The organism is Pseudomonas sp. NFPP28 (assembly GCF_900115535.1).
In the GTDB taxonomy this organism is placed as follows: Bacteria; Pseudomonadota; Gammaproteobacteria; order Pseudomonadales; family Pseudomonadaceae; genus Aquipseudomonas; species Aquipseudomonas extremorientalis.
Genome location: NZ_FOWT01000012.1, coordinates 57,672 through 171,915, shown reverse-complemented (window position 1 = coordinate 171,915; position 114,244 = coordinate 57,672). Strand labels below are relative to the sequence as shown.

The window sequence follows — 114,244 nt, the reverse complement described above, 5'->3', positions numbered from 1 at the left end:
AAGTCCCAGCCGAGTACCGTGATGCGGTCGTTATCGTGCAACGCCACGTCCCGCGCCGGGATCTTCTCGTTGGCCGGGCCGTAGACCTTGGCGTCGGTCTCACGCTTGAGCTGTTCGACACCGCCGACGTGATCGTGGTGATGGTGGGTGATCAGGATGTCGCTGAGGCTCCAGCCAGGGTTCTGTTCGAGCCAGGCCAGCACGGGCGCGGCATCGCCGGGGTCGACCACGGCGCAGCGTTGGGTGCGAGGGTCCTGTAACAACCAGATGTAGTTATCGGTGAAGGCGGGCAGGGCACTGATCTGTATCATTCTTCGATTCGCCAAGCTGAACACATTGGTGCATCTTAGAACGTCTAGGCGAGTTGGAGAATGCAATGACTGATAAAGCGTTCGCCCAGGCCGATCCTGAGTGGCTGGCCCTGATCGGCGCGGCCCGCGAGTGGCTGTCCGGTCCCATCGGGCAATTTCTGCTGGACGAAGAACGGCGCATGCTCGAAGACGAGCTGGGCCGGTTCTTTGGTGGCTATCTGGTGCACTACGGCCCCTCGGCCGAAACGCCGCCCTGCGCGCCGCAGGTGCAACGCAATGTTCGCCTGGGGGCACCGTTGCCAGGCGTGGAGATCGTGTGCGAGGAACAGGCCTGGCCGTTGAGCGAGCATGCTGCCGATGTAGTGGTGTTGCAGCACGGGCTGGATTTCTGCCTGTCGCCCCACGGCTTGTTGCGCGAGGCGGCGAGCAGCGTACGGCCCGGTGGCCATTTGCTGATCGTGGGGATCAACCCCTGGAGCAGTTGGGGCCTGCGCCATGTGTTCGCCCATGACGGCCTGCGCCAGGCGCGCTGCATCTCGCCGCAGCGGGTGGGCGACTGGCTGAACCTGCTGGGCTTCGCGCTGGAGAAACGCCGCTTCGGGTGCTATCGTCCGCCGCTTGCGTCGACCAAGTGGCAGGGCCGCCTGGCCGGCTGGGAACGCCGGGCCGGCGCCTGGCAATTGTCCGGTGGCGGCTTTTACCTGCTGGTGGCGCGCAAGATCGCGGTCGGGCTGCGCCCGTTGCAGCAGGTGCGCCGCGAGCCGATGGGCAAGCTGGTGCCATTGCCGATGGCCAAGGTCAACCGCAAGCAAAGCGATGCGTAATCCTCTTTTTGAATTGATACCGAGCAACCGATGACCGATAGCGTAGAACTCTTCACCGATGGCGCCTGCAAGGGCAACCCGGGCCCCGGCGGCTGGGGCGCGTTGCTGGTGTGCAAGGGCGTGGAGAAGGAGTTGTGGGGCGGTGAGGCCAACACCACCAACAACCGCATGGAGCTGATGGGCGCCATTCGTGGCCTGGAAGAACTCAAGCGCCGCTGCAATGTGCTGCTGGTGACCGACTCGCAATACGTGATGAAGGGCATCAACGAGTGGATGGTCAACTGGAAGAAGCGCGGGTGGAAAACCGCCGCCAAGGAACCGGTGAAAAATGCCGACCTGTGGCAATTGCTCGATGAGCAATGCAATCGCCATGACATCACCTGGAAATGGGTACGCGGCCACATCGGCCATCCCGGCAACGAGCGTGCTGACCAGTTGGCCAACCGTGGCGTGGATGAAGTGCGGGGCTACAAGCAGAGTTGAAGGCGACTCACGTGGTAACATCGCGCCCTTTGAAATACACCAAACCGTTGAGAGCTGAACCCTGATGGCCATCCGATCTGTTGTACTCGATACCGAAACCACCGGCATGCCGGTGACCGACGGTCACCGGATCATTGAAATCGGCTGTGTCGAATTGATGGGGCGTCGCCTGACCGGCCGTCACTTCCACGTCTACCTGCAACCGGACCGCGACAGTGACGAAGGCGCAATCGCCGTCCACGGCATCACTGACGAATTTCTCAAGGGCAAGCCGCGCTTCGCCGAAGTCGCCGATGAGTTCTTCGAATTCATCAACGGTGCCCAGTTGATCATCCATAACGCGGCGTTTGACGTCGGCTTCATCAATAACGAGTTTGCCCTGATGGGGCAGACCGATCGCGCGGACATTTCCCGGCACTGCTCGATCCTCGATACCCTGATGATGGCCCGTGAGCGCCACCCGGGTCAGCGCAACAGCCTCGACGCCCTGTGCAAACGTTATGGCGTCGACAACTCCGGCCGTGAGCTCCACGGCGCCTTGCTCGACTCCGAGATTCTCGCTGACGTCTACCTGACCATGACCGGCGGGCAGACCAGCCTGTCCCTGGCGGGCAACGCCTCCGATGGCAGCGGTTCGGCGGAAGGCTCGGGCAACCGTCCTTCGGAAATCCGCCGACTGCCGGCTGATCGCAAGCCGACCACTATCATCCGCGCCAGCGAACAGGACCTCGCGGAACACGCGGCTCGGCTCGAAGCGATCGCCAAATCGGCGGGCGCGCCGGCATTATGGACCCAACTGACCCAGCAATAACCCCTGGCTGAACTCGATTGGAACTGTGGGGGGGGCTTGCTCCCGATAGGGGCAGGCCAGTCGAAACCTGTGTTGACTGATGTACCGTTATCGCGGGCAGGCCCCCTCCCACAATTGATTTCAATTGCCTGTCAATCTTCATTCGCGTCATGGCCGCCAAGCTTCTACCCTTGAGTGCATAGCCCTCAGGACGACAAGCACACATGTATAAAGACCTGAAGTTTCCCGTCCTGATCGTGCACCGCGACATCAAGGCCGACACCGTTGCCGGTGACCGGGTCCGAGGCATCGCCCGGGAGTTGGAGCAAGAGGGCTTTTCTATATTTTCCGCGGTGGACTACGCCGAAGGCAGGCTGGTGGCGTCTACCCATCATGGCCTGGCGTGCATGTTGATCGCCGCCGAAGGCGCTGGCGAAAACACCCACCTTCTACAGAACATGGTCGAGCTGATCCGCCTGGCGCGGCTGCGGGCGCCCAACCTGCCGATCTTTGCCCTGGGGGAGCAAGTCACCCTGGAAAACGCGCCTGCCGACGCCATGAGCGAACTCAACCAGTTACGCGGCATCCTGTATCTGTTCGAAGACACCGTGCCGTTTCTCGCCCGGCAAGTCGCCCGTGCGGCACGTACGTATCTGGATGGTCTGTTGCCGCCATTCTTCAAGGCGCTGGTGCAGCACACGGCTGATTCGAACTATTCCTGGCACACACCGGGCCATGGCGGCGGTGTGGCCTATCGCAAAAGCCCGGTGGGGCAAGCGTTCCACCAGTTCTTCGGGGAAAACACACTGCGCTCGGATCTATCGGTCTCGGTGCCCGAGCTGGGTTCGCTGCTGGATCACACCGGGCCGCTGGCCGAAGCCGAAGCCCGTGCTGCGCGTAACTTTGGCGCCGACCATACGTTCTTCGTCATCAACGGCACCTCCACCGCCAACAAAATCGTCTGGCATTCCATGGTCGGGCGCGATGACCTGGTGCTGGTGGACCGCAACTGTCACAAGTCGGTGCTGCATTCGATCATCATGACCGGCGCCATCCCGCTGTACCTGTGCCCGGAGCGCAACGAACTGGGGATCATCGGTCCGATTCCCCTGAGCGAGTTCAGCCCCGAGTCGATCCGCGCCAAGATCGACGCCAGTCCCTTGACCCGTGGCCGCCCGCCGAAAGTGAAAATGGCGGTGGTCACCAATTCCACCTACGACGGCCTGTGCTACAACGCCGAGCTGATCAAGCAGCAATTGGGTAACAGCGTCGAGGTGCTGCATTTTGACGAGGCCTGGTACGCCTACGCGGCGTTTCATGAGTTCTTCGCCGGGCGCTACGGCATGGGCACCTCGCGCACGGCGGACAGCCCGCTGGTGTTTACCACTCACTCCACCCACAAACTGCTGGCAGCTTTCAGCCAGGCTTCGATGATCCATGTGCAGGACGGCGGTGCCCGCCAACTGGACCGTGACCGTTTCAACGAGGCGTTCATGATGCATATCTCCACATCGCCGCAATACAGCATCATTGCCTCCCTGGACGTGGCTTCGGCAATGATGGAAGGCCCGGCCGGGCGTTCGCTGTTGCAGGAGATGTTTGATGAGGCGCTGAGCTTCCGCCGCGCCCTGGCCAATCTGCGCCAGCATATCGCCGCCGAGGACTGGTGGTTTTCCATCTGGCAGCCACCGTCGGTGGCGGGGATCGACAAGGTCGCCACCGCGGATTGGTTATTGCATCCCCAGGATGACTGGCATGGCTTCGGTGATGTAGCCGAGGACTACGTGCTGCTCGACCCGATCAAAGTGACCCTGGTAATGCCCGGTCTCAATGCCGGCGGTGCCTTGAGCGATTGCGGGATCCCGGCGGCGGTGGTCAGCAAGTTCCTCTGGGAGCGTGGCCTGGTAGTGGAAAAGACCGGGCTGTATTCCTTCCTCGTGCTGTTCTCCATGGGCATTACCAAAGGTAAATGGAGTACCTTGCTCACCGAATTGCTGGAATTCAAGCGCAGTTACGACGCCAATATCAGCCTGGCCAGTTGTTTGCCGTCGGTGTTTGCCCAAGGGCCGACGCGCTACCAAAGCCTGGGCTTGCGCGACCTGTGTGACCAGTTGCACAGCTGTTATCGCAGCAACGCCACGGCCAGGCATTTGAAGCGCATGTACACCGTATTGCCGGAAATCGCGATGAAGCCCGCCGACGCCTACGACCAATTGGTGAGGGGCGAAGTGGAGGCGGTTTCCATCGACGCCTTGCCAGGACGCATCGCAGCCGTGATGCTGGTGCCTTATCCGCCCGGCATTCCGTTGATCATGCCGGGCGAGCGCTTTACCGAGTCGACGCGCTCGATCATCGACTACCTGGCGTTTGCCCGGACGTTCGATAGCAGTTTCCCCGGTTTTGTCGCCGATGTTCATGGGTTGCAACACGAGGATGATGGCAGCGGTCGTTGTTACACCGTCGATTGCATCAAGGGTTAAGGATGTTTATGCAGGCTGTAATGAACCCGAAGTATCCCGGACTCAGTGTGCGGGTCGCAGATGAAGGCTTTGATGCCTATGTGTGGGGCAATGACTTCAGCTTTGAGGTCAGCGCCTACGGTGAGCCGCAGATGGGCAAGCGGGTCGATCAATGGCCCGTGGAGCGTATCTTGCCGTACCGCAAGTGCTACGGCATTGACCCTGAGGAGTTCGCCAGTTTCCGTGACGCGCCCGACAGTGCGATCTTCATGGCCTACCTGGACGACCGGGCGGTGGGGCACATCGTGGTCAGCACCAACTGGAACGGCTTTGCCCATGTCGACGAGTTGGCGGTGGCCTTGCCTGCGCGCCGCCACGGAGTAGCCAAGGCGTTGCTGGATGTGGCGCAGTTCTGGAGTCGCAAGAAAAACCTCCCCGGCATGATGCTCGAAACCCAGAACAACAACCTCGGTGCCTGCCGCTTGTACGAGCGTTGCGGCTATGTGATGGGCGGCATCGACCATCTGCGCTATCGCGGTATCGACCCGCAGACCCGCGAAGTGGCGATATTCTGGTATCGGTTGTTCAAGAGCGAAGCCGGCAACGCTTAACCCGCCAACAAACCCTCGGCCTTCTGCGTCACGATCTCCAGCAGCGCATTCAGCGCCGGGGAGGTCGGGCCATCCTTGAGGGTCAGCGCATACAGGCTGATCATGATCGGTGGCGACACCGGGCACGCATCCAGCCCGGCCTCGCGGGCTCCGAACGCGGTGAACGGGTCGACCACCGCCAGGCCTTCGCCTGCTTCCACCATGCTGCGCATCATCTGGTAGGTCTGCACCCGCGTCTGCACCACCGGCAGCGGGCGCAAGGCTTGCAGCTTGGCGTCCAGCAGGCGGCTGAGCGGGTCCTGGCCCTCCAGGCCGATCATCGATTGTCCGGCGAGGTCCTGCAGCGCAATGTACTTCTGCTTGGGTTTGAGCCAACCATGGGGGGCCAGCAGTTGCAGCTTGCCCTGGGCGAGTACGGTGCAGTGGATCTGCGGGTGCTCCGGGTCATGCAGGCTCAAACCCACGTCGGCTTCGTGCAGCAGCAGGCTCCTGATGATCTCCCGGGTGGGTTGGCTCGACAGGTTGCAGGGCGTGTCCTGGAAGCGTCGGCGCAGCACCGCAATACTGTGCGGCAACAGCTGATTGGCCAGCGGCGGTGTGCAGAGCACGCGCAGGGCAGGGGCATGATGGTTTTTCAGGCGGCTGGCCAGGCGTTGCACCGGCTCCAGGGCCTCATACACATGGGCAATTTCCGCCTGCAGTTCCAGGGTTTCCCGGGTAGCTTGCAAACGCCCGCGCACACTGGCGAACAACATGAAGCCGAGCTGTTGCTCGGCGTCCTTGAGCGCCGCGTCCACATCGCCCACGGGAAGTTGCAACCACTCGGCGGCCGTGCCGAGGTGTCCGGTCTGCAAGATGGCCTGAATCACTTCGATATGACGTAAACGCATCGCCGGAGTCTATGTGCAGCGCGCCGGGTATTCAATAGAATGGCTTCGCTGATCATTAACGACCAAAGCCGGCTGCCGGCATTAACAACAAAAACAGGTCTGGTCTCACATGCCTCTACCCTCGATATTCCTCGGGGTAACGGTCAAGCAACTGCTGGTCCTGGTGACCGTAGGGTGCGTGGCTGCTTATCTCTTCAACAGTCAAAACGAAACCGCGCCGGAAAACCTGGCACTTGAAGCGTTTATCCGTTCCCAGGAACAGGTCATCGAACAGGTGGGGGCGGTGTTGGGTATTGAACTGCTCAGGCAGGTGGTGGCGCACCCAGGCTACAACACGGCGGGCTACCAGCGTTCCATGTTCGCGGTGGAGGGTGAGCGGGGGCGATTGGTGGTGACCGTGAAGAAGGTCGAGGGCGAGCAGGGCATTGAAGTCACCGAGATCCGTCGCCCGTGATCACCCCAGCCCAGTCAACGCCGTCAATGGCCAGGACTGAGCAGGTGGATAAGGCGGGATCTTATGACGCGAGGGTGGTTTGCGATTCGCGCACGAGAATGGTGCCCGACTGGATCAGCTTGAATTCGTCGCCTTCCAGTTTCTCTACACGGTCGCCAATGGCCAGCTTGTAGGTAATGGTAGGTGCCGAGCCAGCCAGGTCGCCTTGCGCCGGGTTGGATTCCTGGAACTCATGCACCGAATACACGCGTCCCTCTGCGTCTCTGGCATGAAACTGTCCGACTAGTACTGCTGCCATCTGTTTAGAACCTCTGGAGATAAACACTCGATTTGCGGTTCTGTAGACCGTCATGGAGCTGGGTAGTTTACTTACGGAATAAAAATACTATTCGCCGATGTTTTCAGATGCTTCCTACATGATGCTGCGCAATGCAGGTGCCCGCAGGATTATCAAAAACCTTCTGGTGAACCCATCGCGAAGACTTTATAACTACAAGCTCCTTTAGTCAGACGTCGGGAAGCCCCAATGAGCAAGGTCTACACCATCGCCGTCGTGGTCGGCAGCTTGAGAAAAGACTCGATCAACCGCAAGGTTGCCCTGGCATTGGCTGAACTGGCCCCTGCCAACCTGAAGTTGAACATTGTGGAAATTGGCGATTTGCCGCTCTACAACGAAGACATTGACGGAGCATCACCGCCGGCAGCCTACAGTACTTTCCGCAAACAGGTGAGCTCATCCGACGCGGTGTTATTCGTGACCCCGGAATACAACCGCTCCGTCCCGGCCCCGTTGAAGAATGCCATCGACGTGGGTTCCCGGCCGTACGGGCAGAGCGCCTGGAGTGGCAAGCCGGGGGCGATCATCAGCGTATCGCCGGGTGCGATTGGCGGGTTTGGCGCCAACCATCACCTGCGCCAGTCCCTGGTATTCCTCGATGTGCCGTGCATGCAGCAGCCGGAGGCCTACCTGGGCGGCGCGGGCAGTGTGTTCGATGAGGCGGGCAAGGTGTCCGAGAAGACCAGACCGTTCCTGCAGGCCTTCATCGATGCCTACGGTACATGGGTCGAAAAACAGCTCGCTTGATCGGGCAATCAGGTCCAGCAGTGGGAGCAAGCTCCCACGCTGGGTTCAGCGCAGCCAGTTGGTGCGTGCCAGTTCGATCACCTCATCGCCACGCCCACTCATCACCGCCTTGAGCATGTACAGGCTGAACCCCTTGGCCTGTTCCAGCTTGATCGTCGGCGGCATCACCAATTCCTGAGTGGCGGTGACCACATCCACCAGCACCGGGCCGTCATGGGCCAGGGCGCGGCGCAGGGCCGGTTCCAGGTCTTCGGATTGCTCCACGCGAATGCCTAGGATGCCCATGGCGTTGGACATGGCGGCGAAATCCGGGTTTTTCAGCTCGGTGCCGGCGTCCAGGTAGCCCGCCGCCTTCATTTCCATGGCGACAAAGCCCAGGGACGAGTTATCGAATACGATGACTTTGACTGGCAGCTTCAGTTGCGCCAGCGAGATAAAGTCGCCCATCAGCATGGCGAAACCGCCGTCACCCGACATCGAGATCACCTGGCGATTCGGGAATGCCGCCTGCGCACCAATGGCCTGGGGCATGGCATTGGCCATCGAACCATGGTTGAACGAACCGATCAGGCGGCGCTTGCCGTTCATCTTCAAATAGCGCGCTGCCCACACGGTGGGAGAGCCGACATCGGCGGTGAAGATCGCATCGTCATCCGCCAACTCACTGAGCAGGCGTGCCACGTACTGTGGGTGAATCGGCCGGTTGGCTTTCGACGGCTGGGCCAGGTCGTCCAGCCCTTGACGGGCTTTTTCATAATGCTTCAAGGACGTTTCGAGAAAGCTGCGATCAGTCTTGCGCGTTAACCTTGGCAGCAGCGCCGCGACGGTTTCGCTGACGTCGGCGGCAATACCCAGGTCCAGCGTGGCACGTCGACCGAGTGCCTGTGGGTTGCGGTCGACCTGGATGATCTTGGCGTCGGTGGGGTAGAACTGGCGGTAAGGGAAATCGGTGCCGAGCATGATCAGCGTGTCGCAGTCGAGCATGGCGTGGTAGCCGGAGCTGAAACCGATCAGGCCGGTCATGCCGACGTCGAACGGGTTATCCCACTCCACATGCTCCTTGCCACGTAGCGCGTGTACCACGGGGGCGCCCAGTGCGTCGGCGAGGGCGACCACTTGATCATGGGCTCCGGCACACCCACTGCCGCACAGCAGGGTGACCTTGCGGCTGTTTTCGAGGATATCGGTGAGGCGTTGCAGGTCCTGTTCCGCTGGCAGCGTACGCGGTGCATGCAGGGCGGGCCACGGCTTGAGTTTGTCCTCGACCTCCAGCAGCGATACATCGCCCGGTATGACCACCACGGCCACGCCGCGATTGAGGATCGCCGAACGCATGGCGCGATGCAGTACCTGGGGCATCTGCTCGGGGTTGGTGACCAGCTCGATAAAGTGGCTGCATTCCTTGAACAGTTCCTGGGGATGGGTTTCCTGGAAGTAGTTCAGGCCAATCTCTGAAGATGGAATTTGCGCGGCAATCGCCAGCACCGGCACATGGTTGCGATGGCAATCGAACAGTCCGTTGATCAAATGCAGGTTGCCCGGCCCGCAACTGCCAGCGCACACCGTCAGCTCGCCAGTAGCAGCCGCTTCGGCACCGGCGGCGAACGCCGCCACTTCTTCGTGGCGCACGTGCATCCACTCGATGCTGTCCATGGTGCGCAGCGCGTCGGTGAGGCCGTTGAGGCTGTCGCCGGTCAGGCCCCAGATGCGCTTGATGCCCGCCTGTTCAAGGGTGGTCGCCAATTGCTGGGCCAGGTTGATTTTCGCCATGAAGAACTCCAATCGTCAGTGAGGTTAAAAACTGCTGATCAATAGGGGACAGTTCGATCACGGCGAATGCTCCGCCTTTAATGTGAAGATTGCGTCATGGCCGCGCGGTATTGCCGGGTGCGCCGGGCCAGAAACCATTGGTCACGCACCAGCGCCATGCAAGGTGCGACGTGGGTCTTGGGCAGATGGCCGCGGCTGAGGCGGCGCATCTGGTAGCGCACCACGGCGAGAATGGCCAGGGATGCCAGGGGCTTGCGCTTCCAGTCGATGGGTTTGAGTTGCGGGTTGGGGTCGCGGCCTTCGCGCCAGTGCTGGATCAGTTGCGGTTCCAGCGTCAGGGCGGTGGCGATGCCGGCCATGGCGATACCGCTGTCGAGCACTTGTTGCACGATGGGCAGGCGACGGATGCCGCCGGTGACCATGACGGGCATCTGGGCAATGGCGGCGACTTCGCTGGCGAATTCGAGGAAATACGCCTCCCGGGCCAGGGTCCGGCCGTCCCGTGCTTCGCCTTGCATGGCCGGTGCTTCATAGCTGCCGCCGGACAATTCCAGCAGGTCGATGGACAGCGGATTGAGCATCTCGACCACGGCGCGTGCATCCGCTTCTTCGAACCCACCGCGCTGGAAATCAGCGGAGTTGAGTTTGACCGACACACAAAACGACGGGCTGACACTGGTGCGGACCGCACGGATCACGTCCAGGAGCAGGCGTGCACGGTTCTCCAGTGAACCGCCCCAGCGATCCGTACGTTGGTTGCTCAACGGCGACAGGAATTGGCTGAGCAAGTAGCCGTGTGCGCCGTGGATCTGTACGCCGGTAAAACCGGCTTTCTCGGCCAGGCGGGCGCTGGTGGCGAAGCGCTGGATCACGTCCTGGATGTCGGCCTCGGTCATGGCCTTGGGCGTGGCAAACATCTTCGAGAAACCGCCGAGGTCGAGCGCCACGGCGGACGGTGCAATGGCCTGCTGGCGCAGGTTGGCGGGTGTCTGGCGCCCAGGATGGCTGAGTTGCACCCAGAAGTGCACGTTCTTGCGCCGCGCCACGTCGGCCCATTCGCGAAAGCGCTGCAGTTGCTGCTCGTCCTCAAGGGCAACGCCGCCGGGGCCGGTCATGGCGCGGCGGTCGACCATCACGTTGCCGCTGATCAACAGGCCCGGCTCGCCATCGGCCCAGGCCGTGTAGAGCTGCTTCAGCTCGGGGGAGGGCGCTTGCCGGGCGTCCGCCATGTTCTCTTCCATCGCCGCCTTGGCGATACGGTTGGAAAGGACTTGGCCATTGGGCAGTTGCAGGGTTTCAAAGGGCGACATGAGTTGACTCCTGAGCAGGGGAAGCCTCAGGCTAAGCTTAAAGGTAACTTTAAGGTCAAGCAGGTAGTTCGATGAATATTGGAGAACTGGCAAAACAGAGTGGGCTGGCGGCGTCGCGTATCCGGTTCTATGAGGCGCAGGGCCTGATCAGCCAAGTGGGGCGGCAGGCCAATGGCTATCGACGCTATGCACCCGAAGCATTGCAGACCCTGCAATTGATCCAGAGCGCGCAACAGGCCGGGTTCACCTTGCAGGAACTCAAGGCGTTGATGCCCGCGCCAGGGGAGCACAAGCGTGAGGCGTTGCTTGAAGCGCTGGAGCGCAAGGTGGAGCAGATTGAGGCCATGCAGGCGCAGTTGGCCCACAGCAAGGCGCAACTACTGGGTGTGATCGAGGCAGTGCAGGCGCAGCCGGAAGGGGTGCCGTGTTCGATGGGGCAGAAGCAGGTGCTGGCGTCGATCAAGACCGGTCTACAGAGCAAGTAGATGCCAATGTGGGAGGGGGCTTGCCCCCGATAGCAGAGGGCCAGTCAACAGATTCATTGACTGATCCACCGCCATCGGAGGCAAGCCCCCTCCCACCTTTGATACTCAGCGCCGGCGGAACAACGGCAACGGCTCATCCGTTGCCGCCTGGTACGTCACCGAGAAGTCCTTGAGGCTCTCCAGTGCTTCGTACGGGTCTTTATCGGCGCGCAGGGCGAAGGCATCGAACCCGCAGCGGCGCAGGTAGAACAGCTGGTCGCGCAGCACGTCGCCAATCGCACGCAACTCCCCCTTGTAACCGTAGCGGTCACGCAGCAGGCGCGCATTGGAGTAGTTGCGACCGTCGGTGAAGGCCGGGAAGTTCAGGGCGATGACCTGGAAGTGTTCCACGTCGTCGCCGATCTCCTCGGCTTCTTCATCGGCGTCCAGCCACACACCCAGGCCGCCGTCGCGGGCCTTGAGGGCGTGGCCGTGTTCGCGCCACAGGGCCAACGGCACGATCAGGTCGTCGCAGTTGGAAATGCCGTCGAAGCTCGCGTCCTTGGGCAGCAGGTGCCAGGTTTCGTCGAGGACTTCGTTGTTCTTAATGATTCGCTGCATAGACGCGCTCCTTGAACAGGTCGATGCCGATGCGCTGGTAGGTGTCGATGAAGCGCTCATCTTCGGTGCGCTGTTCGATGTACACGTCGATCAGCTTGCCGATCACCTCGGGCATGGCTTCCTGGGCGAAGGATGGGCCAAGGATCTTACCCAGACTCGCATCGCGGCTGGCGCTGCCACCCAGGGACACTTGGTAGAATTCTTCGCCTTTCTTGTCCACGCCCAGGATGCCGATGTGGCCGACGTGGTGGTGACCACAGGCGTTCATGCAGCCGGAGATGTTCAGGTCCAGCTCGCCGATGTCGAACAGGTAGTCCAGGTCGTCGAAACGGCGCTGGATCGATTCGGCGATCGGGATCGACTTGGCGTTGGCCAGGGAGCAGAAATCGCCGCCCGGGCAGCAGATGATGTCGGTCAGCAGGCCAATGTTCGGCGTGGCGAAACCGCCTTCGCGCAGCTCGCCCCACAGAGTGAACAACTGGCTCTGCTCAACGTCCGCGAGAATGATGTTCTGCTCGTGGGAGGTGCGCAGTTGACCGAAGCTGTAGCGCTCGGCCAGGTCGGCGACGGCGTCCAGCTGTTTGTCGGTAATATCGCCCGGCGCTACGCCGGTAGGTTTCAACGACAAGGTCACCGCCACATAACCCGGCTTTTTGTGCGCCAGAGTATTGCGGGCACGCCAGCGGGCGAAGCCTGGATGTTCTTTATCCAGCGCGGCGAACTCGGCGTCCTGATTGCTCAAGACCTTGTACTCAGGGTCGACGAAGTGCTTGGCCACACGATGCACTTCAGCTTCGGTCAGGGTGGTCTGGCCGCCGCGCAGGTGTTCCATCTCGGCATCGACTTTCTGGGCGAAGACCTCTGGGGTCAGCGCCTTGACCAGGATCTTGATCCGGGCCTTGTACTTGTTGTCTCGACGGCCGTAGCGGTTGTAGACCCGCAGGATCGCGTCGAGGTAGCTCAACAGGTCCTGCCATGGCAGGAATTCATTGATAAATGCGCCGACCACCGGGGTACGGCCGAGGCCGCCGCCCACCAGTACGCGGAAGCCCAGCTCGCCGGCCGCGTTGTACACCGGCTCCAGGCCGATATCGTGCACTTCGATGGCCGCGCGGTCTGAGGTCGAGCCATTGATGGCGATCTTGAACTTGCGCGGCAGGTAGGCGAATTCGGGGTGGAAGGTGGTCCACTGACGCACGATTTCACACCACGGGCGTGGGTCGATCAGCTCGTCGGCGGCGACACCGGCGAATTGGTCGGTGGTCACGTTGCGCAGGCAGTTACCGCTGGTCTGAATGGCGTGCATCTGCACGGTGGCCAGCTCGGCCAGGATATCCGGCACGTCTTCCAGGGCCGGCCAGTTGAACTGTACGTTCTGGCGGGTACTGATGTGGGCGTAGCCTTTGTCGTAGTCGCGGGCAATCTTGGCCATCATGCGTACCTGGCGCGACGTCAGTTGGCCATAAGGCACGGCCACCCGCAGCATCGGCGCAAAGCGCTGAACATAAAGGCCATTTTGCAGGCGCAGAGGGCGGAACTCTTCTTCGCTCAGTTCACCTGCCAGATAGCGTCGGGTCTGATCACGGAACTGCTTGACGCGGTCCTCGATGATGCGCTGATCGTATTCGTCGTATACGTACATATAGGTCCTGTTCTCGGCAAATCTGCGCGCACGGCCGCGCACTCCCAACGGAGCCGGCGCACGATACCAGTTTGCGTTTATGCGCAAAAGTGATGTTTGAGTATATGCAAATAACCAAATTGACTAATGAGAACCGTTATCGCCATACCCACATTTGTCATGCGGGCAATCGTCGACTTTACTGTGAGCGTGTTTAAGCGTTATCTCCTATAAAACCGACAAGAGGCGATGCGATGAGCAATCCGACAAAAGCCCGTAAACCTGACAGTACCGTTGATGCCTGGGCCATTCTGTTTCTGATCATCCTGGTGGTGGGAACCGCCGTATTCTGGGTGAGTCACCAGTAAAGCGCCTCGATTGACTGTCGCCTTGCCACTATCCATGGCGGTCAATGTTCAAGGCTTGATAACCCTATCGAAGGTGCTGATTGCGTGTGTGTGGTTGCTGGGATCGGCGTATGGGGCCATGGCCCATGCCACGTCGGTGGTGTTTCTCAACCCGGGCATGTCGACGGAAACCTTCCGGGTCAGCTACGCGCAATTCATGCAGGCCGGTGCCAAGGACCTCGGCCTGCATCTGCGCGTGCGCTATGGATCGCCAGCATGGTCAGCGATGATGAACAGGCCGGCTACCTGATGCTCACAGGTCTGCTACGTCTGCACGGTCCCGTTGCCGCAGGCCAATCCATCGAACTGCTGGCGTTCTCCGGCACCAAGACCACTCCGGCTGCGCAGTTGCGTGAACAGGGCCTGCGCCGCGCTTGGCCGAGCACCTCGAGGTGCGCCTGCGTCATTTGGTCTATGGCGATGCAGGCCTTTCAACAGAGCGGGCGAGTGCCTGGCAAGGACGTACTGTTCAGCGCCGTCAACAGCTCGCCGGCTATCTTGCAGGCACGCTTGGATGGTCGCCTGAGTACGCTGGTCGCAGGCCATTTCACCCTGGGTGGTTGGGCGATGGTGTTGATCAACGATGATGCCAAGGGCGTGAATATCGACGCCCATGGCGGGCGTGACTGCCAGGAGGCGTTGTTCCAACTGATCGATGCGACCCAGGCGCAACGCCTGCTCGGTCCGTTGGCGCCGGTGGATTTCCGCGCACTGTCAGCCGTCGGCAAGCCGGCGTCCTACCGTTACCCCTTCAGCCTGCAACTGCTGCTGCGCTAGACGCCGGCCAGGTGCAGCACCAGCTTGACGATGCCGAACAGCGTCAAGGCAAACACCGCCGTGAACAGAATGCCCAGCACCACAAAGTGGCTGGGCTTGCCGTGGGTGAAGTCGCGGGCGCGGTTCTTGCCGCTCTGCACGCCAAACGCGGCCGCCACGACGCTGTGTAGCATCTGCCAGAAGGTAGGGGGTTTGTTGTTGACTGGATCGTCCATACATCCCTCGACACAAGGTGTGTGAGGGAGAGCATAGACAATCCAGCCGGGCTTAGTTGTCGTACCCCAGGTTCGGCGCCAGCCAACGCTCGGTCACGCTCAGGTCCTGGCCTTTACGCGCGGTGTAGCTGGTCACCTGGTCCTTGTCGACCTTGCCCACGGCAAAGTACTGCGCCTGCGGGTGGGCGAAGTACCAGCCGCTGACGGCAGCCGCCGGGAACATTGCGTAGTGTTCAGTGAGGAACACACCGCTGCGGCCGGCCTGCATCTCGCGGGCCTCGGGGTCGAGCAACTGGAACAACTGGGCTTTCTCGGTGTGATCCGGGCACGCCGGGTAGCCCGGGGCAGGGCGGATGCCGCTGTATTGCTCCTTGATGAGCGCCTCGTTGTCCAGTTGCTCGTCCTTGGCATACCCCCAGTGCTCTTTACGCACCTGCTGGTGCAGCCATTCGGCGCAGGCCTCGGCCAGGCGGTCGGCCAGGGCCTTGACCATGATCGAGTTGTAGTCGTCGCCCGCGTCCTGGTAGGCCTTGGCGACTTCTTCAGCACCGATGCCGGCGGTGGTGATGAAGCCGCCGATGTAGTCGGTCACGCCGCTGTCCTTGGGCGCCACGAAGTCGGCCAGGGAGAAGTTCGGCTTGCCGTCGGTCTTGATGGTCTGCTGGCGCAGGTGGTGCAACCGGGCAATCGGCTGGCCGTCATCGCCGTAGACTTCCAGGTCATCGTCCTGCACCTGGTTGGTCGGCCAGAAGCCGAACACCGCACGGGCGCTGATGAGTTTTTCGTCGATCAGCTTCTTGAGCATCTCCTGGGCGTCGGCGTACAGCGCAGTGGCCGCTTCACCGACCACTTCATCGTCGAGGATGCGCGGGAACTTGCCGGCCAGGTCCCAGGAGATAAAGAACGGTGTCCAGTCGATGTACTCGGCCAGCACCTTGAGGTCGATATTGTCCAGCACCTTGGCGCCGGTAAAGGTCGGCACCACCGGCGTGTAGCTGCTCCAGTCGAACTGCGGCTTCTTGGCGATGGCGGCCGGGTAGCTCAGGCGTTCGGTGCGGGCGCTGCGGTTCGACGTGCGTTCGCGCACTTCCACGTACTCTTCGCGGGTGCGCTCGACAAAGCCGGCCTTGAGTTCCTTGGACAGCAACTGCGTGGCCACGCCGACCGCACGCGAAGCGTCGGTCACGTACACCACCGCATCATTGCTGTACTTGGGCTCGATCTTCACCGCCGTGTGCGCCTTGGAGGTGGTCGCACCGCCGATCATCAGCGGCAGGTGGAAGTCCTGGCGCTGCATTTCGCGGGCCACGTGCACCATCTCGTCCAGGGACGGGGTGATCAGGCCGGACAGCCCGATGATGTCGCATTTCTGCTCCTTGGCCACCTGCAGGATCTTCTCCGCCGGCACCATCACGCCGAGGTCGACGATGTCATAGCCGTTGCAACCCAGCACCACGCCGACAATGTTCTTGCCGATGTCATGCACGTCGCCCTTCACGGTGGCCATCAGGATCTTGCCCTTGGCTTCCGGCTTGTCGCCTTTTTCCAGCTCGATGAACGGGATCAAGTGGGCCACGGCCTGTTTCATGACGCGGGCGGACTTCACCACCTGGGGCAGGAACATTTTGCCCGCGCCGAACAGGTCGCCAACGATGTTCATGCCGGACATCAGCGGGCCTTCGATCACTTCAATCGGACGCGCGAACGACAGCCGGGATTCTTCGGTGTCTTCAACGATATGCGTGGTGATGCCCTTGACCAAGGCGTGTTCCAGGCGCTTGTTCACGTCCCAGCCGCGCCATTCCTCGGTCTCGGCTTCCTTGACGCTGCCGTCGCCCTTGTACTTGTCGGCGATGGCGAGGAGGGCGTCGGTGCCGTCCGGGGTGCGGTTGAGCACCACGTCTTCCACGGCGTCGCGCAGCTCGACCGGGATCTGGTCGTAGATCTCCAGTTGGCCGGCGTTGACAATACCCATGGTCAGGCCGCTGCGGATCGCATACAGCAGGAACACCGAGTGGATCGCCTCGCGCACCGGGTTGTTGCCACGGAACGAGAACGATACGTTGGACACGCCGCCGGAGGTCAGCGCGTAGGGCAGTTCGTCACGGATATAAGCGCAGGCGTTGATGAAGTCGACGGCGTAGTTGTTGTGCTCTTCGATACCGGTGGCGACCGCGAAGATGTTCGGGTCGAAGATGATGTCTTCCGGCGGGAAGCCGACTTCATTCACCAGGATGTCGTAGGAGCGTTTGCAGATCTCTTTCTTGCGCGCTTCGGTGTCGGCCTGGCCGGCTTCGTCGAAGGCCATCACCACCACGGCCGCGCCGTAGCGCTTGCACAACCTGGCGTGGTGGATGAACTGCTCGACGCCTTCCTTCATGCTGATGGAGTTGACGATCCCCTTGCCCTGGATGCACTTCAGGCCCGCCTCGATCACGTCCCACTTGGAGGAGTCGATCATGATCGGCACGCGGGAGATGTCCGGCTCACCGGCAATCAGGTTGAGGAAGGTCACCATGGCCTTCTTCGAATCGAGCATGCCCTCGTCCATGTTGATGTCGATCACCTGGGCGCCGGCTTCCACCTGCTGCAGGGCGACTTCGAGGGCCTCGGTGTAGTTGTCTTCACGGATCAGCCGGGCAAACTTGGCGGAGCCGGTGATGTTGGTGCGCTCGCCGACGTTGACGAACAGCGAACTGCGATCAATCGTGAACGGCTCCAGGCCCGACAGGCGGCACGCCTTGGGGATGTCCGGGATCACGCGTGGCGCATAACCGGCCACGGCCTTGGCGATGGCCTCGATATGGCCTGGCGTGGTGCCGCAGCAGCCGCCGACAATATTGAGGAAGCCGCTCTGGGCGAACTCTTCGATGACCTTGGCGGTTTGCGAAGGCAGTTCGTCGTACTCGCCGAATTCGTTGGGCAGGCCGGCGTTGGGGTGCGCGGACACGTGGGTGTTGGCCTTGTTCGACAACTCTTCCAGGTACGGACGCAGTTCGCTGGCGCCCAGGGCGCAGTTCAGGCCCACCGAAATCGGCTTGGCGTGGGCGACCGAGTTCCAGAACGCTTCGGTGGTCTGGCCCGACAGGGTACGACCGGAGGCGTCGGTGATAGTGCCGGAGATCATGATCGGCAGTTCGGTATTGAGCTCCTCGAACACACCTTGCACGGCGAAGATCGCGGCCTTGGCGTTGAGGGTGTCGAAAATGGTTTCGATCAGGATCAGGTCGGCGCCGCCTTCGATCAGGCCTTTGGTGGCCTCGGTGTAGTTTTCCACCAGTTCATCGAAGGTCACGTTGCGGTAACCGGGATTGTTCACGTCTGGTGACAACGAGCAGGTCCGGCTGGTCGGGCCGAGCACGCCGGCGACGAAGCGTGGCTTGGCCGGGTTCTCCAGGGTCTTGGCGTCGGCGATCTTGCGCGCCAGGCGTGCGCCTTCTACGTTCAGCTCGTAGGCCAGCTCTTCCATACCGTAGTCGGCCATGGAGATGCGGGTGGCGTTGAAGGTGTTGGTTTCGAGGATGTCGGCACCGGCATCCAGGTAGGCTTTTTCAATGCCGCCGATCACGTCCGGGCGAGTGATCACCAGCAGGTCGTTGTTACCCTTGACGTCGCTCGGCCAGTCGGCGAAACGTTTGCCACGGTAGTCTTCTTCTTCGAGCTTGTAGCTCTGGATCATCGTGCCCATACCACCGTCGAGGATCAGGATACGTTCCTTGAGGGCTTGATGAAGGGCTTGCAGACGAACGCTACGATCGGACATGGGACTACTCTGGTCAGGCATCACGGAGGGCGTGGATCATAACAAACCTGTGCGGTTTTGCAGTATGCCCGGTTTTTAGATGAATATCGCTCATGTTGCAGGGCCGTATGGCCCGGTAGAATCACCGGCAATTTTCCAGCGCACGCATTGAATCGGGACCGGATACATGTCACTTCGCCTCATCACCAGCGCCGTCCTGGCACTGGTCGCCTGCATCGCACAGGCCGACGGAGCCGCCCCGGCGATTTCGTACACCCGCGACATTCAACCGATCTTCACCGAGAAATGCGTGGCCTGCCATGCCTGCTACGACTCCGCCTGCCAGCTCAACCTGGGCAGTGCCGAGGGCGCGGCGCGTGGCGCGAGCAAAGTGCCGGTCTACGATGGCGAACGCAGCCAGGCCACGCCGACCACCCGCTTGTTCTATGACGCCTTCGGCAAACAGGCCTGGCAGCAGAAGGGCTTCTATTCGGTGCTGGACGCCCAGGGCAGCCAGGCCGCGCTGATGGCGCGCATGCTGGAGCTGGGCCACAACGCGCCGTTGCAACCCAACGCCAAGCTGCCCGAAGACATCGTGCTGGGCCTGAACCGCGAGAACATGTGCGCCATGCCCGGCGAGTTCAATGCCTATGCCGGCGCCCACCCCAGGGAAGGCATGCCGCTGGCGGTCACTGGCCTGACGGACCAGCAGTACCAGACCCTGCAACGCTGGCTTGCCTCCGGCGCGCCGATTGATGAACAAGGCCTGGCGCCCAGCGCGAAAGAAGCCCTGCAAGTGCAGCAGTGGGAAAACCTGTTCAACCAGCCCGGCGCCCGCGAAAGCCTGGTGGCGCGCTGGTTGTTCGAGCATTTATTCCTCGCGCACATCTACTTCGAGAATGGCGAGCCGGGGCATTTCTTCCAGTGGGTGCGTTCGCGCACGCCGAGTGGCCAACCGATTGACCTGATCGCTACGCGCCGTCCCAATGATGACCCCGGCACCCGCGTGTATTACCGCCTGTGGCCGGTGCAGGGCGTGATCGTGCATAAAACCCACATTACGTACCCGTTCAGCGCCGAGAAGATGGCCCGCATCAAAGAGCTGTTCTACGCCGGCAATTGGCAGGTCAACGCCTTGCCGGGCTACGGTCCGGGCCGCCGTGCCAACCCTTTTGAAACCTTCGAAGCCATCCCGGCCAAGGCGCGCTACCAGTTCATGCTGGATAACGCCGAATACTTCGTGCGTACCTTTATCCGTGGGCCGGTGTGCCGTGGGCAGATCGCCACGGATGTGATCCGCGACAATTTCTGGACCCTGTTCCAGGACCCGGACCACGACCTGTACATCACCGATGCGCGCTATCGCGGCCAGGCCACGCCGCTGCTGGCCATGCCGGGACAAAACGATGACGTGGGCAGCGTGCTCAGCCTGTGGTTGGCCTACCGCGATAAGCGCAACGAATACGAGGCGCTGCGCCGCGACAGCTACGCCGACCTGCCGCCGCCGAGTTGGTCGAGCCTGTGGGCAGGCAATGACAATGCCTTGCTGAGCATCTTCCGCCACTTCGACAGTGCCGCGGTCAACAAAGGCCTGATCGGCGAGGTGCCGCAAACGATGTGGCTGTTCGACTATCCACTGCTGGAGCGCACCTATTACCAATTGGCGGTGAATTTCGACGTGTTCGGCAATGTGTCGCACCAGGCCCAGACCCGGCTGTATTTCGACCTGATCCGCAATGGTGCCGAGCAGAACTTTTTGCGCCTGATGCCGGCCGATTCGCGTGATGGTTTCCTCGACGATTGGTACCAGAACAGCGGCAAGCTCAAGCTGTGGCTGGATTACGAGGCGATCGATGACGACAAACCCACTGGTCTGCACCTGAACAAAAACGATCCGAAGCGCGACTTTGCCAACCAGTTGCTCACCCGTTACGGCGATTTGAACGCCAGCCCGGACCCGATCAACCGCTGCAGCGGCGCCTATTGCTCTCGCGATGGGATCGACCCGGCCTTGCAGGATGCGGAGCAGGCCCTGAGCCGCCTGACCTCACGCCCAGCTGCCGGGCTCAAGGTGATTGATCAATTGCCTGAAGCGACGATGCTGCGGGTTGAAACCGCCGGTGGCAAGCGTGTGGTCTATAGCATGCTGCGCAATCGTGCCCACAGTAATGTGGCGTTTTTGCTGGGGGAGGCTTATCGCTACCAGCCGGGCCTGGATACGGTGACGATTTATCCGGGTGTGCTGAGCAGCTACCCGAACTTCATGTTCAATATTCCAGCCCAGGACGTGCCTGAGTTCGTGGCTGAAATGGAGCAGGCCAAGGATCCCAAGGGTTTCGAGAAGATTGTGGATCGGTGGGGTGTGCGGCGCAGTCATCCGTTGTTCTGGCAGTATTTCCATGATCTGTCGCGGTACATTCGTGAGACTACGCCGGTGGAAGAGGGTGTATTGGACATGAACCGCTATGAGAACCTATAACTAATGACAGTGATCCAGTCATCTCTCTGAGCGGGTGCTGAAGCGGTCGGATATCTATCTTGCGGGAATGGAACAGGTATTCCGATCATGTTGATTTCAGTGCAAGCGCTACGTGCCTTGGCGGCGTGGATGGTGGTGGGTGTTCACTTCGTACAGTTGTTTTTCGACTTTGAGGCGCATAACTGGCTGGAGGACCTGTTGGTCGAAACAGGCGGGGTCAGGGTCGATATATTTTTTGTTATCAGCGGGTTTGTGATTTTTCTTTCGACTGCGGACAAAACCCTGACACCTTGGCGTTTCATGCTCATGCGTGTGGCAAGAATCGTTCCGGCGTATTGGTTTTATACCCTGCTCATGATGCTGCTGGTTGCGACTGTGCCTGCGATGTTTCCGTACGAGAATATCGAGCCGGGCTATGTGTTGATGTCGCTGCTGTTCATTGCCGCCCCGAGCCCGCCGGGTGTGGAGGTTTACCCTCTGCTGGGCGTCGGGTGGACCCTGAACTTCTTGATGCTGTTTTATCTGCTGTTTTCCTTCTCTTTGTTCGTTCGGCAATCCTATCGGCTGTGGGTTGTCGCGGCACTGCTTTATCTTGTGTGTTACATCGGCCCCGCCCTGGGTCTAGCCAGCGGTTTTTACAGGAATGACATTATTCTCGACTTTCTGATGGGTATTGCCATCGGCATGCTGTACCGATGTGGCCTGTGCCGGTCCGGCTCATGGTTGCCGTTATTGGGTATCCTGGTCTCGTCAGTGGCGATTTATCACGGGGCAAATCTACCGCGTTCGTTGGAGTGGGGGGTGCCAAGCGCTGTGTTGGTGATCAGTTGTGTGGCGTTGGAACCCTACTTTCAGGGCTCCCGCCTTTTGAAGATGCTGGGAGACTGCTCTTACTCGGTTTACTTGATCCACGTGCCGGTACTCGCTGCTGGGCTATTGATTGCCAAGAGTATGGGAATAGATCCCTACGCGATGCTGCTGGTGTGCATCGCAGCAATAGCGTTGGGCTCATATTGGAGCTACCAATGGCTTGAAAAGGGAACCTATCGCGCCCTCAGGCGCTGGCTTGACATAGAGGGGCCGGAATCTATTGCCCGACAAAAATACTAGGACTTTGTACCTGCGTAATATTTTGGCGTAAACTGCCGGCAAGCCTGTGAGGAGTTTCCATGACTGCCATAACCATTACCGACGCCGCCCACGATTACCTGGCCGACCTGCTGTCCAAGCAGAACACCCCGGGTATCGGCATCCGCGTCTTTATCACCCAGCCCGGCACCCAATACGCCGAGACATGCATTGCCTACTGCAAGCCTGGCGAAGAGAAGCCTGAAGACACCGCCCTGGGGCTGAAAAGCTTCACCGCGTACATCGATGCCTTCAGCGAAGCTTTCCTTGACGATGCCGTGGTCGATTACGCCACCGACCGCATGGGCGGCCAATTGACCATCAAGGCACCGAACGCCAAGGTGCCGAACGTCAACGCTGACAGCCCGGTCAACGAGCGTATCAACTACTACCTGCAGACCGAGATCAACCCGGGTCTGGCCAGTCACGGCGGTCAGGTCAGCCTGATCGACGTGGTTGAAGACGGTATTGCCGTGCTCAAGTTCGGCGGTGGCTGCCAGGGTTGTGGCCAGGCGGACGTGACCCTGCGCGAAGGCATCGAGCGCACCTTGCTCGAGCGTATTCCGGAGCTCAAGGGCGTACGTGACGTGACCGACCACACGCAGAAAGAAAACGCCTACTACTGAGTAAGGCGTTCGCTGCGGACATAAAAACGGCGCCCCGTGAGCGCCGTTTTTTTTGCTTTAAATTCAATAGATTACGCTATCTATCTAATGTTGAGTGTTCATTGCGAAAGCTGGGCTGTCAGATTTTTTTAATAAATTTACTCAATAAAATCAATATGTTGTAAATGTTTTGTGATGTTGAATATCAAGATCGATAAAGATGCGCATGCCCCGCCCGATACAACGATGACTCACTGAAACTGTCACTCGCCAACACCCGACCCACCACAATCAACGCCGTACGCCGAAACCCTTTGGTCGCCACTTTTGCAGCGATGTCACTGAGGGTTCCGACCGCCCAATCCTGATCGGGCCACGTCGCCCGGTGCACCACGGCAACCGGACAATCCGCGCCATAATGGGGCAGCAGTTCGGCGACGATCCTGTCCAGGTGGTTGACCCCCAGATGAATCGCCATGGTGGTGCCATGTCGCGCCAGGCTGTCGAAGTCCTCACCGGCCGGCATGCTGGTTTTATCCGCGTAGCGGGTCAGAATCACGCTCTGGGCAATGTCGGGCAGGGTCAGCTCGGTTTCCAGCAGGGCCGCGCAAGCGGCCACCGCCGTAACGCCAGGGATGATCTGGAACGGGATGCCCAGGTCGCGCAAATGGCGGATCTGCTCGCCGATCGCGCCATACAGGCTGGGGTCGCCGGAGTGCACGCGTGCCACATCCTGGCCCTTGGCATGGGCGGCCTTGATCAGGTCGATGATCTGTTCCAGGTGCAGTTCGGCGCTGTTGGTCACCGTTTCTGCCTGATGACCTTCCAGTACCGCCGCCGGCACCAGCGAGCCGGCATAGATGATCACCGGGCAACTGCGGATCAGCCGTTGGCCTTTGACGGTGATCAATTCCGGGTCGCCGGGGCCTGCGCCGATGAAGTAGACGGTCATGGGAAATCCTGATGAAAAACGGGCGAGCATGAAATCTGCTCATGATCGAAAGGGGCGATTATCGGGTTTTCAGTCGGCGCACGCCAATGCAAAGGTGGCCAGGGCGGTTTTCTGGCGGGTGATCAGCAGGTGCGCAGGGGCGTTGGCGAGCTGTTCGGCCAGGGCCAGGGCGGCGCTTTCGGCGATGCCGTAACAGCCGGTGTGGGCAAAAGCCACGTCCGATTTATGGCTCAGCCGGTCGGCATAAATCGCCAGTCGTTCAGCGTTGAAACACTGCAACGGCAGGTTCAGCAGCGCGGCCAAGGCCAGTAGCCCGGGTTCTTCCTGTTTGCGATCAAGACTGGCCAGCGCAGTGATACGGTGGCGCTCGATACCGCCCTCGACGAGGGCGGCGTCAAACAAGGCCAGCAGAGTGTGGACATCACAGCCCTCCCGGCAGCCCAGGCCGACGACCAGTTTCACGCCGAGTATCGATCGTCACGGTTGCGGCGGAACAGCCAGGCGCTGATCAGGCCCAGGGCCAGCCAGAACGCCACGTTGGTCAGCTGCGAAGCAATCTTGAATTGCGCTTCCAGTGCTTCCGGGGCCAGCATCGAATGCACTTGCGGTTGTGGCGCGCCGATCACGTGCGGCACCACCAGGATTGCCGCGCCCAGCGCCTTGAGCAGCCAGTTGCGACCGAACACGATCAGCGCGATACCAACTGCAGTAGACGCGGCAGTACCGATCCACCAGATCTGCCGTTGGGCCAGGTCAGCGGCGGCGGTGCCCGGCAGCTCGGGCGGCAGGCCCAGGGTAGGCGCCAGTACAAAGGTCGCATAACCCGCCAGGCCCCAGAGCAGGCCTTGGGCGGTACGGGTTGGTGCACGCAGGGTGTACAGGCCGGCCAGCATCAGGGCGAAGCCAACGGCGACCACCAGGTTTCCACCCGTGGTGGACAGCACGCGCTGCCAGCCGTCTTCAGGCTCCCAGGCTTCGGCGTCATGGGTATGTGCAGTTGCGCCGTCGGCGTGTTCGTGCAGTTCAGTCGCTGCCGGGGCCTTTTCAAAGGTCTCCGCCTGCAGAATCAGCGGGGCGACCCAGAAACTTTGCAGCAAAGTCAGCAACAGGGCAGCCAGAAGGCCGGTGAAACCTGCGGTTTGCGCAATACGCTTGATCATGTCGGCAAGCCTCAGTGGCACGGGAACGCGGCGCTGTGGCGGGTATCGTGGGCAGCGTTGTGTACCGCCTCGATATGCGAGAAGCCGGCGAAATACACCAGGCACGCGCCGAGGATCGACGCACCGATGGCGGCGGTCAGGCGTTGGCCCAAGGTAGAGGTGCTGCTGGTGGCGTGCGAAGTGCTACTGATGATCGACATGGCGCGTCCCTTTCAGGTGTCAGGGTGAAACGAGCGCATGAAAGCCCCGCGAGCCAGGCACGCAGGGCTTTGAACAGCGCCCGCCCACCGCGGGTTTGTTATCTGATTTTTTCGGGCCGGTCTCCGGGCTTGCGAGGGGCTCAATGCCTGAAAACGTCGCCTTCCCATGCCGACTGGCACAGTGGATATGACGTTTCGCTCGCTTACCGTTGCGGGGGCAGCACCGGACTGTCATGCGTGTGTGCATGAGTCACCGGTTTCCCGTTTCACCCTTTGCAGGGCACCCGAAACAAGATGTGTAGGAGAGCATGGGGGTGGGAGGGGAGTCAATTGGGGATGTGCGTTCTGGGGGCATGTCCGTTACCGCAGCAATGGATATGTACTCAAGCCAACCCAACCCCATCATTGACCATCCCCCAAGCACTGCGTAGCCTTGCACCCTCGAGGTTCTTCGGCCCAGGCCGAAGCTAAGAAGGGAACGCGGTCCAAGCCGCGGCTGCCCCCGCAACTGTAAAGGGTTCAGCTGACTGCCACGCCACTGCCGACAAGGCGGGAAGGCGCAGCCAGCGCCGGTCGCAAGACCCGCAAGCCCCAAGCCAGGAGACCTGCCTCGCAACCGATTTTCTACTTCAACCGGGCGGGGTGATCCGGTGACGAAATCCGCTGCTGCGCGCCGTCGCAGCGCCAATCGTCCCATATGCCCGCCCCCAAGGGCATCCGATGAAAACACTGGCCAAACTTCCCGTCACCATCGTCACCGGCTTCCTCGGCTCGGGTAAGACCACCTTGCTGCGCCACATGCTCGACAACGCCCAGGGCCGTCGCATCGCGGTGATCGTCAATGAATTCGGCGAGCTGGGCATCGACGGTGAAATCCTCAAGCAGTGCTCCATCGGTTGCACCGAAGAAGAAGCCAACGGCCGCGTCTACGAATTGGCCAATGGCTGCCTGTGCTGCACCGTGCAGGAAGAATTCTTCCCGGTGATGCGCGAATTGGTCGCCCGTCGCGGCGATCTCGACCATATCCTCATTGAAACTTCCGGCCTGGCATTGCCCAAGCCATTGGTGCAAGCCTTCCAGTGGCCGGAAATCCGCAGTGCCTGCACCGTGGATGCGGTGATCACCGTGGTCGACAGCCCGGCCGTCGCCGCCGGCACCTTCGCTGCCTTCCCGGACCAGGTGGACGCCCAGCGCAAACTCGACCCGAACCTGGACCACGAATCGCCGTTGCACGAGTTGTTCGCCGATCAACTGGCGAGCGCCGACCTGGTGATCCTCAACAAGGCCGACCTGATCAACGCCGAAGACCTGGCCCGCGTGCGCCTGGAAGTCGCCGAGGAGCTGCCGGCGGCGGTGAAGATCGTCGAAGCCAGCAGCGGCCGCTTGCCCCTGGACGTATTGATCGGCCTGGGCGCCGGTTCCGAAGAGCATATCGACGGCCGCCACAGCCACCACGATCATCACCACGAAGGTGAAGACGACCACGACCACGATGCGTTTGACTCGATTTCCATCGACTTGCCGCAAGCCGATGAAGCACTGCTGCTCGATGCCCTGACGCAACTGGTGGTGCAACACGGCATCCTGCGCGTCAAAGGTTTCGCCGCCATCCCGAACAAACCGATGCGCCTGCTGATCCAGGGTGTGGGCACGCGGTTCGACAAACACTTCGACCGTGCCTGGGGCGCTGAAGAAGCACGCACCACGCGCCTGGTGCTGATCGGCCAGGAACTGGACGCGGCGGGCCTCGAAGCGCAACTGCGCGCCGCCCTCAGCGTCTGACCCATGCACCTGCTCAGGACCCAGCCCGGTGGTTTCGTCTCGGACGACAATATTGCCGACCTTGGCCAAACCCCCGCTGACCTGGTGATCCTGTGCAGCGGCGATTCCAGCCTGGCGCTGCTGGCCGAAGCGGCCCGGCAGTTGCCCGACGACTACCCGAGCCTGCGCCTGGCCAACCCGATGCAGGTGCAGAACCATGCCTCGGTCGACTTGTACGTCGATGAGGTGCTGCGCCACGCCAAAGTCATCCTGATTTCGCTGCATGGCGGTATCGGTTACTGGCGCTACGGCATCGAGCGTCTGGTGGAGTTGGCCGAGCGCGGTGTGCAGCTGATCCTGGTGCCGGGGGATGATCGCCCGGACCCGGAACTCAGCGGGCTGAGCACCGTCGGTGCCGAAGCGCGTGATCGGCTGTGGCACTTCCTGCGTCAGGGCGGCCTGGGCAATGCCCTGGATTTCTATCGCTGCCTGGCCAGCGCCTACCTGGGCCGCGACTATGCCTGGGCCGAGCCCCAAACCCTGCCACGCACGGCGATCTATCACCCGCACCACGCCAGCGCCCGCCTGAACCATTGGCAGGCAGACTGGAACGCCGACTGGCCGGTGGCGGCGGTGTTGTTCTACCGCTCCCATTTGCAGGCGGCCAATACCGGTTTTATCGATGTGTTCTGCCAGCGCCTGCACGCAGCGGGGCTTAACCCGTTGCCGATGGCGGTGGCCAGCTTGAAAGAGCCCGGCTGCCTGGCGGTGGTCGAAGACCTGCTGGATGAGGTCGGCGCGGCGGTGATCCTCAATACCACCGGCTTCGCCCAATCCAGCCCCGAGGCGCCGCATTTGCGCCCGTTTCGCCGCAATATCCCGGTGATCCAGGCCATTTGTGCCCAAGACAACCAGCCCGGCTGGGAGGCCAGCGAACAGGGCCTCGGCCCCCGCGACCTGGCGATGCACATCGCGTTGCCGGAGCTGGATGGGCGCATCATCAGCCGGCCCATCAGCTTCAAGGACCTGGCCTGGCGCAGCGAACGCAGCCAGTCGGACGTGGTGTGCTACCGCGCTGCGCCGGAACGCATGGAATTTGTCGCCGAGCTGGCGCGGCGTTGGGTCGAGTTGGCGAGGGTGCCGAATGCGGAGAAACGCATTGCGCTGATCCTCGCCAACTACCCGACCCGCGACGGTCGCATCGGCAACGGCGTGGGCCTGGATACACCGGCGGCGGCGCTGAACATCCTGCGTGCCTTGCAAGCCGAAGGCTATGCGCTGCCGGACGTATTGCCGGAGTGTGGCACGGCGTTGATCCACGAGTTGCTCGGCGGCGTCACCAACGACCTGCACAGCCTCGACCTGCGCCCTTGCCATCAAAGCCTGGGCCTGGACGAGTACGAGGCGATGTTTCAGTGCCTGCCCGAAGCCAATCGCCAGGCGGTGCTGGAGCGCTGGGGCGCGCCGCAGAACGATCCGATGTGCCGCGACGGTCGCCTGATGATCGCCGGCCTGCGCCTGGGCCTGACGTTTATCGGCATCCAGCCGGCGCGGGGTTACCAGGTGGACGCCAGCGCCGTGTACCACGACCCGGACCTGGTGCCGCCCCACGCGTACCTGGCGTTCTACTTCTGGCTGCGCCACACCTACGGCGCCCACGGCGTGATCCATGTGGGCAAGCACGGCAACCTGGAGTGGCTGCCGGGCAAGGGCGTGGGCCTGTCGGAAAACTGCTGGCCCGATGCGTTGCTGGGGCCGCTGCCGAATATATATCCGTTTATTGTCAATGACCCGGGCGAGGGCGCCCAGGCCAAGCGGCGCACCCAGGCAGTCATCATCGACCACCTGATGCCGCCGCTGACCCGTGCCGAAACCTACGGCCCGCTGCGTAACCTGGAGCTGCTGGCGGACGAATATTACGAAGCGCAGTTGCTCGATCCGCGCCGCGCCCTGGAGCTGCAGAAGGACATTCTCAAGCTGGTGCGCGAAACCCGCATCGACCAGGAGCTTGAGCTGGAGAGCGACGCCGATGCTGCCGTGTGGTTGCCGCGCCTGGACACCTACCTGTGCGACTTGAAGGAATCGCAGATCCGCGACGGCCTGCATATTTTTGGCGAGTCACCCGAGGGTCGTCTGCGTATCGATACCTTGCTGGCGCTGCTGCGCATCCCGCGTGGCGATGGCCGTGGCCCGCAGTCGAGCTTGCTGCGCGTGCTGGCCAAGGCCTTCGAGCTGGGCTTCGACCCGCTGGACTGCGCCCTGGCTGAACCCTGGACTGGACGCCGGCCGCTGGTGCTACAGAAGATCGACGGGCAGTTGTGGCGTACCGCCGGCGATACCCGTGAACGCTTGGAGCTTTACGCGGCGCGATTGATCGAGCAAGCCCTGGAAGGGCCACTTGAGCAATTGGAAGAGCCCGGTTGGGAAGACGTGAAGGCCGTGATCGAAAGCCTGCGTATTGTCGTGGCGCCTCGGCTGGATGCTTGTGGCCCGGCAGAAATGCGCGGTTTGCTGGATGCCTTGAGCGGCCGTTTCGTACCCGCTGGCCCCAGTGGTGCGCCGAGTCGTGGGCGTTTGGATGTGTTGCCGACCGGGCGCAACTTCTTCACCGTCGATGTGCGCAACCTGCCTACCACCACCGCCTGGCGCATCGGTTTCCAATCCGCCAACCTGATTCTGGAGCGGCACCTGCAAGACCATGGCGACCACCTGCGCCAACTCGGCTTGTCGGTTTGGGGGACCGCGACCATGCGCACCGGCGGCGATGACATCGCCCAGGCCATGGCGCTGATGGGCGTGCGCCCTGTATGGGCGACGGGCAGTCAGCGCGTGGATGACTTTGAAATCCTGCCCGTCAGCCTGCTCGATCGTCCGCGCGTTGATGTGACGTTGCGCGTGTCCGGTTTCTTCCGGGATGCCTTTGCCAACCTGATCCGCCTGTTCGATGCGGCGGTGCAGGCGGTGGCTGCGCTGGACGAACCGGACGAGCTGAACCCGCTGGCCGCCAAGGTGCGCAGTGAGCGTGAAGCGTTGCTGGCTTCGGGCCTGGACGCAGAGGCCGCGGCAAAACAGGCCGGCTGGCGCATCTTTGGTGCCAAGCCCGGCGCCTACGGTGCGGGCGTGCAGGGCGCGATCGACGGGCGTCTCTGGCAAAGCCGTGAAGACTTGGCCGAGGTTTACCTGAACTGGGGCGGCTACGCCTATGGCGGTTCCGACGAAGGTACTGCCGCCCGCGGGCAATTCGCCCAGCGCCTGAGCCAGGTGCAGGCCGTTTTGCAGAACCAGGACAACCGCGAGCACGACCTGCTCGATTCCAACGATTACTACCAATTCCAGGGTGGCATGCTCGCTGCCGTGGAAACCCTGAGCGGCGACAAGGCCGCCAGCTACCACGGTGACCATAGCCAGCCTGACCTGCCGAAGATCCGCACGTTGAAGGAAGAGCTGAACCGGGTGATCCGTTCCCGCGCCGCCAACCCCAAGTGGATCGAAGGCGTGAAGCGCCATGGCTATAAAGGTGCGTTTGAAATGGCCGCGACGGTGGACAATCTGTTCGCCTTCGACGCCACCACCGCACTGATTGACGATCACCAATACGCACTGTTGGCCGACGCCTACTTGCTCGACCCCGACACCCGGGCCTTTGTGCAACAGCACAACCCCGATGCACTGCGCGACATGACCGAGCGCATGCTGGAAGCGCAGCAGCGGGGCATGTGGCAGGAACCGGGGGCATACCGCGAGGCGTTGGAAAACCTGTTGCTGGATATAGAAGAAGACAGCTGATGACTGATATTCCCCATTTCCCGCTGTCCGCCGTGGTCGGCGCCGATGATCTGAAACTGGCGCTGTGCCTGACCGCTATCGACCCGAAGATTGGCGGTGTGCTGATCGAAGGCCCGCGCGGCATGGCCAAGTCTACCCTGGCGCGTGGTCTGGCCGACCTGCTGGCCAGTGGTCAGTTCGTGACCTTGCCCTTGGGCGCCACTGAAGAGCGCCTGGTCGGCACGCTGGACCTGGACGCCGCATTGGGCGAAGGCCGGGCGCAATTCTCCCCCGGTGTATTGGCCAAGGCCGACGGCGGCGTGCTCTACGTCGATGAAGTCAATTTGCTGCCCGACCATCTGGTGGACCTGCTGCTGGATGTGGCCGCCAGCGGCACCAACCTGATCGAGCGCGATGGCATTTCCCATCGCCATTCGGCGCGCTTCGTGCTGATCGGCACCATGAACCCGGAGGAGGGCGAGTTGCGCCCGCAACTGCTCGATCGCTTCGGTTTCAACGTGGCCTTGAGCGGGCAGACCTTGCCGGCCGAGCGTGGGCAGATCATCCGGCGTCGCCTGGATTTCGACAGCGACCCTGTTGCCTTTTGCACGCAGTGGGACGTGCCACAAGCGGCATTGCGCGAGCGTTGCACCCAGGCACGGGCGCGGCTCGACAGCATTGCACTGGATGACCTGGCGCTGGCGCAGATCACCGAGCGATGCTTTGCGGCGGGGGTCGATGGCCTGCGTGCGGACCTTGTCTGGTTGCGCGGTGCCAGGGCTCATGCCGCTTGGCGGGGAGCCAGTGCCATTGCCGAGGAAGATATCCAAGCGGTTGCTGAATTCGCTCTTCGCCATCGCCGTCAGGAACAGTCTCCTCCACCGGCCAGCCCGCCGAGTGAAGGGCCGTCGCCGAAACCCTCCGGCTCCTCTCCCGGTCAAGGCCAATGGGGCGATATGCCCGCACCGGCCCTGCCCACGGGCGCACGCCGGGAAGTGCCCGCCTGGCCAAAAAAGCCCTAGGCATTCGCCCTCGACCTGACGCGGGGGCGGATGCGCGACCCAAGGCAGGGCGACTAGGCAACGGCAGGCAAGGCAAGGCACGCAGCGCGAAGCAGGGCGCGATCAACTGGCCGGGCACCTTGCTCGGCGGTCGGCCGCAAACGCGAGAGGACTTGCTGTTTCACCTGCGCAGTCGTGCGGCCCATGAGCTGTGGTTGGTGATTGTCGATGCGTCGGCATCCACCCGACGGCATCGAGCGCTCTCCGACGCCAAGGGCTTGTTGGCGCAGTTGTTTGACGACGCCTACCGCCAGCGGTCGCGCCTGGCACTGTTGACGGCCAGCGGGCAGGCGCCGAAGTGGCAGGTGCAGGGGTTGAAAGCGGCCAAGGGTCTGGCGGGTTGGCTGGCGCAGTTGGGCGCGGGCGGCGGTACGCCATTGCTGGCGGCGCTTGTCGAGGCCGGAAATTGGCTGGCATTGCGGCGCAAGCGCTATCCGGCGGAGCAGCAGCGGCTGTTAGTGATTACCGATGGGCGGCTTAAGGAGATTGGCGGGTTGCCGGTGTTGGATTGCACTGGGTTGCTGGTGGATATCGAGCGGGGGCCGATCAGGTTGGGCAGGGCTCAGGAGTTCGCTTTTGGGTTGCAGCTGGAGTATCGGCATATCGACCAGTTGTAGTGCCTGCACCGGCCCTATCGGGGGCAAGCCCCCTCCCACATTGGATTGGGTTCACACATTTGTATTTGTGAATAGAGTCAAGTGTGGGAGGGGGCTTGCCCCCGATGAGGCCCTAAAAGACAGGGCAAAACTGTCAGCCCGCCCCCGGCACATTTGGCCAAAGATCCGCCACCAGAAACAACCGCTCGGCTTCCTCCCAATCCTCACCCACCTGTACCAGCCGCACCAGCAGCTGCGCCGAAGCCATCGGGTCCAGGTCGGCCAGCCAGCCGTGCATCTGTTGTTCGCTCCACACTTCTTCCGTGGGGTAGTGCGCCGGCGCCAGCCAGGCATGCCGGGGCAGGGGCTGCCAACGGCCCGGTTGGCTGAGGCTGACAAACGCCTGCCAGTCACGCTGATGCAACCAGCGCCCACGCAAATGCTGCGGATGCGCGCCACTGGGAGCCATGGCCTGGCCGGGCCAGGGGTAGAGCAGGTAGCCCCCCAACCATAAATGCGCATCAAACTGTTGGACATCCAACGCGGCCAGCACTTCACGGCTTTCCGCCCGTGACGATATCGGCAACTGATGCTGGGCCAGATGCGCCAGCTTGCGGTCCAGTCGATCATGACAGCCCGGGCCGAGCCATTGCGCAGTGTCCTGGCCGTTGCCGTCCTGCGGGCCCAGATACAGCTTGATCGCCAGTTCCAGGTGATGCACGCCATCGCGGTCGCGCAGCAACATGTCCAGCTCGCCGAGGGTGTGCCCGGCACGGCGGATCGGCAGGTTGGCGGCCAGCAATTCCACGCCCGGCGCATGCTGCACCGCAAACTGCCACAGGCGTTCGTAATACAGGCCCAGGCGGCGCGTACGTGACAGGCTCAGCCACTGCTGCAAGGCGCTGCTGTCCTGGTCCAGTTGGCGTAGCCAGCGTTCCAGCAGATGCGGCGCCTGCACCCAGTCGCTGCCGGCCAGCGGGTGACGTTGTGGCCATGGCGTTTGCGCGAGCATCGGCGGGGCGAGCATCACCCACGCCAGGTCGCGCACCTCGGGGTGGCGCAGCTGGCGGGGCAGGTTGTGCAGATCGGGGAACACAGTCATGGTCCGAGCATAGCCTTTTAACGGCGCTGAAGGTGGCTGAGAACCGTTGTCATCAAGGCTTCACGGCGACAAAGGATTTTGCCTGAGACGGCCTTTCGCCCATAATCGTTCTTTTTTGCCACACTCCACATCCCGCAGGAGCCCCATGGAGCAATTTCGCAATATCGGCATTATCGGTCGCCTGGGCAGTACCCAGGTGTTGGACACCGTCCGCCGGCTGAAAAAATTCCTGCTGGAGCGTCACCTGCATGTGATCCTCGAAGACACCATCGCTGAAATCCTGCCGGGCCACGGCCTGCAGACCTCGTCGCGCAAGATGCTCGGTGAAGTCTGCGACATGGTCATCGTGGTCGGCGGCGACGGCAGCCTGCTCGGCGCGGCCCGTGCCCTGGCGCGGCATAACGTGCCGGTGCTGGGGATCAACCGGGGCAGCCTGGGGTTCCTCACCGATATCCGCCCGGATGAGCTGGAAGTCGAAGTGGCCAAGGTGCTCGACGGTCATTACCTGGTGGAGAACCGCTTCCTGCTGCAGGCAGAAGTGCGCCGCCACGGCGAAGCCATCGGCCAGGGCGATGCGCTCAATGACGTGGTGCTGCACCCCGGCAAGTCCACGCGGATGATCGAGTTCGAACTGTATATCGACGGCCAGTTCGTGTGCAGCCAGAAGGCCGACGGCCTGATCGTTGCCACGCCTACCGGCTCCACCGCCTACGCGCTGTCGGCGGGTGGCCCGATCATGCATCCCAAGCTGGATGCCATTGTGATCGTGCCGATGTATCCCCATATGTTGTCGAGCAGGCCGATTGTGGTCGACGGCAACAGTGAACTGAAAATCGTGGTGTCCAAAGATATGCAGATCTACCCGCAGGTCTCGTGTGACGGGCAGAACCATTTCACCTGCGCCCCCGGTGACACCATCACCGTGAGCAAGAAGGCACAGAAGTTGCGGTTGATCCACCCGCTGGACCACAACTACTACGAAGTGTGCCGCACCAAGCTGGGCTGGGGCAGCCGCTTGGGGGGTGGAGGCGACTGATGCTCGATCCCGCGCGTAGCTACGACCTGATTGGTGACGTGCACGGTTGCGCCCATACCCTTGAGCACTTGCTCGACCTGTTGGGCTACCACAAGCAGGGCGGCACCTGGCGCCATCCAACGCGTATGGCGGTGTTCCTCGGCGATATCATCGACCGTGGCCCGCGCATCCGCGAGGCGCTGCATATCGTCCACGACATGACCGAGGCCGGCCAGGCGCTGTGCATCATGGGCAACCACGAGTTCAACGCCCTGGGCTGGACCACACCGGCACCGCCGGGCAGTGGCAGGCAGTTCGTGCGTGAGCACAACCCACGGCATGCACGGTTGATCCACGAGACCCTGACCCAGTTCGAACATCACCCGGCCGACTGGCACGACTTCCTCGGCTGGTTCTATGACATGCCGCTGTTTGTCGACGCCGGGCGCTTTCGCGTGGTGCATGCGTGCTGGGATGATGGCTTTATCCAGCCGCTGCGTGGCACCTTCCCGGACGGCTGCATCGACCAGCACTTCCTGCAGGCCGCCGCCGTGCCGGGCAGTTTTGCCTGCAATGCGTTCGACCGCCTGTTGCGCGGCACCGACATGCGTTTGCCGGACGGCCTCACGTTGACCGGTGGCGATGGCCTGACGCGCTCGTTCTTCCGCACCAAGTTCTGGGAAGACGACCCCAAGACCTACGGCGATATCGTGTTCCAGCCCGATGCACTGCCCGAGCCGGTGGCGCGTACACCGTTGTCGTCCACCGAAAAGAATTCCCTGCTGCGCTACGGCGTCGATGAACCGCTGTTGTTCGTCGGGCATTACTGGCGCAGTGGCAAACCGGCGCCGATCCGCCCGAACCTGGCCTGCCTGGACTACAGCGCGGTGCTGTACGGCAAGCTGGTGGCGTACCGCCTGGATCAGGAAACGCGGCTGGACCCGAATAAATTCGTCTGGGTCGACGTTGAGCGGCCCGAGGTCATCCAATGAGTACCGTGGCCGTATTGCGCCTGCCACTGAGTGTGGACCTGGGCGGCTTTATCCAATTGCTGCAACGCATGCAGGTGCCCCATCGCGTCAGTGAAGAGGCCGGGGAGCAAGTGTTATGGGTACCCGAGACCATCAGCGACGACGTGCGCGTGCTGTACCAGCGCTTTCCCGCCGGTGACCCGGACCGGCAACTGGATATTCCCGAACAGGCAGCGAACAGGCGCCCTGGATTTGTCCAGCAACTGCGGCACAGCCCATTGACCGCTCTGGTGTTGCTGGCAAGCATCGTCGTCGGCGCGTTGACCTTGCTCGGTGAAAACCTGCAAGCCATGAGCTGGCTGACATTCCTGCAGTTTCGCATTATCGGCGAGTACATCCAGTTCACGCCGCTGGCCGATAGCCTGGCGGCAGGGCAGTGGTGGCGGCTGGTCACGCCGATGCTGATCCACTTCGGCATCCTGCACCTGGCCATGAACGGCATGTGGTACTGGGAGCTGGGCCGGCGCATCGAATCGCGTCAGGGCAGCATCAACCTGCTGGGGCTGACCCTGTTGTTCAGCCTGGTCTCCAACTACGCTCAATACGCTTATGGTGGCCCCGGTCTGTTCGGTGGGTTGTCCGGCGTGTTGTATGGCCTGCTCGGGCATTGCTGGATTTTTCAACTGCTGTCGCCCAACCCGGCCTATCGCCTGCCCCGTGGGGTACTGGTGATGATGCTGGTCTGGCTGCTGCTCTGCCTGTCGGGGCTGGTCTCGATGATCGGTTTCGGCGAAATCGCCAACGCGGCCCATGTCGGCGGCTTGGTCATCGGTTGCCTGACAGGTTTGCTGGGCGGGCTGTACAGCCGTCGCAAATCGTCTATTTGATAAGGAAGAGCCTCATGTCCTCTTTTGCTGAAATGATCGAAAACATCACCCCGGATATCTACGAGAGCCTCAAGCTCGCCGTGGAAATCGGCAAGTGGTCCGATGGCCGCAAGCTCACTGCCGAACAGCGCGAGCTGTCGTTGCAGGCGGTGATTGCCTGGGAAATCCAGAACCTGCCGGAAGACCAGCGCACCGGCTACATGGGCCCGCAGGAATGCCAGTCGAAGTCGACCACCGTGCCGAACATCCTGTTCAAGTCGGATGCGATCCATTGATTGAAATCGGTCGCGGTGCAGTCAGCAAGATGTCGGCGCAACTCGGTGAGCCGACCGTTCAATACGCGTTTCGACTGGGCGACGCCGAGGTGCCGGTCAACCCGTTGATCGGCACCCATGTGCGCCTGGAATACCTCGGTGCCATCCATTGCAGCCATTGCGGCCGCAAGACCAAGACCAGCTTCAGCCAGGGGTATTGCTACCCGTGCATGACCAAGCTGGCCCAGTGTGACCTGTGCATCATGAGCCCCGAGCGTTGCCATTACGACGCCGGCACCTGCCGCGATCCAGGCTGGGGCGAGAAATTCTGCATGACCGACCATGTGGTGTACCTGGCGAACTCGTCAGGGATCAAGGTCGGCATCACCCGTGCCACCCAGTTGCCGACGCGCTGGCTCGACCAGGGCGCGAGCCAGGCGCTGCCGATCATGCGCGTGGCTACCCGCCAGCAGTCAGGTTTTGTCGAAGACCTGTTCCGCAGCCAAGTGGCCGACAAGACCAACTGGCGTGCGCTGCTCAAGGGCGACGCCCAGTCCGTCGACCTCAAGCAGGTGCGTGACCAACTGTTCGCCGCCTGTGCTGACGGCCTGCTGGGTTTGCAGGAACGCTTTGGCCTGCAGGCCATCCAACCGGTCACCGACATCGAGCCGCTCGAAATCCGCTACCCGGTGGAGCAGTATCCGGCGAAGATCGTCAGCTTCAACCTGGACAAGAATCCGATTGCCGAAGGCACGCTGCTGGGGATCAAGGGCCAGTACCTGATCTTCGATACCGGCGTGATCAATATTCGTAAGTACACGGCCTACCAGCTCGCCGTGCATCAGTAGAAGGATGCCACCCATGCGCACCGAACAACCGAAGATGATTTACCTCAAGGACTATCAGGCGCCGGACTACCTGATCGACGAGACCCACCTGACCTTCGAGTTGTTCGAGGACCACAGCCTGGTCCACGCGCAACTGGTGATGCGCCGCAATCCCGAGCGTGGCGCCGGTTTGCCGCCGTTGGTGCTGGACGGCCAGCAGCTGGAGCTGTTGAGCGTGAACCTGGCCGATCAGGCACTGAGCGCTGGTGACTACGAGCTGACCGACAGCCACCTGACGGTGCATCCGCAAAGCGCGACGTTTACCCTGGATACCACGGTAAAAATCCATCCGGAAACCAACACTGCCCTGGAAGGCCTGTACAAGTCCGGCAGCATGTTCTGCACCCAGTGCGAGGCCGAGGGCTTTCGCAAGATCACCTATTACCTCGATCGCCCGGATGTGATGAGCACCTTCACCACCACGGTGATCGCCGAGCAACACCGCTACCCGATTCTGCTGTCCAACGGCAACCCGATCGCCAGCGGTCCGGGTGAGGACGGCCGCCATTGGGCAACCTGGGAAGATCCGTTCAAGAAACCGGCTTACCTGTTCGCCCTGGTGGCCGGCGACCTGTGGTGTGTCGAAGATACCTTCACCACCATGACCGACCGCACCGTGGCGCTGCGCATCTACGTCGAGCCGGAAAACATCGACAAGTGCCAGCACGCCATGACCAGCCTGAAAAAGTCCATGCGCTGGGACGAAGAAACCTATGGCCGTGAGTACGACCTCGACATCTTCATGATCGTCGCGGTGAACGATTTCAACATGGGCGCCATGGAAAACAAGGGCCTCAACATCTTCAACTCCAGCGCCGTGCTGGCCCGCGCCGAAACCGCCACCGACGCCGCGCACCAGCGGGTCGAGGCGATCGTTGCCCATGAATACTTCCATAACTGGTCGGGCAACCGCGTGACCTGCCGCGACTGGTTCCAGCTGTCGCTCAAGGAAGGCTTCACCGTTTACCGTGACTCGCAATTCTCCGCCGACATGAACTCGGCCACGGTCAAGCGCATCCAGGACGTGGCGTACCTGCGTACCCATCAGTTCGCCGAAGACGCCGGTCCGATGGCCCACGCGGTGCGCCCGGACAGCTTCATCGAGATCTCCAACTTCTACACCCTGACCGTGTACGAAAAGGGCTCGGAAGTGGTCGGCATGATCCACACCTTGCTCGGCGCCGAAGGCTTCCGCAAGGGCAGCGACCTGTACTTTGAACGCCATGACGGCCAGGCCGTGACCTGCGACGACTTCATCAAGGCTATGGAGGACGCCAACGGCGCCGACCTGACCCAGTTCAAGCGCTGGTACAGCCAGGCCGGTACGCCGCGCCTGGCGGTGAGCGAGTCCTACGATGCGACGGCGAAAACCTACAGCCTGACCTTCCGCCAGAGCTGCCCGCAAACCCCGGACAAGGTGGAAAAACTGCCGTTCGTGATTCCGGTGGAGCTGGGCTTGCTGGACGGGAAGGGCGCTGGCATTGCCTTGCGCCTGGCCGGTGAGAAGGCTGCGGGAGGCACGTCGCGGGTGATTTCGGTGACCGAGGCCGAGCAGACGTTTACCTTCGTTGATATCGCCGAACAGCCGTTGCCTTCGCTGCTGCGCGGGTTCTCGGCGCCGGTGAAGCTGAGCTTCCCGTACAGCCGCGACCAACTGATGTTCCTGATGCAGCATGACAGTGACGGTTTCAACCGTTGGGACGCCGGCCAGCAGTTGTCGGTGCAGGTGCTGCAGGAGTTGATTGAGCAGCATCAACAGGGCCAGGCCTTGAAGATGGATCAGCGCTTGATCACTGCGCTGCGCAGCGTGCTGAGTGATGAAAGCCTGGATCAGGCGATGGTCGCGGAAATGCTGTCGTTGCCGGGTGAAGCCTACCTGACCGAAATCAGCGACGTGGCGGATGTGGATGCCATCCACGCCGCCCGTGAGTTTGCGCGCAAGCAACTGGCGGACAACCTGCACGAGGCGCTGTGGTTGCGTTACCAGGCCAATCGCGAGCTGTCCAGACAAACGCCGTACGTGGCGGCCGCGGAGCACTTCGCCCGTCGTGCGTTGCAGAACATCGCGCTGTCGTACCTGATGCTCAGCGGTAAGCCAGAGGTGTTGGCGGCGACCATCGAGCAATTCGACACGGCCGACAACATGACCGAGCGCCTGACCGCGCTGGCGGTGCTGGTGAATTCGCCGTTCGAGGCAGAGAAAGCCCAGGCGCTGGCGGTGTTTGCCGAGAACTTCAAGGACAACCCGCTGGTCATGGACCAGTGGTTCAGCGTGCAGGCTGGCAGCACGTTGCCGGGCGGGCTGGCGCGGGTCAAGGCGTTGATGGAGCACCCGGCGTTCACCCTCAAGAACCCGAACAAGGTACGCGCCTTGATCGGTGCGTTTGCCGGGCAGAACCTGATCAACTTCCACGCGGCGGACGGTTCGGGCTATCGCTTCCTGGCGGACCTGGTGATCCAGTTGAATGGCTTGAACCCGCAGATCGCTTCGCGCCAGTTGGCGCCGCTGACCCGCTGGCGTAAATACGACAGCGCGCGCCAGGCGTTGATGAAAGCCGAGCTGGAGCGCATTCTGGCGTCCGGTGAGTTGTCGAGTGATGTGTTCGAGGTGGTCAGTAAGAGCCTTGCCTGAGTTGCATCGTTGAATAAAAAACGGCCTGTTCGACAGGCCGTTTTTTTTCGCCTCAGATAACCGGTGGTCGCGGGGTGTCCAGGCCGTTATCGACGGGGAAGCGCTCTGCGATGATCCCGTGCGGCACGCCCAGCGGGATGGCACTGGCGGTGTCAAGGCGGGTGACTTGCTCGGCCGACAGATGCACATTCAACGCGCCGAGGGTGCTGTCCAGCTGGGCGCGGGTGCGCGAGCCGAGGATCGGGACCAGCGCGGTGGTCGAGCGCCGGGCCTTGTCCCGCAGCCAGGCGATGGCGACGTGGGTCGGTGTGGCGTCGATTTCACCGGCAACCGCCAGCAGCGTATCGAGCACTGCGGTTTCACGCGCAGTGTGTTCGGCGTGCACCAGGATCCCGAGTTTGTTGCCGCGGTTGTCGTCCTGGGTGTTGCGGTACTTGCCGGTCAGGAAGCCACCGCCCAGGGGCGACCACAGCGTAGCGGCCAGCCCCAATGCTTCGGCCATTGGTAGCAGCTCGCGGTCGGCGCTGCGCTCGACCAGGCTGTATTCCACCTGGATGCCGATGATCGGCGCGAAACTGCGTACCTCGGCCAACAGGTCAGCGCGGGCAATGCGCCAGGCGGGGAAGTTGGACAGGCCGGCGTAGTGGATCTTGCCGGCGCGCACCAGATCATCGAGACCGCGCAGGATCTCTTCCATGGGCGTGACGTTGTCGCTCATGTGCGCCCAGAGCAGGTCGATGCGGTCGGTGTTCAGGCGCTTGAGGCTTTCTTCCACCGAGTGCACCAGGTTCTTGCGGTTGTTACCGAGCCGGATCGTGCCTTCATCGGACGGTTCGGTGCGCAGGGTGTACTTGGTGGCCACCACCAGGTTGTCGCGTTCCGAGGCGATAAATTCCCCCAGTAGCTTTTCGGCCTGACCGAACTGGTAGCCATTGGCGGTATCGAGGAAATTGCCCCCGGCTTCGAGGTACCCGTCAAAAATCGCCTTGGCTTCGTCGCGTTCGGCGCCATGGCCCCAGCCCGTACCGAAATTACCGGTGCCCAAGGCCAGTTCGGATACCTGCAGGCCGCTGCGGCGGCCAAAGACTTTATTGCGCATACAAGGACTCCTGAGGCAGTGATTTTCTTACATGTTTAGTAACATGTATTTAATATGATCTTGGTAATGTATTCGGTCAAGGGGGCTTTTTTACTGCTGACGTTTTCTGACAGGGGGCTCTGTTAAGCTGCGTCACTTTTCTATTCTCGGCAGGCGTTCCTGTGTCGCGAACCACTCGTCTACTGACTTTGCTCCAGGCCCTGCGGGGCAAGAAACGTCCCGTGACCGCTGCCGTGCTGGCGGCGCAGTTGGAGGTGTCCGAGCGCACGCTGTATCGCGATATCGCCGAATTGACTGCCTTGGGCGCGCCGATTTTTGGTGAGGCGGGGGTAGGGTATGTGTTGCGCAGTGGCTTGTTTCTGCCACCCTTGATGTTGAACGCCGAGGAAACCGAAGCCATCGTGCTCGGCCTGCGTTATGTCGACCAGCGTGGCGACGAGGTGCTCAGTCGCGCTGCGGCCAATGCTCTGGCGAAGATCGCCGATGTACTCGACCCCGCCGCCCAGGAAGCCTTGCGCAACCCGACACTGCTGCCTGGCCCGCCGGGGTTTGGTTACCCGGAAAACCGCGTGCCGCTCAATGTGTTCCGCGAGGCCATTCGCAACCAGGCCAAGCTGCAGATCGATTACGCCGACGCCAGCCAGACCCAGAGCCAACGGCTGATCTGGCCCCTGGCCCTGGGCTTTCTGAATGAAGTGCGGGTGATCGTGGCCTGGTGTGAGTTGCGCGGTGCCTATCGCACCTTTCGCACCGACCGCGTGGCGAGTGCCGAGGTGCCCGGTGAACGTTACCCGGGCCGGCGCAGCGATTGGCTGCGGGCCTGGCGCAAGCTGATGGAACAGAATGAATCCGGTCCCTTCACTCCTGACAAAAACTGACACGATCCTGGCTTAGCATGGCACTACAAATCACCAAGAAAGGAGCTGTGCCATGTCTATCCCTGAGTTGGCGCCGGCCATCGTGGCCTATATCGCAGCGGCCAATACCCGTGACACCTCGGCTATCGCCCAGTGTTTTGCCGAGGATGCCAATGTGTTCGATGAAGGCCAGCACCAGGTGGGCGCCGCCGCCATAGCACGCTGGATGGAAGACACCGGGCGTCGTTATCAGCCGCGGGTCGAAGTGCTCAAGGTGCAACACCGTACCGGCAAGGTGTTGGTCAGCAATATCGTGTCCGGCAATTTTCCGGGCAGCCCATTGGAGCTGCGCTACACCTTTCGCTTGAACGAGCAGGGCAAGATTTCGCGGCTGGATATTTCGCTGTAGTTCATACTGGCGGGCATGACTTTCGACACGCCCCTCGCTGCCTACCAACACGCCGTTGCCCAACAGGGTTTCGTCGCCGACGCTGCCCAGCGCCGCGCGGTGGACGCTCTGCAAGCCTGCCACCAAGCCCTGCACCACGGCCATGCGCCGATCACTGGCGTGTACCTGTGGGGCCCGGTGGGGCGGGGCAAGACCTGGCTGATGGACCAGTTCCATCAAAGCCTGCGAGTGCCCGCGCGGCGCCAGCATTTCCATCACTTCATGCAGTGGGTGCATCAGCGTCTGTTCCAACTGACCGGCACCCACGACCCCTTGCAGGCCCTGGCCCGGGAACTGAGCCAGGCAGTGCGTGTGCTGTGCTTCGACGAATTGTTCGTCAATGACATCGGTGACGCGATTATCCTCGGGCGGCTGTTCCAGGTGATGTTCGAAGAAGGCGTCGTGATGGTCTGCACCTCCAACCAACCACCTGACCAGCTGTATGCCGATGGCTTCAACCGCGAGCGCTTTTTGCCGGGCATTGCAGCGATCAAGCAGCACATGCATGTGGTTGCGGTGGATGGGGGAGAGGATCACCGGTTGCATCCGGGTGTAGGACTCCAGCGCTACTGGGTCAATCAACCCGAGGCGCTGGCGGGCGTGTTCCAGCGCTTGGCCCAGGGCGAGCCAACCCGCAGCGGGCCGATTGTCGTGGGGCATCGCGCCATCGTCGCCGTGCAGTCCAGCGACACCGTGCTCTGGTGCCGTTACGCCGACCTGTGCGAACAACCGCTGGCGGCCATGGATTTCATGCTGCTGTGCGATCGCTTCAAGGCCATCCTGATTGGCCAGGTCCCCAACCTCAGCGCGCAACAGCGTCCTGGCCGGATTGCCCGTGGCACCGAGGATGGCGTTCAGCGTGTAGTAGCCGGCGACCGTGAGTTGCCGGCGCTGTCGGTGCTCGATGACAGCGTGCGTCGGTTTATCGCTCTGGTGGATGAGTGCTACGACCGTAAAGTACCGCTGTTCATCGAGGCCCAGGTGCCGCTGGAGCGACTTTATACCGAGGGCTACCTGGCGTTTCCCTTTCGCAGGACACTCAGCCGGCTGCAAGAAATGCAGTTGCAGCGTTTTGGCTGACGCCCGTACGAAAAAATCCAGGAATCGTCTGATTGCGCTTTTTCAACCACGCAACGTTCGCGTATTCATGCGCATATTTGTAGTTAATCTCCTTCATCTGGCGCTCGCTCCACGCTTACAATCGTGCCCCTCACAGGGAGCCGAATCCCTTGTAATCGTGATCGAGGAAGGACATGGACACCCCAGACATCCTGGTGCTGCAAGCCAGCTACACCAACCCCGTGCATGCCGACGCCATCGGCCGCGTGCTCAACCATTATGCCGAAGACCCGATGGGCGGTGGTCACAGCCTGCCCGCCGACCTCCTGGAGCAACTGCCGGGCGAGCTGGCCAAACGGCCCCATGCGTTCAGCGTGCTGGCGTTTGTGGGGGGAGAACCGGCGGGTCTGGTCAATTGTTTTGAAGGGTTTTCCACATTTGTCTGCCGTCCTTTGGTCAATGTCCACGACGTGGTGGTGATGGATGCATTCCGTGGTTTGGGGCTGAGCCAGAAAATGCTGCAAAAGGTCGAGGAAATCGCCCGTCAGCGTGGCTGCTGCAAGATCACCCTGGAGGTACTGGAGGGTAATGCGGTGGCTCAAGCGGCGTATCGCAAGTTTGGTTTTGATGACTCGAAGTTTGATCCGGCCCACGGGCGCATGTTGTTCTGGAGCAAACCGCTTTAATAAATAACAGGCAAAAAAAGGCGCCATTGAATGGCGCCAAAGTTGACCTTGGCCAAAGGAGCGGGATGGCAAAGGGTATTACGGTTACATCAAGTGTTTGGTTGTTGCTCGGCAGCGGACTTGTCAGCGGTTTCTTTCTTCACGCTCTTTCCATCGGCCAGCGCGGTTTGTTCAGCGGTGCCGTGGGTTTGTTGCTGCACGAAGGTAAAGTCCTTGTAGAACGCCTTGGAACGCTCCGAGCCACCTTCGGCGAAGGCGGCGGCGGAGGTCAAGGTCATCAGGCTGGCAACTATCAGGGTAGAAAGTTTCATGGCAGTGTTTCCGGTAAGTGTGATCGGTATCCGCTCTGTCCTTGATCAGATTCATGGGGCGAGTGTGGAGAGAGTTTATTAAGTAGGAATTAACGCCAGAAAAACCAAAAGCTAACAATTTCGTTAACTTTTGGTTAAAAAATCCTACAGCTTCCAGTCCAAAGCCAAGGTGACCGAGCGTGGGTCACCCCAATACACGCCGTTATAAAAGCCAACGCGCTCGTAATACTTTTTATCAAATAGATTGTTGACGTTAAGCGATGCCGTAACATGTTCGTCGAACTGGTAGCGGGACATCAGGTTGACCACGCTGTAGGCCTGCTGGGTGATCTTGGCCCGTGTGGTGATTCGATTTCCCTCGCTGTCACGAGCCCCCGTTGGCCGGTTGCCGAATTCATGGATATCGCTCTGCCAGTTCACGGCACCGCCTACCGTCAGGTTGCGCCATGCACCGGGTAACCGGTAGGAACTGGAAACCTTCAGCAGGTTCAGCGGTTGGCCAGTGTTGTTGCGTTTGTCCGTGCCATTCACCGAGTGGGTATAGGTGTAGCCGGCCGTGAGATTCCAGTCCGGCATCACCTCGCCGGCCACCTCAAGCTCGAAGCCGCTTACTTTGTTACCCTTGCCGCCTGACTTGTAGTACTCCTCGCCCGTGATCGGGTTCGGCGGTACGGAGTCATCCCGTTCCGCGACGTTGTCCTGCTTGCTCCAGAAATAGGCGGCCGCTACGTTCAAGCGCTCCTGCAACAAGCTCCCCTTGAGCCCCACTTCATAGTTGCTGCCCACCACGGGCTCCAGGTATTTGTTGCTGACGTCCTTGAGGCTCTGCGGCTTGAAGATGTCGGTGTAGCTGGCGTAGGCGGTGTACTCCGGGGTGATGTCGTAGAGCAGCCCGGCGTAGGGCGTCCACATATCATTGTGGGTCTGGCGGGTCTTGTTGGCCCTGAGTAATTGGTCATTGGCCGTGTATTCAGGCGCCGCGCTTTCCAGCTCCCAGCTGCCATAACGGCTGCCGAGTACCGCATGCAGGCGCTCGGTCAGGCTCAGGCGCGTGGCCAGGTAGCCGGCTTTCTGTTGCTTGCTGCTGTGCTCACCCTTGAGGCCGGTCACGGTGTCGGGAAACTTGCCGATCCCGCCCATGTATTTCCAGTCTTCGATGCTGTAGTAGCCGTCCGGGATGTTGTCGCGCATCACTGGCGAGACGTCCCGCTGTGTGGCTTCGCCATAACCCACCATCAGTTCATGCTCGCGGCCCAGCAGCGCATAGCTGCCGGCCAGGTTGAGATCTACCGCCTCCATTCTCGAGGTGCCGCGCATATGGCTGGCCCAGGCCGTCATGCCACTGCGGTCGTCGTTGGGGAACCCCGCGCCGCCGTAGTAGACCTTGCCGTCCGTGTCGCTCTGGCGATGGGTGTAGGCCGCCTTCAAGTGCCAGTCGCCGCCCAGGCGGTGGTCGAGGCTGGCAAAGGTGGTCTTGTCGATCAGCGGCCAGGAACTCCAGTGCGCTGCCATATTGGTGGAACGTGACAGTCCGGCCTTGCCACCCTGGCTGTTCCAGTAGGGCACGGTGCCCCAGGAAGTGCCCTGTACCTTTTTGTCCTGGTAATCAAAACCGACCGCCAGCACGGTGTCGTCCGACAGGTCGCCTTCGAGGATGCCGTAGCCGACTGCCCGCTGCAGCGCGTAGTTGTCACGGAAGGATTGGCTGTCGCGATAGGCCAGCACTGTACGCCCGCGCAGCTTGCCGTCGTACGCCAACGGGCCGCCGACATCCACGAAGCTGTAGTAGTTGTCATGGCTGCCACCGCTCACCCCGGTTTTCGCCTGCCACTGGGCGGTGGGGCGCTTGCGTACCATATTGACCGTGGCCGAGGGGTCGCCGGCGCCGGTGGTCAAGCCGGTAGCACCGCGAACCACCTCGATGCGGTCGTAGATGATGGTGTCGGAATCGGACTTCATGTAGCCGAACGTGTTGAGCATCCCATCAATCTGGAAGTTGTTGATGCCGTAGCCACGAGAGGAATAGGACACGCGGTCGGAGTCGTTGTGCTGGACGTTGACCCCGGTGGTCTGGCGCAGCACTTCGGTCAAGGTATTGAGATTGAAATCATCCATCTGCTGGCGAGTGATCACCGAGATCGATTGCGGGGTTTCCTTGACCGACAGGTTCAGCCGCGTGGCGGTGCTCATCGAGCCGGTGGTGTAGGCCCCGGTGTGTTCGGTGGTGGCACCCAGGCCTTCGGCGGTGATGCTGGTGGACCGCAGCTCGAGGGCTTTGTTTTCGGGGTCGGTTTCAGCCAGTAGGTCGGGGCTTGCCACCACGCTGAAGAGGCCGATGGTGAGCGTCATGGAACGGGTGAAAGGCGCGAACATCGCGGAAGACTCCTTGTCGTCTTTGCGGCCTTTCCGGTCGGAATGGCCTTGGTTCAAAGACGAAAGGAGAGGGGAATCTTTAAGCTTAAACGAGAATGATTGTTATCTTTCTGTTACAAGGCCGGTTTTTCCTGGAGCACCACGTCGGTCGGGCTGGCCTTTTTCGGCTTGATCAGACTGAAGTCGATCAGGGGCTTCTGTTGGCGCTCGTAAGGGTTGCCAATCATCCGTGGGCGCGGCGTGAAGCTGTCACTCACCAGGCTTTTTGTACGGTCGAGTTCATTGAAGCTAAGACCGGCCATATCAGCCCAGGTGTGAATCAACTGCGAGCTGGAGTAGGGCCGTTGCAAGTCACCGGCGAAGCTCCAGTCGTGGGTTTCGCGCCATTTCGGTGAGGCATAGGCCATGAACGGAATGGTGTACATCGGCGCTGTCGGCTTGCCTTCGTTACGTCCCAGGGTGGTGTGGCCAATCGAGTCGAAGACATCCTCGCCATGGTCCGACAGGTACAGCAGGAAGCCGTTGGGATCGGTCTTGGCGTAGTCCTTGATCAGGCTCGACACCACGAAGTCGTTGTACAGCACCGCATTGTCATAGCTGTTGTAGGTCGGCAACTGATCGTCGCTGATGCCCGCCGGCACGCCCTGGCGGTCGGTGAATTTGTCGAAGGTCGGCGGGTAGCGATACTGGTAGCTCATGTGGGTGCCCAGCAAGTGCACCACAATGAACTTGCGCTCGGCCGGATCGGCCAGGGCCTTGGAAAACGGCGCCAGCACGTCGCCGTCGTATTGGCGGGCGTTCTGGTTACGGTTGTTGTTCAGGTACACCTGTTCGTCGGCCTGTTCGGAAAAGGTCGTGAGCATGGTGTTGCGCTTGGTCATGGTCTGCTGGTTGGTGATCCAGTAGGTCTTGTAGCCGGCCTGTTTCATCACGCTGACGATGGACGGCGTCTTGAGGTACAGGTCCGGGTTTTCTTCGTCGGCGAAGGTCAGCACCTGTTGCAGCGCCTCGATGGTGTAGGGCCGCGGGGTAATGACGTTGTCGAACACCGCCAGTTGGTCGCGCAGTTTGTCCAGCTCCGGCGTGGTGTTGCGCGGGTAGCCGTAAAGGCTCATGCGCTGGCGGTTGGTGGACTCGCCGATCACCAGCACCAGGGTCGACGGTTGGCCGGCCATGGTGTCCTTGAGGTTGGTCAGGGGCGGGATCTGGCTGGCGCTGTCGAGCATGCCTTGCATGTTGTCCAACTGCTCGGTGTAGCGGCGGTAGGCGACGATCATCTGCCACGGCACCGCTGGTTCAATACGGGTTTCAAAACGATCGATGGCTTGTTCCATGTTGTCGCTGGTGGCGATCTGCTTGACCAGCGGATAACCCACCACCGCCAGCACAATCGCTGCCGCCGCCAGTATCGACTGGCCGCGAGGCAGGTAGACCGGGCGCAGCCGCGTCCACAGGAATACCGCGAAGGCGGTATGGGCGATGAACGCCAGCACGATCCACCAGGCAAAATACTGGGTGGCGTATTCGCCGGCTTCCGAGATGTTCGACTCGAACATGATGAAGATGACGCTTTGGGAGAATTCCTGCTGGTAGATGAAGAAATAACCCAGGCTGGCCATGGAGCACGCCCACAGTACTGCGCCGATCAAGGCGGCGAGCAGTCGTGTACGGCTGGGGAACAACAGCATGGGCGCAAGCCACAGCGTACTCATGAAAAAGGCTTGGCGAAAACCACTGAAACCGGAAGTTCCGGTCAACTGGATCAGCAGTTGGGTAATGCCCGAGAAGTACCAGAAAAACAAGAACAGCCAGCCAAGGCCGGCCCAATCAAAGCCTTTCGCAGACGTGGTGCTGCGTTTGAACATCGCCATCCAGCGCTCCAACCCGATGATTTTCCAGTTGACGCGCAGGGCTGCACGCAACGGAGGCCACCCTTGCATGGGGTGGCCCTTGGGGGCTGGAGTATCGGGAGAGGCATGTGAAAACTTTGTGAGATTTTTGTAGCGGTTATCTTACAAAGCGATGACGGGGCTCAGATGACGGGGCTCAGCAGAGCGCGGGTTGCGCACCGGCGGGCTGGTCCAATTGGGCCTGGATGATATGGGCACGCAGGCGCAGGACTTCCTGCTGCAGCTGTTCGCGCTCGTCTTTCAACTGGCGCAACTCGTCGCGACGGATAGTGACGTAGAGGGTCTGTGGCGGACGTGTCATCTGTGCAGTGCTCATTGCTTACCTCGCAAATAGCCGGTGTGTCGCGGTGTGCCAGAACGCTTGAGTCGAGGTTCTCGGCAGCAGTCGGAGACAATTCTGAATTCTTTTTGCGGGCAATGGAACTTTTTTATTTTTGATGGTCGTGTGACTTTTTGTGCCGTGATGCTGAAATGATGGCAACTTTTTTCCATGAAACTAGCGGTATCCGCGCTGGACTAACCCTCATTAGCCGCATTGCGCTATAAACTATGTCACACATTTTTTAGTAGTTAGGAGCATCAGCACATGCAACTGGGGATTATCGGACTAGGCCGCATGGGCGGGAATATTGCACGGCGCCTGATGCTCAATGGGCATACCACCGTTGTTTACGACCGTAACGAAACATTTGTAAAAGGCCTGAGCGAAGAGGGCGCCACCGGCGTTTCCGACCTCAAGGCGCTGGTTGACGGGCTGCAAAAGCCGCGCACCGTGTGGGTCATGTTGCCGGCGGGCGCGCCCACCGAAGACACCATCAACGCATTGAGCACGCTGCTCGAAGACGGTGATGCAATCATCGACGGCGGCAACACCAACTACAAGGACGACGTGCGCCGGGCCAAGGCCCTGGCGGAAAAGGGCCTGCACTATGTCGACGTCGGCACCTCCGGCGGCGTGTGGGGTCTGGAGCGTGGCTATTGCATGATGATCGGTGGCGACGCCGAGACCGTGCAGCGCCTTGATCCTATCTTCAAGAGCCTGGCCCCGGGCCTGGGCAATATCCCGCGTACCAAGGATCGTTCCTCCAGCGCCGACCCGCGTGCCGAGCAGGGTTACATTCATGCAGGCCCCGCCGGTTCCGGGCACTTCGTCAAGATGATCCATAACGGTATCGAGTACGGGATGATGCAGGCGTTTGCCGAAGGCTTCGACATTCTCAAGACCAAGAACTCGGAAAACCTGCCCGAAGACCAGCGTTTCGACCTGAACGTCGCCGACATCGCCGAAGTCTGGCGCCGTGGCAGTGTGGTCTCGTCCTGGCTGCTGGACCTGACCGCCGATGCCCTGGCCACCGACCCGAAACTCGACGGCTACTCCGGCTCCGTGGCCGACAGTGGCGAAGGCCGCTGGACCATCGAAGCCGCCATGGAACAAGCCGTGCCGGTGCCAGTATTGTCCACTTCGCTGTTCGCCCGCTTCCGTTCGCGCCAGCAGAGCACTTACGGTGACAAAATGCTCTCTGCCATGCGCTTCGGCTTTGGTGGTCACGTGGAGACTTCCAAAAAATGACCGCCAACGGCAAGAAACCCAAGGCCGAACCCGCTCCGCCCACCACCCTGTTTCTGTTTGGTGCCCATGGTGACCTGGTAAAGCGCCTGCTGATGCCGGCGCTGTACAACCTCAGCCGTGATGGCCTGCTGGGCGATGGCTTGCGCATTGTCGGCGTGGATCACAACGCCATCAGCGATGCCGACTTCGCCAAGAAACTCGAAGACTTCATCCGCACCGAAGCGGCGAGCAAGGTCAAGGGCAATGCCGACAACGCATTGGACCCCGCCTTGTGGGCGCAGTTAGCCAAGGGCATCAGCTACGTCGAGGGCGACTTCCTCGACGACAGCACCTACGCCGACATTGGCCGCAAGATTGCCGACAGCGGTACCGGCAACGCGGTGTTCTACCTGGCCACCGCGCCGCGCTTCTTCAGTGAAGTGGTGCAACGCCTGGGCAGTGCCGGCCTGTTGACGGAAACCGACGACAGCTTCCGTCGCGTGGTCATCGAAAAGCCCTTCGGCTCCGACCTGGCCACCGCCGAGGCGCTGAACGCCAGCCTGCTCAAGGTGATGAGCGAGAAGCAGATCTATCGCATCGACCATTACCTGGGCAAGGAAACGGTGCAGAACATCCTGATCAGCCGTTTCTCCAACGTGCTGTTCGAAGCGTTCTGGAACAACCATTACATCGACCACGTGCAAATCACCGCCGCCGAAACCGTCGGCGTTGAAACCCGGGGCAACTTCTTCGAAAAGACCGGTACCCTGCGCGACATGGTGCCCAACCACCTGTTCCAGTTGCTGGCGATGGTGGCCATGGAGCCGCCCGCAGCCTTTGGTGCCGATGCGGTACGCGGTGAAAAGGCCAAGGTGATCGGTGCAGTGCGCCCCTGGTCCCTGGAGGATGCGCGGGCCAACTCGGTACGCGGGCAGTACACCGCCGGCGAAATCGGCGGCAAGCCACTGCCGGGCTACCGTGAAGAAGCCAACGTTGCGCCTGACAGCAGCACCGAGACCTTCGTCGCCCTCAAAGTGATGATCGACAACTGGCGCTGGGTCGGCGTGCCGTTCTACCTGCGCACAGGCAAGCGCATGAGCGTGCGCGACACTGAAATCGTGATCTGCTTCAAGCCGGCCCCGTATGCGCAGTTCCGAGACACCGAGGTGGACGAACTCAAGCCCACCTACCTGAAAATCCAGATCCAGCCGAACGAAGGCATGTGGTTCGACCTGTTGGCGAAGAAGCCCGGGCCAACCCTGGATATGGCCAATATCCAGTTGGGTTTCGCCTACAAGGACTTCTTCGAAATGCAACCGTCGACCGGGTACGAAACCCTGATCTATGACTGCATGACCGGCGACCAGACTTTGTTCCAGCGTGCCGATAACATCGAAAATGGCTGGCGCGCCGTGCAGCCGTTTCTTGATGCTTGGAAGGAAGACGACGGCATCCAGGCCTACAAGGCCGGTGAAGACGGCCCGGCCGCCGCCGACGCGCTCCTGGCCCGCGATGGCCGCACCTGGCACCGCCTCGGATGAGTGATGCAGCGATTCATCCCATCCGTTTTATCCTCAGTGACGTGGACGGCACCTTGCTCCACCCCGACCACAGCCTCAGCCAGCGCACCGTCGACACGGTGCATGCGCTGCGTGACGCCGGGGTGTTTTTCAGCCTGGCCAGTGGGCGTCCGCCCAAGGCCATGCTGCATCTGATCGAAACGTTCGGTATCGATGTGCCTGTGGCAGGCTTCAACGGTGGCACGCTGATCAACCCCGATGGCAGCATCCTGGTTGCCCACCATTTGCCGGCGGAAGCGGCGCTGGTCACCCTGGCGCTGTTTTCCGGCGAGCCGGACGTGGAAGTGTGGGTGTTTGCCGACGGTGACTGGCTGCGCCGCGACCCGCCCGGGCCGATGGTACAGCGCGAAGCCGATGGCCTGGGCTACGGGCCGGTGGTGGTGGAGAGTTTCGAGCCCTACCTGGATCGGATCGACAAGATCGTCGCCGCGAGCAACAACACCTCGTTGCTGGTCGAGCTGGAAGCGCAGTTGCAGCCCAAGGTACAGGGGCTGGCCCAGGTGTCGCGTTCACAACCGGTTTACCTGGATGTGACGGCGATGCTGGCCAACAAGGGCGAAGCCTTGAAGGCCCTGGCCGCACACCTGGGTATACCGCTGGAGCAGACTGCAGCGATCGGCGATGGCGGTAACGACCCGGCGATGTTCCAGGTGGCCGGGTTGTCGATTGCCATGGGGCAGGCGGAAGAAACCGTCAAGCGCCAGGCCAGTGTGGTCACCGGTAGTAACCTCGATGAGGGCGCCGCCGAGGCGATCGAGCGGTTTATCCTGGCAGGCTGGGAAGGCACCGACGTCGTGCGATAGACAGATACAGCAATGAGGCGGGGCACTGCGCCGACAATGGAAGCTGACTTAATGCGCCCGCTATGGCAGGGCGCTTCATCAGCAAGGAATGTCCCATGGCCGCCCTGTCTACTCCTCCCTGTCGCGAGCGTTGCGCGGCGCTTGCGCAGAACATCCTCCAACATTTTGCCGAGCCCCCTTCGTTGCGGGATGTTGCGTTGCGCGTGCTGCAACACCACCTGGGCACGCAGTATCCCTGGCTGCCCATCAATCACACCGAGCCGATATTGTTGCGACCGGTGTATCGCTACGACAACGGCAGTTACACCATTGAACGCCATGACGCACAAAACCTGCCGGATGCGCTGATCGAGCGTTGCGCGACGGGTCGGTTCGTCGATTTTGCCCAGGACCATTCCATCGTGCGCGACGTCGAGGGTTTGCCGCTGCCGTTGAACGTCGATATCGGTTATGTCGAGCGAATGCTCAATCAGCAGGGCCCGGTGTTGCTCGAGCGCTATCAGGAAGCGCTGGTGGATTACTGGATGAGCCGGGGAGAGGGCCAGGTCGTTCGCTACATAGGCCTGGCCGACATTCTCAGGAATGCGTTGATGGACGCGGCGACCCATGCAGCCTTGGCCGGGACTGAGTTGGATCTGGTGATGAGCCTGATCAGCCGCTCACAGCAGACTTCGCACCTGGAGCCGGCCAACGGGCAGGCCTACATCGTTGACCAATGGGGCGAAACCGGGGCAATCAACCTTGAGATGCTGCGCGGGCTGGTGCTGGTCAAGCAGCAGGGCGAACGTACGACGGTGTTGCTCTTCACCCTGTCCAAGGGCATTCAACGCTTTGATTCCCTGGCGCAATTGGGCGAATGGCTGGTCAACCTGTTGAGCGCAATAGCGTCCGGCCATTCGATGCAATGGCGTTTGTACCAGCCTGCTGGCAATATCTTCTACAGTTTCAGCCTGACCTTCCTGGCCAAACAACTGGCAGATATCAACGCCGTCCTGTCTTTGGTCCGAACATTTCCCGAACCACAATATGTACTGGAACGTGCAATGGAGGTCATCACCGCTGACTTTGACAGCACTGCCCTCGAATCCCCGCTCTTGGAGCGTCTGCGTAACGCACTGCCGGGATGGTTGATACAGGCACCCAATGACCTGCAATTGCAAATGAGCCGCCATGTCCTGGACCTGGCCAGACAGGTCCGGCAGCCGGACTGGCGAGCCTTTGACGAAGGCGTGCCGTCGTTGCTTGATTACGCGCGCCAGGGGCTGTCGGCGCAATTGGCCAAGGACCACCCCGGCGAACCGGTGCTCGACCCCGACCGCATCAAGGTGATGATCGAACTTGATGAGCGTGACCTGCAAACGCAGCCCGCGCTGTTGTGGCAGTTGCCGCCGTTATACAACCATGGCAGCTGGACCCTGAGCGAGTTTGCATGGTTGCCGTTGACGGCCGTCGATCCTGCACGACTTACGCTCACGGCGGCCCCTGGCGACCCTGATGTATCGCTCACACGCGCTCAAGCGCTGGCCGTGGTCGCGCGGGCTGATGTTCGCGGCGGCTACCATCGGTTGATCCGGGAAAAGTTCAAGGACAACGAGAGTGAGCGGCGCTGGCGCCAGGCCCAGTTCATCCGGCAAGTGCGCCTGCAAATACCCATGCTGGCGCTGGAATACCACCTCAAGTACCCCCAGGCGTTTTCCCGGAAAGCCTACACCAGCGTGGTCGCCGTATTTCAGCCGCGCGCCGCCGCCAAGACCGAGGCGATCGTGCTACGCCCTTTGGCATTCAACGCCCAGGTAGGCGAACAACCCGATACTGTTCGCAACACGTTCATCATCGGCCCGCGCAACCTCAACGCAGGCCCGCAAATACTGTATCGGCCAATGTGTGCAGTGAAATTCATCGAGTTTGCCACGGCCGACGCACTGATGGCGGCCATCGCCAGTCCCGGGCAATTGCAGTACCAAGTGTTGGCCTGGTTGCCGGAGACGGCAAGGTCGCGTTATTTGGTACCGGGCGTGACGGCTCCCAGCCCCGCGGCGTTCGAGGCGGTCGACTTCAATCAGTCGCTGTGGTCGGGCGACGGCATTGTCCTGGCTGACAGGGAGGTCGACGGCGACTATATGGAGGCGCTGTTCAGCAGCAGCGTCGACACGATGTTAAGCCTGACAGAACCGGTAGAGCCGACCGCGCTGGAGGTGTTCTGGGACTGGATCAAGCGCTTTCTCGGCGTAGGCCTGTTTCTGCTCCTGACCTTCTATGGGGGGGCGGTTGGCCGGGCATTGGGGTGGCTGTACCTGGCGTGGTCGGTGGTGCAGGACGTTCGCGTGATTGGCCAGGAGCACGCCGAAGACAAGGCTTCCAGCGTGGCCGACCTGTTGTTGAATATCGGTTTGCTCCTGCTCAGCCGTGGTCGTATTTCCACCAAGGCGGGAGTGCGATCGAAAACTGATGATTTGCTGGACCTGGCCCAGGGCGCGGATCTGGAGCAAAGCATTGAAATGAGCTGGAGCGAGGCAGCGGAACATCCGTCCGAAGGTGGCCAGACCAGTCGCATCCAGACGCCGACGGTTCAATTGCCGACGGTGCAGGGGCCTGAAGAGCTGGTGCGGGGGGCGGGGGACCTGGAGCGGTTATGGAGCGGTCTGTTCCAGCGGCTGTCGGTTATTCGCCTGGCCGAACTGGCGCTGTACAAGGTCAGGCCGCTGCCGTATGCCGAGCGCATCAGCAGCGGTCAGCAACGTGGCTTGTTCCGTGCCGGCGGAGCCGTATACGCAAGTATCGATGGGGACATGTACAAGGTCGAGCAGCACCAGGGGGCCACGCGCGTGGTCAGCGACGACCTGGTGAACCGTTTCGGCCCCCAAGTGGTGGCCGGTGAACACGGGCAATGGTTGTTTTCCCCTGGGCCGGTCGTGCCCCACGACTTCCAGGAAGCCCTCGCGCTGGAGAAACAGCGCCTGGCGCAATTGAAAAGTGCCGAGCAACGACGCAAGGCCCTCGATGATGAATACAACCAATTGGTGCTGAAGTTTGCGGGCCTGGTCTATCCCGCCGACGATACGCTGCAGGTGCTGACCCAGCGCAGTGACGAGCCCGGCACGCTGGCACTGATCGAGGAGGAGTTGGCCAATGCGAGCACCGCGCTTTGGTGTTCCAGCGCGCTGATGGAGGCGCTCACCCGGCGTCGGGAAATGATGTTGATCAGGGAGTTCAGTGCGTTGTACAACCGGTTCGCCGCCGGAGCAGTCAAGGCGCGGCGCAATCAGACATTGTTGCTTGCCAGCAAACGCCAGGTCATGCTCCATGACGATCTTTTCAACGCTGCGTGGTTCGATGCACAGAGTCTGAGCAAACGGGTCCTGGATACTCGAACCTGGGGTGGGATCGCCGCAAGGCTGCCCGATTACGCAGCGCTGGAACTGGAGGCTATCGAGGCTTGCCTGGACGCCGAACGGCGTTTTGAAGACATGAAGCGCTCGGGCAGGATTGGCGACACGGCTGTTGCCGCGCTGGATAACGCGGCCTGGGCCGGTGGTCGCATGTCCTTGAAATGGCAAGAATTACACCTGCGCACCCTGGCGTTGCAGTGTTTCAACGGGCGAGTGAGCACCTTCAGGGATGCGACGATGGACCTGATCGAAGAGCTCACCGCGTTATGCAGCCTGAAGCTGTTGACTTATCGGGAGCTATATACCACCGGCCGTTTTAACCTGGACCATCAACTGCGAGTCGCCAATGACGCACTGGATGGGGTGGTGCTGGCCTACCTGCGCGTGGCTTACCATCTGGCCCCTTTGCCTCCCTATATTGTCCCTCAAGCACTGGGCAACTTTCGAAGCCATGTCAGGCGGCTGCAGCTCAGGCTGGAAGAAGAACTGATCGAGCGCTATCGGCACTACCAGGATGCCAGCCTGGAAGCCATTTCCACAAAAGTTACCAGCATGCCCAAGCGACTGATTGATGACGGCATATTGGGAGCGGTGATCGGCAATCCACGCAGTGTGCTCGAGCAAAGTGTCACCCATGAATATGTGGATGTGCTGGAGCCTTTCGACCATCGCCCTGTCTTTACATTCGAGCGTCCGGGGGTTGAACAGGAGTCCTTGTGGAGAGCAGTGCCGAGGCTTGTAACGCCGCCCGACAACGATGATGCGCTCCAGTCGCTCGCTGACATCGGCAATGAGGCACTGCGCCTGTGGCGCAATGCACAGCGAGAGTACGACCTGCTTTGTGGCCTGGAGACCATCCAGAGGTTGTCGCCCCGCTTGGCGCGCGGCGAATGGTGGAAGTATGCCCAGCGTATGAGGACGCAACGGGAGTTACTCATCAAGGCACTCAACGCGCGACCGGACTCGCCCAGGCATCGGGACCTGCAAGACTTCTTCCGACATACCCCCAGTGCGCTGTATAACGAGATCTTGCGCTACATGGAGGAGGGCTCGGCAATGCGTGACCGTATGATCATGAAGTACTCGCCGACATCGGAAGGGCTGTTGCAACTGTACAAGGCCTGGAAGGTCGACGTAGTGGAAAGGCCATCTTCAGTCGAACTGATCCGCGAGTTCGAAGTGCGCGAAAAGTCCAGCGGCCGCCCGCTGTGGCTGGCCCGTTTCCACTATAGGACACGGGCGGCACGGGATATCGGCTACCACTTCATTCGCGGGTATCTCAAACGCTTTGTAGAGCGCAACATCAGCTATAAGAAGTTGACAGACTATGCGGCGAATAATCGACTGCAACTGATCAATGTCCTGCGCTCGAACATTGATCACGAAGTTGCCGAAACCGTGTTCTTCACCGAAGACGTCAGCTCAACGGTGCGTTGAATTACTTCGGCATGGCCCAGGTTTGCAATTGATAGCCGCTCTTGTCCAACTCGGCACGAGCCTGCAACAGCAAGTTTTCCAACTGAGTTGGATCGGAATAGACGTCGGCATCCAGTTGCTGGCTGCCGATGCGGGTATTGGTGCGGTCGATGACGCTCAGGCTGAGGGCGCCATTGCCGTCATGCCAGGCCACGCACTGAAAGGGTTGGAAAGCACGGTCTGCGATCAAAAGAGCTTCGTTGATGCGGAGCGGGGCGTTCATGTGGGTCGTCTCTCTAAATGCCCATTCAAGTGATTGCCGGCGGTTGGGCTGACCGTGCGGCGGGTTACTTGTACTGATGCACGATGGCGGGGTACGGGTCACATGTTAGAACAACTATTTTCGGATTTTAGTGATTGACGTCATGTAAGCGGCTGTTTTGAAAGCTGAATGAAAGTTTCCCAGGTTCGCAATTTTATTCGTTGAAAACACCGGCCAGTGGCTTTTTGCCCACACTTATAGCGAAATGGTACAAGCCGCGCGTCAAGATCTTGCTAGTGTTAGCCGCAGGCGTCACAAACCGTTGTTTCTAAATAACTTTAACAATTTTGACGCCAAGGAACAGTCATGGGTATGCCTCCCGTTCAACGTCGGTTGCTAGTGGTTGATCCCTGTGATGATTGCCACGACCTGTTGCCTGGATTGCGCGCAGCCGGCTGGGCGGTCGACAGTTGCCCGCTGGAAGGGGTCGGCGAGCGGTCCTGTGATGTCGGCCTGCTGCGCCTGCAACCCTCTCACCTGGAACGCCCTGAAGCGGTCAAGGAGTTGATTGGCCGCAGCGGCACCGAGTGGATTGCCGTGCTCAGCCCGGACGTACTGCGCCTGCAGAACGTCGGTGATTTTGTCTGCGAGTGGTTTTTCGACTTCCATACCTTGCCCTTCGACGTCGCCCGGGTGCAGGTCACCCTGGGCCGTGCCTTTGGCATGGCGCGCTTGCGCGGCAAGGGCCACACCCTGGTGGATGAGCCTGAGCATGAGCTGCTGGGCGACAGCCGGGCGATCCGTGAACTGCGTAAATTGCTGTCCAAGCTGGCGCCCACCGAGTCGCCGGTGTTGATCCGTGGCGACAGCGGCACGGGTAAGGAACTGGTGGCCAGGACGTTGCACCGCCAGTCCCAGCGCCATGCCAGGCCCTTTGTCGCGATCAACTGCGGGGCAATTCCGGAACACTTGATCCAGTCCGAATTGTTCGGCCATGAAAAGGGCGCGTTTACCGGCGCCCATCAGCGCAAGGTCGGGCGTATTGAAGCGGCCCACGGCGGCACGCTGTTCCTGGATGAGATCGGTGATTTGCCGATGGAACTGCAAGCCAACCTGCTGCGCTTTCTGCAGGAAAAACAGATCGAGCGCGTCGGTGGCAGCCAGCCCATTCTCGTGGATGTACGGGTGTTGGCCGCGACCCACGTCGACCTGGAGGCCGCAGTTGAAAGGGGCGCTTTTCGCGAAGACTTGTATTACCGGCTCAACGTCCTGCAAGTGGTGACGGCGCCGTTGCGCGAACGCCATGGCGACGTGGCGATGCTGGCCAACCATTTTTCGCGCTTTTACAGCCAGGAGACGGGCCGACGCCCGCGCAGTTTCAGCGAGAGTGCTCTGGTGGCCATGGCCAAGCACGCCTGGCCGGGCAATGTGCGCGAGCTGGCCAACCGCGTGCGCCGTGGCCTGGTGCTGGCTGAAGGGCGCCAGATCGAAGCCGTTGATCTGGGATTGCAGAGTGAACAGGCAATTTCACCGCCGATGGCTACACTGGAAGACTACAAGCACCGCGCCGAACGCCAGGCGCTGTGCGATGTGCTCGACCGGCACAGCGACAACCTGAGTGTCGCCGCCCGTGTGCTGGGGGTTTCCCGGCCAACGTTCTACCGGTTGCTGCACAAACACCAGATCCGCTAGGGCGGGTAAACCGAAAAGCCCCGCAACGACCCTTATCGTTGCGGGGCTTTTCCTTATGTACTGTGGCGAGCGGGCTTGCCCCGCGTTGGGCTGCGAAGCAGCCCCCCACCCCCGGCTCTCCCTAAAAGTAATACGGAAACTTCAAGCTGAACGTAAAGTCCGGCGCATCATCCGTCATCCCGATCGCCAGGTTCGGCACGATCGTCAGGTTATCCGACGCGGCAATGGTCATGCCCACGTTGAAGTAACCGGCGTTGGCATCGCTGGACACCACCGACTGCCAGTCCCCTCCGTCAGGCTTGAGCTTGCTCTTGCGCTGCACCAGATCGGAGACCGAGAACGACATACTCATCTTCTCGTTCAAGGCAAATGCGACGCCTACACCAAGTTGGAAACTGTCACCCAGGCTGACCTTGCCGCCGACTTTCTGGTTGACGTCGCTGCTGATGTCGTCAAACGACTCCTCGAAGTTATGGGTATAGGAGAACGAGCCAAACAGCACCGCAGGGTCGAAGGTCTTGACCAGCGAGATACCCGGGGTAATCGACCAGACACCATTACCGGTGGGCAGGTTTTCCGGTACATACAGGTTGTCGTTGGCGGTTGACCTGACCAGCTTGATGCCGAACGGTTCTTTGCCCGTTGGCGCCTTGACGCGCAGCGACACCACCGCATCCGGCAGGGTGGGGGTTTCGTCGAGGAACTTGTAGGCCACACCGAAGTTGACGTCGCCAATGGTCGGGTCACGGCTCACCGATTCTTCCGAGGTGGCGTTGGCATTGTTGCCGGCGCCGCCCGACTGGTAGGTCGACTCGCGGTACACCACCGGTACGTTCACATCGAACTGCCAGCGGTTGTCGACGTTGTAGCGCCCCGTCAGGTCCAGGGTCCAGTTATCCGACTTGATCCGGTCCAGATTGATATTGCCCAGGAAGATCGAATCCAGCGCCAGGAAGCCGTTTAGCGTCAGTTGACGTGCATCGTAGCGCGCATAAGTGATGCCGGTTTCAAAGCTGAATTTGCCATTGCCGAAGAAGCCGCTGGCCTCGTTATAGAGGTTGCTCACGCTTTGCGCAGGCGCCGAATCGTCCTTGAGCGACTGCCCATAGGAGCTGCCGCCACCGCCCGCACCGCCGGAGGCCGCCGCCGCTCCCGTGCCTGCCACGGTGGCACCGCTGGCCTTTTGAAAGTCCGCCGGGGATTTGGCCAGGCGCTTGGGCGCAGGTGTCGCCGGCGTGTCCTCGACCTGGCGCACCCGTTGCTCCAACACCGCCAGTGCCTTCTGTTGCACTTCGTACCGCTGCTTGAGCTCCAGAAGTTCCTGCTTGAGGGTTTCGATATCGGCGTCTGGCGCGGCATACAACACGGATGCGGGCAAGAGCGTACTTAAACAGACCACCGCACGTAGCGATAACGATCGATGCATGAAATAAGCCGTCCTTTTCTAATGCGTAAGTGTCGAGGGTCAGCGTAGTTCAATAACCGAGAGTGCGTAGGCCTTTGAGTTGATCCAGATTGCAGTTCAACGCCGGGTTGTTCAATGCGTTATTCATGACCACGTTGAGTTGGGTCATGTTGTTGACGAAGTTGCTGTTTCCAGTCAATACCGTGCCTTGCAGCACCTGGCCGCCACCAATCTGCTGGAGGCTGTTGCCTTGGTTATGATTGGCCTGGATCGCCATCTGCAAGCCGCCATTGTTGGCCGAGACGCTCACGCGACCTGCCGCGCTGTCGCCGGTCACGGTACCGCCGGCCACCAGCACCTGCCCCGATTGCGCGGCATTGGAAGGTGCAAAGCCGTTTTCAGTGACGTTGATCCCGACATTGTTGTAGGCGGTGTTTTTGTCGCCGGCAGCGCGCACGCTCTGGGTCACGCCTGTGCCGGTGCCCAGGCCGGCGCCTCCGGTGACGTTACCGGTGCCGGCGCTCGGGTTGGTGCCGTTCCCGGTCGAGCCGGTGGTCTGCACGTAGAACTGCGGTGTAATGGTCGATGAATCGATTTGCATGCTGGCCTTGCCGGTGAGGGTGTCGCCCACGGCATTGGTCCAGGTGCTGCTCATGACAATACCGAAGCTGATGATCCGCCCCGGCATTACATAACGACCGCGCAACTCGGCCATTTCCGAATCCTTGAGTTCGATCGGCTTGAATGCCGATGAAGCATAAGCGGGCATTGAGGCTGCCAGACACAAGACCGTCAGCCAACGGGGAGTGTTCATCTGCTGCTCCTGGAGCGTCCTGCCCCTTATTGCGCTTCTTAGAAGAAGTCGCTCTGGATGAAACCGAAATCCATCAGCTCGGCATCGCCTACGGGCCTGAACTCATTCAGTTGGTTCTTGGCGGTCAGCGGTGTGGGCGGGTCCAGCAAGGCATTGGCCTTGTCGTAGCCTTCACCCAGCACGGCGAACACGATGCCGTTCCAACCCTTGACGAAGTCGTCGCGCGAATAGCGCTTGTGGCCCAGCACCGGGTCGCCGATATAGACCCAGTCCTTGTCGGCGCGCTGCAACACCACAAAGTGCTTGTAGCCACGAATCTCCAGCAGCACCACTACGGGGATTTTCACGGTCACCAGGGTGTCCGGCGAAATCTTGTAGCCCCGGGCCCGCATGCCGATGCTTTCGAGGTAGCGCTTCATGTCCAGCATGGAAAAACCCTGGGTGCGAACCAGGTCCTGGTCGGCATTGACCAGCATGCCTTTGATCACGTGGTCTTCATCGACGTCGAGCCAATAGCCCTGGCGCAGGATGGTGGCGAGTGCCGCGGCACCGCAGCTGAAATCGGTTTTCTGTTCCACCAGGTTGGCGAATTTGCGTTCACGGATGCTCTCGACCTTCTTGTAGATGACTGCACCGCCAGGCATGGCGGAGATCGCCATGGTGCCTGCCCAGGTCGGGCCGGTGAGCAGCATCAGGAGGGAAAGGGTCGCGAGGCGCATGATCGTGTGACCTGCTGGACATTGGCAAAAGAAAGGGGCCTTGTTGCCAAGGCCCCGTTGGATCAGAAGCGCACGCCGCTGCCGCAAACGCTGCAGCCTTGGCCTACAGAGAGGCTGTTGCTGCCTTGGTTGCCGGCGCCGGATTGCAGGTTCACACCTACGTTGCCGGAGTTACGGTTAACCGAGTTGTCGAGGCTCGAGTTGTTGGAGACATACTGAGGTTTGCCGCCATAGCCATAGCCGTGGCTGGTAGCCGCCGTGTTGAGGTAGTTGTTGGCGAGCGAGTTTTGCTCGGTATTGGCGGCCGCTGCGATGTTTTTGCCATCAGCTGTGGTGATCGCCAGGTTGTTTTTGCCTTGGTTGCCTTGACCGGCTTGACCGTTGTAACCCACGTTGCCGGAGTTGCCGTTGATGCCGTTATCCACGGAGGCGTTGTTTTGAGTGCCCTTGTTGATGAAGTTGTTCAGCGCACTGTTTTGGTTGACATCGACTACCGCGAAAACGGTAGCAAAGTCGCCCTTGGCGCTGGAGATCGCGCCAGAGTTGTCAGCTTGGTTGCCGCTGCCGGATTGAACGTTAACGCCGACGTTACCGCTGTTGCCGTTCACTGAGTTGTCGTTAGACGCGTTATTTTCGGTCTTGGTGTCATCGAACTTGTTGCCGATGCTGTTTTGTACGTCCGTAACCACGGAGGCAACCACACCGGTAGGTTGAGGCGCTGGATGCCAGCCACCACCACCTGCTTGAGCTGCAGCAGCCATGAGTGCAGCGAGCGCGAAAACCATTGGTTTCAGAGCCATTTGAGGTTTCATGGTGTTTCTCCTTGCTTCTGATTAGTTGGTTAAGTGTTGGTACGGTCTAGCTAGTGCTACCAAGCCGTTACTTGATAGTGATGCCCAGGGTGTTAGCCACTCGGTTCCCCACCCCGGCACTCTGGTTCACCTGAATCACTCCTCGGCTGCCGGTGAAGGCCTGGTCGCTTGTCACGACCTGGCGGCTGCCAGTGGTGGGGGTGAGCCCTGAGTCGGTTGCCAGCGTCGTCGTGTTCTGTTGCAACAGGACGCTGTCGTCGATGGCTTGCGGGTCAGAATTGACGCTGATCCGCACGGCATTGACTGATTGGTTATTGGCCCCGGCGGACTGGTTGACGCCCAACATGCCGTTGCCATTGGTAAAAGAAGTGCCCTCGATCGCCGCCTTGGCGTTCAGGGAAGGGTCGACCTTGCCGTCCATCCTCTGGGTATTGCCGGTGGTGGCCTGGCCGCCCAGCGTGACGGCGCGGTTGTTTGCCGTTTGCTGCTGGTTGCCCGCCGCCTGGTTGATCATCAGGTTGCCGGTGTAGTCCTTGCCGCTGTTGTTGATCACGGCGGTGTTGTCGGCCATGGCCACGGCGCTGCCCAGCAGGGCCAGAATGAACAGGGCGCGTTTCATGGTTTGCCACCCAGCATGCCGCCCAGGTTGTTCAAGGGCGTCATGCCGCGCTGAATCGAATCGCTGATCTGCCCGCCCATGCTGCCGCTGCCGCCCGAGCGGCTGGCTGCTGCGCCGGCACCCAGCGTGGACATACCGTTTTGCGTGGCACTCAAACCGGTGAGGTTGCTGTTGGGCTGGAGGGCGCGGGTAATGCCCAGGCCGCTGCTGACGCTACCGAAGTCACGGTCGCTCAGCTCGCCCGACAGGGCGCTGTTGATTTCTCGGCTGGGATTGGCGTTGGCGGTCTGGGGATAAGGGTCAGGACCAAAGGAGGAACGGCCATACATGTGGCCCTGTACGTTGCGGCCCGTCACGATCACGCCGTCACCTGCCAGGGCTGGAAGACTGATACTGGCGCTGAGTACACAGCTGGCCAGCAGTACGTTCATCGAACCTTGAGTGAATGTGATCACGGCGGCATTCCTTATTCTCAACGCTGACCCTAAACAACGTTGTCAGGGAAAGAGCAGAAGCCGTGCCGCTTTTGATTTATTACTGTTTTTCAAAGGCTTGCGATAACTGCAAGGCAAAATGATGGCCGTGCTGTATCAGCCATGAGACAACCGCCCTCGAAGGCCCGGCTATCCAGCCAGTGCACAACCGCTTCACCCCCTTGTATCAGCGCCGTAACACCGTGCATGACGAAACGCTGAATCCGCTGCGCACGGGCGATCCAGGGACGGTGTGTGTAAAAAAAATGGACAGTGCGGGCGCAAGGATGCCTAAAGCACGACGCAACAGACTCAGCCTTTGGGGGCTTTACGCGGAATGGAATTGAGGACGGGATTGCCGTCCTGGTTCTGGGTCAGGTAGACCGGCAGAACCTTGGGCAGGGAGGGCACGAGGTTGTTGACCTCGTTGATGTTGTAGATACCGCCGATGCGAATCGTGCCGGTGTTGGCGTCGGCCAACATCACCGGTTTGCTGAGATAACGGTTGATCAGCGGCAATGCATCGGCCAGGGCCAGGTTGTCGAGGATCAGCTTGCCCTGGCGCCACGCCAGGGCCGAGTCATTGGGGCTGATTGCACGCACGCTCGGTGTGGCGTCGCCCTGTTGATAGCTGGCCTGCATGCCGTGGGTGAGGGGGACGCTGCCGTGCACCTGGTCGCTGCTGACCTGAACCGAGCCTTCCAGCAGCATCACCCGCACCTGGTCTTCATATTTCCAGACGTTGAACTGGGTGCCCGTGACGCGTACCTGGCCTGCGCCGGCGTGCACGATGAAAGGATGGGTACTGTCATGGCTGACCTTGAAAAACGCTTCGCCCTTGTTCAGCGTGACGCGGCGCTGGTCCTTGTAGTTGCTGTAGACCAGTTCGGTGCCCAGGTTGAGTTCCACCTGGCTGCCGTCGCCCAGGGTGACCTGGCGCAAGTCGTTGGCAGCCTCGAAGCGTTCATAGGAACTCGGCAGCCAGCCCGCTTCCCAGCCAGTGAAGGCGGCGAGGGGCAGGGCGGCCAGGCAGATGGCCGCTGCCACGGCATAGGTGCGCACCCGGCTGCGGGGTTTGGAGGGCACCGTTACCGGCGAGATGTCGCTGCGCGGCAGGTGGTCGGCGACGTCCCAGATCTCCAGCATCGCGGCGTATTCAAAGGCGTGCAGGGGGTGCGAATCATGCCATTGGGCAAAGGCCTGACGTTCGCCGGGCGTGCAATCGCTTGCATGCAGGCGCATGCACCAATGCGCGGCGGCGTCGGTGATGGCGTCATATTCGGCTTCTGAAAGGGACTTTTCGCTCATTTACTCATCCTGATTTCCCACATTCTAACCTCCCAAGGTGGACGGCGAGAACAGCCGTCATGGCGATTGCACATCAATTGGAACTTATTCTCGTTTGTTGCTACCTAAAAAAATATTCAGGACATTCCCACAATGGAGTACGACGATGCTGAAGAGAACCTTAGTCACCCTGTGTGCAACCACCGCCTTGCTCAGTGCAGGCGCTGCCCTGGCGGACAAGCCGGGCGCAGGCTGGATTACCATTGAAAAAGCCATCGAAGTGGCCAAGACCAAGGCCGGCTACGTCGAGGTCTATTCGGCAGAAGCCGACAACGACGGCTATTGGGAAGTCAAAGGCCGCAAGTCCGATGGCACCGTGTATGAAGCCCGTATCGACGGCGCATCAGGCAACGTTCTGCGTGACCAGAAAGACTGATACATCCTCCAGGGGCCTGTTCAGGCCCCTGGCTCCAAGCGCCTTCCCAGATGTGTAATCAGAAAGGTCACCGAGTCGGCATTTGCCAGGATGATGTCCATCCGAAGGTCCGCATTGCTCATGAATGTCTGCCGCGCCTCATCCAATGTCCTGGCGCCCGTGAGGTGCAGTACCCTGTCGCGCAGTTTGGTGGAGCCGGTCTTGCCGAAGTCTTCCCAGCGTTGTTCTAGTGCATCCCAGCTCTTGAACAGCATCGTTGCCGGCGTGAGCGCGGAGAGGGCAGTGCTTTGCAAAGTGGACAGGCTCGTGTGCTTGCGCAAGCCCTCGGCCGTACCGCGATGGATCAGGTCCACGAACGGGCGGATGGTGTCCATGTAGGCAATGTCTTCGGTGTTCGACGCCAAGTGACTGATCTCATGGATAAGGGTAGCAGCCCGTGCATGATCCTCGAGATCGAACGGTGCAGTGAGGTGCTCGCGGTATTGATCCATGCCGGTATTGAAAAAGCGATCCAGCAGATAGATTTTCCGCTCTGCATCCTCAGGAATCACAAAAGCGATTTCGTCGTCGATGGGCCAGCGTGAAGTGCCGGTGACAAATCGATTGGAGTCCAGGGTGAGTAGATCCTGCCGGGTCATCTCCTCCATGACTTCCATGACCCGGTTGCGGATTTTCTCCACTTGCCCGGGGTTGAAATTCAGCAGGCCGAACATCTCGCTCAAGAAGCGACCGACAGTGGATTCGGTAAGGCGCTGCAGTGCAAACTCCGCAAGGTTGCGCTGGCAGGTATTGGTGTAATACAGCGCAACGTTGAGTGCGCGGTCGATAGACAGCCCTTTGTCACGATCAAGCCCGCGAATGGCCGGCATGCCGACAGCCTCGATATTGATGGCGTCGCGTTCTGATAGATGGGTGCTGACCCGGTCCCTGATACGGGACACGGTTGGCCCGAAGCGCGGCTCGCGCATGGACAGATCGAACACCCACTGACCCTGTGCGTTGCGTTCGACAAAGGGCCCCAGTTCCCGAGCAAGGCTGACTCGCCATTGTGTGCCGCTGCGGGCGACCGGGTAGACTCGGCCGGCCACGGGCACATAGGTGCGGCTGTTGATCGGCTGGGTGTACACGTGGTTCTGGCGGTCGAGTGACAAATCGGTCAATGCCACCGTGACGTCTTCGAACCGCCGTAACCGAGTGCGCAATGGGTCTGTGATGTCCAGGGTTTCTACGGTGGTGGCAGGCACCGGGCCTTCCCAGGTCGTGGGTGGCTGCGTGTCAGTCTCAGCCGCGGTCACACCGTCGAGCTCTTTGCGCAGCGACGCCATTGAAGCCACGCCTTGGATAAACAGGCGCAGACCGGCGCCAAAGTGCTGCTCTTGCAAATTCTCGGCGGAGGCTTCAAACAGCCTGAAGCTACGCCAGACCACCAGCGGAAACTTGAGTTTGCCCGCAATGAATTGCAGTGCCATGGGAATGCCTTTACGTACAAGGCTGGTTACGCCCTCCCACAGATGCTTGCCCTCTTTGGTGAATTGGTTGGAAAGCATGTTGATCAACTGGAGGGCATTGTCATGAAACAGCAGTCGCAGCAGGTTGCCTCTGATCGGATTCGAAGCCAGGCTGATGTTTTCTTTTTCTTTTTCTTTTTCTTTTTCCTGCGAGGTCGACGCTTCGAACAGATTGCGCCATGTTGCCTGTTCGGGATCCCCCAACTGGCTGATGATCCAGGCCTGAAGTGGGCCTGGGCGGCTGATGTCATCCAGCAATTTTTCTTCGTCGCCGTATTCCTTCAAAACGCTCAACGGGGCATAGGGTGCATAGAGCACCAATGGCCCGCTTGTTCCGGCCCTCGCGCCTAACACATAAACGCCAGGCACCCTGGCCGGAGTCGCCCCGCGGGTGGCAATCAGTTCCAGCGGACGGATCATTGCGGTGGCGCCGCTGACAGCTTCCCGGGCAACGGCATCTGGCATATCGAAAATCTGTTGGATAAAACCCCACGCCGTCGTGCTCAGGCGTTCCGCCAGCTTTTCCTCGTGGGCATGCAGCAGTACTTGCCACGGAAGCTGCTGACAGAATAGCTCGCGGCGTTTGCGCGCATCCTCGGTGTCAGCTGTCAGGTGGGTGGTCAACAGGTCGCGGTAGATTTTCCCGATGTCCAATTGGCGTACCAATTGGACGATCGCTTCGCCATTCAATGCGGCGGGCAAGGGTGTTGTGCCGCGTGCGTGCGGTGTGAGGTTATCGGGCTGCAGGTCGGGCAAATGGCGCAGGGCAAACTCAGTCAGGCTTTGGGTGTGCCCATTGAGTGCCAAGCGTGCCGGGATCAGAATGTCGTCCGGGGACAATGCCTGGTGTGGGAAGCGCGCGTTGAGCAGGGCGGTCAATGTTTCAGCGACCTGTTCCTCCAGAAGCGGCAGGCTATGAAGGTAATCTTGGTTATCCGGGGCGCTGAGACGATATTGCTCGAGCAGTTCGGCATGCAGTAACTGATCCTTTGGCGACGCCATGCCCAGCCAGGCAGGCAGGCCTTGCTGTTGGATCATGGCATTGGCAATGGCTTTCGCCCTGCCGATATTTGACGGTGCCACACGGCCCATCTCGGCATCCAGGCAGTCCTGCAACTGGATCGGTTCCAGAGGCATGGCGAGCCAGTAGTCGAGGGTATCCAGATGATGCACCAGGTGGCTCTTTTGGCGGTTGAGTAAAAAATGCTCGTCGATACGCTGCAATGGGCCCAGTCGGTATCGCTGGTGCGGGGAGCGCAGGCTGATGGGCAAGTTCTGCAGCAGGGCGGTGCGTCGGCCAGGGTGTTCCAGGCGCTGTTGAAGCCGGTTGCGCAGGCTGGTCAGCGAGTCGAAGGCTTCATGGCCGCGCTGCGGCGTCCACAGCACGACTGCACCGGAGAGGCGCGGGTCCAGTCCGCCCCGTTCCGTCAGCACAAAACAGTTGGCCAGGGGGTGAACCGGCTTGTCACCGTTGATGCTGACCGTGACCTCGAAAACATCCGGCAAGAAACCGTGCAATCCATGGCGTTTATCGCGGGTCATGCTGTCGCGACGCAAGACCGTATCCAGCATCGCGTAAGGGGTTTGGCCCAAGGTGTTGTTGAGCCGCCGTAGCTCTGCCTCACTGCGCAGGCCGTGGAGGAGGCTTGCGATCATTTGATCACCATGGTTTTTCATGAATCGCCCGGGCAACGAACGTACGTCGCGTTTGACGAAGTAGGCGGTGGTCTGCGTGATCACTGCATTGAAAATATGGCTGTTGAGGTTGTTCAAGCTCAAGGCTGCGCCGTCGCGCCGCGCGCCGTAAAAACCGATGCGCGGTGAGCTGCCTATATCCGCGGCGGCGTTGGCCAGGCGCTTGATGAAGTGCTCGACCATGTTGACCGATGACTGCGGCAGTCGCTCTTCCCTGTCCTGCGCCTCGCTGGGGTAGGTATTGACGTAGACGTCGCTGGCATCCAGGCCCAGATGGCGCTTATTCATTTCCTCATTGAGGGCTTTGGTGGCCAGGCTACGCACCGTCGGGTGAGTGGCCCGTGCGGCCAGCAAGGCGTTTTCATCGGTCTGCAGTGCTTGGAGTTGCAGTTTGGCGCGTTCTGCCTGCACAGTGGATGGCCGGCCGTTTCCGCTGCTGACGGGGTGCATGCTCCAGCGTCCGCTGGCGTCGAGGTCCAGCAGGCGGCTGTCGAGCATCTGGCGGATGTCCAGGGAGCAATCGAGCAAAGCGGCCAGGTCCACGGTGCCCTCGCTGCGGCGGAATTGCGTCAGTGCATGCTCAAGGTTGCTCAGTTGCTTGTCTTGAATGTCTGTGAGCATCCCACCGAACACACTGCCCTGTGTCGCCCGCCCGCTAACCTGTACGCCACGCATGGCGAGGTAAATGCTGCGCTCCTCCAGGGAGAGGAAGTTCAACAATTCGTCTTGATGCCCGGCGGCCTTGAGCATGCTCAACAGCGTGTCGTTCAGGTCGTCGACATCCTTGAGCACCTGCAGCCCGCGTGATTGGGTGTACAGGTAGGCGTGCTCGTCACTGATCAACAATGTGGCGGCAAGCTCCACGTGATGTTGATAGGGCGCATGGATGCTGATTTTTTCGATGCGCAAGCCTTTTTGCCACGCGTTGCGCTCAGCCTCGTCGGGGAGGAAGACGGCGAGCAGGCGGTAGGCGTTGTCTGAGGACAAAATGTCGCTTTGTGACTGGCGCTTGAGCAGCATGTCCAGGCGGAACTTGTCGCTCATGATTTGAGTAAACAAATCCAGGCGTGACATGTTCTGGCTGATGGGGGCATTCCACCAGGTTTGCAGCAGGGCGCTCAGCAGCTTGGAGAAGATTGCGCTGGCTTGCTGAACCAGGCTTTCCCAGCGTTGCAGGTCTTGTTGATGCTGGGCCGCGCTGAACCGGCTGGTGTCATGCCTGGGGTTGACGAAAGTGCGTGTGCGCTGCGCCGGCCAATCGTGCCTGGCGTAGTACTGCAGCAAGGTTTCAGCCAGGGTGGCCGAAGCCACCCAGTGGGAAGTGCTCCCGGGAATGTCCGGGGTTGATGAGACGAAACTGTTGACCCGCGTGTCTTTGAGCTTGAGCCCTTGAAAGTGTGGGCTCGCTGCCCCGACAAGGTCGAGGACCGCTTCCAGCAGGTCGGGCAGCGTCGGCAGGGTTTGCAGTTCTTTCAACGCCCACTGCAGATCCTGGGTCTGGTTGGCGCGCAGGGTGTTTTGCTGGTCTTCGAATACCGCGTGTTCAACCGTGGCGGTGCTGAGCGTGAAGGGGCTGCCGGGGTTGAACTGGTTGCGCCATTCAATAGGTACAAACCTGATTAAATCAAGGTATGAGGTTGGGTCTTTGAGTCGCCGGGTTATCTCATCCAGGCAGTCCTTGCGCTGATTGAATACCTCGATACCGGCATAGGGGGTGTAGAGCGCAGTCTTTTTCTCTTCGGGGCTCGAACTCATCATGAACGCACCGGCGAGCGCGACTGCACGCTTGCCGCGCCTTTTCAACATCAGGGTTTCCACGGTCATCGGCGCGTCACGATTATAGCGCCCGACATGGGTGGCGCCGTACACCGTACTCAGCCAATTGACATCCTTGAGTGTCAAACCCAGCGCCCGCTCTCGGTCGGTTGGGTGTTTTCTCGAAACCGGACGCAGGTACTCATCAAAAAAATACGGGGGATCTACATGGGCCATGAGCTGCTCTCTGTAAGGGCCTGGGGATGGCAACGATGATGAGCAGCACGTTAGGGGCAAAGGGTGCGATGACTGCGGTACATAACTGATCGGAGACGGCCATGCCGATAAAGTCGATTGACAGCAGGCCGTCGGCGCGTTGTTTAATCATGGTCTTTCGTCTTGTTGCGCCTTCCAATCATAAAATCGGAGCTTCAGATGTCTACGCCGTCCAACGTCGTTGAGGGTTCCCGCGTCACGGTCGCTTTCGCTGAACTGGTCGCGCTGTTGCAAGAGGTGTTCGTACGGCACGGTACGTCCCTTGAAGTCGCGGCGATCCTCGCCCACAACTGTGCCAGTGCTGAACGCGATGGCGCCCACAGCCACGGCATTTTCCGTATTCCCGGCTACATCAGCACCCTGGCCAGTGGCTGGGTAAATGGCAAGGCCGTGCCCCAGGTGACCGATGTCGCCTCAGGGTTTGTGCGCGTGGACGCCGCCAACGGCTTTGCCCAGCCGGCGCTCGAAGCCGCACGTGCGCTGCTGGTGGAGAAAGCCCGCAGTGCCGGCATTGCCCTGCTGGCGATCCATAACTCCCACCACTTCGCCGCCCTGTGGCCGGATGTCGAGCCGTTCGCCGAAGAAGGCCTGGTGGCCCTTAGCGTGGTCAACAGCATGACCTGCGTGGTGCCCCATGGCGCCGACCGCCCGTTGTTCGGCACCAACCCCATCGCCTTTGCCGCGCCTCGCGCCGATGGCTTGCCGATTGTGTTTGACCTGGCCACCAGCGCCATCGCCCACGGTGATGTTCAGATCGCTGCGCGCAAATGCGAGCGCCTGCCGCCGGGCATGGGCGTCGACAGCCTGGGCCAGCCGACCCAGGACCCCAAGGCGATCCTCGAGGGCGGCGCACTCCTGCCGTTTGGCGGGCACAAAGGGTCGGCGTTATCGATGATGGTCGAACTGCTGGCAGCAGCGTTGACCGGCGGCAATTTCTCGTTCGAGTTCAATTGGGCCGATCATCCGGGGGCGCGCACACCCTGGACCGGCCAACTGTTGATCGTGATCGACCCGAGCAAGACCGCCGGGCAAGCGTTTGCCGAGCGCAGCCAGGAGCTGGTGCGGCAGATGCATGCGGTAGGGTTGCGGCGTTTACCGGGGGATCGGCGCCATCGCACACGGGCGAAGTCGCAGGAGCAGGGGATCGAAGTCGATCTCAAAGAGTTGGAGCACTTGCGGGAAATCGCGCAAGGTTGAACAGGGCTGCGCCGCTGGCGCAGCCCCTGTAGCCGCTTAGTTGCGACGACCGAGCAGCAGGCCGACCACCAGGCCGAAGCCTGCGGAAATCGCCACGGTCTGCCATGGGTGGCCACCGATGTAGGTTTCGGTGGCATCCACCACCGGCTTGCTGCGCTCGCGCACATTGGACACCGAGTCCAGGGCTTGCTTGAGCTTGATGGCGACCTGCTCGCGCAGGGTTTCGCCTTCTTCGCCTACCAGGGAAGCGCTGCTCTTGAGCAGTTTGTCCGATTCTTCGATCAGCGCGGTGAGTTCGCTGAAGGCTTGGTCCTTGATTTGGTCTTCGACGGCTTGGGCAGCGGTTTTGCGGGCCATTGTGTGACTCCTTGCGAGTGAATGTGGCAGTGAACAATGGAGTATTGGCCAGCGGCAAAAGTTGCAGTTTTTTTGCCGCTGCCTGTTCTTGAGCAAAATCCGAATCAGGAAATTTCGACCTACAGTGTAAGATGTCGCCTATTTGTGCAGCAGGTAATTCAACATGAGCTTCAATCTCGCCAACAAGACCCTCGCCGAACGCGCCGAGCTGGAAGATGAAAAGTCCCGCCTCTATGACCTGTGGCAGACCAACCTGGGCAAGGCCAAGGGCGAAGCTGCACGCTTGTTCGGTGAGCGCGCCAAGCGCAAGGGCAAGTGGGCCGAATGGGTTCGCGCAGAGCTTGACGGCATGTCGCCGCCGGAGTTTTCCAACATGGTGCGCAGCGAAGTCAACAAGCTGATGGCGGCCAACAAGTAAAGCCCGCCACGATGGCTTCACGCACTTTCAACAACAGCGGATCCAGCTGCGCCTGGGTGCGCCAGCCCAGCTCCACAGGGTAGCGCGGCAGTGCCAGCGGGCAGGGCAATACGCGCAGGCCGGTCATCTCGGCAATGGCCTGGGCCGCATGCCCTGGAATGGTCGCCACGGCTTGGCTGCCCTTGAGCAAAAAGGGCAGTGCGGCAAAGTGGCTGGTCGACGCGCACACCTGGCGGCTCAGGCCCTGCGCCGCCAGGCCTTCATCGGTGATGCCGATAAACCCGCCTGACGACACCAAAATATGCTCACGCGTGACAAACTCGTCCAGGCTGATGTGTGCCTGGTCCGAATCCACCAGGCAACGATAATCACCTTCCCCCAACACCTGGCGGCTCAGCCTGCCCTGGGCAAAACCGCCGGCGGTGATTGCCAGGTCAAGGGTGCGGTCGAGCAGGGCGCCGGCGACGATCTGGCTGTGGGTCTGACGGAAAATCACCCGCAGTTTGGGCGCACGTTGTGCAATCGCTTCGATCAATCGGCGGCCGTAGGCCACCTCGAAATCATCGGATAACCCAAGCACCACTGAGCGGCCCTGATACTGCTGGTTATCCGGGTTGACCATTGCCAGGCTCTGCCGACAGCGGTCCAACGCCTCACTGATCACCGGTTTCAACTGGTTGGCTCGCAACGTCGGCGCCAGGCCGCGCCCGGTACGCACGAACAATTGATCCCCGTACACCTCGCGCAAGCGCCGCAACCCCGCGCTGATCGCCGATTGCGTGACGCCCAGGCGCAAGGCTGCGCGACTGGCACTGGACTCGTCGTGCAACGCTTCGAAGGTTTTCAGCAGGTTGAGATCGACCTGGTCGATATTTGTTTGGCTCATATCATTCAGCACTGAAGTGGGCTTTATTCATGATCGAGGCTGGCGGGAGAATGGGCAACCCCCCTTTACCTGGAGTGATCGTGATGCCTGTTTCTACTGTGGCGGCCCTGCAAATCGGTTCCTTGCCCGGCGGCAAGGGTGAAACCCTGGCGCAAATCCTGAGTTATGAGGACCAGATCCTGCGCAGCGGCGCGCAATTGGTGGTGATGCCTGAAGCGCTGCTGGGTGGTTACCCCAAGGGCGAGGCGTTCGGCACACAGTTGGGTTACCGCCTGCCGGAAGGCCGCGAAGCCTTTGCCCGTTACTTTGCCAATGCCATCGATGTCCCAGGTGTGGAAACCGAGGCGCTGGCCGGCTTGTCCGCACGTACCGGCGCCAGTCTGGTGCTTGGCGTGATCGAGCGCAGTGGCAGCACCCTGTATTGCACCGTGCTGTACTTCGAGCCGGCGGGCGGCCTGGTGGCCAAGCACCGCAAGCTGATGCCCACCGGCACCGAACGGCTGATCTGGGGCAAGGGCGACGGTTCGACACTGCCGGTGATCGACACCGCAGTGGGCCGTGTCGGTGGCGCAGTGTGCTGGGAAAACATGATGCCGCTGCTGCGTACGGCGATGTATGCCAAGGGCGTGGAAGTGTGGTGCGCGCCGACGGTGGATGAGCGCGAGATGTGGCAGGTGAGCATGCGCCATGTGGCTCACGAAGGGCGTTGCTTTGTGGTGAGTGCCTGCCAGGTGCAGGCCTCGCCCGAGGCGTTGGGGATCGAGATCGCCAACTGGCCGGCAGACCGCCCGTTGATCGCGGGCGGCAGCGTGATTGTCGGGCCGATGGGCGACATTCTCGCCGGGCCGCTGCTGGGAGAAGCCGGGCTGCTGACGGCGCAAATCAATACGGATGACTTGGTACGCGCGCGGTATGACTATGACGTGGTGGGGCATTATGCCCGGCCGGATATCTTCGAGTTGGTGGTGGACGAGCGCGCCAAGCCCGGCGTGCGCTACCTGACGGATTGAGCAAAATCCTGTGGCGAGCGGGCTTGCCCCGCGTTGGGTGGCGAAGCCGCCCTGAAGCCAGCGACCGTTTTTGTCTGACACTGTGTGGAGCCTGGGCTGGGGCTGCTACGCAGCCCAACGCGGGGCACGCCCGCTCGCCACAAGTGAGCCGCGTCAATTACCAGGTGGCGGTATTGGGCAGGTCAAGCGTGCCACGGTCCACAAAGCGCATCGTGCCGAACAGCCCGCCCGCCAGTTTGCCCCGCAGCACGTACGGCAGGTTGTTCAGGCTCTGGGTCTGGCTCAGGCCCAGGGTCTGACGCAACACGGAAAACGCCGAAACACTCACCGGCACCCTCAGGACCGTCTCGGAAAATCGCGGGATGGAGCCGCTCTGGTCACTCACTCCCGACGCCAACGGTCGGCCATTGACCTCCAGGTCCAGGGCCACGCCGTTGTAGTCGATCGCCGTTTCATTGGGGTTCTGCACCCGCAGTTTCACGGCGAAGCGCACTTCCAGGTCCTGGCTTTGCAGGGGCTCGATGCCCACTACGTTGATGTTCACCGGATCACGGTCGGGGAACAGCGCACAGGCGCTCAAGGTCAGCAGCAACAGCGATAGAACCATGAGCCTGCGCATACAAAGGTGCTCCTATTTCGTGACGTCCGGGTCCTGCATCACTTTGAGGGTAGAGGACTCCGGATCAAATTCATCTTCTTCCAGCTCTATGAACTCTTCCGGCAGGAAAATGTTCAGCACGATTGCACAGAAAGCGCCCACGGTGATCGGCGACTCGAAGATGTTGTGCAGCGCCTTGGGCAGCTCGCGCAATACTTCCGGCACGGCAGCGACGCCCAGGCCCATGCCGAGGGAGATCGCCACGATCAGCACATTGCGCCGATGCAACCCGGCTTCGGCAAGGATCTTGATCCCAGCGACGGCCACGGTGCCGAACATGATCAGGGTGGCGCCGCCCAGTACCGGCTTGGGCATCAGTTGCAGCACCGCGCCGATCATCGGGAACAGCCCCAGCAGCACCAGCAGGCCGGCAATGAAGTACGCCACGTAGCGGCTGGCTACGCCGGTCAACTGGATCACCCCGTTGTTCTGGGCGAAGGTCACCATCGGCAGGCTGTTGAAGGTGGCGGCCATCGCCGAATTGAGACCGTCGGCCAGCAGGCCGGACTTGATGCGCTTGATATACAGCGGGCCCTTGACCGGCTGTTGGGAAATCATCGAGTTGGCCGTCAGGTCACCGGCTGCTTCCAGCGGCGAGATCAGGAAGATCACCGCCACCGGGATAAACGCCACCCAGTCGAACGAGAACCCGTACTTGAACGGCACCGGCACACTGATCAACGGCACCTCAGGCAGCGCCGCCGTGTCCACGCGGCCCAGCAGCCAGGCCACGACGAAGCCCAGGGTCAGGCCGATCACGATCGAACCCAGGCGCAGGAAGGGGTTATTGAAGCGGTTGAGCACCACGATGGTCAGCAGCACCAGCGCCGCCAGGCCCATGTTGCTCGCCGCGCCGAGGTCGCTGGCGCCAAACCCGCCGGCCATGTCAGTAACCGCCACCTTGATCAGCGACAAGCCCATCAGCGTGATGATGGTGCCGGTGACCACCGGGGTGATCAGCTTGCGCAGCTTGCCGATGAACTGGCTGAGCACCACCTCGATAAACGCGGCGAAAAAGCAGATGCCAAAGATCGTCGAGAGGATTTCGTCAGTGCCGCCGCCCCGGGCCTTGACCATGAAGCCCGCGCTGAGAATCACGCTGATAAACGAAAAACTGGTGCCCTGCAGGCACAACAGCCCCGAGCCGATCGGGCCGAAGGTGCGTGCCTGCACAAAGGTGCCGAGCCCCGACACGAACAGCGCCATGCTCACCAGGTATGGCACTTCGCTTTCCAGGCCCAGCACGCCGCCGACGATCAGGGTGGGGGTGATGATCCCGACGAAACTCGCCAGCACATGCTGCAGCGCGGCAAATAGGGCGGCGGTGAAGTGCGGGCGGTCTTCCAGGCCGTAGATCAGGTCGGATTTATAGCGGGGGCGCGGGGCTTGAGCGTCAGACAAAATGCGGGCTCGGGTCAGAAAATGGAGGCGCAGGATGCCAGAAACTGCCTGTCGTCAGAAGTGTAAAAAAATATTTATAAAGCCCCTGCGGGAAACCGCAGCGCCTGCCGATAGCGTGGTTAGGCCCACATACTAATGACAACGGTGGTGACCAAGGTCTGGGCAGTGCGTTGACGCTGACAGATCGTTTCGCGGCAGGGACGCGCGCAGACACTACTTTTGAGAGCTCCCCCATGTCCATCCGTAATCTGAATATCGCTCCTCGCGCTTCTCTCGGTTTCGCGTTTATTGCTGTGTTAGTGGTTGTATTGGGGGTATTTGCGGTCAACCGTATGACGCTGATCCGCCAGGCCTCGGTGGACATGAGTACCAATCAACTGCCAAGCGTGACGTCACTGTCGGTGATCACCGAAAACGTGCTGCGTATGCGCATCCTTTCGTTCCGCGTGCTGGTCAACCGTGAGCCTGCCGGCCTTCAGGAAGCTGAAGTGCGTATCGGCGTGCTGGCCGACAAGGTGAAGACTGCCCAGGCCAGTTACGCAGCCTTGCCTGCCGGGCCCGAGGAGGCCGCCCTGTACAAGGTATTCACGACCACCCTGGACAACTATCTCAAGGCTCAGGCCGAGATGCTGGCGCTGTCCAGGGAGAACAAGGTCGATGAAATGCGCACCCTGATCAATACGCGGATCAAGGACGGCACCGACCAGATGGGCGAACAGCTGAACAAGCTGATCGCCATCAACGCGGCGGATGCCAAGCAAGCCAACGAGGAAGCCGGGCAAAACTACAGCAGTGCCATCACTGGCGCTATTGTCGTTTCGGTTGCCGCCGCATTGCTCACGGTATTGCTGGCCTGGCTGCTGACCCGCAGCATCGTCGTCCCCTTGCGCAAAGCCGTGGAGGTGGCCGAAACCATTGCCGGTGGCAACCTGACCAAGACCATTGAAGACGACGGCAAGGACGAACCGGCGCGCTTGCTCAACGCCTTGTCTACCATGCAAGGCAACCTGCGCCAGACCATCCAGCACATTGCCGGGTCGGCCACCCAGCTGGCGTCTGCCGCTGAAGAGCTGAGTGCGGTCACCGAGGAAGCCTCCAAGGGCCTGCAACAACAGAATAATGAAATCGACCAGGCCGCTACGGCGGTCAACGAGATGACTGCGGCGGTGGAAGAAGTGGCGCGCAACGCGGTGTCCACCTCCGAGGCGTCGACCCAGTCCAACCAGGCGGCGCGGGAAGGGCGCGACCGCGTGGTGGAAACCGTCGGCGCGATCCAGACCATGACCCAGGACGTGCAGAACACTGCCGCGATGATCGAAGGCCTGGCCACCCAAGGCCGGGACATTGGCAAGGTGCTGGACGTGATCCGCGCGATTGCCGAACAGACCAACCTGCTGGCGCTTAACGCTGCCATCGAAGCGGCACGTGCCGGTGAGGCTGGGCGTGGCTTTGCGGTGGTGGCCGACGAAGTGCGGGCATTGGCCCACCGCACGGCGCAGTCGACCCAGGAGATCGAGAAAATGGTCGCCGGTATCCAGAACGGCACCGGTGAAGCCGTGCAGTCCATGCAGCAGAGCAACCAGCGCACCCAGGACACCCTGGAAATGGCCCGCGCCGCCGGGGTGGCCCTGGAGCAGATCACCCAGTCCATCAGCCTGATCAACGAACGCAACCTGGTGATCGCCAGCGCCTCGGAAGAACAGGCCCAGGTGTCCCGCGAAGTGGACCGCAACCTGGTCAATATCCGTGACCTGGCGACCCAGTCGGCGGCGGGTGCCAACCAGACCAGCGCGGCCAGCCATGAGCTGTCGCGGTTGGCGGTGGACCTGAATGGGATGGTGGCCAGGTTCGTTATTTAGCTGGCTGAAATGTGATTTAAATGTGGGAGGGGGCTTGCCCCCGATCTGGGTGGATCAGTTATAGATAAGTCGACTGATACACCGCCATCGGGGGCAAGCCCCCTCCCACATTTGTTTTGGGGTGGGTCAGGAACTACTGTTTCCACGCTGCTGCATTCACCAGGTTTTTCGGCCTTTGACCGGCCAGCGCCTGCAACAGATTCTCCACCGCACACGTCGCCATCGCCTCCCGCGTCTCATGGGTCGCCGAGCCGATATGCGGCGTGGCCACCACATTGTTCAGGCGCAGCAACGGCGAGGCATGATCCAGCGGCTCCTTCTCGAACACATCCAGCCCCGCCGCCCTGATCGTGCGCTGTTGCAATGCCTCCACCAGCGCGGCCTCATCCACCACTTTGCCCCGCGAGATATTGATAAAGATCGTCTCCGGGCCCATCAACGCAAACTGTTCGGCGCCGATGAGTTTCTCGGTTTCGGCGGTCAGTGGCAGCGTAAGGCAGACAAAGTCGGCCTGTTGCAGCAATTCGTTCAAGCTGCGGTACTGCGCGCCAAAACGGGCCTCCACCGCAGGCTTGGGCGAATGGCTGTGGTAGATCACCGGCATGCCGAAGCCAAAATGCCCGCGCTGGGCCAACGCTTCGCCGATGCGGCCCATGCCGATGATGCCGAGGGTCTTGCCATGCACGTCGCTGCCGAAATGCGCCGGGCCGATGTTTTTGCTCCACTGGCCTGCGCGCACCATGTCGGCCAGTTCGACCACACGGCGCGCGGTGGCCAGGATCAGCGCAAAACCGGTGTCGGCGGTGGTCTCGGTGAGCACATCCGGGGTGTTGCTGAGCAGGATGCCGCGCTCGGTGAGGTAGTCGATATCATAGTTGTCGACGCCCACCGACACGCTCGCCACCGCCTCCAGTCGTGGCGCCAGGTCCAGCAGCCTGGCGTCCAGGCGCAGGCTTGCGCCCAACAGGCCGTGGGCGCCGGGCAGGGCGGCGCGCAACTTGGCCAGGCCGGTCTCGTCCAACGCTTCGATCAGCGTGATCTCGGCCTGTTCATGCAGGCGGGCCATCAACGGTGCCGAGAGTTTCTTGTACAACACGACAGACTTTTTCATGCGGTCTTTACCTTCAATTCCGGGTTGGGCGCCGGCGTACGGTCACTGGCGCCGGGCTTGAGAAAAATCGTCAGCACCACCGACAGCAGCAACGCGCCGCTCATCAGCAGGTAAGAGGCGCCGGGCGAACCGGTGCTGCTATTGAGATAGCCCACCAGGTACGAGCCGCCGAATGAACCCAGGGCGCCCATGCTGTTGATCAGTGCCATGGCGCCCCCGGCGACGTTGGCCGGGAGAATTTCCGGGACGATGGCGAAAAACGGTCCGTACGGCGCATACATGCACGCGCCGGCAATGACCAGCAGGGTGTAGGACCACCAGAAGTGTTCGGCGCCGAGCACGTAGGACGCATAGAAAGCAATCGAAGCAATCAGCAACGGCGGCCATACGAAGCGCTTGCGTTTTTGCAGCTTGTCCGAGCCCCAGGACACCACCAGCATGCCGATCACCGCCGCCAGGTAAGGCAGCGCCGACAGCCAGCCGGCTTCGACCATGTCCATCTGCAAGCCTTGCTTGAGGATCGACGGCAGCCACAGTACAAAGCCATACACGCCGATGCTCCAGCAAAAGAACTGCAGCGCCAGGATGATCACCTTGGGCGAGCGGAACGCTTCGGCATAGTTCTTCACCGCCTTGATCCCGACTTGCTCGGCGGCCAGCGCGGTTTCCAGGTCCTGTTTCTCGGCGTCGCTCAGCCACTTGGCATCCTTTGGACGCTCATCGGCCAGCTTCCACCAGATAAACGCCCACAGCACGGCCGGCAGGCCTTCGATGATAAACATCCAGCGCCAGCTGAAATGCTGCACCAGATAGCCCGACACCACTGACATCCACAGCATGGTCACCGGGTTGCCGAGGATCAGGAACGTATTGGCGCGCGAGCGCTCGGCACGGGTGAACCAGTGGCACAGGTACACCAGCATCGCCGGCATCACGGCGGCTTCGACCACGCCGAGCATGAAGCGAATCACGATCAGCATGTAGGCGTTGGACACCACGCCGGTCAGGGTGGCCAGGCCGCCCCACAGGATCAGGCTGACGAAGATCAGCTTCTTGACGCTACGCTTCTGCGCATAGATCGCCCCCGGCACCTGGAAGAAAAAGTAGCCGAGGAAGAACAGCGCCCCCAGCAACGACGACATACCGGGGGTGATCATCAGGTCTTCGGCCATCCCGGAGGCGGCGGCGAAGCCATAGTTGGCGCGGTCCAGGTACGCCAGGCTGTAGGTGATAAAAACGATGGGCATGATGTACCACCAACGGCGGGTGGCGAGTTTCACGGTGTCCATGGGGTTGCTCCTGAGCTTGTTGTAGTTGTGGCAACAGGGAATGGGTCAGGCAACGGATCGAATCGGTAACTCTGAACGGGTGGGCAAGCCTTCCATATCGCCACGGCTCTGCACGGCGCGGCTGCCGATCCAGTTGCCGCGCTGCACCGCCTCGGGAAAGCTGAGGTTTTCCAGCAGGGCGCTGATCATGCCCACGGCAAAACCGTCGCCGGCGCCAACGGTGTCGACCACCTTGTCCACCCGCACGGCGGCGACGAAGCCCTGGTCCATCTGGGTGCGGTAATAGGCGCCGTCCGGGCCAAGCTTGATCGCCACGGCTTCGGCGCCCTGGTCGAGGTAGAACGCGGCGATATCGGCCGGGTCATCGAAGCCGGTCAGCAGGCGACCTTCGCCCAGACCCGGCAGGACCCAATCGGCCAGCCCAGCGAGGGCGTTGATTTCGCGGATCATCGTCTGCTGGTTGGCCCACAGCGATGGGCGCAGGTTGGGATCGAACGACACGCTGCGCCCGGCCTTGCGCATCTGGGTCATCAGCTCGGCGGACAACTCGCGGGTGGCGGCGGACAACGCTGGCGGAATGCCGGTGGCATGCAGATGGCGGGCTTGCAGCAGGGCAGGGCTGATGGCTGCGACGGACAAGTGGCTGGCTGCCGAGCCTTTGCGGAAATACTCGACCTGAGGGTCATCACCCGTTTCTTCACGGGACTTGAGCTGAAAGCCGGTGGGGTGCAACGGGTCGACCGCCACATGCCGGCAGTCCAGGCCTTCTTTGTTCAAGGTATCGACCACAAAGCGCCCAAGGGAGTCATTGCCGACCCGGCTCAGCCAGGCCACGTTGAAGCCCAGGCGTGACAGGCCAATGGCGACGTTGCTGTCCGCCCCGGCAATGCGCTTGTGAAACTGCGCCACTTGCGCCAGGTCGCCGGTCTGTTCGGCGACGAACATCGCCATGGTCTCACCAAACGACAGGATATCGATCTCAGACATGGGCATTCTCCACGCGCGGTTGGCCAAGGATGGCGAGGGCGGCAATGTGCCGGGTGGTGACCTCGACCAGGTCATCGCCTTGCAGCGGGAATTCCACCGCCCGGGTAATCCCTTGAGTCATATGCTTGAGCAGTTGTTCCCACAGATGCAGGTCGGTGGCGCCCGGCGGCACAGCGACCAGCTTGCCGTCCGGGCGCCGGGCCACGGCCTTGCAGTGCAGGTAATCCACATGCCGGCCCAGCAGGCGTGCAGCGGTTAGAGCGGATTGGTCTTGCCATTGCCAGTTGCCGATGTCGAAGGTCATCTTCACCGGCAGGCCCAGGCGTTCCACTTCGGTGAAGAAGCGCTGCAGGGGTTCGATGCGGCCGCCGTGCAGGGTCTGGTCGTTCTCTACCAACAGGCGGACCGGGTGGCGGTTGAGCAGGGCGTGCAGGCTTTCCAGGTCGTTGGTGTCGGTGAAGTAGCCGAGGGAGACTTTCAGCCAGCGTGAGCCAAACGCCTGCGCCCGATCCAGGGTGGCCGCGAGTTCGGCATTCGCTTGGGCGCGGCCGGCGACCCACAGTTCCAAAGGCGATGAGAACACCGACTTCAAATCCTGTTGCGCTGCTGCCTGGGCCAGTTCGGTGGGCTGTTCGTCCGTTAAAAGCTCTTCGCGCCACTCGATGCACTGGGCGCCGGCGGCGGCGAGGACTTCGACGAAACTAAGCTGGCCCTGCTGACGTACCAGCTCGGCGCCGTAGCTGGAAAGGCTGATGGAGACGGGGTATTTATGCATTGTTGTTTACCTCTGAAACCGGTTTCATTTTTGTTCAAAATTTTTTAGAGGTGCCGGGTCGAGCCACGGACGATCAGCTCGGGCAGGAAATCCAGGGTACGTGTTGGCTCGGTATCGCCGCGCAAGCGCTTGAGCAGGCAATCGAATGCCGTTGCACCGATGGATGCGGTCGGCTGGGCGAGGGCGGTAATACCCGTGCCTACCAGCGGGTACCAGTCCAGGTCATCCAGGGCGATCAGGCCGATGTCGTCGAACAGGTTGCAACCCAGGTTCTTCAATGCACGGGTGCAGGCCAGCGCCGCGACGCCGTTGGCACAGAACAGTGCCTTGGGGCCAGGTTTGGCAAGAAAGGTGTGCAGGTGTTGTTGCAGTGTTTCATCCAACGCCAGCACAGCGCCGGTCAATGCCGGGCGGCTGGCGATTTCAGCCTTGAAACTGTCCAGGCGCTCCAGGCGCGAACTGGTGCCATCGGTGGCTTCACTGACCATCAGCACATCGCGGTAACCCTGTCGCTCCAGATGTTCTACAGCCATACGCACCGCCGCCGGGTTGTCCAGGCCAACCAGGTCGCTGCGCAGCGGCTCGACCTTGCGGTCCACCAGCACCAGCGGCATTTCCCGTTGCAGTTCCAGCAACTGGTCCAAGTGATGGCCGAGGGTGTTCACGATCAGCCCTTCGATGTTGTACGAACGCAACGCTGCCAAGTGCTGGCGTTCTTGCTCGTCGTCACGGTCGGTGTTGCATACCACCAGGCTGTAGCCGTGTTGACGGCAAGCGGTTTCGACACCGTGCATCACGGCAATGGAATAGGGGTTGCGGATATCGGCCACCAGCATGCCGATCAGGCGCGTGCGCCCACGTTTCAGGCCACGGGCCATCTGGTTGGGGCGGTAGCCGAGGTGCTCGATGGCTTGCTCGATACGCAGGGCGATGGCATCGGAGAGCAGGGCACGGTCGTCGCCGATAAAGCGCGAGACGCTGGCTTTGGAGACGCCGGCGTGTTGGGCCACGTCGAGCATGGTCACGCGGCTGCGCTGGGCGGCGGAAAAAGTGTTCACGGTCATCGACCTTCTGTTTTTATTGGAATGACTGAAACCGGTTTCAGGAAAACACTAAACCAGCAAAGTCGTCAAGAAGATGCAGGGCAAGGCCAGATGATCGGTACGTTCAGACCAGCACACCCAACCAGGTCGCGGCCAATAGCAGCAGGGCCATACACTGGTTGAAACGTTGCATGGCCGTGGCCGAACGAAACACCCGTGAGGCGCCGGCCCCCAACAGAGCCCAAGTGCCCAGGCAAGGTATCGATATCAGGAAAAACACCAGGGACAACTGCACCACCTGGCTTTGGCGCTCGGCCCCCTGGCCGGCAAATATACTCACCACCGCGAGCGCCATCATCCAGGTTTTCGGGTTGATCAATTGCAGGCTGGCTGCGCCAATCAGGCCGAGGGGCTTTTCGCGGGTATTCACTTCGATGGCTTGAGCGGGTGCTCTGAAGATCTGCCAGGCCAAGTAGCTCAGCCAGGCGACGCCGGTCAATTGCATGGCCGTTTGCACCTTGGGCAAATGCACCAGGGATTGGCCCATGCCGGTTCCCACTAGCAATACAAGGCCGGCAGCCCCGGCGCAGGCGCCGAAAATAATGGGCAACGCGGCTCTCAAGCCATACTGCGCGCTGTTACTCAGCACCAGGATATTGGTAGGGCCTGGTGTGATCGAGGCGACCAAGGCAAACAACATGAACGGCAACATGGCAGGTGACTCCGACAAACCGAAAGATGGTGTCGATCTTCCCGGGCCGGTATGTCATCTGTCTGGAAGATTTGAGCAGCGTTTTCGGTAGGCGGCGGGCGTCAGACCGTAGGCACGCATGAACCAGCGGCCCAAGTGGCTCTGGTCGGCAAAGCCCAGGGCAATCGCGATATCGGCGGGTTGCTCGCCCTTGGCCAGCAAGTGCCGGGCGCGGGCCAGGCGCAGTTGCACCAGGTAGGCATGGGGCGGCAGGCCGAATGCGCTCTTGAACGCACGGGTCAGGCGGAAACGGTCGACGCCGCAGGCCAGGGCCAGTTCGTCCATGCCCACATCCACGTGCAGATGAGCGTGCAGGTATTCCCGCGCCTTGTGCGCAACCAGTGGCAATCGCGGGTCTTCGCGGTAGCGGATGCGCCAGTAGAGTTGGCCGGTGAGGCGCTCCAACAGATGGTCCATGGCGCGCTGGCGCACGATGCGCAGTTCGCCGGCGTGCAGGGTCTGGAAAGCTTGAGTGGTGGCGATGGCCAGGCGCGGGTCGCTGGTCAAGGTATTGGCGAAACTCAGTTGGCTATCGAGTGGTGCCTCTTCAAACACCGCGCTCACCTCCCGCGCCAACCACTGCGGGTCGAGATAGAGCATGTGGTAAGTGAAGCCGTCGGCAGTGGGCGCATCGCCATCATGCAGTTCCCCGGGCTCCACCAGGAACACCTGGCCGGGCACGCTGTTGTGGCGGGTACGGCGGCAGTTGAATTGCTGCACGCCTTGCTCGGTCACGCCGATCAGGTAGCTGTCGTGCCAATGCGGGTCGTACGCATGGCCTTCGAAATGCGCGCGCAGGGTCTCGATGCCGGTGTCGGCGTCCTGGGACAGGTCGATCCAATTGTGCGCGGCCATAAAACACCGAGGCGGAATAGGTGAGGTAATTAGCGCCCAGCTGGGCATAAGCGTCTAGAAGGTTTGTGCAGCCTCAACCGAATAAGCCAGCGGCGATATTGATCGAGAACCCCAGGATCGCCGTGTTGAACAGAAACCCGATCAATGATTGACCCAGCACTACCTTGCGCATGCCTCGGGTGGCAACCCCGACATCAGAGGTCTGCACCGCCACGCCGATGGTGAAGGAAAAATACAGGAAGTCCCAATAGTTGGGGGTCTGCAAACCTTCGGCAAAGCGCAGCGCCGGCTCCTTGCCGTCCCAGGTGTAATAAAGGCGCGCGTAATGCACGCTGAAGATCACCCCGATCAGCAACCACGAACCGATCACTGTCAGCCCGGTGAAACCGTAGTGCAGCAGGCGTTCCGAGGTGGCCAGGTCTTTGCTGCCCACCAGTTCGAAGGTGATGGTTGCCAGGCTGGCGAGAGCGGCGATGCACACCGTGAACAGCACCAGCCCGGCATTTTCATCTTCGATTTCGGCGATGCGCTTCACATCCTCGGCCTTGGCCCGCCGGGTCAGCCATAGCATCAGTACCAGGTAGGTCCAGACCCCGGCATTCCAGCCGATGAGGATTTTGCTGACGACGGTGTCTGCCGGCGCCAGGATGCCCACGGCAATACCCAGCACGGCGGCGGCGGAGAGGCGAGGGTGGGTGCGGGCGAGGAACGGCATGGCGGCTCACAATGAAATGTCTCTGCGAGCACCATAGCGCATTCTTTAGTCCCTGACTGACTGCGTCGAACACTCCTTTTTGTCAGTTGCACGTCCTGGCCATCAAACATGGCGGTTACAGCCGTGCTTATTCAACGTGACGGATGGCGCCGTCCCTGAGTTTGACTGCGGGGTAGTGCGCGACAGGAACCAAGATGGCTTCAAACGTCGCATCAAGCATTTTACGTGTAGGGTCCCACACGAAGGTTATGCTTCCGCTACCGGCATGGCGGGTAGGATAGCCGTACCGTTCGTAGGTGAGCTGCGAAGGGTTGCCAGGACCAACCGGTATGGCTGTTCCACCATTCCCAGGGTTATTGACCGTGATGATGAATTCTCCGGCTGAGTTTCCAGTGCCCGGTGCCTCAATACGCAGCAATTGGCTCGTATGGATTACTGTTAAGTCTTCGCTGACAAAAAAACTGTTTCCAATGCCTACCGCCAGGTACCCGTTGGAAAGCAGTAAGCCTGAGTGTTCGCTCATGGGAAGCTTCTCTTTACTGATCGTTCGGATTGAACAAAGGCACACTAAAACGAAAAAGAACCCTGCGAAACTGTCAACATTGACAGTTTGCAAGGGCTCTTTTCAGTGGGCTTGCGTCGGTTGACGTCAATCAGTCGCGGCGCTTTTTAACCAACTTCATCACCACCACAAAAAACACCGGCACAAACACCACCGCCAGTGTCGCGGTGATCATCCCGCCGATCACGCCGGTACCAATCGCTTGCTGGCTGGCGGAACTGGCGCCGGTGGCAATCGCCAACGGCACCACGCCGAGGATGAACGCCAGCGAGGTCATGATGATCGGGCGCAAGCGCAAGCGCGCAGCCTTCAGGGTGGCGCTCATCAGGTCTTCACCCTGGTCGTAGAGGTCCTTGGCGAATTCGATGATCAGGATCGCGTTCTTCGCCGACAGGCCGATGATGGTGATCAGGCCGACCTTGAAGAACACATCGTTGGGCATGCCCCGCAAGGCCACGGCCAGTACCGCGCCCAGCACACCCAGCGGCACCACCAGCAGCACCGAGGTCGGGATCGACCAGCTTTCATACAGCGCCGCCAGGCACAGGAACACGATCAGCAGCGACAAGCCCAGCAGTATCGGGGCCTGGGAGCCGGACAAGCGCTCCTGCAACGACAACCCGGTCCATTCCTGGCCCAGGCCGGCGGGCAATTGGCTGACCAGGCGCTGGATCTCGTCCATGGCCTCACCGGTACTGTGCCCTGGAGCGGCTTCGCCGGAAATCGCGATGGCCGGGTAGCCGTTGTAGCGGGTCAACTGGGTCGGGCCCTGGGTCCATCTGGCTTCGACAAAGGCGGACAGTGGCACCATCTTGCCGGCGTTGTTGCGCACGTTGATTTTCATCAAGTCCGCCACCTGGCTGCGTTGGTCACCTTCGGCCTGCACCACCACCCGCTGCATGCGGCCCTGGTTGGGGAAGTCGTTGATATAGGCCGAACCGACGGCCGAGGACAGCACATTGCCGACGTCGGCAAACGACACGCCCAACGCATTGGCCTGCTTGCGGTCCACTTCAAGCTGCACTTGCGGTGCCTCGGCCAGGGCGCTTTCGCGCACGTTGGCCAGGATCGGGCTTTTCGCGGCGGCGGCCAGCAACTCGGTACGCGCGGCCATCAACGCGGCATGGCCCACGCCACCGCGGTCCTGCAGGCGGAACTCGAAGCCGCTGGAGGTGCCCAGGCCGTCCACTGGCGGCGGCAGGATGGCGTAGGCGACCGCATCTTTCAGTTCGCTGAAGGCCATGTTGGCGCGGTCGGCAATCGACGATGCGGAGTCATCGCTGCTGCGCTGCGACCAATCCTTGAGCGTGGTAAACGCCAACGCTGCGTTCTGCCCCGAACCGGAGAAGCTGAAACCCATGATCATGGTGGTATCACCCACCCCAGGCTCTTCGGCGTTGTGCGCTTCGATCTGCTCGGCCACCTGCACCGTGCGATTCTTGCTCGCCCCCGGCGGCAACTGGATATCGGTGATGGTGTAGCCCTGGTCTTCCACCGGCAGGAACGAGGAGGGCAGGCGACTGAACATCCAGCCCAGGCCCACCAGCAATACCAGGTAGATCAGCAGGTAACGGCCACTGCGCTTGAGGGCATAGGCCACCCAGCCTTCATAGCGGTCGGTGAGGCTTTCAAAACGCTGGTTGAACCAGCCGAAGAAACCGCCCTTGGCATGGTGCTCGCCCTTGGGGATCGGCTTGAGCAAGGTGGCGCACAGGGCCGGGGTCAAGGTCAGGGCGAGAAACGCCGAGAACAGGATCGAGGTGGCCATCGACAGCGAGAATTGCTGGTAGATCACCCCCACCGAACCGGCCATGAACGCCATCGGCAGGAACACCGCCACCAGCACCAGGGTGATGCCGATGATGGCGCCGGTGATCTGGCCCATGGCCTTTTTCGTCGCTTCCTTGGGCGACAGGCCCTCGGTGGCCATGATGCGCTCGACGTTTTCCACCACCACAATCGCGTCGTCCACCAGGATGCCGATGGCCAGCACCATGCCGAACATGGTCAGCACGTTGATCGAAAAGCCCAGCAGCAACATGGTGGCGAAGGTGCCCATCAGCGCAATCGGCACCACCAGCGTCGGGATCAGCGTATAGCGCACGTTCTGCAGGAACAGGAACATCACCGCGAACACCAGCGCCATTGCCTCAAGCAGGGTGTAGACCACCTTGGTGATCGAAACCTTGACGAACGGCGAGGTGTCGTACGGAATCTTGTACTCCACATTGGCCGGGAAATAGCGCGACAGCTCGTCCATCTTCGCCCGCACCAGGGTGGCGGTGCTCAACGCGTTGGCGCCGGGCGACAGCTGTACGCTGACGGCGGTGGAGGGCTTGCCGTTGAGGCGCGTGGAGAACTGGTATTCCTGGCTGCCGACTTCCACCCGCGCCACATCGCCGATGCGCACGGTGGAGCCGTCCGGGTTGGCCTTGAGCACGATGTCGGCGAACTCGGCCGGCGTCGACAACTGGCCCTTGACCAGGATCGCCGCGGTGATTTCCTGGGTATTGGTACCCGGCAAGTCACCGATGCTGCCCGCCGAGACCTGGGCGTTCTGCGCGCTGATCGCCGCGTTCACATCGGCCGGCGTGAGGTTGAAACCGATCAGCTTCTGCGGGTCGATCCAGATCCGCATGGCACGCTCGGCGCCGTATAGCTGGGCCTTGCCCACACCGTCCAGGCGCTTGAGCTCGTTCATCACGTTACGCGCCAGGTAGTCGCTGAGCGCCACGTCATCGAGCTTGCCGTCGTTGGACGTGAGGGTCACCAGCAGCAGGAAGCCGGCGGAGACTTTCTCCACCTGCAAGCCTTGCTGGGTAACGGCTTGCGGCAGGCGCGGCTCGACCGCTTTGAGGCGGTTCTGCACATCGACCTGGGCCATTTCCGGGTTGGTGCCCGGTTGGAAGGTGGCGGTGATGGTGGCCGAACCCAGGCTGCTCTGGGATTCGAAATACAACAGGTGATCGGCGCCGTTGAGCTCCTGCTCGATCAGGCTCACCACGCTTTCGTCCAGGGTCTGCGCCGATGCACCGGGGTACACCGCGTAGATCTCTACTTTCGGCGGCGCGACGTTGGGGTACTGCGCCACCGGCAACTGCGGGATGGCCAGCAAGCCGGCCAGCAGGATAAACAGGGCGACCACCCAGGCGAAGATCGGGCGGTCAATAAAGAACTGCGGCATGGCGGGTTATTCCTTTACGAGCGGGCTGTCGTCCACTTCAACTTTTTCACCGGGGCGCGCGTGCTGCAGGCCTTCGACGATGATGCGGTCACCGGCTTTGAGACCGCTGCTGACGATCCAGCGATCGTTGACCACCGCGCCCAACTCCACCGGCTGCTGGCTCACGGTCTGCTCGGCGTCCAGCAGCAAGACCATCGGGATACCGGCGCTGTCACGGGTGATGGCGCGTTGCGGCACGCTGATGCCTTGCTTGTCGACGGCTTGCTCCAGGCGCACCCGTACAAAGCTGCCGGGCAGCAGGTCGAGGTCCGGGTTGGGGAACTCGCTGCGCAGGATGATCTGCCCGGTACCCGGGTCGACGCTGATCTCGGCGAACAGCAACTTGCCCGGCAGTGGGTACAGGCTGCCGTCGTCCTCGATCAGGGTGGCCTTGGCCTGGTCCTGGCCGACTTGCTTCAGGCTGCCGGCACGGAAGGCGCGGCGCAGGTCGTTCAGCTCGCGGTTGGACTGGGTCAGGTCGGCATGGATCGGGTCCAGTTGCTGGATGATCGCCAGCGGCGTGGCCTCGTTCTGCCCGACCAGCGCGCCTTCCGTCACCAGCGCCCGGCCGATGCGCCCGGAAATCGGCGCGGTCACAGTGGCGTAACCCAGGTTCAAGCGGGCGCGTTCCACGGCTGCCTTGTTGGCGGCGACTTCGGCGTTGGTCTGGCGTACGGCGGCGCGGGCGTTGTCGTAGTCCTGGCCGCTGATGGCGTTGCCTTCCACCAATTGGCTGTAGCGCTGCTCCTGCAGGCGCGCCTTGAACGCATCCGCCTCGGCCTTGCTCAGGTTGGCCTGGGCGCTGTCGAGGTCGGCCTTGAAGGGCGCGGGGTCGATGCGAAACAGCACGTCGCCCTGTTTCACGTCATGGCCTTCCTTGAACACCCGTTGCATCACCACGCCGGCGACCCTTGCGCGCACTTCGGCGATGCGCGGCGCGGCAATGCGCCCGCTCAGTTCGCTGCTGATCGACAGGGGTTTGGCTTCCAGGGTTTCGATGCGCACTTTGGCCAGGGGCATTTGCGGCGCTTCGGCGGCGGAGTCGCCACACGCGCTCAGGGCCAGGGTGAGGGCCAGCAGGCAAAATGGCGCAAACAGATTCTTCGACATGCTCTTATCCCAATATTGACTGGCGCATCCTAAAGTCACCTGCGCCGTGGTGCTGTGAAGCTGTGTAGCGGGTCTGTGAAGAAATGTAAGGTGCGGCGCGCGGGGCGCCGGGGGCGTATATCCTTGCACAATCCTGCAAACATGGAGATGCCATGTGGGAGGGGGCTTGCCCCCGATAGCGGTGTAGCAGTCGAAATACGCTTCACTGAGCCACCGCTATCGAGGGCAAGCCCCCTCCCACATGGGATTTGTGTACGACCAACAACTGTATTTTCTGGAAACACCTTTATGCCCAACATCCTCCTGGTGGAAGACGACGCCGCACTCTCCGAGCTGATTGCCAGCTACCTGGAACGCAATGGCTACCACGTCAATGTGCTCAGCCGTGGCGACCATGTCCGTGAACGCGCACGCCTGAACCCGCCGGACCTGGTGATCCTCGACCTGATGCTGCCCGGCCTCGACGGCCTGCAGGTGTGCCGCCTGCTGCGTGCCGACTCGGCGGGCCTGCCGATCCTGATGCTCACTGCCCGCGATGATAGCCACGACCAGGTGCTGGGCTTGGAAATGGGCGCCGACGACTACGTGACCAAGCCCTGCGAGCCACGTGTACTGCTCGCCCGCGTCCGCACCTTGCTGCGTCGCAGCAGCCTGTCCGAGCCCCAGGTGGCCAACGACCAGATCATCATGGGCAACCTGTGCATCGACCTGTCGGAGCGCACCGTGACCTGGCGCGATCAGGCGGTGGAGTTGTCCAGCGGCGAATACAACCTGCTGGTGGTGCTGGCGCGGCATGCCGGTGAAGTGCTCAGCCGCGACCAGATCCTGCAACGCCTGCGCGGCATCGAGTTCAACGGCACCGACCGCTCGGTGGACGTGGCCATCTCCAAGCTGCGTCGCAAGTTCGACGACAACGCCGGCGAGGCGCGCAAGATCAAGACGGTGTGGGGCAAGGGCTACCTGTTCAGCCGTTCCGAGTGGGAATGCTGAGCCATGTTTCGTGTATTGCTGCGCCTCTACCTGATCACCATCGTCACCTACAGCCTGGCGATCTATTTGATCCCTTCGTTGGTGATCCAGCTGTTCGAACACCGCTACATGAACTACAACATCGAGCAGACCCGCGGCCAGCAAAAGCTGATCGTCAAGCAATATCAGCGGGCGCCGGTAGAGCGTTGGTCACAGGTGACCGAGCAACTGGGCCGCGATTTTGCGCCGCTGAAAGTGCAATTGCTGTTGCGCCAGGACGCCAGCTACACCCCGGCGGAAGAACAGCTGCTGGAGCAGGGCAAGTCGGTGGTGCGCCTGGGCGAATGGGGCTGGATGGAGCAGATCAGCTCGCCGATCAATGAGCAATTCGTGGTCAAGCTGACCATTCCGCCCGACCCGATGGACATGAACGTGCTGTATTGGGCGATCAACGTGCTGATCGTCGCCGCGCTGCTGGCCTGCCTGCTCATATGGCTGCGTCCGCACTGGCGCGACCTGGAACGCCTGAAAAGCACCGCCGGGCAACTGGGCCAGGGTAACCTGGCTGAACGCACCGGTCTTCCGGCCAGTTCCAGCATCGGCAGCCTGGCATCGGTGTTCGACGCCATGGCCGACGACATCGAGCACCTGCTCAACCAACAGCGCGATCTACTCAACGCCGTTTCCCATGAACTGCGCACACCGCTCACGCGCCTGGATTTCGGCCTGGCCCTGGCGTTGTCCGAAGATTTGCCCGAGGCCAGCCGCGAACGCCTGCACGGCCTGGTGGCACATATCCGCGAGCTGGATGAACTGGTGTTGGAGCTACTGTCCTACAGCCGCCTGCAAAACCCGGCGCAACTGCCGGAGCGGGTCGAGGTGGTGCTCGATGAGTTTATCGACAGCGTGCTGGGCAGCGTCGACGACGAACTGGAAAATCCCGAGATCGTCATCGATGTCGCGCTCGACTGTGCCGTGGAGCGCTTCAGCCTCGACCCGCGCCTCACCGCCCGCGCTTTGCAAAACCTGCTGCGCAACGCCACACGTTACTGCGACAAGCGCATTCAGGTCGGCGTAAAGGTCTGCGCCAAGGGGTGTGAAATCTGGGTGGACGATGATGGCATCGGCATCCCGCTTGACCAGCGTGAACGCATCTTCGAACCGTTCTACCGCCTGGACCGCAGCCGTGATCGCGCCACCGGCGGTTTCGGCCTGGGCCTGGCCATCAGCCGGCGCGCCCTGGAAGCCCAGGGCGGCACCTTGACGGCGTTGGCGTCGCCATTGGGTGGTGCGCGGTTCCGGTTGTGGTTGCCCAGCGCCGGCTGATCAGAGCACCTTGACCGCACGGCCGATCGCCTGGATCGGCCCGGTGGGCTTGCCGGTCGGCGAGCCCTGTGAGTCTTCCAGGGTCAGTTCGAACAGCTGGTTCTGTGTCAGCGGCGGCAGTTGGTCCAGCGGCACCGACAGTGTCTGGCCCGGCTTGACCAGCCCCAGGGACACCGGCCCCTGCCAGCCATCACCTTTGGTCCAGAACTGCAGGGCCTTGTCGCCCGGCACGTCCATCACGCCCAATGGAATCAATTGGATCTGCTGGTCATTGCTGGCCTGGATCACCCAGCCCGGCGCCTGGCTTTGCGGGGCGACCAACACGACCACAAAGCTGGGTTCAAGGACAGGCGGACGCGTCAGCAGCAGCGCGGCGAGGACCAGCGTGGTGACCATCCCGGCACCGGCCAGGCTGCGCCATACGGCGAGCAGGTTCCACCAGGGGGTGCGGGCACTTGCCGTGTGGCGCTCGATGCGTCGCCATAATTCAGCGGAGGGGGGCACGGGCTCCGCCAAGGCGGTCAGCGGCAACAGACGCTGCTCCCAGGCGTCCACTGCGGCACGCAGTTCGGCGTCGTGCTGGAGACGTTGTTCCACCTCGGCGCGCTGTTCGCCGGGCAGGGTGCCCAGCACGTATTCGCCGGCCAGTTCGTCCAGAGGGTTGCTCATGCCATGCACTCCCGCAGCGCGGCGAGGCTACGTTTGATCCAGGCTTTGACGGTCCCCAGCGGGGCGTCCAGTTTCCGGGCGATTTCGCTGTGGGAAAAACCGTCGACATAGGCATGCAGGATGCACGTGCGACGGGTCGGGTCGAGCTGCTCCAGGCAGGTGTGGACTTGCCCGGAGCGTGTGCTGAATTCAACAGTGTCGGTGGCTGCGACCTGCTCGTATTCCTCGCCCAGCGGCACTTCACGGTAGTGGTTGCGAACCACATTGAGCGCCAGGTGCCGGGTCACGCTGAACACCCAGCCACGGGCCGAACCGCGGCTGGGGTCGAAACTGCCGGCACCACGCCAGATATTGATGAACGCGTCGTGCACGATGTCTTCGGCCAGCGCTTTTTCGCGCACGATGCGCAAAGCCACGCCGAGCAAGCGACTGCTGTCCTGCTCGTAGAGCTGGCGCAAGGCGCGTTGCTCGCCGCGGGCGCAGGCCCGCAGGCAAGCTTCGTAATCAAACACGTGGTGCTCCCCCCCAACGATCAGTATGGGGGGCAGCGTAGCCGACTTTGCTCAGTTGGCCGCCCAGAAGATGTAATCCGCCTGGTATTTCACCACTTCCTGCTTGCCTTTGCTGGCCGTGGTGCACGCGCTGCTCGGCGCCACGCCACCCTTGAGCGCCACGCGCTGGATGTAGCTCACGCCGCTCATTGCACCCTTGCCTTCGGCCGGGTTGGCCTTGACCAGTTGATACGGCAGGTTGCCCGCCCCCGCCGGTGCCACGGCCAACTGCGTGCCGGTGATTTTCGAGCCGTCCTCGGCCTGCCAGGTGGCCGGTGGGCCGAAGTAGGTGCCGACTGGTTTACCGCTGCGGTCGTTCAACACTGCCTTGGGCCCGACAAAAGTCCACTCGGTCTGGCCGGCGGCGTTGGCTTTGTCGCGACACTCGTAGGTGATTTCGCCAACGCCGGTGGTCTCCAGTGCCACTTTGTGGCCGTCCGGCACCTTGATGCTGTCGGGCAGGTCGGCCTGGGCAAAGGCGGCAGGCGCGGCGGCGAGCAGGGCGGTGAGGCAGAGCAGTGCTTTAGCGTTCATGGGTACTTCTCCATTTCAGTGAAACAGCGGGGTAACTGAGAGGACTACCCATGGCCGGCACGATTGGATGCAGCGATTAGAAAATAAACCTGAGAGGGCGCACACTGTGTCCCCCCGTTTTACCCGAGGAGAGATTGGCAATGACTGGTGTGCACACGTCTGCTCAACAAGGTTTTTCTGCCCAGGCTGTTACCTACGCCCAGGGGCGACCGGATTATCCGCGGCAACTCACCGGCTGGCTGGCCGACACGTTGCGCATCAGCGCGCAGTCCAGCGTGATTGACCTGGGCGCCGGCACTGGCAAGTTCACCCGCTTGCTCAGCGCCCTGGCACCGACCCTGATCGCGGTCGAGCCGGTGGCGGCGATGGGCGCGCAGTTGACCCGACTGATGCCGGATGTGCGTCTGCTCAATGGCACCGCTGAATCCATCCCATTGCCAGCCGCCAGCGCCGATGCAGTGGTGTGCGCCCAGGCCTTCCACTGGTTTTCCACCGAGGCGGCCCTGGCGGAAATCCATCGCGTGCTCAAGCCTGACGGCCGCCTTGGCCTGGTGTGGAATGTGCGAGACGAATCGGTGGATTGGGTCGCCGCGATCACCGACATCATCACCCCGTACGAGGGCGATACCCCGCGCTTTCATACCGGGCGTTGGCGTGACGCGTTCAGCGGCAAGTATTTTTCCCAGCCCGAAGTCACCTGTTTCCCCTATAGCCATGTCGGCAGTCCTCAAGAGGTGATCATGGATCGCTTTCTCTCGGTGAGCTTTATTGCCGCGCTGGACGATGAGCCCAAGGCCCGCGTTACCGCGCAATTGCAGGCGCTGATCGACACCCATCCGGCGTTGAAGGGGAAGGACACCGTGGCCTTTCCGTATAAGACCCAGGCTTATGTCTGTCATCGACTGGCCTAAAAGGCATAAAGTCAGATCATATTGGTATAAGTCGTTATAAGAAAAATCGCTATCCTGCGGCCAGAAATTTATAAGGCCGCAGGTAGCTGTAATGGATGTGGGTAATTTTGGTTTTGTGGTTGCCGGTCTGATCGTGGGTTTTATCGTGGGCATGACCGGTGTGGGCGGCGGTTCGTTGATGACGCCGATCCTGTTGTGGTTCGGCATCAACCCGGCCACTGCCGTGGGTACCGATCTGTTGTACGCCGCCATCACCAAGTCGGGTGGGGTGCTGGTACACAGCAAGAACAAGAATATCGACTGGACCATCACCGGCTGGCTGACCCTGGGCAGTGTGCCGGCGGTGTTGCTGACGCTGTGGTTTCTGGCCAGCCTGCATACTGACCCCAGCGCCATGAATGCAGTGATCAAGCAGGCGCTCGGTGTGGTGCTGCTGCTGACGGCGTTGGCGATTCTGTTCAAGAAAAGCCTGTTGGCGTTTGCCCAGCGGCATGCGGGCGACAGCTATCACATGAGCCCGCGCAACTTGAATGCGCTGACGGTGGTGACAGGGGCGATCCTCGGCACCATGGTGGCGCTGACCTCCATTGGCGCGGGTGCGCTGGGGACGGTGGCGTTGTTTATTCTTTATCCGTTTCTGGCCACGCGGCGGCTGGTGGGGACTGAGATTGCGCATGCCGTGCCGTTGACCCTGGTAGCCGGGTTGGGGCATGCCAGCATGGGGAATATGGATTGGCATCTGCTCGGGTTTTTGTTGATGGGGTCGTTGCCGGGGATCTATATCGGTAGTCATATGACGGGGAAGTTGCCGGATGGGGTGCTGCGGCCGTGTTTGGCGGTTATGCTCATGGCTATTGGCTATAAACTGGCTTTCTGATTGGGCGCATATCCGTTGTTCAGGTAACGGCCATTTAGGGTTCCGCCATCACCTAAATAACGGATATACACACAGTCAAAAACCTCAACCCACTACGCCAGGCCCATTCCCAATCTGCCAGACAAACGGCGGCTCAGCCCCATTGACCACCCAATCCCCCACAATCCGCGCCTTGTAAATCAGCGGATTATGCGACGACACCGTCCGCGCATTCCGCCAATGCCGATCCAGCGCCTTACCCTGGCGCACATCCGAAGCCCCCAGCGCATTAAACAACTCGCTGGTCGCCCGCTGAATCAACGACGACACCACCACCTGTGCGGTAGCCGACTCAATCTCGGCCGCCACATTGGCTTCGCGCTCTACCGCATCGTCGCCCCCGAATCGCGCCACATACGCCCGTTGCGCGGGCAGTGTCGCCTTCAGCGCGCTCGCTTCGGCGGCATACACCAGCGCCGCCACTTCACCCACCACCTGTTGAATCTGCGCATCCTGGCTGACATGCGCCGCATTGCCATGGCTGTAGATGCGCTTGCGGCTGCGCACCTGATGCGCCACATCGCGCAGTGCGGCACGGCCGATGCCCGCCAAGGTGGCCAGCAGCACCAGTTGGTAGAACGCGGTCTGGTATTTGAAGCGCGTGGCAAAGTCGATCACGTTGTCTGCCTCCACGACTGCATTGGTAAAGCGCGAAGTGCCGCTGCCGGTGGTGCGCTGGCCAAAGCCATCCCAGTCGTCACTGTGCTCCACGCCAGGCTGACGGGCGCGGGTCGCGGCGATCACGTCGCCACCGGTGTCGCTGCGTTGGGCGTACACATCGATCCAGTCGGCGAAGATGCTGCCGGTGCTATAGAACTTTTCTCCGTTGAGCTTCCACTGGTCGCCGTCGGGGCTGACCCGGGTCACCACGTCGCCAATGGCCACGTTGCCGATTTCGGTCCAGGCACAGCCGACGATATCGCCGTCCACGAAACGCTTGAACCACCGGTCGCGGCCGGCGCCGGGCGGTGCATTCAGGCGGTCTTCGGCAAAGGCGAAGTGCCCGCGCAGGGCCTGGGGCACGTTGGAGTCGGCTTCGGCCAGTTCGATCAGCAGTTCGAACAACTGCGGCAATGAAGCACCACCGCCGCCATACTCCACCGGCACGCGCACCGCGCCAAACCCCGCCTCCTTGAGCCATTGGATCGGCTCATGGGGCAGGGTGCGGCTGTGTTCGCGTGCTACGGCGCCTTCGGCGATGCGCTGGAAGATCGGGCGAAAGCGTGCCGCCAGCGTGGGGTAGTCGACGCCGGTGGACAGCGGGTTGATGACGTGATGTTCGGTCATGGCGAGGTTCCTGGGCAGTGATCGATGCAGAGGCGATTGCACAGTCCGTGCCGGGTGCCGGGGCGCGTATTTACGGGGACAAACGTCGAGTCACTGTTGCCCTGGCAACAGCGGATCGACAAACCCGTGCAATCCAGGACACTGGCGACGGCGCACGGTATTCAACGCAGCCCGCATGGCGCGGGCGTTTCCCAGCCTGGCACGCTTGCTGCTCAAGCCCTGGTACATCCCTTTTTGCGAGGTACCGTCCGATGACTCAACATGCCGTGAAATTTGCCTACTGGGTGCCCAACGTCAGCGGTGGGCTGGTGGTCAGCAAAATCGAGCAACGCACCCACTGGGGCATCGATTACAACCGCAAGCTGGCGCAATTGGCTGAGGCTGCCGGCTTCGAGTACGGCCTGACCCAGATCCGTTTCACCGCCGGCTACGGCGCCGAGAACCAGCATGAGTCCGTGGCATTCAGCCATGCGTTGCTGGCTGCAACCACCAAGCTCAAGGTGATCGCCGCGATCCTGCCCGGCCCGTGGCAGCCGGCGCTGGCGGCCAAGCAATTGGCAACCATCGACCAACTCACCAATGGTCGTATCGCGGTGAATATCGTCAGCGGTTGGTTCAGGGGTGAGTTCCAGGCCATTGGCGAACATTGGCTGGAGCACGACGAGCGTTATCGCCGCTCCGAAGAGTTCATCCGCGCCCTCAAAGGCATCTGGACCCAGGATGACTTCACCTTCAAGGGCGACTTCTACCGGTTCAACAATTACACCCTCAAGCCCAAGCCACTGGGCCAGCCGGAAGTGTTCCAGGGCGGCAGCTCGCGGGCGGCGCGGGACATGGCGGCGCGGGTGTCGGACTGGTACTTCACCAACGGCAACACCCCGGAAGGTATCAAGGCCCAGGTCGACGACATCCGTGCCAAGGCAGCAGCCAATAACCACTCGGTCAAAGTCGGCGTCAACGCCTTTGTGATCGCCCGCGACACCGAGGAAGAAGCGCGCGCCGTGCTGGCCGAGATCATCGACAAGGCCGACCCGGAAGCGGTGAATGCCTTCGGCGATGCGGCGAAACAGGCCGGCAAGGCGTCGCCGGAGGGAGAGGGCAACTGGGCCAAATCCAGCTTCGAGGACCTGGTGCAGTACAACGATGGCTTCAAGACCAACCTGATCGGCACGCCGCAGCAGATCGCCGAGCGCATCGTTGCGCTCAAGGCGGTGGGGGTGGACCTGGTACTCGCCGGGTTCCTGCACTTCCAGGAAGAAGTCGAATACTTCGGCAAGCGCGTGTTGCCGCTGGTGCGAGAGCTTGAAGCCAAGGCGGCAATCAAACAGGTGGCTTGATCCGTACGAGCTTGATCCGTGCAAGTAGTGAGCGGGCTTGCTACAGGTGTTTTTCCAGGCGCAGGGCGGGCGTGTGGTCTTCGTAGTAGTCGTTGATCAGGGCAAAGCGCCGATAACCGTGGCGCTCATAGAGGTTGAGGGCGCCGGGGTTGTCGGTGCGTACTTCCAGACGTATGCAGGTGTAGCCCTGTGCCACGGCGATAGCTTCCACGCCGTTCAGCAACTGCTTGCCCAAGCCAATGCCGCGTGCATGCTCGGCAATGGCAATCGAATACAGGCGCGCCGAGGAGGCGCCCCGACGAAACAACACCAGCGCATAGCCGAGTAACTGCCGGTCATTTTCCGCCACCAGCAACTGGCCGTGGGCGCGGCTGACCATCCACTGGAAACTGCGCGATGACAGCCGGTCGCTGCTGAAACAGCGCTGTTCCAGTGCCACCAGTTCAGACACATCGTTGGAGGTTGCAACGCGAAAGCAAAGAGCCATATGACCGCCGTAAAAGTTGCGTAACGAAACGGGACTTCTCTAAATGATCGTGCTTAATAGAAAAGGTCGAGTTCTCTACAGCGGATCAACTATTATGTCGGCGGTACAAGGTCATTGGCGTGAAGTATCGGAGCAAACAGTCGCGACGACAATAACTGACAAGGGTTATTTTCTCGCCCCCCTCAAAGGAACCCGTCAAGTCGTGATCATTGTCGAGCGCAAGGAAGATTGGGCCTCCTACTTCCCCAGCGAAGACATCGTCACCGCCCAGGAGTACCTGGAACAGACCCGGGAAACCGAGACTGGCAAGCGTGTGCAGGTGATCAACCTGTGTCGCGGCTACAAGTACCTGGGGCACGGTTATTACTGCTCGCTGCTGGCCGAAGCCCGCGGGCACAAGGTGATTCCGTCGGTGCGCACCATCAGCGAACTGACGAAGAAGTCGCTGTACGGGCTGGCCCTGGACGACCTGGATAAAACCCTCGATAAAGCCTTGAGTCATCATCTTTACAGCAATACCGAAGGCTTTACCCTGACACTTTACTTCGGCCGGACCAATATAGAACCGTTGCAGGACCTGGCCCGTCAGTTATTTGAAGCGTTCCCGTGTCCCATCCTGTTAGTTGATTTCAAAAGGAATAACGGCTGGCATATCGAAGGGATCAAGTCCGGTGTATTGCACAAGTTGCGCGATGACCAGGAAGATCAATTCGCCCATGCGCTGGACAACTTCAGCCGCAAGATCTGGCGCCAGCCGCGCTCACGTCGCCTGGCCCGTTATGACCTGGCCATCCTGCACGATCCCCAGGAACAGTTGCCGCCGTCCAACGCCAAGGCATTGGATAATTTCATCCGCGTAGGCAAGGGCCTGGGCATCGATGTGGAGTTGATCGAGCGCAAGGACTATTCGCGCCTGGCCGAGTACGACGCCTTGCTGATCCGCGAAACCACCAGTGTCGACAACCACACCTACCGTTTTGCCAAGAAAGCCGAAAGCGAAGGGCTGGTGGTGATGGACGATCCGGCGTCGATCCTGCGCTGTACCAACAAGGTCTACCTCACCGACTTGCTCAACAGCCACCAACTGGGCATGCCCGCCACCGAGATTCTGTACAAGGAACGACCGGAAGACTTCGAACGGGTCGGCGAGCGCCTGGGCTTCCCGCTGGTGCTGAAGATCCCTGACGGATGCTTTTCCCGAGGCGTGATCAAGGTCGAAAGCCAGGAGGCTTTGCTCAAGGCCACCGCCGAGTTGTTCGAGCATTCGGTGCTGTTGCTGGCCCAGGAGTTCTTCTACACCGAGTACGACTGGCGCATCGGCGTGCTCAACCGCAAGCCGATCTTTGCCTGCCAGTACTTCATGTCCAAGGGCCATTGGCAGATCTACAACCACAAGGCCATCGGCCAGGACATCAACGGTGAATGCCGCACCCTGGCGGTCCATGAAGCGCCCAGGGCAGTGGTGGAGCTGGCGGTGAAGACCGCCAACCTGATCGGAGATGGCCTCTACGGCGTCGACCTCAAGCAGTCCGGTGACAAGGTGGTGGTGATCGAGGTCAACGACAACCCCAACCTGGATGCGGGCATCGAGGATGCGTACTTGCAGGACGACTTGTATGGCCTGGTGCTGGAGGAATTCGTGCGGCGCCTGGAGTTGAAGCGCCAGGGCCAGGTCTGGTGACCCGGCGATGATCCAGCGTTTCGACCTGACTGATGGCAAGCTGCAGGGCGGGGAGAGTGACGCAGCCCCGGTCATGTTGTTCAACAACCCTGACCTGGCCGAACGTGAGTGGCTGCGCGACCACCACAAGCTGGACGAACACGCCCTGGCCTCGGCCCTGGACCCGGACGAAGTCTCGCGTATCGAATTTCACCCCGACAATCTGTTCCTGATCTGGAAGCGGCCGGAGAACTACTCCGGCGGCGGCAACCTGGTGTTCGAAGTGTCGTCCTGCGGCCTGCTGTTTTCCCCCAGCCGCCTGCTGGTGATCGCCACCGACGAAACCCCGCTCAACGGCCTGGGCAAGCGCCGTCCGCTGCACACGCCGCTGGATGTGCTGCTCGATCTGTTGCTCAACAACATCCACCATTACCTCGGCCACCTGAAGGTGATCAAGCTGGTCGCCCGCGAGTTGCAGCAGCAGTTCAATGCGTCCATGAGCAACCACCACCTGATGCAGATGTTCAACCTCAGCGAGAGCCTGATCTATTACATCAACGCGCTGCACAGCAACGGGGCGGTGTTGTCGCGGTTGCGCAACCACGCGGAAAAGGAACATTTCAGCGCCGAGATCATCGGGCTGATCGATGACCTGATCATCGAGAACCACCAGTGCTACAAGCAGGCGGAGATCTATTCCAACGTGTTCTCCGGCCTGATCGATGCGCGTGGCAACCTGATGAACAACAGCATGAACAACCTGTTGCGCAAGCTCACACTGATCAACGTGGTGTTCCTGCCGCTCAACCTGATTGCGAGCATTGGTGGCATGTCGGAGTTCAGCATGATGACGGCGGGGACGCCGTGGTGGGTGTCGTATCCGTTGTTCCTGCTGGTGATGGGGCTTGGGGCGGGGTTGATGGTGTTGGGGCTGAAGCGGATAGCGGGAGGCGCCAATGTGGTATGAACACCGGCTCCTACAGGGGGTGTGTCGTTCAGGCGCCGGGTTGCAAGGTCAAGACCTCGAACCCATCCGCCGTCACCGCCACGGTATGTTCCCACTGCGCCGACAGGCTGTTGTCCTTGGTGACCACCGTCCAGCCATCCTTGAGGCTGCGTACTTTCGAGCTGCCTTGGTTGAGCATCGGTTCCACGGTAAACACCATGCCTTCACGCAGTTCCAACCCGGTGCCGGGACGGCCGAAGTGCAGGACCTGCGGTTCTTCGTGCATCTGTCGGCCAATGCCGTGGCCGCAATACTCGCGCACCACGCTGTAGCCGTTGGCCTGCGCGTGGCTCTGGATCGCGTGGCCGATATCCCCCAGGCGTGCGCCGGGCTTGACCTGGCGGATGCCGGCCCACATCGCTTCAAAAGTCTGTTCCACCAGGCGCCGGGCCTTGGGTGCGACGGTACCGATCATGTACATCTTGCTGGAGTCGGCGATGTAGCCGCCTTTTTCCAGGGTGATGTCGATGTTGATGATGTCGCCGTCCTTGAGGATCTCCTTGGCGCTGGGCATGCCATGGCACACCACCTCATTGATCGAGGTGTTGATGCAGAAGGGGTAGTCGTACTGACCCAGGCTCGCCGGGCGGGCCTTGAGGTCATTGCGGATGAAGGCTTCGACGGCGGCGTCCAGCTCCAGGGTGGAGCGGCCGGCCGCGACGTACCCATCGAGCATGCTGAACACCTGGGCCAGCAGGCGGCCGGATTCACGCATCACCGCCAGTTGTGCGGCAGTCTTGATCATCAACTGCGCCCCCGGATCAGGTCGGGCTTGTCCAACAACAGTTTGTTGATCAGCTCGTTATAGGGCAGGTGAGGATTGAGTTCGGCAAGCAGCCCGATCTTGATCCAGAATTCGGCCTGGGCGTTGATGGAGCGGTCCATCGCGGCGCTGGCCAGGCGCAGTTGTTCGTGCAGTTGGTCGGTGATCTTGACGATGCCCATGGTGTTCACTGTGTGGTAGCAATATACAAAGCGTATATGTTTCGTATATCGATAGTAAACCCCTGGCCGCCAAATGGCGCTTGACCATTGACTTGCCCGCAGGCCGCCGGTTAGTTTCGTCACATGACATTTCAAGCCTTTCGTAGCCAGCCAAGCATTATTACCGCCATTCCTCATTTGGCGGGATAGCACACGGCTGTACCCAAACCCGCCCTAGAGGCGGGTTTTGTTTTTCCGTCTCCAGGGTTTCTGACAAAAAGCCAGGAGACACCCATGAGCACCTGCACCGCGCCTCACACCGCCGACCCGGGACTGCTTGAGCATTACGTGAAGAAGATTCTTGCCGCCCCGGTATACGACCTGGCGGTGCGCACGCCGTTGCAGGCGGCCCCGGCCCTGTCGGCGCTGCTGGGTAACCAGGTGTTGCTCAAACGCGAAGACCTGCAACCGACCTTTTCTTTCAAGATTCGCGGCGCCTACAACAAGCTGGTGCAGCTTACGCCTGAGCAAAAAGCCCGTGGCGTGGTGACCGCGTCGGCGGGTAACCACGCCCAGGGTGTGGCCCTGGCGGCACGGGAACTGGGGATCGAGGCACGCATTGTAATGCCCGCCAGCACCCCGGAACTCAAGGTGCTGGGCGTGCGTTCACGCGGCGCCGAAGCGGTGCTGCACGGCGCAAGCTTCCCGTTTGCCCTGGCCCACGCGCTGCAGTTGGCCGAGTGTTCCGGGTGCACCTTTGTTTCGCCCTTCGATGACCCGGACGTGATCGCCGGCCAAGGCACCGTCGCCATGGAGATCCTGCGCCAGCAGCAAGGGCCACTGGACGCGATCTTCGTGCCGGTGGGCGGTGGTGGCCTGATCGCCGGCGTCGCCGCCTACGTCAAATACCTGCGGCCCGAGGTGCGCATCATTGGCGTCGAGCCCGAAGGTTCCAGCTGCCTGCTGGCGGCACTGCGGGCCGGTGAACGGGTGATACTACCCAGCGTCGACGGGTTTGCCGACGGCACGGCAGTGGCGCAGGTCGGCGCGTATGGCTTTGAGATCTGCCGCGACTGGGTGGATGAAGTCATCACTGTCAGCAACGACGAACTGTGCAGCGCCATCAAGTTGATCTACGACGACACGCGGTCCATCACCGAGCCTTCCGGTGCGTTGGCGGTAGCGGGCATCCGCCACTACGTGGCCCGTCATCAATTCCGCGGACAGACCCTGGTGGCGATCAACTCCGGGGCGAACATCAACTTCGATAGTTTGCGACATGTTGCTGAAAGGGTGGCTGCACAGGGCGCCGTTTAACTTGAAGCCCAGGGTTAAACGATTAATCGCAGCGGTTCGACGACGATTCCGTCGACACTGTTCAACCTCTATAAGAATGCACAGTGCTTATGAGGAAAGGTTACAACGAGGGCCGTTTTTGCCGAGTAGGCTTGGGAGTTACAAGCGTCTGCCAGGGTCGGCAAGACGTGGCGGGCACGCGCCTGCCAGGTTCATGACAATCTGTTGGCAGTCTCAGAAAAGGAGAGGTTGACCATGCTTTCGGAACTAGAGCTTCGCAGCATCATTGAAGGAAGTTTCCTGCCTAAACGGTGCGAATGCACCAAAGCCGAAGATGCCTCGCTGACGATCAAGATCTATGACGACCGTGACCGTGACCGGGTGGATTTGGAAGTCAAAGGTATCAACGCCGACAAACTCGACAGCAGTCGAGCGATTTGCAACCTGATTGCCGGGTTGCGCGAAGACCTCAAGCACACCCATGCACCCGCCCTGCAACGCGCGGGAGGGCGCAGCTTCTATTAGCTTGACGCTTGAGTATGAGGGACCGAAGACCTGTGGGCCTGGATAAACGCCAGGCCCAATACGGTTTCTGTTGCCACCGCCAGCAGGATGCCTGGCCCCGCATTGCCCTTGATCCACTCACCAAACCCCAATAGCGCCAGCACCAGGCACCCGGTGATAAACCCTGTGGTCAGGGCGCGGCGCGTGTCTGAAGGAGGCGCGTGACGGGCGCGGTAGAACATGATGCCGATGCCCAGGAAGAGCGCGGCGTTGCGGCGCGACACCATCCCGGTGGCGTTGGAATACTCCACGCTCCACAACCACAGCAGCAGGTCGGGACGCAGGCCCCAGACCAGTGCGAGGGCGAAGCACAGCAGGGCGGTGAAGGTAGCGAGGGTACGGAAGTTCAAGCGCATGGCGAATCCTTTCAGCCTTATGACAAGCCCGCAAGCGTACGCCTATTAGTGCGGGCCTGGCTCTATTGTTTCAACGCCTCAGTTCTGGAAGTCGCAGGCTTCGGACATCTTCCGATAGCTCACGTCTTCCACCTTGCCTGCTTTATCCAGGAACTTGATATCCGCCTTGATGACCTTGCACTCATCGGTCGGGGTTTCGTTCATGGCCAGCACCTTGTCGATATTCATCGGCAGGCCGTAGTGGTAAGGCACGGGTTTGACGGCGGCTGTTTGATCGTCGGCCTGGGCCAGGCCAGACGCAGCCGCCAGTGCAAGGGTGGCACCGAGCATCAACGTGCGCAGTTTCATGGTGTTTCTCCGCAACAAGTGGGTACAACTTCACTCTCGGCTTGCGGGATTAACCATCGATTAAAGTTTGCCTGGCTGACAAAAGCTTCATCCAAGCTGATGACGATAGGGCAGGTCCGGCCCGGTCTTGCCGCAGGTCATCGCCGCGGCGCGAATGGCAAAGCCCAGCATGACGTCGATCTGTGCCCGCGTGAGCTGTTGCAGGCCCTCTACCGAGTCAAGCTGCTGCTCGGTCAGCCAGGCAATCAACGCCGCCTGGAAGGTGTCGCCGGCCCCCACCGTGTCGGCCATCACCACCTTGACTGCCGGTTGCGACCAGTTGCCGTGCTGGCGGCTGAACACACTGGCACCGTCGCCGCCACGGGTGAGGAACACCAATTGGCAACGGTGTTGCAGCCAGCCCTGCAGCACGCTTTCCGGTGACTGGTCCGGGTAGAGCAGGTGCAGGTCTTCGTCGCTGACCTTGATCAGGTCGGCATGCTTGACCAGCTCCGCCACGCGGTCGCGCCACAGCTGGATATCCGGCTGCGGGTTGAGGCGCACGTTGGGGTCGAGGCTGATCAGGCGCTTGCCGCTTTCACGCTTGACCAGGTTCAGCAGGGTGTCGCCAATCGGCTGCACCACCAGGGAAAACGAGCCGATATGCAGGCCGCGAATGTCAGCCCCCAACGCGGGCAGGTGGGCGACTTCCAGCAGGCGGTCGGCGCAGCCTTCGCCTCGGAAGTTGTACTGCGGTGAGCCATCGGCACCCACGGCGACCATCGACAGGGTGGTCGGTGCGGCGAACTCCACCAGGAACTGCTCGCTCACGCCTTCATCCTTGAGCACCTGCAATAAGCGGCGGCCAAGGAAGTCGGTGGACAAGCCGCTGAACAACCCGGCCTCGATACCCAGGCGGCGCAGGCCTACCGCCACGTTGAACGGCGAACCGCCGGCAATCGCCTTGTAGTTGACCTTGGAAGCCTGCCCGCTGGCGTCTTCCTCGCTGAAGAAATCAAACAGCGCTTCACCACACACCAGATACATAGTCGTTCGCTCTTAAAGGGTTGCCACGAGTTGTTGATAGCGCTCGTAAGCCTGCTGGTAGGCGCCTACGCTGGCCGCCACCGGCAGGGTCCGGCTGGCGGGGTCGACGCTGACGCATTTGTCGCACAGGCTGGCCAGCGCTTCGCCGGACTGGCACCACGCCGCCTGGATCGCTGCGCCCAGGGCCGCGGCTTCGCTTTGTTCGGTGCAGACCACCTCGGTGTTCATGATGTCGGCCACCATCTGCCGCCACACCGGGCTCTTCGAGCCGCCGCCGATCAGGCGGATGCTCTGGCTTTGCAGGCCGGTCTCGCGCAGCAGGTCGAGGCCGTAGCGCAGGCCGAAGGTGGTGCCTTCGACCACGGCGCGGCACAGGTTCGCGCGGGTCAGGTTGGTCATGGTCAGGCCGTGCAGGCTGCCGGTGGCGTGGGGCAGGGCGGGTACACGCTCACCGTTGAGGAATGGCAGCATGCTCAGGCCGTCGGCGCCGATGGGCGCCTGATCGACCAGGGTGTTGAACGCGGCCAGGTCGAGGTCGAACAGCTCGCGCATGACCCCGGTGGCGTTGGTCAGGTTCATGGTGCAGATCAATGGCAACCAGCCGCCGCTGGATGAGCAAAACGTCGCGACCGAAGCCTGGGGGCTGACGTTGGGTTGGTCGGCAAATGCATACACGGTGCCCGATGAACCCAGGCTCATGGTGATCACGCCGGTCGCGATATTACCGGTGCCAATGGCGCCCATCATGTTATCGCCGCCGCCGCTGGACACGATGGCGTTGGGGTTGATGCCCAGGCGTTCGGCGATGGCCGGCAGGATCGTGCCGACGCCTTGATTCGCATCGATCAACGCCGGCAGCGCCGCTTCAAGGCGGCCGCTGGGATCGATGTGCTTGAGCAGATCCACATCCCATTCACGGCTGCGCACATTGAAGTAGCCGGTGCCGGACGCATCGCCATACTCGGCGACGGCGCGGCCGGTGAGCCAGTAGTTGAGGTAGTCGTGGGGCAACAGGATATGCGCAATGCGTGCAAACAGGTCCGGGTGCTGTTCGCGGGTCCACAGTAGCTTGGACACGGTATAACCTGGTGCAATCGCCACGCCGAGGCGTTCCAGCGAGCCGTTCTCACCGCCCAGATAGGCCAGCAGGCGCTCGTTTTCAGGCGTGGTTTCGGTGTCGCACCACAGCTTGGCCGGGCGCAATACCTCACCGTGTTCATCCAGCAGCACCAGGCCATGTTGCTGGCCGGACACGCCGATACCGAGGATATCCTGGCCGTCCACGCCGGCCTGTTGCAGGGCGCGGTGGGTGGCCTCGGTGAAGGCGCCCAGCCATTCCTGGGTGTGCTGTTCGCGGCGGCCATTGGCGCCGCTGATCAGGGTGTGCGCCGCAGCGCCGAGGCCGAGTACCTTGCCGCTGGAGGCGTCGAGAACGATGGCCTTGGTGCCCTGGGTGCCGCAGTCGATGCCGAGAAACAGGTTTTGCTGGGTCATGAGGGTGTGCTCAGCAGTTTATTGTTCGAGTTGGCAATGCATTCCAATGTGCAAGGGGGCAAGCCCCCTCCCACATGTTCAAGTCGGTTTCTTCAGGAGGTGCTTCAGGGTTTCGGTCACGCCGTGATCACGCAAGCTTGCATAACACCGTTCGAACGCTGCCACAAACTCGGCCGACTTGGGAATAGCCGTGCCAAAAATCTCTTCCACCCCCAGCAGGCGCTTGCTGATCAGTGCATCGTCACTCACCAGTCCCTGGCAGAACTCGGCACGCGGGTCGGGGATCTTGTAGCTCACGCCATGTTCATCCACGCCTTTCAGGTACAACGCCCAGGCCGCTACCACCAGCGCCGCACGCTCCGTCTCGCGCCCATCGGCAATCAACCGATTGATGGTCGGCACGGTGAACTTGGGAAACTTCGACGAGCCATCCGAACACACGCGCTCCAGTTGATCGGCAATCGCCTGGTTGGAGAAGCGCTCGACCAATGTCTGCTTGTATTGCGTCAGGTCGATGCCCGGCACCGGCGCCAGGTTCGGCGTGACGTCCAGGTCCATATAGGCGCGCATGTAGGCCACGAACAGCGGGTCATTCATGGTCTCGTGCACAAACCGATAACCCTTGAGAAAGCCCAGGTAGGTCAACGCCAGGTGGCTGCCGTTGAGCAGGCCGATCTTCATTTCTTCATAGGGCGTGACGTCGTCGGTGAATTGCACACCGACCTTTTCCCAGGCCGGGCGACCGTTGACGAACTTGTCTTCCAGCACCCACTGCACAAAGGGTTCGCACACCACCGGCCAGGCGTCGTCGATACCGTGCTCGTCATGCAATTGCAGGCGGTGGGCGGTGCTGGTCATCGGTGTGATGCGGTCGACCATGGCATTCGGGAAGCTCACATTGGCCTTGATCCAGTCGTGCAACTCGGCATTGTGCAGCGCCGCGAACGCCAGCAGCGCCTTGCGCGTCACCGCGCCGTTGTGCGGCAGGTTATCGCAGGACATCACGGTAAACGCCGGGGTGCCGGCGGCGCGGCGCTGGGTCAACGCGGCGCAGATAAAGCCGAACACGGTTTTCGGTGCGCTCGGGTGCGCCAGGTCGTGGCGGATCTGCGGCAGGTGGGCCATGAACTCGCCGTTGCTGTCGTCGATGCAGTAGCCGCCTTCGGTGATGGTCAGTGAGACGATGCGAATGGCCGGGTCGGCCAGTTTGTCGATCAGCGCCTGGGCGCCGTCTTCGGCCAGCAGCATGTCGCTGATCGAGCCGATCACCCGCACCTCGGTGTCGTCGGTGTCGCCCAGTTCGTACAGGGTGAACAGGTAGTCCTGGCCCGCCAGGTCGTCGCGGGCCTTGCGGTCCTCGGCACGCAGGCCGACGCCGCAGATGCTCCAGTCCAACCCTTCGCCAGTGTTCATCAGCGCATCGGTGTAATACGCCTGGTGCGCACGGTGAAAACCGCCGACGCCGATATGGGCGATGCCCTGGGTGGTGCTGGCGATGGCATAGGTGGGCAGCTTCACTTGCGGTGCCAGCTGGGTGAGGTTGTGTTTATTCAGTTTCATCAGCTCAATCTCGCGAAATCAGGCGGCAGCGCGCAGTGGGCGGGCCACGGCCACGCCATCGGTGTCGAACAGATGGCAGTGCGCCGGGTCCAGGTGCAGGTGCAGCGTCTCGCCGTACTGGCTGGCCATGTCGCCACGGATGCGCATGGTCAGCGGTTCGCCATTGGCGGTGATGACGTGGCAGAAGGTGTCGCTGCCCAGGCGCTCGCCGACGTCGGCGGTGACGGTCAGGGTGGTTTGGCCGGGCGTGGCGATTTCCAGGTGCTCCGGGCGAATGCCCAGGGTCACCGCGCTGCCGGCGCTCAGGGTGGCGCTGCTCAACGGCAGGCTGATGGTGGTGCCGGCATCCAGTTGCACTTCACAGCCCTGGCCTTCGACGCGGGTTACCTTGCCTTTGAGGAAGCCCATCTTCGGCGTGCCGAGGAAACCCGCCACAAACAGGTTGGCCGGCTGGTGGTACAGCTCCAGCGGCGAGCCGACCTGCTCGATACGGCCACTGTTGAGTACTACCACTTTGTCGGCCAGGGTCATGGCTTCGACCTGGTCGTGGGTCACGTAGATCATGGTCGCTTGCAGTTCTTTATGCAGCCGCGCCAGTTCCAGGCGCATCTGCACGCGCAGGGCGGCGTCGAGGTTGGACAGCGGTTCGTCGAACAGGAAGATCTTCGGGTTACGCACAATCGCCCGGCCAATGGCCACACGCTGGCGCTGGCCGCCAGACAGTTGCTTGGGCTTGCGCTCCAGCAATGGCCCAAGTTCCAGGATGCGCGCCGCTTCGCTGACTTTGCTTTCCACCAGTTTCTTGTCGACACCGGCCAGGTCGAGGGCAAACGACATGTTCTTGCGCACGCTCATGTGCGGGTAGAGCGCATAGGTCTGGAAAACCATGGCCAGGTCGCGCTTGGCCGGGGTCACTTCGGTGATGTCGCGCCCGTCCAGCTCGATGGTGCCTTCGCTGACTTCTTCCAGGCCGGCGATCAGGCGCAGCAGCGTGGATTTACCGCAGCCCGAGGGGCCGACGAACACCACGAATTCCTTGTCGTTCACTTCCAGGTCGATGCCCTTGATGATGGAAAAGCCTTCGAAGCCTTTTTGCAGATTCTTGATTTTCAGGTTGGCCATGATGGGCCTCCGCTAGGAATTATTATTTAACGGCGCCGAAGGACAGACCGCGCACCAGCTGTTTCTGGCTGATCCAGCCAAAGATCAGGATCGGCGCGCAGGCCAGGGTCGACACGGCGGACAATTTGGCCCAGAACAGCCCTTCGGGGCTGGAGTAGGAGGCGATCAGCGCGGTCAGCGGCGCGGCGGCGGACGAGGTCAGGTTCAGCGACCAGAACGCCTCGTTCCAGCACAGGATCAGCGACAGCAACACGGTTGACGCCAGGCCACCCTTGGCAATCGGCAGCAGTACACGGACCATTTCCTGCCATAGGGTGGCGCCATCCAGGCGGGCGGCTTCGAGGATGTCCTTGGGGATGTCCTTGAAGTAGGTGTAAACCATCCAGACCACGATCGGCAGGTTGATCAGGGTGTAGATGATGATCAGCGCGATGCGTGTATCCAGCAGGCCGAAGCTCTTGGCCAGCAGGTAGATCGGCATCAGCACGCCCACCGGCGGCAGCATCTTGGTCGACAGCATCCACAGCAGCGTGCCTTTGGTGCGCTGGGTTTCGTAGAACGCCATGGAGTAGGCGGCCGGCACCGAGATCAGCAGGCACAGGGCGGTGGCGCTGAAGGAGATCAGCACCGAGTTCCACGCATAACTGAAGTAGTTGCTGCGCTCGTTGATGTGCAGGTAGTTCTCCAGCGTCGGCGTGAAGATGAACTGCGGCGGCGTGGCGAACGCGTCGATCTCGGTCTTGAAGCTGGTCAGCACCATCCAGAAGATCGGGAAGAAAATCAGGATCGCGATGGCCCAGGCCAGGGTGCCGAGCAACAGGCTTTGCAGGCGGCGGGATTGTTGAAGCGTCATGGCGCGGCCCTCAAGGCTTGTCAGTCAGGTTTTTGCCGATCATCCGCACCAGGATGATCGCCGCGATATTGGCGATGACCACGGCAATCAAGCCGCCGGCCGAGGCCATGCCCACGTCGAACTGCACCAGCGCCTGGTTGTAGATCAGGTACGCGAGGTTGGTCGAGGCGTAACCGGGGCCACCGTTGGTGGTGGTGAAGATTTCGGCGAACACCGAGAGCAGGAAGATCGTTTCGATCATCACCACCACGGCAATCGGCCGGGCCAGGTGGGGCAGGGTCAGGTGCCAGAAGATCGCGATGGCGCCGGCACCGTCCAGGCGCGCAGCTTCCTTTTGTTCCTGGTCGAGGGACTGCATGGCGGTCATCAGCAGCAGGATCGCAAAGGGCAGCCATTGCCACGACACGATGATGATGATCGACAGCAACGGGTAGTGCGCCAGCCAGTCCACCGGCTCGGCACCGAACAGCTTCCACACGGCAGCGAGAATCCCCGACACCGGGTGGAAAATCAGGTTCTTCCAGATCAGCGCGCCGACGGTAGGCATGATGAAGAACGGCGAGATCAGCAGCACCCGCACCAGGCCACGACCGAAAAACTCACTGGCTTCGAGCAGGGCACTGATCAACACACCGAACACCACACTGATCAGCAGCACGCTGCCCACCAGCAACAGGGTATTGGTGGCGCCGGGCAGGAAGCCCGAGTCGGTCACGAAGTAAGCGAAATTTTCCAACCCCACGAACTCGTTTTCACCGGGGTAGAGCAGGTTGTAGCGGATCAGCGAAAAGTACAGGGTCATGCCCAGCGGCACGATCATCCACAGCAGCAGCAAGGCCACCGAGGGGCTGACGAGGAACCAGCCGGGGTTAGCCAGGCGGTTTTTGGCGGGTGTATTCATTAGGGTCAAGACCAGTCAGATACGAATCGGAGCGCGGTCAATGTGGGTGGGGGCTTGCCCCCTCCCACATTTGACTGTGGGTGGGGCTGGGTTATTTGGGGTAACCCGCCCGCTTCATCTCACGCTCGGTGGTGGTCTGCGCGGCGGTCAAGGCTTGATCCACTGTCTGCTGACCGGTCAGCGCGCCCGAGAAGAACTTGCCGACCTGGGTGCCAATCGCCTGGAACTCAGGAATGGTCACCAACTGGATACCGATATACGGCACCGGCTTGAGCGTCGGTTTGGTCGGGTCCGCGACTTTCAACGATTCCAGCGTCACCTTGGCAAACGGTGCGGCTTTCATGTACTCGTCGCTGTAGGTCGACTTGCGCGTGCCTGGCGGTACGTTGGCGACGCCGTCGGTCTTGGCGACCAAGGCA

Annotated in this window: 102 protein-coding genes, 2 pseudogenes and 2 riboswitches (2 of these 106 only partly in view); of the genes and pseudogenes, 45 read left to right on the top strand and 59 right to left on the bottom strand. The window is 61.3% G+C overall.

The annotated features are described in order from the left end of the window. Positions 1-311, bottom strand: the 5' end (the start) of a protein-coding gene (gloB, locus tag BM110_RS27595; RefSeq protein WP_092248864.1) for a hydroxyacylglutathione hydrolase. It extends 457 nt beyond the left edge of the window; the window shows 311 of its 768 coding nt (coding positions 1-311); it begins with the start codon at positions 309-311; its stop codon lies beyond the left edge, outside the window. A gap of 65 nt (positions 312-376) precedes the next feature. On the opposite strand from gloB, the gene BM110_RS27590 reads away from it, so the two are divergent. The 5 genes from BM110_RS27590 (at position 377) to BM110_RS27570 (ending at position 5,478) form a co-directional block, all read left to right on the top strand. After that, a complete protein-coding gene (locus BM110_RS27590; protein WP_071490683.1) occupies positions 377-1,135 on the top strand; it encodes a class I SAM-dependent methyltransferase in 759 nt (252 codons plus the stop codon). Between the two features lie 30 nt (positions 1,136-1,165). Beyond that, entirely contained in the window at positions 1,166-1,618 is a 453-nt protein-coding gene (rnhA, locus tag BM110_RS27585) for a ribonuclease HI (protein ID WP_003173571.1), read from the top strand. Between the two features lie 70 nt (positions 1,619-1,688). Then, positions 1,689-2,429, top strand: a complete 741-nt coding sequence (gene dnaQ / locus BM110_RS27580) for a DNA polymerase III subunit epsilon (RefSeq protein ID WP_165447934.1) — start codon at positions 1,689-1,691, stop codon at positions 2,427-2,429. A 203-nt stretch (positions 2,430-2,632) separates the two neighbouring features. Then, positions 2,633-4,888 (top strand): Orn/Lys/Arg family decarboxylase, encoded by a 2,256-nt coding sequence (locus BM110_RS27575; RefSeq protein ID WP_071490681.1) that lies wholly within the window; start codon positions 2,633-2,635, stop codon positions 4,886-4,888. A gap of 8 nt (positions 4,889-4,896) precedes the next feature. Beyond that, entirely contained in the window at positions 4,897-5,478 is a 582-nt protein-coding gene (locus BM110_RS27570) for a GNAT family N-acetyltransferase (RefSeq protein ID WP_083351445.1), read from the top strand. On the opposite strand, the gene BM110_RS27565 is transcribed toward BM110_RS27570, so the two are convergent. After that, positions 5,475-6,368: a LysR substrate-binding domain-containing protein gene (locus BM110_RS27565; RefSeq protein ID WP_092248871.1), complete on the bottom strand. Its 894-nt coding sequence runs from the start codon at positions 6,366-6,368 to the stop codon at positions 5,475-5,477. The genes BM110_RS27570 and BM110_RS27565 overlap by 4 nt on opposite strands. A 109-nt stretch (positions 6,369-6,477) precedes the next feature. Here BM110_RS27565 and BM110_RS27560 point away from each other — a divergent pair, with 109 nt between their 5' ends. After that, positions 6,478-6,822 (top strand): hypothetical protein, encoded by a 345-nt coding sequence (locus BM110_RS27560; RefSeq protein ID WP_093514532.1) that lies wholly within the window; start codon positions 6,478-6,480, stop codon positions 6,820-6,822. Between the two features lie 61 nt (positions 6,823-6,883). Here BM110_RS27560 and BM110_RS27555 read toward each other — a convergent pair whose 3' ends face one another. Further along, on the bottom strand, positions 6,884-7,120 hold the full coding sequence (locus BM110_RS27555; protein ID WP_058426290.1) for a hypothetical protein: 237 nt from the start codon (positions 7,118-7,120) through the stop codon (positions 6,884-6,886). Positions 7,121-7,348: 228 nt separating this feature from the next. On the opposite strand from BM110_RS27555, the gene BM110_RS27550 reads away from it, so the two are divergent. Next, positions 7,349-7,906 (top strand): NADPH-dependent FMN reductase, encoded by a 558-nt coding sequence (locus BM110_RS27550; RefSeq protein WP_093514531.1) that lies wholly within the window; start codon positions 7,349-7,351, stop codon positions 7,904-7,906. A 45-nt stretch (positions 7,907-7,951) separates the two neighbouring features. Here BM110_RS27550 and poxB read toward each other — a convergent pair whose 3' ends face one another. Both poxB and BM110_RS27540 read right to left on the bottom strand, forming a co-directional pair. Then, on the bottom strand, positions 7,952-9,676 hold the full coding sequence (gene poxB / locus BM110_RS27545; protein WP_071490676.1) for a ubiquinone-dependent pyruvate dehydrogenase: 1,725 nt from the start codon (positions 9,674-9,676) through the stop codon (positions 7,952-7,954). Between the two features lie 77 nt (positions 9,677-9,753). Further along, entirely contained in the window at positions 9,754-10,986 is a 1,233-nt protein-coding gene (locus tag BM110_RS27540) for an NADH:flavin oxidoreductase/NADH oxidase family protein (RefSeq protein WP_093514530.1), read from the bottom strand. Between the two features lie 71 nt (positions 10,987-11,057). On the opposite strand from BM110_RS27540, the gene BM110_RS27535 reads away from it, so the two are divergent. Next, positions 11,058-11,471 (top strand): MerR family transcriptional regulator, encoded by a 414-nt coding sequence (locus tag BM110_RS27535; RefSeq protein WP_093514529.1) that lies wholly within the window; start codon positions 11,058-11,060, stop codon positions 11,469-11,471. Between the two features lie 105 nt (positions 11,472-11,576). On the opposite strand, the gene BM110_RS27530 is transcribed toward BM110_RS27535, so the two are convergent. Together BM110_RS27530 and BM110_RS27525 are read right to left on the bottom strand one after the other, a co-directional pair. Next, positions 11,577-12,071, bottom strand: a complete 495-nt coding sequence (locus tag BM110_RS27530; protein WP_048727764.1) for a DUF934 domain-containing protein — start codon at positions 12,069-12,071, stop codon at positions 11,577-11,579. Continuing rightward, positions 12,055-13,713 (bottom strand): nitrite/sulfite reductase, encoded by a 1,659-nt coding sequence (locus BM110_RS27525; protein ID WP_071490673.1) that lies wholly within the window; start codon positions 13,711-13,713, stop codon positions 12,055-12,057. The genes BM110_RS27530 and BM110_RS27525 overlap by 17 nt, the downstream gene beginning before the upstream one ends. Positions 13,714-14,178: 465 nt before the next feature. Here BM110_RS27525 and BM110_RS27520 point away from each other — a divergent pair. After that, positions 14,179-14,876, top strand: a pseudogene (locus BM110_RS27520) (hypothetical protein). On the opposite strand, the gene BM110_RS27515 reads toward BM110_RS27520, so the two are convergent. After that, entirely contained in the window at positions 14,873-15,091 is a 219-nt protein-coding gene (locus BM110_RS27515; RefSeq protein ID WP_058426282.1) for a DUF2970 domain-containing protein, read from the bottom strand. The pseudogene BM110_RS27520 and the gene BM110_RS27515 overlap by 4 nt on opposite strands. Positions 15,092-15,143: 52 nt before the next feature. Continuing rightward, complete coding sequence (metH, locus tag BM110_RS27510) at positions 15,144-18,854, bottom strand: methionine synthase (protein ID WP_093514528.1); 3,711 nt, start codon at positions 18,852-18,854, stop codon at positions 15,144-15,146. A gap of 166 nt (positions 18,855-19,020) precedes the next feature. On the opposite strand from metH, the gene BM110_RS27505 reads away from it, so the two are divergent. From BM110_RS27505 to nfuA, 3 genes are all read left to right on the top strand, one after another. Next, positions 19,021-21,312: a fatty acid cis/trans isomerase gene (locus BM110_RS27505; protein WP_093514527.1), complete on the top strand. Its 2,292-nt coding sequence runs from the start codon at positions 19,021-19,023 to the stop codon at positions 21,310-21,312. 87 nt (positions 21,313-21,399) lie between these two features. Further along, positions 21,400-22,422, top strand: a complete 1,023-nt coding sequence (locus BM110_RS27500) for an acyltransferase family protein (protein ID WP_093514526.1) — start codon at positions 21,400-21,402, stop codon at positions 22,420-22,422. Between the two features lie 59 nt (positions 22,423-22,481). Beyond that, positions 22,482-23,066, top strand: a complete 585-nt coding sequence (gene nfuA, locus BM110_RS27495; protein WP_003173594.1) for a Fe-S biogenesis protein NfuA — start codon at positions 22,482-22,484, stop codon at positions 23,064-23,066. 184 nt (positions 23,067-23,250) lie between these two features. Here the strand turns inward: nfuA and cobM are convergent, their stop codons facing one another. The 4 genes from cobM to BM110_RS27475 form a co-directional block, all read right to left on the bottom strand. Beyond that, positions 23,251-23,997: a precorrin-4 C(11)-methyltransferase gene (gene cobM, locus BM110_RS27490; protein WP_093127489.1), complete on the bottom strand. Its 747-nt coding sequence runs from the start codon at positions 23,995-23,997 to the stop codon at positions 23,251-23,253. A gap of 69 nt (positions 23,998-24,066) precedes the next feature. After that, positions 24,067-24,459, bottom strand: coding sequence for a cobalamin biosynthesis protein (locus tag BM110_RS27485; protein ID WP_093514525.1), 393 nt, complete (start codon positions 24,457-24,459; stop codon positions 24,067-24,069). Next, a complete protein-coding gene (locus BM110_RS27480; protein WP_093514524.1) occupies positions 24,456-25,157 on the bottom strand; it encodes a CbtA family protein in 702 nt (233 codons plus the stop codon). Before BM110_RS27480 ends, BM110_RS27485 begins: the two co-directional genes overlap by 4 nt. Before the next feature lie 11 nt (positions 25,158-25,168). After that, a complete protein-coding gene (locus BM110_RS27475; RefSeq protein WP_093127496.1) occupies positions 25,169-25,357 on the bottom strand; it encodes a CbtB domain-containing protein in 189 nt (62 codons plus the stop codon). Positions 25,358-25,453: 96 nt separating this feature from the next. Beyond that, positions 25,454-25,660: riboswitch (cobalamin riboswitch) on the bottom strand. A gap of 124 nt (positions 25,661-25,784) precedes the next feature. After that, positions 25,785-25,985, top strand: a riboswitch (cobalamin riboswitch). Between the two features lie 92 nt (positions 25,986-26,077). Between BM110_RS27475 and cobW the strand changes: the two genes are divergently transcribed. The 4 genes from cobW to BM110_RS27455 are packed head-to-tail and all read left to right on the top strand — an operon-like array spanning position 26,078 to position 32,561. Continuing rightward, the gene (cobW, locus tag BM110_RS27470; RefSeq protein WP_093514523.1) at positions 26,078-27,139 is read left to right on the top strand and encodes a cobalamin biosynthesis protein CobW; all 1,062 of its coding nucleotides are present in this window, start codon (positions 26,078-26,080) and stop codon (positions 27,137-27,139) included. A gap of 3 nt (positions 27,140-27,142) precedes the next feature. Then, on the top strand, positions 27,143-30,904 hold the full coding sequence (gene cobN / locus BM110_RS27465; protein ID WP_093514522.1) for a cobaltochelatase subunit CobN: 3,762 nt from the start codon (positions 27,143-27,145) through the stop codon (positions 30,902-30,904). After that, the gene (locus BM110_RS27460; RefSeq protein ID WP_093514521.1) at positions 30,904-31,905 is read left to right on the top strand and encodes a magnesium chelatase ATPase subunit I; all 1,002 of its coding nucleotides are present in this window, start codon (positions 30,904-30,906) and stop codon (positions 31,903-31,905) included. The genes cobN and BM110_RS27460 overlap by 1 nt, the downstream gene beginning before the upstream one ends. After that, the gene (locus BM110_RS27455; protein ID WP_093514520.1) at positions 31,830-32,561 is read left to right on the top strand and encodes a vWA domain-containing protein; all 732 of its coding nucleotides are present in this window, start codon (positions 31,830-31,832) and stop codon (positions 32,559-32,561) included. Before BM110_RS27460 ends, BM110_RS27455 begins: the two co-directional genes overlap by 76 nt. Before the next feature lie 133 nt (positions 32,562-32,694). On the opposite strand, the gene BM110_RS27450 is transcribed toward BM110_RS27455, so the two are convergent. Next, a complete protein-coding gene (locus BM110_RS27450) occupies positions 32,695-33,642 on the bottom strand; it encodes a DUF1853 family protein (RefSeq protein ID WP_093514519.1) in 948 nt (315 codons plus the stop codon). Between the two features lie 145 nt (positions 33,643-33,787). Here BM110_RS27450 and BM110_RS27445 point away from each other — a divergent pair, with 145 nt between their 5' ends. The 6 genes from BM110_RS27445 to pepN are packed head-to-tail and all read left to right on the top strand — an operon-like array spanning position 33,788 to position 40,288. Beyond that, positions 33,788-34,678: an NAD(+) kinase gene (locus BM110_RS27445; RefSeq protein ID WP_003217892.1), complete on the top strand. Its 891-nt coding sequence runs from the start codon at positions 33,788-33,790 to the stop codon at positions 34,676-34,678. Next, positions 34,675-35,649 carry a metallophosphoesterase gene (locus BM110_RS27440; protein ID WP_162276401.1) on the top strand — a complete coding sequence of 325 codons (975 nt, stop codon included), beginning with the start codon at positions 34,675-34,677 and terminating at the stop codon, positions 35,647-35,649. The genes BM110_RS27445 and BM110_RS27440 overlap by 4 nt, the downstream gene beginning before the upstream one ends. Next, the gene (locus tag BM110_RS27435; RefSeq protein ID WP_093514518.1) at positions 35,646-36,515 is read left to right on the top strand and encodes a rhomboid family intramembrane serine protease; all 870 of its coding nucleotides are present in this window, start codon (positions 35,646-35,648) and stop codon (positions 36,513-36,515) included. The genes BM110_RS27440 and BM110_RS27435 overlap by 4 nt, the downstream gene beginning before the upstream one ends. Positions 36,516-36,529: 14 nt before the next feature. Continuing rightward, positions 36,530-36,790: a YeaC family protein gene (locus tag BM110_RS27430; protein ID WP_017528545.1), complete on the top strand. Its 261-nt coding sequence runs from the start codon at positions 36,530-36,532 to the stop codon at positions 36,788-36,790. Further along, complete coding sequence (locus BM110_RS27425; RefSeq protein WP_093514517.1) at positions 36,787-37,617, top strand: DUF2797 domain-containing protein; 831 nt, start codon at positions 36,787-36,789, stop codon at positions 37,615-37,617. The genes BM110_RS27430 and BM110_RS27425 overlap by 4 nt, the downstream gene beginning before the upstream one ends. 13 nt (positions 37,618-37,630) lie before the next feature. Further along, a complete protein-coding gene (pepN, locus tag BM110_RS27420) occupies positions 37,631-40,288 on the top strand; it encodes an aminopeptidase N (protein WP_093514516.1) in 2,658 nt (885 codons plus the stop codon). 52 nt (positions 40,289-40,340) lie between these two features. On the opposite strand, the gene BM110_RS27415 is transcribed toward pepN, so the two are convergent. Next, positions 40,341-41,387: an aldo/keto reductase gene (locus BM110_RS27415; RefSeq protein WP_093514515.1), complete on the bottom strand. Its 1,047-nt coding sequence runs from the start codon at positions 41,385-41,387 to the stop codon at positions 40,341-40,343. Positions 41,388-41,548: 161 nt separating this feature from the next. Here BM110_RS27415 and BM110_RS27410 point away from each other — a divergent pair, with 161 nt between their 5' ends. The 4 genes from BM110_RS27410 to BM110_RS27395 all read left to right on the top strand — a co-directional run bounded on the left by BM110_RS27410 (position 41,549) and on the right by BM110_RS27395 (position 44,437). Further along, positions 41,549-42,265, top strand: coding sequence for a helix-turn-helix transcriptional regulator (locus BM110_RS27410; protein WP_093127521.1), 717 nt, complete (start codon positions 41,549-41,551; stop codon positions 42,263-42,265). A gap of 52 nt (positions 42,266-42,317) precedes the next feature. Further along, positions 42,318-42,653, top strand: a complete 336-nt coding sequence (locus tag BM110_RS27405) for a nuclear transport factor 2 family protein (RefSeq protein WP_071490655.1) — start codon at positions 42,318-42,320, stop codon at positions 42,651-42,653. Between the two features lie 15 nt (positions 42,654-42,668). Continuing rightward, positions 42,669-43,772 (top strand): cell division protein ZapE, encoded by a 1,104-nt coding sequence (gene zapE / locus BM110_RS27400; RefSeq protein WP_093514514.1) that lies wholly within the window; start codon positions 42,669-42,671, stop codon positions 43,770-43,772. A 173-nt stretch (positions 43,773-43,945) separates the two neighbouring features. Next, a complete protein-coding gene (locus BM110_RS27395; RefSeq protein ID WP_093127531.1) occupies positions 43,946-44,437 on the top strand; it encodes a GNAT family N-acetyltransferase in 492 nt (163 codons plus the stop codon). Positions 44,438-44,526: 89 nt separating this feature from the next. On the opposite strand, the gene BM110_RS27390 is transcribed toward BM110_RS27395, so the two are convergent. The 4 genes from BM110_RS27390 to BM110_RS29660 form a co-directional block, all read right to left on the bottom strand. Beyond that, entirely contained in the window at positions 44,527-44,748 is a 222-nt protein-coding gene (locus BM110_RS27390) for a hypothetical protein (protein ID WP_093127534.1), read from the bottom strand. Positions 44,749-44,892: 144 nt separating this feature from the next. After that, a complete protein-coding gene (locus BM110_RS27385) occupies positions 44,893-47,121 on the bottom strand; it encodes a TonB-dependent siderophore receptor (RefSeq protein ID WP_093514513.1) in 2,229 nt (742 codons plus the stop codon). Positions 47,122-47,234: 113 nt separating this feature from the next. After that, on the bottom strand, positions 47,235-48,992 hold the full coding sequence (locus BM110_RS27380) for a phosphoethanolamine transferase CptA (RefSeq protein ID WP_093514542.1): 1,758 nt from the start codon (positions 48,990-48,992) through the stop codon (positions 47,235-47,237). Positions 48,993-49,167: 175 nt separating this feature from the next. Continuing rightward, positions 49,168-49,347: a DUF6026 family protein gene (locus BM110_RS29660; protein WP_255337132.1), complete on the bottom strand. Its 180-nt coding sequence runs from the start codon at positions 49,345-49,347 to the stop codon at positions 49,168-49,170. 270 nt (positions 49,348-49,617) lie between these two features. Here BM110_RS29660 and gnd point away from each other — a divergent pair, with 270 nt between their 5' ends. From gnd to BM110_RS27360, 4 genes are all read left to right on the top strand, one after another. Continuing rightward, complete coding sequence (gene gnd, locus BM110_RS27375; RefSeq protein ID WP_071490650.1) at positions 49,618-50,601, top strand: phosphogluconate dehydrogenase (NAD(+)-dependent, decarboxylating); 984 nt, start codon at positions 49,618-49,620, stop codon at positions 50,599-50,601. Next, positions 50,598-52,121 (top strand): glucose-6-phosphate dehydrogenase, encoded by a 1,524-nt coding sequence (gene zwf / locus BM110_RS27370; RefSeq protein ID WP_071490649.1) that lies wholly within the window; start codon positions 50,598-50,600, stop codon positions 52,119-52,121. Before gnd ends, zwf begins: the two co-directional genes overlap by 4 nt. Beyond that, complete coding sequence (locus tag BM110_RS27365) at positions 52,118-52,963, top strand: HAD family hydrolase (RefSeq protein ID WP_093127541.1); 846 nt, start codon at positions 52,118-52,120, stop codon at positions 52,961-52,963. Before zwf ends, BM110_RS27365 begins: the two co-directional genes overlap by 4 nt. A 95-nt stretch (positions 52,964-53,058) precedes the next feature. Continuing rightward, entirely contained in the window at positions 53,059-57,789 is a 4,731-nt protein-coding gene (locus tag BM110_RS27360) for a dermonecrotic toxin domain-containing protein (RefSeq protein ID WP_093514512.1), read from the top strand. Between the two features lies 1 nt (position 57,790). Here the strand turns inward: BM110_RS27360 and BM110_RS27355 are convergent, their stop codons facing one another. Next, positions 57,791-58,051 carry a hypothetical protein gene (locus BM110_RS27355; protein WP_093514511.1) on the bottom strand — a complete coding sequence of 87 codons (261 nt, stop codon included), beginning with the start codon at positions 58,049-58,051 and terminating at the stop codon, positions 57,791-57,793. Between the two features lie 345 nt (positions 58,052-58,396). Here BM110_RS27355 and BM110_RS27350 point away from each other — a divergent pair, with 345 nt between their 5' ends. Beyond that, complete coding sequence (locus BM110_RS27350) at positions 58,397-59,722, top strand: sigma-54 dependent transcriptional regulator (RefSeq protein ID WP_093514510.1); 1,326 nt, start codon at positions 58,397-58,399, stop codon at positions 59,720-59,722. A gap of 121 nt (positions 59,723-59,843) precedes the next feature. Here BM110_RS27350 and BM110_RS27345 read toward each other — a convergent pair whose 3' ends face one another. From BM110_RS27345 to BM110_RS27315, 7 genes are all read right to left on the bottom strand, one after another. Then, positions 59,844-61,148 (bottom strand): hypothetical protein, encoded by a 1,305-nt coding sequence (locus BM110_RS27345; protein ID WP_093514509.1) that lies wholly within the window; start codon positions 61,146-61,148, stop codon positions 59,844-59,846. Between the two features lie 49 nt (positions 61,149-61,197). Then, positions 61,198-61,941, bottom strand: coding sequence for a hypothetical protein (locus BM110_RS27340; RefSeq protein ID WP_093514508.1), 744 nt, complete (start codon positions 61,939-61,941; stop codon positions 61,198-61,200). A 38-nt stretch (positions 61,942-61,979) separates the two neighbouring features. Beyond that, positions 61,980-62,660, bottom strand: a complete 681-nt coding sequence (locus tag BM110_RS27335; protein WP_071490642.1) for a C39 family peptidase — start codon at positions 62,658-62,660, stop codon at positions 61,980-61,982. A gap of 62 nt (positions 62,661-62,722) precedes the next feature. Beyond that, positions 62,723-63,472, bottom strand: a complete 750-nt coding sequence (locus BM110_RS27330) for a hypothetical protein (RefSeq protein ID WP_071496019.1) — start codon at positions 63,470-63,472, stop codon at positions 62,723-62,725. A gap of 67 nt (positions 63,473-63,539) precedes the next feature. Beyond that, positions 63,540-64,091: an adhesin gene (locus BM110_RS27325; RefSeq protein WP_093514507.1), complete on the bottom strand. Its 552-nt coding sequence runs from the start codon at positions 64,089-64,091 to the stop codon at positions 63,540-63,542. After that, entirely contained in the window at positions 64,088-64,522 is a 435-nt protein-coding gene (locus BM110_RS27320) for a hypothetical protein (RefSeq protein WP_093514506.1), read from the bottom strand. The genes BM110_RS27325 and BM110_RS27320 overlap by 4 nt, the downstream gene beginning before the upstream one ends. Positions 64,523-64,876: 354 nt before the next feature. Further along, positions 64,877-65,872 (bottom strand): FecR family protein, encoded by a 996-nt coding sequence (locus BM110_RS27315; RefSeq protein WP_093514505.1) that lies wholly within the window; start codon positions 65,870-65,872, stop codon positions 64,877-64,879. Between the two features lie 145 nt (positions 65,873-66,017). On the opposite strand from BM110_RS27315, the gene BM110_RS27310 reads away from it, so the two are divergent. After that, the gene (locus tag BM110_RS27310; protein ID WP_092248979.1) at positions 66,018-66,287 is read left to right on the top strand and encodes a PepSY domain-containing protein; all 270 of its coding nucleotides are present in this window, start codon (positions 66,018-66,020) and stop codon (positions 66,285-66,287) included. Positions 66,288-66,307: 20 nt separating this feature from the next. Here the strand turns inward: BM110_RS27310 and BM110_RS27305 are convergent, their stop codons facing one another. After that, positions 66,308-71,392 (bottom strand): dermonecrotic toxin domain-containing protein, encoded by a 5,085-nt coding sequence (locus BM110_RS27305; protein WP_371914801.1) that lies wholly within the window; start codon positions 71,390-71,392, stop codon positions 66,308-66,310. A gap of 288 nt (positions 71,393-71,680) precedes the next feature. On the opposite strand from BM110_RS27305, the gene BM110_RS27300 reads away from it, so the two are divergent. Next, complete coding sequence (locus BM110_RS27300; protein WP_093514503.1) at positions 71,681-72,718, top strand: Ldh family oxidoreductase; 1,038 nt, start codon at positions 71,681-71,683, stop codon at positions 72,716-72,718. 36 nt (positions 72,719-72,754) lie between these two features. Here BM110_RS27300 and BM110_RS27295 read toward each other — a convergent pair whose 3' ends face one another. Further along, positions 72,755-73,075, bottom strand: coding sequence for an ElaB/YgaM/YqjD family protein (locus tag BM110_RS27295; RefSeq protein WP_016979401.1), 321 nt, complete (start codon positions 73,073-73,075; stop codon positions 72,755-72,757). A gap of 163 nt (positions 73,076-73,238) precedes the next feature. Here BM110_RS27295 and BM110_RS27290 point away from each other — a divergent pair, with 163 nt between their 5' ends. Further along, entirely contained in the window at positions 73,239-73,493 is a 255-nt protein-coding gene (locus tag BM110_RS27290; RefSeq protein WP_058424873.1) for a hypothetical protein, read from the top strand. Here the strand turns inward: BM110_RS27290 and BM110_RS27285 are convergent. Further along, positions 73,465-74,379, bottom strand: a complete 915-nt coding sequence (locus BM110_RS27285) for a LysR family transcriptional regulator (RefSeq protein ID WP_092248988.1) — start codon at positions 74,377-74,379, stop codon at positions 73,465-73,467. The genes BM110_RS27290 and BM110_RS27285 overlap by 29 nt on opposite strands. A gap of 83 nt (positions 74,380-74,462) precedes the next feature. On the opposite strand from BM110_RS27285, the gene BM110_RS27280 reads away from it, so the two are divergent. Continuing rightward, positions 74,463-75,389, top strand: coding sequence for a carbon-nitrogen hydrolase family protein (locus tag BM110_RS27280; protein WP_093514502.1), 927 nt, complete (start codon positions 74,463-74,465; stop codon positions 75,387-75,389). 157 nt (positions 75,390-75,546) lie between these two features. On the opposite strand, the gene BM110_RS27275 is transcribed toward BM110_RS27280, so the two are convergent. Both BM110_RS27275 and BM110_RS27270 read right to left on the bottom strand, forming a co-directional pair. Further along, positions 75,547-76,008, bottom strand: coding sequence for an LEA/WHy family protein (locus tag BM110_RS27275; RefSeq protein ID WP_092248995.1), 462 nt, complete (start codon positions 76,006-76,008; stop codon positions 75,547-75,549). 12 nt (positions 76,009-76,020) lie between these two features. Continuing rightward, on the bottom strand, positions 76,021-77,448 hold the full coding sequence (locus tag BM110_RS27270; RefSeq protein ID WP_093514501.1) for a nucleobase:cation symporter-2 family protein: 1,428 nt from the start codon (positions 77,446-77,448) through the stop codon (positions 76,021-76,023). A gap of 233 nt (positions 77,449-77,681) precedes the next feature. On the opposite strand from BM110_RS27270, the gene BM110_RS27265 reads away from it, so the two are divergent. After that, complete coding sequence (locus tag BM110_RS27265; RefSeq protein ID WP_093514500.1) at positions 77,682-79,307, top strand: methyl-accepting chemotaxis protein; 1,626 nt, start codon at positions 77,682-77,684, stop codon at positions 79,305-79,307. Between the two features lie 133 nt (positions 79,308-79,440). Here the strand turns inward: BM110_RS27265 and BM110_RS27260 are convergent, their stop codons facing one another. The 11 genes from BM110_RS27260 to BM110_RS27210 all read right to left on the bottom strand — a co-directional run bounded on the left by BM110_RS27260 (position 79,441) and on the right by BM110_RS27210 (position 91,728). Beyond that, positions 79,441-80,418 carry an NAD(P)-dependent oxidoreductase gene (locus BM110_RS27260; RefSeq protein ID WP_093514499.1) on the bottom strand — a complete coding sequence of 326 codons (978 nt, stop codon included), beginning with the start codon at positions 80,416-80,418 and terminating at the stop codon, positions 79,441-79,443. Further along, positions 80,415-81,707, bottom strand: a complete 1,293-nt coding sequence (locus BM110_RS27255) for an MFS transporter (protein ID WP_071490628.1) — start codon at positions 81,705-81,707, stop codon at positions 80,415-80,417. The genes BM110_RS27260 and BM110_RS27255 overlap by 4 nt, the downstream gene beginning before the upstream one ends. Before the next feature lie 45 nt (positions 81,708-81,752). Further along, complete coding sequence (locus BM110_RS27250) at positions 81,753-82,694, bottom strand: sugar kinase (RefSeq protein WP_092249006.1); 942 nt, start codon at positions 82,692-82,694, stop codon at positions 81,753-81,755. Continuing rightward, the gene (locus tag BM110_RS27245) at positions 82,687-83,469 is read right to left on the bottom strand and encodes a sugar phosphate isomerase/epimerase family protein (RefSeq protein WP_093514498.1); all 783 of its coding nucleotides are present in this window, start codon (positions 83,467-83,469) and stop codon (positions 82,687-82,689) included. The genes BM110_RS27250 and BM110_RS27245 overlap by 8 nt, the downstream gene beginning before the upstream one ends. A 44-nt stretch (positions 83,470-83,513) precedes the next feature. Continuing rightward, positions 83,514-84,527, bottom strand: a complete 1,014-nt coding sequence (locus tag BM110_RS27240; protein ID WP_093514541.1) for a LacI family DNA-binding transcriptional regulator — start codon at positions 84,525-84,527, stop codon at positions 83,514-83,516. Between the two features lie 109 nt (positions 84,528-84,636). Continuing rightward, complete coding sequence (locus BM110_RS27235) at positions 84,637-85,224, bottom strand: LysE family translocator (protein ID WP_093514497.1); 588 nt, start codon at positions 85,222-85,224, stop codon at positions 84,637-84,639. A gap of 54 nt (positions 85,225-85,278) precedes the next feature. Then, entirely contained in the window at positions 85,279-86,118 is an 840-nt protein-coding gene (locus BM110_RS27230) for an AraC family transcriptional regulator (RefSeq protein WP_093514496.1), read from the bottom strand. Between the two features lie 73 nt (positions 86,119-86,191). Continuing rightward, positions 86,192-86,833 carry a DUF1345 domain-containing protein gene (locus BM110_RS27225; RefSeq protein ID WP_078048145.1) on the bottom strand — a complete coding sequence of 214 codons (642 nt, stop codon included), beginning with the start codon at positions 86,831-86,833 and terminating at the stop codon, positions 86,192-86,194. Positions 86,834-86,960: 127 nt separating this feature from the next. Then, the gene (locus BM110_RS27220) at positions 86,961-87,356 is read right to left on the bottom strand and encodes a hypothetical protein (protein ID WP_092249018.1); all 396 of its coding nucleotides are present in this window, start codon (positions 87,354-87,356) and stop codon (positions 86,961-86,963) included. Positions 87,357-87,486: 130 nt separating this feature from the next. Beyond that, entirely contained in the window at positions 87,487-90,579 is a 3,093-nt protein-coding gene (locus BM110_RS27215) for an efflux RND transporter permease subunit (protein ID WP_093127618.1), read from the bottom strand. A 6-nt stretch (positions 90,580-90,585) separates the two neighbouring features. Further along, entirely contained in the window at positions 90,586-91,728 is a 1,143-nt protein-coding gene (locus tag BM110_RS27210; RefSeq protein ID WP_058424858.1) for an efflux RND transporter periplasmic adaptor subunit, read from the bottom strand. A gap of 288 nt (positions 91,729-92,016) precedes the next feature. On the opposite strand from BM110_RS27210, the gene BM110_RS27205 reads away from it, so the two are divergent. Both BM110_RS27205 and BM110_RS27200 read left to right on the top strand, forming a co-directional pair. Continuing rightward, a complete protein-coding gene (locus BM110_RS27205; RefSeq protein ID WP_058424857.1) occupies positions 92,017-92,718 on the top strand; it encodes a response regulator in 702 nt (233 codons plus the stop codon). A 3-nt stretch (positions 92,719-92,721) separates the two neighbouring features. Then, on the top strand, positions 92,722-94,023 hold the full coding sequence (locus BM110_RS27200; RefSeq protein WP_092249025.1) for an ATP-binding protein: 1,302 nt from the start codon (positions 92,722-92,724) through the stop codon (positions 94,021-94,023). On the opposite strand, the gene BM110_RS27195 is transcribed toward BM110_RS27200, so the two are convergent. Genes BM110_RS27195 through BM110_RS27185 form a run of 3 tightly spaced genes read right to left on the bottom strand, consistent with a single transcriptional unit; the run spans position 94,024 to position 95,777 of the window. Continuing rightward, on the bottom strand, positions 94,024-94,692 hold the full coding sequence (locus tag BM110_RS27195; protein ID WP_092249028.1) for an anti-sigma factor: 669 nt from the start codon (positions 94,690-94,692) through the stop codon (positions 94,024-94,026). Beyond that, the gene (locus tag BM110_RS27190) at positions 94,689-95,204 is read right to left on the bottom strand and encodes a sigma-70 family RNA polymerase sigma factor (RefSeq protein ID WP_093514495.1); all 516 of its coding nucleotides are present in this window, start codon (positions 95,202-95,204) and stop codon (positions 94,689-94,691) included. Before BM110_RS27190 ends, BM110_RS27195 begins: the two co-directional genes overlap by 4 nt. A gap of 51 nt (positions 95,205-95,255) precedes the next feature. Further along, positions 95,256-95,777, bottom strand: coding sequence for a DUF3455 domain-containing protein (locus BM110_RS27185; RefSeq protein ID WP_092249032.1), 522 nt, complete (start codon positions 95,775-95,777; stop codon positions 95,256-95,258). 140 nt (positions 95,778-95,917) lie between these two features. Between BM110_RS27185 and BM110_RS27180 the strand changes: the two genes are divergently transcribed. Together BM110_RS27180 and BM110_RS27175 are read left to right on the top strand one after the other, a co-directional pair. Next, positions 95,918-96,688, top strand: coding sequence for a class I SAM-dependent methyltransferase (locus BM110_RS27180; protein WP_092249034.1), 771 nt, complete (start codon positions 95,918-95,920; stop codon positions 96,686-96,688). A 91-nt stretch (positions 96,689-96,779) separates the two neighbouring features. Continuing rightward, positions 96,780-97,565, top strand: coding sequence for a sulfite exporter TauE/SafE family protein (locus tag BM110_RS27175; RefSeq protein ID WP_092249036.1), 786 nt, complete (start codon positions 96,780-96,782; stop codon positions 97,563-97,565). Between the two features lie 84 nt (positions 97,566-97,649). Here BM110_RS27175 and BM110_RS27170 read toward each other — a convergent pair whose 3' ends face one another. Then, the gene (locus tag BM110_RS27170; protein ID WP_093514494.1) at positions 97,650-98,891 is read right to left on the bottom strand and encodes an acyl-CoA dehydrogenase family protein; all 1,242 of its coding nucleotides are present in this window, start codon (positions 98,889-98,891) and stop codon (positions 97,650-97,652) included. 251 nt (positions 98,892-99,142) lie between these two features. On the opposite strand from BM110_RS27170, the gene sfnG reads away from it, so the two are divergent. Continuing rightward, positions 99,143-100,228: a dimethylsulfone monooxygenase SfnG gene (gene sfnG, locus BM110_RS27165; RefSeq protein WP_093514493.1), complete on the top strand. Its 1,086-nt coding sequence runs from the start codon at positions 99,143-99,145 to the stop codon at positions 100,226-100,228. A 43-nt stretch (positions 100,229-100,271) separates the two neighbouring features. On the opposite strand, the pseudogene BM110_RS27160 reads toward sfnG, so the two are convergent. After that, a pseudogene (locus tag BM110_RS27160) lies at positions 100,272-100,715 on the bottom strand (GNAT family N-acetyltransferase); the annotation flags it as partial. 94 nt (positions 100,716-100,809) lie between these two features. On the opposite strand from BM110_RS27160, the gene BM110_RS27155 reads away from it, so the two are divergent. Both BM110_RS27155 and BM110_RS27150 read left to right on the top strand, forming a co-directional pair. Further along, on the top strand, positions 100,810-102,396 hold the full coding sequence (locus BM110_RS27155; protein ID WP_071490610.1) for a RimK family protein: 1,587 nt from the start codon (positions 100,810-100,812) through the stop codon (positions 102,394-102,396). A 7-nt stretch (positions 102,397-102,403) separates the two neighbouring features. Continuing rightward, on the top strand, positions 102,404-103,342 hold the full coding sequence (locus tag BM110_RS27150; RefSeq protein WP_092249042.1) for a magnesium transporter CorA family protein: 939 nt from the start codon (positions 102,404-102,406) through the stop codon (positions 103,340-103,342). Between the two features lie 28 nt (positions 103,343-103,370). On the opposite strand, the gene map is transcribed toward BM110_RS27150, so the two are convergent. Together map and BM110_RS27140 are read right to left on the bottom strand one after the other, a co-directional pair. After that, on the bottom strand, positions 103,371-104,126 hold the full coding sequence (gene map, locus BM110_RS27145) for a type I methionyl aminopeptidase (protein ID WP_093514491.1): 756 nt from the start codon (positions 104,124-104,126) through the stop codon (positions 103,371-103,373). After that, positions 104,126-104,326, bottom strand: a complete 201-nt coding sequence (locus BM110_RS27140) for a ParD-like family protein (RefSeq protein ID WP_003190946.1) — start codon at positions 104,324-104,326, stop codon at positions 104,126-104,128. Before BM110_RS27140 ends, map begins: the two co-directional genes overlap by 1 nt. Before the next feature lie 273 nt (positions 104,327-104,599). On the opposite strand from BM110_RS27140, the gene ilvA reads away from it, so the two are divergent. Both ilvA and BM110_RS27130 read left to right on the top strand, forming a co-directional pair. Beyond that, positions 104,600-105,622 carry a threonine ammonia-lyase, biosynthetic gene (gene ilvA, locus BM110_RS27135; protein ID WP_092249046.1) on the top strand — a complete coding sequence of 341 codons (1,023 nt, stop codon included), beginning with the start codon at positions 104,600-104,602 and terminating at the stop codon, positions 105,620-105,622. 234 nt (positions 105,623-105,856) lie between these two features. Then, on the top strand, positions 105,857-106,126 hold the full coding sequence (locus BM110_RS27130) for a DUF1652 domain-containing protein (RefSeq protein ID WP_071490607.1): 270 nt from the start codon (positions 105,857-105,859) through the stop codon (positions 106,124-106,126). Here the strand turns inward: BM110_RS27130 and BM110_RS27125 are convergent. The 9 genes from BM110_RS27125 to BM110_RS27085 all read right to left on the bottom strand — a co-directional run. Continuing rightward, positions 106,123-106,521, bottom strand: a complete 399-nt coding sequence (locus tag BM110_RS27125) for a hypothetical protein (protein ID WP_092249048.1) — start codon at positions 106,519-106,521, stop codon at positions 106,123-106,125. The genes BM110_RS27130 and BM110_RS27125 overlap by 4 nt on opposite strands. A 78-nt stretch (positions 106,522-106,599) precedes the next feature. Further along, positions 106,600-106,869: a DUF2790 domain-containing protein gene (locus tag BM110_RS27120; RefSeq protein WP_092249050.1), complete on the bottom strand. Its 270-nt coding sequence runs from the start codon at positions 106,867-106,869 to the stop codon at positions 106,600-106,602. An 87-nt stretch (positions 106,870-106,956) separates the two neighbouring features. Beyond that, on the bottom strand, positions 106,957-107,895 hold the full coding sequence (locus BM110_RS27115; RefSeq protein WP_093514490.1) for a carbohydrate kinase family protein: 939 nt from the start codon (positions 107,893-107,895) through the stop codon (positions 106,957-106,959). Between the two features lie 12 nt (positions 107,896-107,907). Further along, a complete protein-coding gene (gene xylB, locus BM110_RS27110) occupies positions 107,908-109,389 on the bottom strand; it encodes a xylulokinase (protein ID WP_093514489.1) in 1,482 nt (493 codons plus the stop codon). A 78-nt stretch (positions 109,390-109,467) separates the two neighbouring features. Further along, complete coding sequence (locus BM110_RS27105) at positions 109,468-110,949, bottom strand: mannitol dehydrogenase family protein (protein WP_093514488.1); 1,482 nt, start codon at positions 110,947-110,949, stop codon at positions 109,468-109,470. Positions 110,950-110,967: 18 nt separating this feature from the next. Then, complete coding sequence (locus BM110_RS27100; protein ID WP_093127661.1) at positions 110,968-112,071, bottom strand: ABC transporter ATP-binding protein; 1,104 nt, start codon at positions 112,069-112,071, stop codon at positions 110,968-110,970. Positions 112,072-112,093: 22 nt separating this feature from the next. Next, positions 112,094-112,924 carry a carbohydrate ABC transporter permease gene (locus BM110_RS27095; RefSeq protein ID WP_003173672.1) on the bottom strand — a complete coding sequence of 277 codons (831 nt, stop codon included), beginning with the start codon at positions 112,922-112,924 and terminating at the stop codon, positions 112,094-112,096. Positions 112,925-112,934: 10 nt separating this feature from the next. Further along, positions 112,935-113,825 carry a carbohydrate ABC transporter permease gene (locus BM110_RS27090; protein WP_071490600.1) on the bottom strand — a complete coding sequence of 297 codons (891 nt, stop codon included), beginning with the start codon at positions 113,823-113,825 and terminating at the stop codon, positions 112,935-112,937. 91 nt (positions 113,826-113,916) lie between these two features. Next, a protein-coding gene (locus BM110_RS27085; protein ID WP_371858640.1) for an ABC transporter substrate-binding protein crosses the window boundary here: on the bottom strand, positions 113,917-114,244 show its final stretch. The gene runs 956 nt beyond the window's last position; only the last 328 of its 1,284 coding nucleotides appear in the window; its start codon lies beyond the right edge, outside the window — the gene reads right to left on this strand; its stop codon occupies positions 113,917-113,919.

Bases quoted from the DNA above. Each gene is read 5' to 3' on its own strand.
- BM110_RS27095 (WP_003173672.1), bottom strand. From the start codon at position 112,924: ATGACGCTTCAACAATCCCGCCGCCTGCAAAGCCTGTTGCTCGGCACC.
- BM110_RS27285 (WP_092248988.1), bottom strand. From the start codon at position 74,379: ATGAGCCAAACAAATATCGACCAGGTCGATCTCAACCTGCTGAAAACC.
- BM110_RS27205 (WP_058424857.1), top strand. From the start codon at position 92,017: ATGCCCAACATCCTCCTGGTGGAAGACGACGCCGCACTCTCCGAGCTG.
- BM110_RS27525 (WP_071490673.1), bottom strand. From the start codon at position 13,713: ATGTACGTATACGACGAATACGATCAGCGCATCATCGAGGACCGCGTC.
- BM110_RS27430 (WP_017528545.1), top strand. From the start codon at position 36,530: ATGTCCTCTTTTGCTGAAATGATCGAAAACATCACCCCGGATATCTAC.
- BM110_RS27100 (WP_093127661.1), bottom strand. From the start codon at position 112,071: ATGGCCAACCTGAAAATCAAGAATCTGCAAAAAGGCTTCGAAGGCTTT.
- BM110_RS27155 (WP_071490610.1), top strand. From the start codon at position 100,810: ATGTCGGCGGTACAAGGTCATTGGCGTGAAGTATCGGAGCAAACAGTC.
- BM110_RS27090 (WP_071490600.1), bottom strand. From the start codon at position 113,825: ATGAATACACCCGCCAAAAACCGCCTGGCTAACCCCGGCTGGTTCCTC.
- BM110_RS27570 (WP_083351445.1), top strand. From the start codon at position 4,897: ATGCAGGCTGTAATGAACCCGAAGTATCCCGGACTCAGTGTGCGGGTC.
- BM110_RS27340 (WP_093514508.1), bottom strand. From the start codon at position 61,941: ATGAACACTCCCCGTTGGCTGACGGTCTTGTGTCTGGCAGCCTCAATG.
- BM110_RS27365 (WP_093127541.1), top strand. From the start codon at position 52,118: ATGAGTGATGCAGCGATTCATCCCATCCGTTTTATCCTCAGTGACGTG.
- ilvA (WP_092249046.1), top strand. From the start codon at position 104,600: ATGAGCACCTGCACCGCGCCTCACACCGCCGACCCGGGACTGCTTGAG.
- BM110_RS27175 (WP_092249036.1), top strand. From the start codon at position 96,780: ATGGATGTGGGTAATTTTGGTTTTGTGGTTGCCGGTCTGATCGTGGGT.
- BM110_RS27150 (WP_092249042.1), top strand. From the start codon at position 102,404: ATGATCCAGCGTTTCGACCTGACTGATGGCAAGCTGCAGGGCGGGGAG.
- BM110_RS27220 (WP_092249018.1), bottom strand. From the start codon at position 87,356: ATGAGCGAACACTCAGGCTTACTGCTTTCCAACGGGTACCTGGCGGTA.
- BM110_RS27260 (WP_093514499.1), bottom strand. From the start codon at position 80,418: ATGAAAAAGTCTGTCGTGTTGTACAAGAAACTCTCGGCACCGTTGATG.
- BM110_RS27475 (WP_093127496.1), bottom strand. From the start codon at position 25,357: ATGTCGATCATCAGTAGCACTTCGCACGCCACCAGCAGCACCTCTACC.
- BM110_RS27355 (WP_093514511.1), bottom strand. From the start codon at position 58,051: ATGAACGCCCCGCTCCGCATCAACGAAGCTCTTTTGATCGCAGACCGT.
- BM110_RS29660 (WP_255337132.1), bottom strand. From the start codon at position 49,347: ATGAGCACTGCACAGATGACACGTCCGCCACAGACCCTCTACGTCACT.
- BM110_RS27555 (WP_058426290.1), bottom strand. From the start codon at position 7,120: ATGGCAGCAGTACTAGTCGGACAGTTTCATGCCAGAGACGCAGAGGGA.
- BM110_RS27460 (WP_093514521.1), top strand. From the start codon at position 30,904: ATGACTGATATTCCCCATTTCCCGCTGTCCGCCGTGGTCGGCGCCGAT.
- BM110_RS27415 (WP_093514515.1), bottom strand. From the start codon at position 41,387: ATGCGCAATAAAGTCTTTGGCCGCCGCAGCGGCCTGCAGGTATCCGAA.
- BM110_RS27125 (WP_092249048.1), bottom strand. From the start codon at position 106,521: ATGCGCTTGAACTTCCGTACCCTCGCTACCTTCACCGCCCTGCTGTGC.
- BM110_RS27350 (WP_093514510.1), top strand. From the start codon at position 58,397: ATGGGTATGCCTCCCGTTCAACGTCGGTTGCTAGTGGTTGATCCCTGT.
- BM110_RS27325 (WP_093514507.1), bottom strand. From the start codon at position 64,091: ATGAAACGCGCCCTGTTCATTCTGGCCCTGCTGGGCAGCGCCGTGGCC.
- BM110_RS27390 (WP_093127534.1), bottom strand. From the start codon at position 44,748: ATGAAACTTTCTACCCTGATAGTTGCCAGCCTGATGACCTTGACCTCC.
- gnd (WP_071490650.1), top strand. From the start codon at position 49,618: ATGCAACTGGGGATTATCGGACTAGGCCGCATGGGCGGGAATATTGCA.
- BM110_RS27480 (WP_093514524.1), bottom strand. From the start codon at position 25,157: ATGATCAAGCGTATTGCGCAAACCGCAGGTTTCACCGGCCTTCTGGCT.
- BM110_RS27105 (WP_093514488.1), bottom strand. From the start codon at position 110,949: ATGAAACTGAATAAACACAACCTCACCCAGCTGGCACCGCAAGTGAAG.
- zwf (WP_071490649.1), top strand. From the start codon at position 50,598: ATGACCGCCAACGGCAAGAAACCCAAGGCCGAACCCGCTCCGCCCACC.
- BM110_RS27530 (WP_048727764.1), bottom strand. From the start codon at position 12,071: ATGCAGCGAATCATTAAGAACAACGAAGTCCTCGACGAAACCTGGCAC.
- BM110_RS27550 (WP_093514531.1), top strand. From the start codon at position 7,349: ATGAGCAAGGTCTACACCATCGCCGTCGTGGTCGGCAGCTTGAGAAAA.
- BM110_RS27140 (WP_003190946.1), bottom strand. From the start codon at position 104,326: ATGGGCATCGTCAAGATCACCGACCAACTGCACGAACAACTGCGCCTG.
- BM110_RS27235 (WP_093514497.1), bottom strand. From the start codon at position 85,224: ATGTTGCCGTTCATGTTGTTTGCCTTGGTCGCCTCGATCACACCAGGC.
- BM110_RS27560 (WP_093514532.1), top strand. From the start codon at position 6,478: ATGCCTCTACCCTCGATATTCCTCGGGGTAACGGTCAAGCAACTGCTG.
- BM110_RS27295 (WP_016979401.1), bottom strand. From the start codon at position 73,075: ATGGCCCGCAAAACCGCTGCCCAAGCCGTCGAAGACCAAATCAAGGAC.
- BM110_RS27540 (WP_093514530.1), bottom strand. From the start codon at position 10,986: ATGTCGCCCTTTGAAACCCTGCAACTGCCCAATGGCCAAGTCCTTTCC.
- BM110_RS27455 (WP_093514520.1), top strand. From the start codon at position 31,830: ATGGGGCGATATGCCCGCACCGGCCCTGCCCACGGGCGCACGCCGGGA.
- BM110_RS27435 (WP_093514518.1), top strand. From the start codon at position 35,646: ATGAGTACCGTGGCCGTATTGCGCCTGCCACTGAGTGTGGACCTGGGC.
- BM110_RS27200 (WP_092249025.1), top strand. From the start codon at position 92,722: ATGTTTCGTGTATTGCTGCGCCTCTACCTGATCACCATCGTCACCTAC.
- BM110_RS27360 (WP_093514512.1), top strand. From the start codon at position 53,059: ATGGCCGCCCTGTCTACTCCTCCCTGTCGCGAGCGTTGCGCGGCGCTT.
- BM110_RS27590 (WP_071490683.1), top strand. From the start codon at position 377: ATGACTGATAAAGCGTTCGCCCAGGCCGATCCTGAGTGGCTGGCCCTG.
- BM110_RS27215 (WP_093127618.1), bottom strand. From the start codon at position 90,579: ATGCCGCAGTTCTTTATTGACCGCCCGATCTTCGCCTGGGTGGTCGCC.
- BM110_RS27130 (WP_071490607.1), top strand. From the start codon at position 105,857: ATGCTTTCGGAACTAGAGCTTCGCAGCATCATTGAAGGAAGTTTCCTG.
- metH (WP_093514528.1), bottom strand. From the start codon at position 18,854: ATGTCCGATCGTAGCGTTCGTCTGCAAGCCCTTCATCAAGCCCTCAAG.
- BM110_RS27230 (WP_093514496.1), bottom strand. From the start codon at position 86,118: ATGGCCGCGCACAATTGGATCGACCTGTCCCAGGACGCCGACACCGGC.
- BM110_RS27345 (WP_093514509.1), bottom strand. From the start codon at position 61,148: ATGCATCGATCGTTATCGCTACGTGCGGTGGTCTGTTTAAGTACGCTC.
- BM110_RS27310 (WP_092248979.1), top strand. From the start codon at position 66,018: ATGCTGAAGAGAACCTTAGTCACCCTGTGTGCAACCACCGCCTTGCTC.
- BM110_RS27275 (WP_092248995.1), bottom strand. From the start codon at position 76,008: ATGCGCAGGCTCATGGTTCTATCGCTGTTGCTGCTGACCTTGAGCGCC.
- BM110_RS27380 (WP_093514542.1), bottom strand. From the start codon at position 48,992: ATGGCGATGTTCAAACGCAGCACCACGTCTGCGAAAGGCTTTGATTGG.
- BM110_RS27255 (WP_071490628.1), bottom strand. From the start codon at position 81,707: ATGGACACCGTGAAACTCGCCACCCGCCGTTGGTGGTACATCATGCCC.
- BM110_RS27170 (WP_093514494.1), bottom strand. From the start codon at position 98,891: ATGACCGAACATCACGTCATCAACCCGCTGTCCACCGGCGTCGACTAC.
- BM110_RS27535 (WP_093514529.1), top strand. From the start codon at position 11,058: ATGAATATTGGAGAACTGGCAAAACAGAGTGGGCTGGCGGCGTCGCGT.
- rnhA (WP_003173571.1), top strand. From the start codon at position 1,166: ATGACCGATAGCGTAGAACTCTTCACCGATGGCGCCTGCAAGGGCAAC.
- BM110_RS27315 (WP_093514505.1), bottom strand. From the start codon at position 65,872: ATGAGCGAAAAGTCCCTTTCAGAAGCCGAATATGACGCCATCACCGAC.
- sfnG (WP_093514493.1), top strand. From the start codon at position 99,143: ATGACTCAACATGCCGTGAAATTTGCCTACTGGGTGCCCAACGTCAGC.
- BM110_RS27290 (WP_058424873.1), top strand. From the start codon at position 73,239: ATGAGCTTCAATCTCGCCAACAAGACCCTCGCCGAACGCGCCGAGCTG.
- cobM (WP_093127489.1), bottom strand. From the start codon at position 23,997: ATGACCGTCTACTTCATCGGCGCAGGCCCCGGCGACCCGGAATTGATC.
- pepN (WP_093514516.1), top strand. From the start codon at position 37,631: ATGCGCACCGAACAACCGAAGATGATTTACCTCAAGGACTATCAGGCG.
- BM110_RS27575 (WP_071490681.1), top strand. From the start codon at position 2,633: ATGTATAAAGACCTGAAGTTTCCCGTCCTGATCGTGCACCGCGACATC.
- BM110_RS27515 (WP_058426282.1), bottom strand. From the start codon at position 15,091: ATGGACGATCCAGTCAACAACAAACCCCCTACCTTCTGGCAGATGCTA.
- BM110_RS27250 (WP_092249006.1), bottom strand. From the start codon at position 82,694: ATGTCTGAGATCGATATCCTGTCGTTTGGTGAGACCATGGCGATGTTC.
- BM110_RS27385 (WP_093514513.1), bottom strand. From the start codon at position 47,121: ATGTTCGCGCCTTTCACCCGTTCCATGACGCTCACCATCGGCCTCTTC.
- BM110_RS27185 (WP_092249032.1), bottom strand. From the start codon at position 95,777: ATGAACGCTAAAGCACTGCTCTGCCTCACCGCCCTGCTCGCCGCCGCG.
- BM110_RS27445 (WP_003217892.1), top strand. From the start codon at position 33,788: ATGGAGCAATTTCGCAATATCGGCATTATCGGTCGCCTGGGCAGTACC.
- cobN (WP_093514522.1), top strand. From the start codon at position 27,143: ATGCACCTGCTCAGGACCCAGCCCGGTGGTTTCGTCTCGGACGACAAT.
- xylB (WP_093514489.1), bottom strand. From the start codon at position 109,389: ATGACCCAGCAAAACCTGTTTCTCGGCATCGACTGCGGCACCCAGGGC.
- poxB (WP_071490676.1), bottom strand. From the start codon at position 9,676: ATGGCGAAAATCAACCTGGCCCAGCAATTGGCGACCACCCTTGAACAG.
- BM110_RS27405 (WP_071490655.1), top strand. From the start codon at position 42,318: ATGTCTATCCCTGAGTTGGCGCCGGCCATCGTGGCCTATATCGCAGCG.
- BM110_RS27335 (WP_071490642.1), bottom strand. From the start codon at position 62,660: ATGCGCCTCGCGACCCTTTCCCTCCTGATGCTGCTCACCGGCCCGACC.
- BM110_RS27115 (WP_093514490.1), bottom strand. From the start codon at position 107,895: ATGTATCTGGTGTGTGGTGAAGCGCTGTTTGATTTCTTCAGCGAGGAA.
- nfuA (WP_003173594.1), top strand. From the start codon at position 22,482: ATGACTGCCATAACCATTACCGACGCCGCCCACGATTACCTGGCCGAC.
- BM110_RS27500 (WP_093514526.1), top strand. From the start codon at position 21,400: ATGTTGATTTCAGTGCAAGCGCTACGTGCCTTGGCGGCGTGGATGGTG.
- BM110_RS27195 (WP_092249028.1), bottom strand. From the start codon at position 94,692: ATGAGCAACCCTCTGGACGAACTGGCCGGCGAATACGTGCTGGGCACC.
- BM110_RS27395 (WP_093127531.1), top strand. From the start codon at position 43,946: ATGGACACCCCAGACATCCTGGTGCTGCAAGCCAGCTACACCAACCCC.
- BM110_RS27330 (WP_071496019.1), bottom strand. From the start codon at position 63,472: ATGAAACCTCAAATGGCTCTGAAACCAATGGTTTTCGCGCTCGCTGCA.
- BM110_RS27210 (WP_058424858.1), bottom strand. From the start codon at position 91,728: ATGTCGAAGAATCTGTTTGCGCCATTTTGCCTGCTGGCCCTCACCCTG.
- BM110_RS27320 (WP_093514506.1), bottom strand. From the start codon at position 64,522: ATGAACGTACTGCTGGCCAGCTGTGTACTCAGCGCCAGTATCAGTCTT.
- BM110_RS27565 (WP_092248871.1), bottom strand. From the start codon at position 6,368: ATGCGTTTACGTCATATCGAAGTGATTCAGGCCATCTTGCAGACCGGA.
- map (WP_093514491.1), bottom strand. From the start codon at position 104,126: ATGATCAAGACTGCCGCACAACTGGCGGTGATGCGTGAATCCGGCCGC.
- BM110_RS27245 (WP_093514498.1), bottom strand. From the start codon at position 83,469: ATGCATAAATACCCCGTCTCCATCAGCCTTTCCAGCTACGGCGCCGAG.
- BM110_RS27505 (WP_093514527.1), top strand. From the start codon at position 19,021: ATGTCACTTCGCCTCATCACCAGCGCCGTCCTGGCACTGGTCGCCTGC.
- BM110_RS27300 (WP_093514503.1), top strand. From the start codon at position 71,681: ATGTCTACGCCGTCCAACGTCGTTGAGGGTTCCCGCGTCACGGTCGCT.
- BM110_RS27265 (WP_093514500.1), top strand. From the start codon at position 77,682: ATGTCCATCCGTAATCTGAATATCGCTCCTCGCGCTTCTCTCGGTTTC.
- BM110_RS27120 (WP_092249050.1), bottom strand. From the start codon at position 106,869: ATGAAACTGCGCACGTTGATGCTCGGTGCCACCCTTGCACTGGCGGCT.
- BM110_RS27180 (WP_092249034.1), top strand. From the start codon at position 95,918: ATGACTGGTGTGCACACGTCTGCTCAACAAGGTTTTTCTGCCCAGGCT.
- zapE (WP_093514514.1), top strand. From the start codon at position 42,669: ATGACTTTCGACACGCCCCTCGCTGCCTACCAACACGCCGTTGCCCAA.
- cobW (WP_093514523.1), top strand. From the start codon at position 26,078: ATGAAAACACTGGCCAAACTTCCCGTCACCATCGTCACCGGCTTCCTC.
- BM110_RS27280 (WP_093514502.1), top strand. From the start codon at position 74,463: ATGCCTGTTTCTACTGTGGCGGCCCTGCAAATCGGTTCCTTGCCCGGC.
- BM110_RS27225 (WP_078048145.1), bottom strand. From the start codon at position 86,833: ATGCCGTTCCTCGCCCGCACCCACCCTCGCCTCTCCGCCGCCGCCGTG.
- BM110_RS27450 (WP_093514519.1), bottom strand. From the start codon at position 33,642: ATGACTGTGTTCCCCGATCTGCACAACCTGCCCCGCCAGCTGCGCCAC.